This is a genomic window from Tolumonas auensis DSM 9187 (genome assembly GCF_000023065.1).
GTDB lineage: Bacteria > Pseudomonadota > Gammaproteobacteria > Enterobacterales > Aeromonadaceae > Tolumonas > Tolumonas auensis.
The window spans coordinates 2,065,933-2,181,275 of the sequence record NC_012691.1 but is presented as its reverse complement, the minus strand read 5'-3'; the positions used below and the strand labels follow the sequence as shown (position 1 = coordinate 2,181,275).

Annotated in this window: 103 protein-coding genes, 5 tRNA genes and 1 pseudogene (2 of these 109 only partly in view); 67 read left to right on the top strand and 42 right to left on the bottom strand. The window is 44.4% G+C overall.

Features of this window, described 5'->3' with window-relative positions; translation table 11 throughout:
* Together nifJ and TOLA_RS10145 are read right to left on the bottom strand one after the other, a co-directional pair.
* Window positions 1-1,235, bottom strand: partial view of a pyruvate:ferredoxin (flavodoxin) oxidoreductase gene (gene nifJ / locus TOLA_RS10150; RefSeq protein ID WP_015879063.1) — the start only. Its footprint begins 2,356 nt before the window's first position; only the first 1,235 of its 3,591 coding nucleotides appear in the window; the start codon lies at window positions 1,233-1,235; the stop codon falls past the left edge of the window.
* The gene (locus TOLA_RS10145) at window positions 1,232-2,866 is read right to left on the bottom strand and encodes an NAD(P)-binding protein (protein WP_015879062.1); all 1,635 of its coding nucleotides are present in this window, start codon (window positions 2,864-2,866) and stop codon (window positions 1,232-1,234) included. The genes nifJ and TOLA_RS10145 overlap by 4 nt, the downstream gene beginning before the upstream one ends.
* Window positions 2,867-3,081: 215 nt before the next feature.
* On the opposite strand from TOLA_RS10145, the gene TOLA_RS10140 reads away from it, so the two are divergent.
* Both TOLA_RS10140 and TOLA_RS10135 read left to right on the top strand, forming a co-directional pair.
* Window positions 3,082-3,975, top strand: a complete 894-nt coding sequence (locus tag TOLA_RS10140; protein ID WP_015879061.1) for a LysR family transcriptional regulator — start codon at window positions 3,082-3,084, stop codon at window positions 3,973-3,975.
* A gap of 201 nt (window positions 3,976-4,176) precedes the next feature.
* Window positions 4,177-5,340, top strand: coding sequence for an MFS transporter (locus tag TOLA_RS10135; RefSeq protein WP_015879060.1), 1,164 nt, complete (start codon window positions 4,177-4,179; stop codon window positions 5,338-5,340).
* 71 nt (window positions 5,341-5,411) lie between these two features.
* Here TOLA_RS10135 and TOLA_RS10130 read toward each other — a convergent pair whose 3' ends face one another.
* Together TOLA_RS10130 and TOLA_RS10125 are read right to left on the bottom strand one after the other, a co-directional pair.
* Window positions 5,412-6,209 carry a carboxymuconolactone decarboxylase family protein gene (locus TOLA_RS10130; RefSeq protein WP_015879059.1) on the bottom strand — a complete coding sequence of 266 codons (798 nt, stop codon included), beginning with the start codon at window positions 6,207-6,209 and terminating at the stop codon, window positions 5,412-5,414.
* 101 nt (window positions 6,210-6,310) lie between these two features.
* Window positions 6,311-7,438: an aldo/keto reductase gene (locus tag TOLA_RS10125; protein ID WP_218916109.1), complete on the bottom strand. Its 1,128-nt coding sequence runs from the start codon at window positions 7,436-7,438 to the stop codon at window positions 6,311-6,313.
* An 11-nt stretch (window positions 7,439-7,449) separates the two neighbouring features.
* Between TOLA_RS10125 and TOLA_RS10120 the strand changes: the two genes are divergently transcribed.
* Complete coding sequence (locus TOLA_RS10120; protein ID WP_015879057.1) at window positions 7,450-8,343, top strand: LysR family transcriptional regulator; 894 nt, start codon at window positions 7,450-7,452, stop codon at window positions 8,341-8,343.
* Between the two features lie 59 nt (window positions 8,344-8,402).
* Here the strand turns inward: TOLA_RS10120 and TOLA_RS10115 are convergent, their stop codons facing one another.
* Both TOLA_RS10115 and TOLA_RS10110 read right to left on the bottom strand, forming a co-directional pair.
* Window positions 8,403-8,945, bottom strand: a complete 543-nt coding sequence (locus TOLA_RS10115; protein WP_218916108.1) for an NAD(P)H-dependent oxidoreductase — start codon at window positions 8,943-8,945, stop codon at window positions 8,403-8,405.
* A gap of 61 nt (window positions 8,946-9,006) precedes the next feature.
* Complete coding sequence (locus tag TOLA_RS10110) at window positions 9,007-9,306, bottom strand: DUF1330 domain-containing protein (protein WP_015879055.1); 300 nt, start codon at window positions 9,304-9,306, stop codon at window positions 9,007-9,009.
* A gap of 111 nt (window positions 9,307-9,417) precedes the next feature.
* On the opposite strand from TOLA_RS10110, the gene TOLA_RS10105 reads away from it, so the two are divergent.
* The 3 genes from TOLA_RS10105 to TOLA_RS10095 all read left to right on the top strand — a co-directional run bounded on the left by TOLA_RS10105 (window position 9,418) and on the right by TOLA_RS10095 (window position 14,418).
* Window positions 9,418-10,371, top strand: a complete 954-nt coding sequence (locus tag TOLA_RS10105) for a LysR family transcriptional regulator (RefSeq protein ID WP_015879054.1) — start codon at window positions 9,418-9,420, stop codon at window positions 10,369-10,371.
* Between the two features lie 117 nt (window positions 10,372-10,488).
* A complete protein-coding gene (locus tag TOLA_RS10100; protein WP_015879053.1) occupies window positions 10,489-11,958 on the top strand; it encodes a multicopper oxidase family protein in 1,470 nt (489 codons plus the stop codon).
* A 78-nt stretch (window positions 11,959-12,036) separates the two neighbouring features.
* A complete protein-coding gene (locus TOLA_RS10095; RefSeq protein ID WP_015879052.1) occupies window positions 12,037-14,418 on the top strand; it encodes a heavy metal translocating P-type ATPase in 2,382 nt (793 codons plus the stop codon).
* Window positions 14,419-14,508: 90 nt separating this feature from the next.
* Here TOLA_RS10095 and TOLA_RS10090 read toward each other — a convergent pair whose 3' ends face one another.
* The 4 genes from TOLA_RS10090 to TOLA_RS10075 are packed head-to-tail and all read right to left on the bottom strand — an operon-like array spanning window position 14,509 to window position 17,332.
* Window positions 14,509-15,237 (bottom strand): amino acid ABC transporter ATP-binding protein, encoded by a 729-nt coding sequence (locus TOLA_RS10090; protein ID WP_015879051.1) that lies wholly within the window; start codon window positions 15,235-15,237, stop codon window positions 14,509-14,511.
* A complete protein-coding gene (locus TOLA_RS10085) occupies window positions 15,218-15,874 on the bottom strand; it encodes an amino acid ABC transporter permease (protein ID WP_015879050.1) in 657 nt (218 codons plus the stop codon). Before TOLA_RS10085 ends, TOLA_RS10090 begins: the two co-directional genes overlap by 20 nt.
* Window positions 15,871-16,539 (bottom strand): amino acid ABC transporter permease, encoded by a 669-nt coding sequence (locus TOLA_RS10080; RefSeq protein ID WP_015879049.1) that lies wholly within the window; start codon window positions 16,537-16,539, stop codon window positions 15,871-15,873. Before TOLA_RS10080 ends, TOLA_RS10085 begins: the two co-directional genes overlap by 4 nt.
* A gap of 13 nt (window positions 16,540-16,552) precedes the next feature.
* On the bottom strand, window positions 16,553-17,332 hold the full coding sequence (locus tag TOLA_RS10075) for a transporter substrate-binding domain-containing protein (RefSeq protein WP_015879048.1): 780 nt from the start codon (window positions 17,330-17,332) through the stop codon (window positions 16,553-16,555).
* A 274-nt stretch (window positions 17,333-17,606) separates the two neighbouring features.
* Between TOLA_RS10075 and hpxZ the strand changes: the two genes are divergently transcribed.
* The 11 genes from hpxZ to alsK all read left to right on the top strand — a co-directional run bounded on the left by hpxZ (window position 17,607) and on the right by alsK (window position 28,683).
* Window positions 17,607-17,981, top strand: a complete 375-nt coding sequence (hpxZ, locus tag TOLA_RS10070; protein ID WP_015879047.1) for an oxalurate catabolism protein HpxZ — start codon at window positions 17,607-17,609, stop codon at window positions 17,979-17,981.
* A 504-nt stretch (window positions 17,982-18,485) separates the two neighbouring features.
* The gene (rpiB, locus tag TOLA_RS10065) at window positions 18,486-18,953 is read left to right on the top strand and encodes a bifunctional allose-6-phosphate isomerase/ribose-5-phosphate isomerase RpiB (protein ID WP_015879046.1); all 468 of its coding nucleotides are present in this window, start codon (window positions 18,486-18,488) and stop codon (window positions 18,951-18,953) included.
* Window positions 18,950-19,609, top strand: coding sequence for a ribulose-phosphate 3-epimerase (gene rpe, locus TOLA_RS10060; RefSeq protein WP_015879045.1), 660 nt, complete (start codon window positions 18,950-18,952; stop codon window positions 19,607-19,609). The genes rpiB and rpe overlap by 4 nt, the downstream gene beginning before the upstream one ends.
* 10 nt (window positions 19,610-19,619) lie before the next feature.
* Window positions 19,620-20,279, top strand: a complete 660-nt coding sequence (locus TOLA_RS10055; protein WP_015879044.1) for a DUF4867 family protein — start codon at window positions 19,620-19,622, stop codon at window positions 20,277-20,279.
* Between the two features lie 125 nt (window positions 20,280-20,404).
* Window positions 20,405-21,997, top strand: coding sequence for a PTS transporter subunit EIIC (locus tag TOLA_RS10050; RefSeq protein ID WP_015879043.1), 1,593 nt, complete (start codon window positions 20,405-20,407; stop codon window positions 21,995-21,997).
* A 134-nt stretch (window positions 21,998-22,131) separates the two neighbouring features.
* Window positions 22,132-23,010 carry a transcriptional repressor AlsR gene (gene alsR, locus TOLA_RS10045; RefSeq protein ID WP_015879042.1) on the top strand — a complete coding sequence of 293 codons (879 nt, stop codon included), beginning with the start codon at window positions 22,132-22,134 and terminating at the stop codon, window positions 23,008-23,010.
* Between the two features lie 576 nt (window positions 23,011-23,586).
* Window positions 23,587-24,519 (top strand): D-allose transporter substrate-binding protein, encoded by a 933-nt coding sequence (gene alsB, locus TOLA_RS10040; RefSeq protein ID WP_015879041.1) that lies wholly within the window; start codon window positions 23,587-23,589, stop codon window positions 24,517-24,519.
* A gap of 79 nt (window positions 24,520-24,598) precedes the next feature.
* On the top strand, window positions 24,599-26,128 hold the full coding sequence (gene alsA, locus TOLA_RS10035; protein ID WP_015879040.1) for a D-allose ABC transporter ATP-binding protein AlsA: 1,530 nt from the start codon (window positions 24,599-24,601) through the stop codon (window positions 26,126-26,128).
* Complete coding sequence (gene alsC / locus TOLA_RS10030; RefSeq protein WP_015879039.1) at window positions 26,107-27,087, top strand: D-allose ABC transporter permease; 981 nt, start codon at window positions 26,107-26,109, stop codon at window positions 27,085-27,087. The genes alsA and alsC overlap by 22 nt, the downstream gene beginning before the upstream one ends.
* An 8-nt stretch (window positions 27,088-27,095) precedes the next feature.
* Entirely contained in the window at window positions 27,096-27,779 is a 684-nt protein-coding gene (alsE, locus tag TOLA_RS10025; RefSeq protein ID WP_015879038.1) for a D-allulose 6-phosphate 3-epimerase, read from the top strand.
* The gene (gene alsK / locus TOLA_RS10020; protein ID WP_015879037.1) at window positions 27,772-28,683 is read left to right on the top strand and encodes an allose kinase; all 912 of its coding nucleotides are present in this window, start codon (window positions 27,772-27,774) and stop codon (window positions 28,681-28,683) included. The genes alsE and alsK overlap by 8 nt, the downstream gene beginning before the upstream one ends.
* A gap of 240 nt (window positions 28,684-28,923) precedes the next feature.
* Here alsK and tatC read toward each other — a convergent pair whose 3' ends face one another.
* From tatC to TOLA_RS09975, 9 genes are read right to left on the bottom strand one after another with little or no spacing between them, the layout of a single operon-like run.
* Window positions 28,924-29,676, bottom strand: coding sequence for a twin-arginine translocase subunit TatC (tatC, locus tag TOLA_RS10015; RefSeq protein WP_015879036.1), 753 nt, complete (start codon window positions 29,674-29,676; stop codon window positions 28,924-28,926).
* Window positions 29,669-29,911 (bottom strand): Sec-independent protein translocase protein TatB, encoded by a 243-nt coding sequence (gene tatB / locus TOLA_RS10010; protein WP_015879035.1) that lies wholly within the window; start codon window positions 29,909-29,911, stop codon window positions 29,669-29,671. The genes tatC and tatB overlap by 8 nt, the downstream gene beginning before the upstream one ends.
* A 2-nt stretch (window positions 29,912-29,913) precedes the next feature.
* Window positions 29,914-30,111 (bottom strand): twin-arginine translocase TatA/TatE family subunit, encoded by a 198-nt coding sequence (gene tatA, locus TOLA_RS10005; RefSeq protein ID WP_015879034.1) that lies wholly within the window; start codon window positions 30,109-30,111, stop codon window positions 29,914-29,916.
* Between the two features lie 34 nt (window positions 30,112-30,145).
* Complete coding sequence (gene puuE, locus TOLA_RS10000; RefSeq protein WP_015879033.1) at window positions 30,146-31,069, bottom strand: allantoinase PuuE; 924 nt, start codon at window positions 31,067-31,069, stop codon at window positions 30,146-30,148.
* Window positions 31,069-31,761, bottom strand: a complete 693-nt coding sequence (locus TOLA_RS09995) for an aspartate/glutamate racemase family protein (RefSeq protein WP_015879032.1) — start codon at window positions 31,759-31,761, stop codon at window positions 31,069-31,071. The genes puuE and TOLA_RS09995 overlap by 1 nt, the downstream gene beginning before the upstream one ends.
* The gene (locus tag TOLA_RS09990) at window positions 31,754-32,590 is read right to left on the bottom strand and encodes an ABC transporter permease (RefSeq protein ID WP_015879031.1); all 837 of its coding nucleotides are present in this window, start codon (window positions 32,588-32,590) and stop codon (window positions 31,754-31,756) included. Before TOLA_RS09990 ends, TOLA_RS09995 begins: the two co-directional genes overlap by 8 nt.
* Entirely contained in the window at window positions 32,590-33,453 is an 864-nt protein-coding gene (locus tag TOLA_RS09985) for an ABC transporter permease (protein ID WP_015879030.1), read from the bottom strand. The genes TOLA_RS09990 and TOLA_RS09985 overlap by 1 nt, the downstream gene beginning before the upstream one ends.
* A 60-nt stretch (window positions 33,454-33,513) precedes the next feature.
* Window positions 33,514-34,803, bottom strand: coding sequence for an ABC transporter substrate-binding protein (locus TOLA_RS09980; RefSeq protein ID WP_015879029.1), 1,290 nt, complete (start codon window positions 34,801-34,803; stop codon window positions 33,514-33,516).
* 22 nt (window positions 34,804-34,825) lie between these two features.
* Window positions 34,826-35,869: an ABC transporter ATP-binding protein gene (locus TOLA_RS09975; protein WP_015879028.1), complete on the bottom strand. Its 1,044-nt coding sequence runs from the start codon at window positions 35,867-35,869 to the stop codon at window positions 34,826-34,828.
* 253 nt (window positions 35,870-36,122) lie between these two features.
* Here TOLA_RS09975 and TOLA_RS09970 point away from each other — a divergent pair, with 253 nt between their 5' ends.
* The 13 genes from TOLA_RS09970 (at window position 36,123) to TOLA_RS09910 (ending at window position 49,752) form a co-directional block, all read left to right on the top strand.
* Window positions 36,123-36,815 (top strand): GntR family transcriptional regulator, encoded by a 693-nt coding sequence (locus tag TOLA_RS09970; RefSeq protein ID WP_015879027.1) that lies wholly within the window; start codon window positions 36,123-36,125, stop codon window positions 36,813-36,815.
* 31 nt (window positions 36,816-36,846) lie between these two features.
* Window positions 36,847-37,695 (top strand): MurR/RpiR family transcriptional regulator, encoded by an 849-nt coding sequence (locus TOLA_RS09965; protein ID WP_015879026.1) that lies wholly within the window; start codon window positions 36,847-36,849, stop codon window positions 37,693-37,695.
* A gap of 153 nt (window positions 37,696-37,848) precedes the next feature.
* Window positions 37,849-39,051: an amidase gene (locus TOLA_RS09960; protein WP_015879025.1), complete on the top strand. Its 1,203-nt coding sequence runs from the start codon at window positions 37,849-37,851 to the stop codon at window positions 39,049-39,051.
* Entirely contained in the window at window positions 39,038-40,657 is a 1,620-nt protein-coding gene (locus tag TOLA_RS09955; protein ID WP_015879024.1) for a gamma-glutamyltransferase family protein, read from the top strand. The genes TOLA_RS09960 and TOLA_RS09955 overlap by 14 nt, the downstream gene beginning before the upstream one ends.
* Before the next feature lie 18 nt (window positions 40,658-40,675).
* On the top strand, window positions 40,676-41,494 hold the full coding sequence (locus TOLA_RS09950) for a sulfite exporter TauE/SafE family protein (RefSeq protein WP_015879023.1): 819 nt from the start codon (window positions 40,676-40,678) through the stop codon (window positions 41,492-41,494).
* Between the two features lie 13 nt (window positions 41,495-41,507).
* The gene (locus TOLA_RS09945) at window positions 41,508-42,749 is read left to right on the top strand and encodes a pyridoxal-phosphate-dependent aminotransferase family protein (protein WP_015879022.1); all 1,242 of its coding nucleotides are present in this window, start codon (window positions 41,508-41,510) and stop codon (window positions 42,747-42,749) included.
* 1 nt (window position 42,750) lies between these two features.
* On the top strand, window positions 42,751-43,992 hold the full coding sequence (locus tag TOLA_RS09940; protein WP_015879021.1) for an allantoate amidohydrolase: 1,242 nt from the start codon (window positions 42,751-42,753) through the stop codon (window positions 43,990-43,992).
* 77 nt (window positions 43,993-44,069) lie between these two features.
* Window positions 44,070-45,425 carry a GGDEF domain-containing protein gene (locus tag TOLA_RS09935; protein WP_015879020.1) on the top strand — a complete coding sequence of 452 codons (1,356 nt, stop codon included), beginning with the start codon at window positions 44,070-44,072 and terminating at the stop codon, window positions 45,423-45,425.
* A 176-nt stretch (window positions 45,426-45,601) separates the two neighbouring features.
* Entirely contained in the window at window positions 45,602-46,243 is a 642-nt protein-coding gene (locus TOLA_RS09930) for a thermostable hemolysin (protein WP_015879019.1), read from the top strand.
* A complete protein-coding gene (locus tag TOLA_RS09925) occupies window positions 46,240-47,679 on the top strand; it encodes an AMP-dependent synthetase/ligase (protein ID WP_015879018.1) in 1,440 nt (479 codons plus the stop codon). Before TOLA_RS09930 ends, TOLA_RS09925 begins: the two co-directional genes overlap by 4 nt.
* On the top strand, window positions 47,676-48,332 hold the full coding sequence (locus TOLA_RS09920) for an iron-containing redox enzyme family protein (protein ID WP_015879017.1): 657 nt from the start codon (window positions 47,676-47,678) through the stop codon (window positions 48,330-48,332). The genes TOLA_RS09925 and TOLA_RS09920 overlap by 4 nt, the downstream gene beginning before the upstream one ends.
* A complete protein-coding gene (locus TOLA_RS09915; RefSeq protein ID WP_015879016.1) occupies window positions 48,329-49,135 on the top strand; it encodes an SDR family oxidoreductase in 807 nt (268 codons plus the stop codon). Before TOLA_RS09920 ends, TOLA_RS09915 begins: the two co-directional genes overlap by 4 nt.
* Complete coding sequence (locus tag TOLA_RS09910) at window positions 49,135-49,752, top strand: tetratricopeptide repeat protein (RefSeq protein ID WP_015879015.1); 618 nt, start codon at window positions 49,135-49,137, stop codon at window positions 49,750-49,752. The genes TOLA_RS09915 and TOLA_RS09910 overlap by 1 nt, the downstream gene beginning before the upstream one ends.
* Before the next feature lie 70 nt (window positions 49,753-49,822).
* On the opposite strand, the gene TOLA_RS09905 is transcribed toward TOLA_RS09910, so the two are convergent.
* Window positions 49,823-51,790 carry a glycoside hydrolase family 127 protein gene (locus TOLA_RS09905; protein ID WP_015879014.1) on the bottom strand — a complete coding sequence of 656 codons (1,968 nt, stop codon included), beginning with the start codon at window positions 51,788-51,790 and terminating at the stop codon, window positions 49,823-49,825.
* 10 nt (window positions 51,791-51,800) lie between these two features.
* Window positions 51,801-53,201 carry an MFS transporter gene (locus TOLA_RS09900; protein ID WP_015879013.1) on the bottom strand — a complete coding sequence of 467 codons (1,401 nt, stop codon included), beginning with the start codon at window positions 53,199-53,201 and terminating at the stop codon, window positions 51,801-51,803.
* A 198-nt stretch (window positions 53,202-53,399) separates the two neighbouring features.
* Between TOLA_RS09900 and TOLA_RS09895 the strand changes: the two genes are divergently transcribed.
* The 7 genes from TOLA_RS09895 (at window position 53,400) to TOLA_RS09865 (ending at window position 61,047) form a co-directional block, all read left to right on the top strand.
* Window positions 53,400-54,212 (top strand): AraC family transcriptional regulator, encoded by an 813-nt coding sequence (locus TOLA_RS09895; protein WP_015879012.1) that lies wholly within the window; start codon window positions 53,400-53,402, stop codon window positions 54,210-54,212.
* Window positions 54,213-54,685: 473 nt separating this feature from the next.
* Window positions 54,686-55,669, top strand: a complete 984-nt coding sequence (locus TOLA_RS09890; RefSeq protein ID WP_015879011.1) for a sugar phosphate isomerase/epimerase family protein — start codon at window positions 54,686-54,688, stop codon at window positions 55,667-55,669.
* Window positions 55,670-55,757: 88 nt separating this feature from the next.
* A complete protein-coding gene (locus tag TOLA_RS09885) occupies window positions 55,758-56,798 on the top strand; it encodes a sugar ABC transporter substrate-binding protein (protein ID WP_015879010.1) in 1,041 nt (346 codons plus the stop codon).
* Window positions 56,799-56,817: 19 nt separating this feature from the next.
* Window positions 56,818-58,332, top strand: coding sequence for a sugar ABC transporter ATP-binding protein (locus tag TOLA_RS09880; protein WP_015879009.1), 1,515 nt, complete (start codon window positions 56,818-56,820; stop codon window positions 58,330-58,332).
* Between the two features lie 45 nt (window positions 58,333-58,377).
* A complete protein-coding gene (locus TOLA_RS09875) occupies window positions 58,378-59,328 on the top strand; it encodes an ABC transporter permease (protein ID WP_218916107.1) in 951 nt (316 codons plus the stop codon).
* The gene (locus TOLA_RS09870; RefSeq protein WP_015879007.1) at window positions 59,328-60,185 is read left to right on the top strand and encodes a MurR/RpiR family transcriptional regulator; all 858 of its coding nucleotides are present in this window, start codon (window positions 59,328-59,330) and stop codon (window positions 60,183-60,185) included. Before TOLA_RS09875 ends, TOLA_RS09870 begins: the two co-directional genes overlap by 1 nt.
* 1 nt (window position 60,186) lies before the next feature.
* Entirely contained in the window at window positions 60,187-61,047 is an 861-nt protein-coding gene (locus TOLA_RS09865) for a ribokinase (protein ID WP_015879006.1), read from the top strand.
* A 99-nt stretch (window positions 61,048-61,146) separates the two neighbouring features.
* Here the strand turns inward: TOLA_RS09865 and TOLA_RS09860 are convergent, their stop codons facing one another.
* From TOLA_RS09860 to TOLA_RS09835, 7 genes are all read right to left on the bottom strand, one after another.
* Window positions 61,147-61,455, bottom strand: a complete 309-nt coding sequence (locus TOLA_RS09860) for a copper-binding protein (RefSeq protein ID WP_015879005.1) — start codon at window positions 61,453-61,455, stop codon at window positions 61,147-61,149.
* A gap of 198 nt (window positions 61,456-61,653) precedes the next feature.
* Window positions 61,654-61,944, bottom strand: coding sequence for a hypothetical protein (locus tag TOLA_RS09855; protein WP_015879004.1), 291 nt, complete (start codon window positions 61,942-61,944; stop codon window positions 61,654-61,656).
* Between the two features lie 221 nt (window positions 61,945-62,165).
* Window positions 62,166-63,194, bottom strand: coding sequence for a type II toxin-antitoxin system HipA family toxin (locus TOLA_RS09850; protein WP_015879003.1), 1,029 nt, complete (start codon window positions 63,192-63,194; stop codon window positions 62,166-62,168).
* Window positions 63,195-63,506: a HipA N-terminal domain-containing protein gene (locus tag TOLA_RS09845; RefSeq protein WP_015879002.1), complete on the bottom strand. Its 312-nt coding sequence runs from the start codon at window positions 63,504-63,506 to the stop codon at window positions 63,195-63,197.
* On the bottom strand, window positions 63,491-63,808 hold the full coding sequence (locus TOLA_RS16845; protein WP_015879001.1) for a helix-turn-helix domain-containing protein: 318 nt from the start codon (window positions 63,806-63,808) through the stop codon (window positions 63,491-63,493). The genes TOLA_RS09845 and TOLA_RS16845 overlap by 16 nt, the downstream gene beginning before the upstream one ends.
* Window positions 63,809-63,994: 186 nt before the next feature.
* Window positions 63,995-64,126 carry a hypothetical protein gene (locus tag TOLA_RS16985; protein ID WP_281054808.1) on the bottom strand — a complete coding sequence of 44 codons (132 nt, stop codon included), beginning with the start codon at window positions 64,124-64,126 and terminating at the stop codon, window positions 63,995-63,997.
* A gap of 25 nt (window positions 64,127-64,151) precedes the next feature.
* Window positions 64,152-65,102: an AraC family transcriptional regulator gene (locus TOLA_RS09835; protein WP_015879000.1), complete on the bottom strand. Its 951-nt coding sequence runs from the start codon at window positions 65,100-65,102 to the stop codon at window positions 64,152-64,154.
* Window positions 65,103-65,396: 294 nt separating this feature from the next.
* On the opposite strand from TOLA_RS09835, the gene TOLA_RS09830 reads away from it, so the two are divergent.
* The 3 genes from TOLA_RS09830 (at window position 65,397) to TOLA_RS09820 (ending at window position 68,308) form a co-directional block, all read left to right on the top strand.
* Window positions 65,397-66,503 carry an alpha/beta hydrolase gene (locus TOLA_RS09830; RefSeq protein WP_015878999.1) on the top strand — a complete coding sequence of 369 codons (1,107 nt, stop codon included), beginning with the start codon at window positions 65,397-65,399 and terminating at the stop codon, window positions 66,501-66,503.
* A 157-nt stretch (window positions 66,504-66,660) separates the two neighbouring features.
* A complete protein-coding gene (locus TOLA_RS09825) occupies window positions 66,661-67,014 on the top strand; it encodes a cyclophilin-like fold protein (RefSeq protein ID WP_218916106.1) in 354 nt (117 codons plus the stop codon).
* 145 nt (window positions 67,015-67,159) lie between these two features.
* A complete protein-coding gene (locus TOLA_RS09820) occupies window positions 67,160-68,308 on the top strand; it encodes an iron-containing alcohol dehydrogenase (protein ID WP_015878997.1) in 1,149 nt (382 codons plus the stop codon).
* 99 nt (window positions 68,309-68,407) lie between these two features.
* Here the strand turns inward: TOLA_RS09820 and TOLA_RS16530 are convergent, their stop codons facing one another.
* Both TOLA_RS16530 and TOLA_RS09815 read right to left on the bottom strand, forming a co-directional pair.
* Window positions 68,408-68,635: a DMT family transporter gene (locus TOLA_RS16530; RefSeq protein WP_245534208.1), complete on the bottom strand. Its 228-nt coding sequence runs from the start codon at window positions 68,633-68,635 to the stop codon at window positions 68,408-68,410.
* Between the two features lie 244 nt (window positions 68,636-68,879).
* Window positions 68,880-68,967: transfer RNA gene (locus TOLA_RS09815), tRNA-Ser, on the bottom strand.
* A 172-nt stretch (window positions 68,968-69,139) separates the two neighbouring features.
* Between TOLA_RS09815 and tyrR the strand changes: the two genes are divergently transcribed.
* The 5 genes from tyrR (at window position 69,140) to TOLA_RS09790 (ending at window position 79,905) form a co-directional block, all read left to right on the top strand.
* Window positions 69,140-70,696 (top strand): transcriptional regulator TyrR, encoded by a 1,557-nt coding sequence (tyrR, locus tag TOLA_RS09810; protein ID WP_015878996.1) that lies wholly within the window; start codon window positions 69,140-69,142, stop codon window positions 70,694-70,696.
* A gap of 822 nt (window positions 70,697-71,518) precedes the next feature.
* On the top strand, window positions 71,519-72,454 hold the full coding sequence (locus TOLA_RS09805; protein ID WP_015878995.1) for a hypothetical protein: 936 nt from the start codon (window positions 71,519-71,521) through the stop codon (window positions 72,452-72,454).
* 80 nt (window positions 72,455-72,534) lie between these two features.
* Window positions 72,535-72,933 (top strand): hypothetical protein, encoded by a 399-nt coding sequence (locus TOLA_RS09800; RefSeq protein ID WP_015878994.1) that lies wholly within the window; start codon window positions 72,535-72,537, stop codon window positions 72,931-72,933.
* A gap of 413 nt (window positions 72,934-73,346) precedes the next feature.
* Complete coding sequence (locus TOLA_RS09795) at window positions 73,347-78,317, top strand: AAA domain-containing protein (protein WP_015878993.1); 4,971 nt, start codon at window positions 73,347-73,349, stop codon at window positions 78,315-78,317.
* Window positions 78,310-79,905: a hypothetical protein gene (locus TOLA_RS09790; RefSeq protein ID WP_015878992.1), complete on the top strand. Its 1,596-nt coding sequence runs from the start codon at window positions 78,310-78,312 to the stop codon at window positions 79,903-79,905. The genes TOLA_RS09795 and TOLA_RS09790 overlap by 8 nt, the downstream gene beginning before the upstream one ends.
* Before the next feature lie 193 nt (window positions 79,906-80,098).
* On the opposite strand, the gene TOLA_RS16525 is transcribed toward TOLA_RS09790, so the two are convergent.
* A complete protein-coding gene (locus TOLA_RS16525) occupies window positions 80,099-80,245 on the bottom strand; it encodes a DUF4113 domain-containing protein (protein ID WP_083757762.1) in 147 nt (48 codons plus the stop codon).
* A 713-nt stretch (window positions 80,246-80,958) separates the two neighbouring features.
* On the opposite strand from TOLA_RS16525, the pseudogene TOLA_RS09785 reads away from it, so the two are divergent.
* Window positions 80,959-81,138, top strand: a pseudogene (locus TOLA_RS09785) (TyrR/PhhR family helix-turn-helix DNA-binding protein); the annotation flags it as partial.
* Between the two features lie 12 nt (window positions 81,139-81,150).
* Here TOLA_RS09785 and TOLA_RS09780 read toward each other — a convergent pair.
* Both TOLA_RS09780 and TOLA_RS09775 read right to left on the bottom strand, forming a co-directional pair.
* Window positions 81,151-81,891 carry a UDP-2,3-diacylglucosamine diphosphatase gene (locus TOLA_RS09780; protein WP_015878991.1) on the bottom strand — a complete coding sequence of 247 codons (741 nt, stop codon included), beginning with the start codon at window positions 81,889-81,891 and terminating at the stop codon, window positions 81,151-81,153.
* Between the two features lie 48 nt (window positions 81,892-81,939).
* Window positions 81,940-82,437, bottom strand: coding sequence for a peptidylprolyl isomerase (locus tag TOLA_RS09775; RefSeq protein ID WP_015878990.1), 498 nt, complete (start codon window positions 82,435-82,437; stop codon window positions 81,940-81,942).
* A 160-nt stretch (window positions 82,438-82,597) separates the two neighbouring features.
* Here TOLA_RS09775 and cysS point away from each other — a divergent pair, with 160 nt between their 5' ends.
* From cysS to pmrB, 3 genes are all read left to right on the top strand, one after another.
* Window positions 82,598-83,989, top strand: a complete 1,392-nt coding sequence (gene cysS, locus TOLA_RS09770) for a cysteine--tRNA ligase (protein ID WP_015878989.1) — start codon at window positions 82,598-82,600, stop codon at window positions 83,987-83,989.
* A 72-nt stretch (window positions 83,990-84,061) separates the two neighbouring features.
* Window positions 84,062-84,724 carry a two-component system response regulator PmrA gene (locus TOLA_RS09765; RefSeq protein ID WP_015878988.1) on the top strand — a complete coding sequence of 221 codons (663 nt, stop codon included), beginning with the start codon at window positions 84,062-84,064 and terminating at the stop codon, window positions 84,722-84,724.
* Entirely contained in the window at window positions 84,705-85,781 is a 1,077-nt protein-coding gene (gene pmrB, locus TOLA_RS09760) for a two-component system sensor histidine kinase PmrB (protein ID WP_015878987.1), read from the top strand. Before TOLA_RS09765 ends, pmrB begins: the two co-directional genes overlap by 20 nt.
* Window positions 85,782-85,802: 21 nt before the next feature.
* Here the strand turns inward: pmrB and folD are convergent, their stop codons facing one another.
* Window positions 85,803-86,657: a bifunctional methylenetetrahydrofolate dehydrogenase/methenyltetrahydrofolate cyclohydrolase FolD gene (folD, locus tag TOLA_RS09755; protein ID WP_015878986.1), complete on the bottom strand. Its 855-nt coding sequence runs from the start codon at window positions 86,655-86,657 to the stop codon at window positions 85,803-85,805.
* A gap of 197 nt (window positions 86,658-86,854) precedes the next feature.
* Between folD and TOLA_RS09750 the strand changes: the two genes are divergently transcribed.
* The 7 genes from TOLA_RS09750 (at window position 86,855) to TOLA_RS09715 (ending at window position 93,866) form a co-directional block, all read left to right on the top strand.
* Window positions 86,855-86,931: transfer RNA gene (locus TOLA_RS09750), tRNA-Pro, on the top strand.
* Between the two features lie 12 nt (window positions 86,932-86,943).
* Window positions 86,944-87,020: transfer RNA gene (locus TOLA_RS09745), tRNA-Arg, on the top strand.
* A gap of 51 nt (window positions 87,021-87,071) precedes the next feature.
* Window positions 87,072-87,147 (top strand) — tRNA-His (locus tag TOLA_RS09740).
* 16 nt (window positions 87,148-87,163) lie between these two features.
* Window positions 87,164-87,248, top strand: a tRNA-Leu gene (locus TOLA_RS09735).
* Between the two features lie 420 nt (window positions 87,249-87,668).
* Complete coding sequence (locus tag TOLA_RS09725; protein ID WP_148210444.1) at window positions 87,669-88,316, top strand: hypothetical protein; 648 nt, start codon at window positions 87,669-87,671, stop codon at window positions 88,314-88,316.
* The gene (locus TOLA_RS09720) at window positions 88,306-90,675 is read left to right on the top strand and encodes a hypothetical protein (protein ID WP_015878984.1); all 2,370 of its coding nucleotides are present in this window, start codon (window positions 88,306-88,308) and stop codon (window positions 90,673-90,675) included. Before TOLA_RS09725 ends, TOLA_RS09720 begins: the two co-directional genes overlap by 11 nt.
* Window positions 90,669-93,866 carry a tyrosine-type recombinase/integrase gene (locus TOLA_RS09715; protein WP_015878983.1) on the top strand — a complete coding sequence of 1,066 codons (3,198 nt, stop codon included), beginning with the start codon at window positions 90,669-90,671 and terminating at the stop codon, window positions 93,864-93,866. The genes TOLA_RS09720 and TOLA_RS09715 overlap by 7 nt, the downstream gene beginning before the upstream one ends.
* Window positions 93,867-93,954: 88 nt before the next feature.
* Here the strand turns inward: TOLA_RS09715 and TOLA_RS09710 are convergent, their stop codons facing one another.
* From TOLA_RS09710 to TOLA_RS09700, 3 genes are read right to left on the bottom strand one after another with little or no spacing between them, the layout of a single operon-like run.
* Window positions 93,955-94,851, bottom strand: a complete 897-nt coding sequence (locus tag TOLA_RS09710; RefSeq protein ID WP_015878982.1) for an HDOD domain-containing protein — start codon at window positions 94,849-94,851, stop codon at window positions 93,955-93,957.
* Window positions 94,852-94,867: 16 nt separating this feature from the next.
* Window positions 94,868-96,052, bottom strand: a complete 1,185-nt coding sequence (locus TOLA_RS09705) for an Arm DNA-binding domain-containing protein (protein ID WP_015878981.1) — start codon at window positions 96,050-96,052, stop codon at window positions 94,868-94,870.
* A gap of 11 nt (window positions 96,053-96,063) precedes the next feature.
* Window positions 96,064-96,273, bottom strand: a complete 210-nt coding sequence (locus TOLA_RS09700) for a hypothetical protein (protein ID WP_015878980.1) — start codon at window positions 96,271-96,273, stop codon at window positions 96,064-96,066.
* 129 nt (window positions 96,274-96,402) lie between these two features.
* Here TOLA_RS09700 and TOLA_RS09695 point away from each other — a divergent pair, with 129 nt between their 5' ends.
* Window positions 96,403-96,609, top strand: coding sequence for a helix-turn-helix domain-containing protein (locus tag TOLA_RS09695; RefSeq protein ID WP_015878979.1), 207 nt, complete (start codon window positions 96,403-96,405; stop codon window positions 96,607-96,609).
* 252 nt (window positions 96,610-96,861) lie between these two features.
* Here the strand turns inward: TOLA_RS09695 and ptsP are convergent, their stop codons facing one another.
* The gene (gene ptsP / locus TOLA_RS09690) at window positions 96,862-99,369 is read right to left on the bottom strand and encodes a phosphoenolpyruvate--protein phosphotransferase (protein WP_015878978.1); all 2,508 of its coding nucleotides are present in this window, start codon (window positions 99,367-99,369) and stop codon (window positions 96,862-96,864) included.
* A 464-nt stretch (window positions 99,370-99,833) separates the two neighbouring features.
* On the opposite strand from ptsP, the gene TOLA_RS09685 reads away from it, so the two are divergent.
* From TOLA_RS09685 to TOLA_RS09645, 9 genes are all read left to right on the top strand, one after another.
* On the top strand, window positions 99,834-100,601 hold the full coding sequence (locus TOLA_RS09685) for a phytanoyl-CoA dioxygenase family protein (RefSeq protein ID WP_015878977.1): 768 nt from the start codon (window positions 99,834-99,836) through the stop codon (window positions 100,599-100,601).
* Between the two features lie 326 nt (window positions 100,602-100,927).
* A complete protein-coding gene (locus TOLA_RS09680; RefSeq protein WP_015878976.1) occupies window positions 100,928-102,361 on the top strand; it encodes a PTS fructose transporter subunit EIIC in 1,434 nt (477 codons plus the stop codon).
* Between the two features lie 313 nt (window positions 102,362-102,674).
* A complete protein-coding gene (locus tag TOLA_RS09675) occupies window positions 102,675-103,739 on the top strand; it encodes a PTS fructose transporter subunit EIIC (protein ID WP_015878975.1) in 1,065 nt (354 codons plus the stop codon).
* Window positions 103,740-103,805: 66 nt separating this feature from the next.
* A complete protein-coding gene (locus tag TOLA_RS09670; protein ID WP_015878974.1) occupies window positions 103,806-104,126 on the top strand; it encodes a PTS fructose-like transporter subunit IIB in 321 nt (106 codons plus the stop codon).
* Between the two features lie 57 nt (window positions 104,127-104,183).
* A complete protein-coding gene (locus TOLA_RS09665; RefSeq protein WP_015878973.1) occupies window positions 104,184-106,484 on the top strand; it encodes a formate C-acetyltransferase in 2,301 nt (766 codons plus the stop codon).
* Window positions 106,450-107,313, top strand: coding sequence for a [formate-C-acetyltransferase]-activating enzyme (locus TOLA_RS09660; RefSeq protein WP_015878972.1), 864 nt, complete (start codon window positions 106,450-106,452; stop codon window positions 107,311-107,313). Before TOLA_RS09665 ends, TOLA_RS09660 begins: the two co-directional genes overlap by 35 nt.
* Window positions 107,314-107,743: 430 nt before the next feature.
* Window positions 107,744-108,631, top strand: a complete 888-nt coding sequence (locus TOLA_RS09655) for an ROK family protein (RefSeq protein ID WP_015878971.1) — start codon at window positions 107,744-107,746, stop codon at window positions 108,629-108,631.
* Between the two features lie 14 nt (window positions 108,632-108,645).
* The gene (locus TOLA_RS09650; protein ID WP_015878970.1) at window positions 108,646-109,695 is read left to right on the top strand and encodes a PTS fructose transporter subunit IIC; all 1,050 of its coding nucleotides are present in this window, start codon (window positions 108,646-108,648) and stop codon (window positions 109,693-109,695) included.
* 303 nt (window positions 109,696-109,998) lie between these two features.
* Window positions 109,999-110,346, top strand: coding sequence for a PTS fructose transporter subunit IIB (locus tag TOLA_RS09645; protein WP_015878969.1), 348 nt, complete (start codon window positions 109,999-110,001; stop codon window positions 110,344-110,346).
* Between the two features lie 9 nt (window positions 110,347-110,355).
* Here the strand turns inward: TOLA_RS09645 and TOLA_RS09640 are convergent, their stop codons facing one another.
* Entirely contained in the window at window positions 110,356-111,204 is an 849-nt protein-coding gene (locus TOLA_RS09640) for a helix-turn-helix transcriptional regulator (RefSeq protein WP_015878968.1), read from the bottom strand.
* 269 nt (window positions 111,205-111,473) lie between these two features.
* Entirely contained in the window at window positions 111,474-112,676 is a 1,203-nt protein-coding gene (locus TOLA_RS09635) for an acetate kinase (RefSeq protein ID WP_015878967.1), read from the bottom strand.
* A gap of 288 nt (window positions 112,677-112,964) precedes the next feature.
* Between TOLA_RS09635 and TOLA_RS09630 the strand changes: the two genes are divergently transcribed.
* Window positions 112,965-113,822 (top strand): helix-turn-helix transcriptional regulator, encoded by an 858-nt coding sequence (locus TOLA_RS09630; RefSeq protein ID WP_015878966.1) that lies wholly within the window; start codon window positions 112,965-112,967, stop codon window positions 113,820-113,822.
* Between the two features lie 125 nt (window positions 113,823-113,947).
* Here the strand turns inward: TOLA_RS09630 and TOLA_RS09625 are convergent, their stop codons facing one another.
* Both TOLA_RS09625 and TOLA_RS09620 read right to left on the bottom strand, forming a co-directional pair.
* The gene (locus tag TOLA_RS09625; RefSeq protein WP_015878965.1) at window positions 113,948-114,790 is read right to left on the bottom strand and encodes an MIP/aquaporin family protein; all 843 of its coding nucleotides are present in this window, start codon (window positions 114,788-114,790) and stop codon (window positions 113,948-113,950) included.
* A gap of 119 nt (window positions 114,791-114,909) precedes the next feature.
* Window positions 114,910-115,343, bottom strand: partial view of a transaldolase family protein gene (locus TOLA_RS09620; RefSeq protein ID WP_015878964.1) — the 3' portion only. 250 nt of this gene lie beyond the right edge of the window; the window shows 434 of its 684 coding nt (coding positions 251-684); its start codon lies beyond the right edge, outside the window — the gene reads right to left on this strand; its stop codon occupies window positions 114,910-114,912.

The window sequence follows — 115,343 nt, the reverse complement described above, 5'->3', positions numbered from 1 at the left end:
GTGACATCGTCGGTAATCCCTATCGTGAAGAAGTCATTGGCGGTCAATTTTTGCTGTTCTTCAAAAACGGCCTTGACCATCGCCGGTGTGAATTCTTTTGACGAAAGCCCGTAGCGTCCGCCGCTGATTTTTGGCAGTTGTCTGAATCGCTGATGCTGCACCGCGGAGACGAAAGCGGTGACTGTATCCTGATACAGCGGTTCGCCGTTTGAGCCGGGTTCCTTTGTTCTGTCCAGCACAGTTATAAACTTCGTTGTTTGCGGAAATGCGTTAATGAAGTGTTTGCCGGGAAACGGGCGGTACAGGTGAACCGTCACGACACCGAATTTGTTGCCACTGGTATTCAGCACGTCAACGGTTTGTTTTACTGTGGATGCGCCGGAGCCCATGATGACGATGACATGTTCCGCATCAGCTGCGCCATGATATTCAACCAGATGGTATTGGCGTCCGGTCAGTTCAGCGAAGCGTTTCATTGTTTGTTCAGCAATGTCCGGCACACGGTCATAAAACGAATTAACGGTTTCTCTGCTCTGGAAATAAGTATCCGGATTCTGTGCCGTGCCTCTCATGAACGGCCGATCCGGATTCAGCGCCCGGGCCCTGTGCTCCCTGACTTGCTGATCACAGATCATCTGTTTTATCTGATCATCAGACAGCCGGGAAATCTTGTTTATTTCGTGCGACGTACGAAAACCATCAAAAAAATGCAGGAACGGGATCCGGGTACTCAGTGTGACGGAGTGAGCAATCATTGCCATATCCTGCGCTTGCTGGACAGAGGCGGATGAAAGCATGGCAAACCCCGTTGCCCTTGTCGCCATGACATCCTGATGATCACCAAAAATAGAAAGTCCCTGCGCTGCGAGTGAGCGCGCGGCAACATGAAAGACAGTCGATGTCAGTTCACCGGCAATTTTGTACATATTCGGGATCATCAGCATGAGCCCTTGTGACGCAGTAAAGGTGGTACTCAGCGCGCCGGCCTGTAGTGCGCCGTGGACAGCGCCAGCGGCTCCGCCCTCATGTTGCATCTCGATGATAGTGGGAACATTTCCCCAGATATTCGGTATCAGCTGGGTTGACCATTCGTCAGCCAGTTCAGCCATGGTCGAGGAGGGGGTGATCGGATAAATCGCGCAAATTTCACTGACTTTATACGCAACCCAGGCCGCAGCCTCATTGCCATCAATCATGACCATGTCAGAAGCGGGCATCGCGTTATGCTTGTTCATTTCTGCACTTCCTCACTGACCATTTCTATGGCATGACAGGGGCACTGGTTATAGCAAGCGCTGCAGCCGGTACATTTGTCGTAATCAATCCGGTATCCCGACCCTTTGCCTAACTTGATAATGGCTTCTTCCGGGCAGGCACCATAGCAGCCGTCACACTCGAAACAGTTGCCGCAGGAATAACAGCGTGCGGCTTCATAGCGGGCTTGTTCCGGTGTCAATCCACCAATAATTTCATCGAATCCTTCGCGTTCTTCCGGGGTGACAACCGGCTGGCTGCTTGCTTCTGCATCCGTGTCATACCAGAGATGCAATTTGGAATAGGGCATGACGGGGTGAGCGGCAGGTTTCTGGTAAGGCTGGTTACGAAGCCAGCCATCGATATGCCGTGCGGCCTTTTTGCCATGCCCTGTTGCGACAGTGACAGTTCGTTCGGATGGCACCATATCCCCGCCGGCAAAAATGCCCGGAACACTCGTCATCATATGTTCGTCAACGCTAACAACACCATCCTCATGCAATTGGATGCCGGGGATACGTTCGATGACGGAAAGATCCACGTTCTGCCCAAGCGCCAGAATGACACTGTCCGCTTCCAGCGTTTCATAGCGGCCGGTAGGCTGGGGATGCCCTTTATCATCAACCGTCATTTCCTCAATCGTTAATGTCGTACCATCTATATTCCGGATGGTCCGCAGCCAGTTAATGATGACGCCTTCTTCCATGGCTTCATCGGCTTCGAACTGATGCGCCGGCATATGTTCACGATCCCGGCGATAGATGATAACCGGCTCTTCTGCGCCCAGCCGGTGTGCGGTGCGGGCCGCATCCATCGCGGTGTTTCCGCCGCCATAGATGGCGACACGGCGGCCTAACTTGGGAATTTCTCCCCGTTCAACAGCCGAAAGATAACTGACGGCATCCAGAATTTTTCCGGCCTCGCGCACCGGGATATCGATACGTTTGGCTAAATGCGCACCGATAGCCAGAAAAACGGCATCAAAACCGTTCTCTGTTTTAGCCTTCAGAACATCGTTAACTTTCTGATTCAGTTTCAACGTAATGCCAGTATCCAGTATTTGCTGGATCTCCCGATCCAGTACATCCCGGGGCATCCGGTAAGCGGGGATGCCGAAGCGCATCATGCCGCCGGCCATCGGGCCTGCTTCATGAATTTCCACATTATGACCGAGACGACGAAGTTGCCATGCACACGATAATCCGGAAGGCCCGGCGCCGATAATCAGCACTTTTTTACCACTCGGGGGCGCATCAAATTTCGGTTTCCAGCCATGAAGAAGCGCCTGATCACCCAGGAAACGTTCCACGGCATGAATACTGACTGACTGGTCAACATGTTTCCGGTTACAGGAAGTTTCACAAGGGTGATAGCAGACCCGGCCATGAACAGATGGCATCGGGTTGTTTGCAATCAGATGTTGCCAGGCTTCCTCATAGCGCTCTGCCTGCGCCAGAGCGAGCCACTCCTGAATATTTTCACCGGCCGGACAGGCCTGGTTACAAGGTGGCAGTGAATTCTGATAAATGGGGCGAATATGGCGGATAGGACCGGTGCCGGTTTTACTGCTTAAATCCGGTGGCAGCGTCATATCCCGACTGTGTTTTTTCATATAAGCCCCTGTGGATGCAATCGGTAAGATGGCTGACAAGAACCACCAGTTTCTTAAGAAACTGTAGTCCATAGATCGTCAGTCTTCATTATGGAAATTGATGTTGTATTTTTAACAAGACAGGAAAACTCTGGTATTTTAGATGAAGATATTTTTTAAAATATCACTGTTGATTTTTATATCTGGTTTTATGAGCGAAGGGATGGCGGATCTGAATGCTAAAAGAAAATATTAATGAATTTTTATTATTTATCGCATTAGCTCAGGAAGGCAGTTTCACCAAAGCCGCAGCAAAATTAGGTATGTCACAATCAGCATTAAGTCATGCAATAAAAGCGCTCGAAGAGCGGATTAAACTTCGATTATTTAATCGAACCACACGTAGTGTTTCTTTATCTGATGCAGGTGAACGGCTACTGACAATAATTGAACCGCGCTTTACGGAAATAGAAGATGAGTTACAGCTATTAAATGAGGATTACCACAAAGCAGCGGGTAATATCAGACTTTCATCTTCAGATTATGCTGCGCAGTATATTATCTGGCCAGTAGTTAAACAATTCGCTAAAGAATATCCGGATATAAAAGTAGAGATCAATGTTGAAAATAAACTGACCGATATTGTCACAGAACGTTATGATGCTGGCGTCAGGTTTGGTGATCAGGTTGCAAAAGACATGATTGCAGTTCGCATATCACCAGATATTCGATTTCTTATTGTGTGTACACCGGCTTATCTTGAAGGCAAATCTGAACCGTTGATCCCCGATGACTTGTTAAAACATCAATGCATTAATATGCGGCTGAACAGTAATGGCGGTATGTACGCTTGGGAATTTGAGCGCGATGGTAAAAGTTCAAAATTGAGGGTCCATGGGCAGTTTGCTTTCAACTCACCTAATCAGGTTTTAGATGCGACATTAGATAATTTTGGTTTTGCTTATTTGCCCGATACCATGGTTAATAAATATCTGGAAGCAGGTCAACTGGTCAGTGTGCTTAAAGAATGGAGCCCGTTAACCCCTGGCTTGCACCTGTATTATCCAAGTCGCCGCCAGCATAAATTGGCATTTATGTTATTGCTCAAGGCATTACATTATAAATGCTGAGAGCTTTGTATCTGCATACGCCCCGAATTGATGGGTTTATGCCGTAAAATCAACATGTTAAATGTTTCAATCATATTTCACTAAGATTTATGCACGGGATGCATAAGTCTTAGCATATCCAACGTCTTTATCTCTCCGTCTGTCAGTTAGACAATACTATTATATATATCAGTTGGCCTCATCACTTTATCGGAACGATGCATGACACAAACTTTATCCCGGAAACTACTTTTTTTATTAGCGCTCGGTGCCGGTGCCTCAGTCGCTAATCTTTACTATGCGCAGCCGTTGCTGGCAATGATTGCAAACACCTTTAACGCACAGACATCGGTTGGCTGGGTAGCATCCGCTACACTGGTTGGTTATACCCTTGGTATCGTCTTTATTTTGCCATTGGGCGATATAGTTGATAGACGAAAATTAACGGTTCTCCTGACGAGTGTATTAGTCATTTCAACCTTAGTTTGCGCATTTTCAAATTCATTAATGTTACTGGCTTTCGCCTCATTGTTTGTCGGATTTGGTGCCATTATTACGCAAATACTGGTGCCACTCGCTGCTGATTTATCAATGCCAGAACAGCGAAGTCACTCGGTTGGTGTTGTTTTTAGTGGCATTTTGGCTGGTATTCTTTTGGCCAGGACGATCAGTGGCGCAATCGGTCAATCACTGGGGTGGCGTCCGATGTTTGTGTTCGCCAGTATTGTTGCTCTGATTTTAGGCATAGTGCTCAGGGCGTCACTACCTAAAGTTAAGCCGAAAACAACGCAGCCGTATTCCGAATTGCTTAAATCTATGTTTTCACTGCTTATCAAACATCGTCAACTACGTATTGCCTGTGCTATTCAAGCCTGTCTCTTTGCCATATTCAACGCGTTCTGGTCAACACTCGCTCTGTTGTTAGCGAAGCCGCCTTTTGAGCAAGGTGCCGCCATTGCTGGTGCCTTTGGTATTTTAGGCTTAGTCGGTGTTCTGGCGGCCAATATGAGTGGTCGAATGACCACTCGTTACGGTGTTCAAAAAATACTGTTGTCTGGATTAATTTTCTGTGCGATTGCATATGGCATATTCATGATATCGCCAACGATGGCAGGCTTAATTGTTGGTGTTGTCTTGCTGGATTTCGGCTTATCGATCGCTAATGTGTCTAATCAATCCATGATATTAGGACTTGATGCACAAGCCAGCAGCAGAATTAATACCATATATGTATCTACCATTTTTATCGGTGGTTCAATTGGTGCAGCAGCAGCGAGCATCTTATGGGTACAGAGTGGATGGTTGGCTGTCTGCGGTTTTGGCTTTGTTGTAGCACTGTTAGCCCTGGCTATTCATCATTTCGGGCGGGTTAAGGAAGATAACTAAGTCCAGTTTGTAGGATTTAATAAGTCGCTAAACCACTAAAACATACACAAAGGACTTAGCTGATAGCCATTTTAGTGTCCGGGCATGGCTGCAAGCAGATGCTCCAGTGCATTACGTGCGCGCATCGCAGTATCGGCGTCGACTCGGTCCTCCAGAACCTGGACGGCCTGGCGTAACTGCTTAGCGGTGATGCCCACATTCAAGCTGATGCGCATATGGGCTTGTAGCTGTGGCTCAACCCCTTGCAGCGAAGCCAGCATGCCCATAGTGGCAAGTTCACGGCTTTGCCAGTCAAGATTGTCCCGTTCGAATATGTCACCAAATAGATGGGTCTTGAGATATTCATCGATTGCTGGTGCAAAGTAGAACACCGGCCCTTTGACAGGGCTTCCCACCAGCTTGGTTTGGTTGGCGGTGCCAGCAATAAGCAACGCCTCGCCGGTAGGAATGGAATGGCTAGGTGCCTGACCTTGGATGTCTTGGATGCCACGCTGTTTGCGAGCATCCAGAACTTTCATCAGCTCACCAAGAGCGTTGAGGCTGCGTGGAAAGCCAGCGTAGGCATAGAGTTGCACCAACACTTCCCGTGCATCGCTTACGGATAGACCGGTGTCCAATCCTTGATTCAACGCTGTGTTCAACCTGGGGAGGTCGCCCACAGCGGCGAAGGCGGCAATAGGTAAGATGGCTTGCTGGCGAACCGAAAGTAATTCTGATGCTATTGATGTACTTGTCATGTTTTGTGATTCCTGTAAGGCGGGTGTAGCTTGACACACCACAGCGATCAGCCCGAAAGACATAGCTAACACATAAGCTATGCGGCGCTGAATGTTTGATTTACCTGGCGTTATGTTGTTTATCTGAGTCATTGTTCCACCTTTTGGATCGTTACCTTAAACGGGCCTGGACGACGAATGATCTGCATGGTGTGCTCCTGGTGATGGCTCGGGGATTGCGGCAACCGACCGTCTCATGAGACGACACGCCCTTCAATTGGGTAGCCAGGATCGGTATAGCCCTGCGTCGATGCGTGACCGGGGGAAACCAGAGCGTTGATGAATTGTTCGTCCTCTTGGGTTATCTGCACTGTCAGGGCATCGACATAGCTGTCCCATTGAGCCTCCGTCCGGGGGCCAGCGATGGTCGCGCTGATCAGACGGTTCTTGAGCACCCAAGCCAGTGCGAAAGCTATTGATGTAGTGCCGTGTTCGGCTGCATGTATGGCTATGGCCTGCGCGATCTTTAGCGACTCAGGGCGCCATTCGGTCTGCTGCATGCGCCTGTCACCACGGCCCGCGCGGCTGTCTGCTGGCGGCGGCGTATCTACGGCGTACTTGCCCGAAAGTACGCCGCGGGCTAGTGGGCTATAGGACACAACTCCCAGACCGTAGTGACCGGCCGCGGGCAACTGTTCAACCTCGGCAGTACGATCCACAATGTTGTAGAGCGGCTCACTAGCGACGGGCCGGTCGATACCGAGTTGGTCGGCAATACGAACAACCTCAGCAATACGCCAGCCACGGAAGTTGGAAAGCCCGAAATACCGAATCTTCCCCTGGCTGATCAGGTCGCCTATGGCGCGCACACCTTCCTCCAATTGCAGGCCAGGAATGGCACGGTGGAAATAAAGCAGGTCGATGTAGTCGGTGCCAAGTCGCTTCAGGCTTGCTTCGACCGATTGAAAGATCCACTTGCGTGATTGTCCCTGCTGATTTGGCCCGGCAGTGATGCCAGCCGGGAATCCGAATTTGGTCGCCACAACCCAGCGGTCACGGTCAGTGGCGATGGCTTGTCCCACTATCTCCTCGGAACGACCAGCGTGATATATGTCCGCTGTATCGAGGAAGTTGACGCCCTGATCCGCCGCTTTCGCAATGATGCGTTTTGAGGTCGCTTCGTCGGTTTCACCGCCGAACATCATAGCGCCGAGGCAAATTGGCGACACTTGCAGGGCGCTACGACCCAGATATCGATAATCCATTAATTCATTTTCTCCTGAGTCAGTAGGAAACTCATATTTCTTGGTGAGCATTTGATAAGAATATATTACTAAGGTAAATTGATCGGTAGATGGGAAAATCAACATGCTCTTGTGCATAAAATTCACCAATGCCAAAAGAAAATCTAAATGACCTCCAAGCGTTTGTAGTTGTAGCTCATGAACGCAGTTTCACCCGTGCAGCGGCTCAACTGGGTGTGTCTCGCTCTGCATTGAGCCACTCAATGCAGGCCCTTGAAGCGCGCCTTGGCATTCGATTGCTTACGCGCACTACTCGTAGCGTTTCCACCACAGAAGCCGGTTCAAAGCTGTTGAATGCCATAGCTCCTCGACTTGATGAAATCAAGCTGGAACTAGAGGCATTAAGTGAGATGCGAGACAAGCCCGCGGGTACTGTACGCATTACAGCTCATGACCATGCTGTAGCGACGATACTCTGGCCGCGGCTGTTGCCTTTACTTAAAGAGTATTCCGATATCCATATTGAGTTCACAGTGGACTACGGATTGACAGATATATCAGCCCGGCAATTTGATGCAGGTGTACGCTTTGGCGACCAGGTGGATAAAGACATGGTTGCAGTACGTATTGGGCCTGATTTACGCATGGCTGTTGCAGGAGCGCCTGAGTATTTCACCGGACGTTCATTACCAACTACACCTCACGATCTCACAGAGCATCGCGGTATCAACCTGCGTTTGCCTACGCATGGTGGCTTGTATGCCTGGGAATTTGAAAAGGGTGGCCAGCAGATTAACGTTCGTGTTAATGGGCAAACTACGTTCAACAATACTTTCCTGATGCTGCAAGCGGCTCTGGATGGTGTGGGGCTTACTTTTTCACCATTGGATATCGTGCAGCCTCACCTTGATGCAGGACGATTGATACCGGTACTTGAGGATTGGTGGCCCGTGTTTCCTGGTTATCACCTCTATTACACCAGCCGTCACCAGCTTCCTCCAGCTTTGGCATTAGTGATTGAAAAACTGCGCTGGCGTGAATGAGACTGATTTCCTGACCCATTAAATGTGTTGCCCAGTCAGCAGGAATACCCGGGCATCTGTTAAGCGGTTGCTAAAGGGAGATTTAATAGAGTTACAAACGCTTTTTGGTATTCAGCAATAGCTTCATCGCTAGCCCCTATCGCGTTATGAAACGCTAAAGGTTGGTTATATTTCATGCCAACATAGTAAGCACTGGCTTTCATCGGTGTCAGAACATCTTCCATGCTGCTCTTTATTAATCCCTCAGCAGAATAGGTGAATTTACTGGCCCCTGCCGTTGTCACCACCTGCATTTCTTTGCCTTTTAAGGCAGCCGCGTCAGGACCGAATGCCCAGCCATAAGCCCATACTTCATTCAGGTAGGCTTTCAGCATCGGGGTTAAGTTAAACCAGTGGATTGGGAACAGATAAACCACGCGATCGGCTTCTTCTTGTGCTTTTTGTTCAGCAGTGAGATCGAATCCATTGATGTTATTGCCATATAAGGTTTCTAAATTGCGAACAGTCACGCCCGGAACAGTTGCTGCAATTTCTTCCAGTGCTTTGGTAGCTTTGGAACGTTCAGGATAAGGGTGGGAAACGATAACCAGAGTTTTCATCATGTTGTCCTTTTGGTTTTCTAACTAATAAGTTTGCTAGCTAAGATTTATTTTGATGTCTGGCTTACAGAGCCACACCTTCAACCAGATAAGCATGACTTTCGGCAGCCGCATGCCGGTAACCGATAATCGTTTGATATTCCGGTGAATCATGCCAGGCGTGCGCCTGTTCCATATTGTCAAACTGCACGATGACAATTTTGCCCTGAGGCGCATTACCTTCCAGTGACTCTACCTTTCCGCCAGCCACAATGCGCTTGCCGCCAAAGGCTTCAAAGGTTGCAGCAACTTTGGCCTGATAAGGTTTCATGCCTTCAGGATCGGTAATTTTTACATCGATAATGAAATAAACGGGATTCGCCATAATGTTGCCCTTGTTGATTTAATGAGCACATTCTATAGGGGTTAATTATTGAGAAAAACCATGTAATTATATAAAGCCATATAACTAAAAGTTGAAAATAAGGGTGTGGTGATGGAGTCATTAAGTAAGCTAAGCGGCATAATTTCTTTTGTTCACGCAGCGCGTCTGGGTAGCTTTACAGCCGCCGCCCGGTTAATAGATGTGACGCCAGCCGCAGTGAGTAAAAATGTGGCCGCACTGGAGGCATCTCTTGGCGTTCGGTTGATGAATCGCACCACCCGAAGCCTGAGTCTGACCGCCGAAGGCACCTTATTTTTATCTCAGGCTCAATTGGCGTTGGAGTCACTGGAACAAGCAGTAGAGAGCTTGACCACGGCAAAATCAAATCCGGTTGGTCTGGTTCGTATGTCTGTGCCTAATGTGATAGGCCGCAGGTTACTCATGCCTGTATTACCTGATTTACTTGCACTTCATCCGGGTCTGAATGTTGAGCTGGATTTTGATGATCGATTGGTGGATTTTGTTCAGGAAGGGTATGACTTAGTCGTGCGAGGAGGAACAATCCACGATTCATCCATGATTTCACGCTCGCTAGGGCCACTTAAGCTAGGGCTGGTTGCTACACCCGATTATCTGAAAAAGTTTGGTGTTCCAAAGCAACCGGGCGATTTATCGAAGCACAAGCTGATCTCGCGCCGTTTTCTTGGCAGTAAGCTATCCCCGTGGACATTTCATCAACCTGACGGCAAGGTATTTTTGTTTGAACCACGTTCCACAGCAATAACACTGTCTGATCCTGAAGCAATGATACAGGCTGCATTGAGTGGTTTGGGCATTGCAGAAGTTGGTATTTATCTGGCGTGGGAACATTTGCAAAGTGGTGCGTTGAAATTGATCTTGCACGACAGTCATGATCCGGGAGCGTTTGAGCTGATGCTGCAATATCCTCACCGGGCATTACTCGCTCCCCGTGTGAGAGCAACAGCAGATTTCTTATTAGAAGTACTCCGAAATCACGAGGGTCTACGAGTGAATAGCGAGCAACTAAAAAGATATGCCGTTTGATCTGAGTTCAAAATACTATTGGTCTCCGGCTGTTTTCCCCCTGAGAAATCGCTCTGTTTTTCTGAGTAGCATTGACTATGCTTTATTCAGCAGCCGATAAACAAATAGGGTGAATACATGTTATATCGTTCTCTTGGGATCCTGCTCCTGGGGGCTGGTTCAACCCTCTGGAGTTCGTTTGCCTCTGCGCAAGAATCTATGCATGGCATGATGATGCCAATGATGCGTGCGGAGACAATCAAGGCACCGTTGCTGCCACATGGCGCCGTTTTGCAGGAAATAGCTAAGTTAGCGAACCAGAGTAAGCAACCAAATCTCTTCAAGGCGGATGTGACTGCGGCACCCACCGAAACCGAATTTGTCGCCGGAAAAAAGACCACGGTCTGGGCATATAATGGTAGTGTTCCTGGTTCCCTGATCGAAGTGAATGAAGGCGATACGGTCGAGATTCGGTTTATCAATAAACTGAGCCAGCCGACTACCATTCACTGGCATGGTTTACCTATTCCGCCGGAACAGGATGGCAACCCCATGGATCCGGTATTACCGGGTACAGAACATAGTTATCGTTTTACATTACCTGAAGGCAGTGCCGGCACTTACTGGTATCACCCGCATCCGCATGAATATACCGCAGAGCAGGTGTACAAAGGATTGGCCGCACCATTTATTGTCCGGGCGAAAGATGATCCGCTGAAAAATATCCCTGAACGCAATCTGATGATCTCGGATCTCAAATTGAACAGCGATGCCACGATTGCGAATAATGATGGTAACGACTGGATGAATGGCCGCGAAGGCCAGTTTGTGCTGGTTAATGGTCAGTATCAGCCGGTGGTCGAGGTAAAAGGGACTGAACGCTGGCGGATCTGGAATGCGACCAGCGCCCGGTATCTCAATCTCTCACTCGGCGGACGCAAATTTACGTTGGTAGGCACCGATGGCGGCTTACTTGAGAAACCGGTGCGGGATCTGCAAGTACTGTTGCTGGCGCCAGCTGAAAGAGCCGAAATCATTGTTGATGCCACAGGGCAGGAAGGCAATGCCAGTTTAGTCGCAGAACCCTATAACCGGGGCAAAATGGGGCACGTCGCGGCTGAAAAAAGTATCAATATCGCCGCAGTCAGTTTGCTTGCCGGCCAGTCCATCGCCATCCCGGATACATTAAGAAAGATCGATGATCTGGGTGAGGCCAAAGCCACGAAGAAAATGGTATTCAGTGAAGCGATGAGCATGGCCAACGGCCAGCATTCGATGCTATTTCTCATCAATGGCAAATCCTTTGATATGCACCGGGTTGATTTCACCAGCCGTATTCATGAAACGGAACTTTGGGAGATCACAAACAAGTCTGATATGGATCACCCGTTCCATATCCATGGCACACAATTCCAGGTCGTTGAAACTGAGCTCAATGGCATCCGGACGCCAGCGCCGTACAAGGCATGGAAAGACACGGTGAATGCGCGTCCTGGTGAAACCGTCCGCATCAAAATACGGCAGGATTTTCCGGGACTGAGAATGCTGCACTGCCATATTCTGGAACATGAAGTTCAGGGGATGATGGCGATACAGCTGGTGGAATAGAGCGTTAATGATGATGGGCAATCAGGGCAAACGTACCCCACGATTTTTCCTGCCATGTCTGAATAAGGCGGCACGATTATGAAAATTACTCATATCCATCCTGCTTCATCAACACATCCGGCAGCAACCGCTCATGATCACAGCGGACACATGCACGCTTCTGCTAATGAAGAGCAGAAATGGACAGATCCTGTCTGTGGGATGGAAGTTGATAAAGACGCTCCGCTTCAATATCAGTACGAGGGGCAGGTCTATCGTTTTTGCAGTGAGCATTGTCTGCATAAGTTCAAGGCAGAGCCGACCCGTTATTTACATAAGGAAGAAACAGCTATTCCTGACAAGGAAATACCGGCCGAAGCGGGAGTGATGTATACCTGCCCGATGCATCCGGAGATTCGTCAGGATCATCCCGGAAGTTGCCCAAAATGTGGAATGGCGCTGGAACAGGAACAGCCCTCATTGGAAGAAGAGGAAAACCCGGAACTGCGTGATTTTCAGCACCGTTTCTGGTTTACGCTACCACTGACGGTGGTCGTGACATTATTGGCGATGTTTGGTCACCAGGCCGCATTATTCAGCATGCAACTGCAAAGCTGGATTGAATTAGTTCTGTCAGTTCCTGTTGTACTCTGGGCCGGCTGGCCATTCTTTACCCGCTGGGCAAAATCTATTCTGCACCGCAGCCCTAATATGTGGACGCTTATCGGAACGGGGACGGGCACTGCATTTATCTACAGTGTTGTCGCCACCATTATCCCTGAGATTTTTCCTCTTTCTTTTCAGTCGATGGGCCGTGTTGCCGTTTATTTTGAAGCCGCTGATGTCATCATTTCACTGACCTTGCTCGGGCAGGTGATGGAGCTCAAAGCCCGATCTCAAACCTCGGAAGCGATCCGTTTACTGATGGGGCTGGCCCCTAAAACGGCACGCCGGATCAATGCGGATGGTTCGGAGGAAGATGTTCCTTTAACGCATGTTCATGTGGGGGATGTGCTGCGAATTCGTCCCGGTGAAAAAGTGCCGGTAGATGGCGTTATCATTGACGGTTCCAGTACCGTAGATGAATCGATGCTGACCGGCGAGCCTATTCCGGTCAGTAAAAAAGCGGGGGATAAAGTGATTGGCGCAACGATGAATACCACGGGTGCGCTCACCATGCGGTCGGAAAAGGTCGGCTCACAAACGGTATTAGCTCAGATTGTGAATATGGTCGCTCAGGCCCAGCGTTCTAAAGCGCCGATGCAACGGATGGCCGATCGTATCGCCGGTCATTTCGTGATTATCGTTGTGTCGATTGCTGTTTTAACCTTCTTTGGCTGGGGCATCTTTGGCCCGGCCACTGGCTGGGAATTCGGACTGCTGAATGCAGTAGCCGTGCTGATTATTGCCTGCCCTTGTGCGTTGGGATTAGCGACGCCTATGTCGATTATGGTTGCCACCGGTAAAGCCGCCACCAAAGGCGTCTTGTTCCGGGATGCCGCAGCCATTGAAAACTTCCGGAAGGTGGATACGTTAATCGTGGATAAGACAGGCACACTGACCGAAGGGCATCCTGTTTTTGAGCAAGTGATCCCGGTAGCCGGATTTGATGCAGAACAGATCCTGCGTGTTGCCGCCAGCCTGGATCAGGGCAGTGAACATCCACTCGCGCATGCCATTGTTGATGCGGCACGGGTAAAGGGGCTATTGCTCGAGCCGGTGAGTCAGTTTGAAACGATTTCAGGCATTGGCGTTGAAGGCTTGATAGCCGGACAGTCGGTCATGCTGGGCAATACCGCCTTGATGGAACAGGTGGGGGTCAACATTGTAGAGCTGCTCACCGATGCAGAACGACTGCGCACCGAAGGGGCCAGCGTGATGTATCTGGCCATTAACAATAAATTAGCCGGATTACTTGCCGTCAGTGATCCAATAAAAGCATCAACAGCGGAAGCGTTAACTCAGCTTAAGGCTGAAGGGATCACCGTTATCATGGCGACGGGTGACGGAGTAACAACGGCGCTGGCTGTAGGTAAGAAACTCGGGATCGCGGAAGTGCATGGTGAGGTAAAACCGGCAGATAAATTAGCTTTAGTTGAACGACTGCAACAACAGGGACACATCGTTGCGATGGCAGGGGATGGCATTAATGATGCGCCAGCCTTAGCCAAAGCAGATGTGGGGGTTGCGATGGGAACGGGTACCGATGTCGCTATGAGCAGCGCACCGGTCACGCTGGTAAAAGGTGATTTGCGCGGTATCGCTGTTGCCAGAGCACTATCGAATGCCACCATCAGTAACATGAAACAAAATCTGATGTTTGCATTTATCTATAATGCGCTGGGGATCCCACTGGCTGCCGGTGTGCTGTATTCTGCGACCGGGATGCTGCTTTCACCGATGATCGCGGCACTGGCGATGAGTTTAAGTTCAGTTTCTGTTATCACCAATGCATTACGCTTGCGGAATCGTGACATTTGATAGCGAGCTGGTTGCCTTCCATGAGAAGACAACCAGCAAAGGAGTCAGAGTTTTAGGCCGGTTACCCAGAAAGGGCGCAAGATCAGGTTATTACAGCACAGCCGAGATAAAGCTTTGCAATTCCGGCGTCTGCGGTTTACTGAATAGCTCACGGCTGGGGCCGCTTTCCCATACTTTTCCCTGATGCATGAATACAATCCGGTCGCCGACATCACGGGCAAAATTCATTTCATGTGTCACCAGAACCAGCGTCATTCCCTCGGCTTTTAATTGCTCCAGCACCTTCAGTACCTCACCAACCAGTTCCGGATCCAGCGCGGAGGTTATTTCGTCGCAAAGCAGCACTTTCGGGTTCATCGCCAGAGAGCGGGCAATGGCCACACGTTGCTGCTGTCCGCCGGACAGATTCCCCGGAAATTGATCGGCTTTATCGGCCAGACCGACTTTCACCAACATATTCTCTGCGAGTTCACGGCATTCTGAGCGGCTTTTCTTCAATACCAGATGCGGTGCCAGCATGACGTTTTCAGCCACTGTCATATGCGGGAACAGATTAAAGTTCTGGAACACCATGCCGACAGAACGACTTAGTTCCCGCAGATGATTTTCATCATCGGAAACCGCCTGACGATCGACAATAATCGCGCCATCATCAAATTTCTCCAGCCCGTTGATGCAGCGCAACAGCGTGCTTTTTCCAGAGCCGCTGCGACCGATGATCGAGATCACTTCGCCAGCCGCTATCTTCAGTTCGATACCTTTTAATACATGGTGCGAACCGTAATATTTATGAACATTTTCAATGCTTACCAGAGACATTTAATTTTCTCTCCAGAAATTGACTAAACAGCGATAACGGATAGCAGATCATGAAATAGATCAGCGCTACCAATGCAAAAACCTTAAATGGCTGGAACGTAGCGTTGTTCAGCATCGTGCCGGCTTTGGTCAGCTCAACAAAACCAATAATCGAGGTCAGCGCGGTGCCTTTAACCACCTGAACAGAAAAACCGACCGTTGGCGCAATCGCAACCCGCAGTGCCTGCGGCAAAATGACATAGCGCATGGTCTGGAAAAATGAGAGCCCCAGACAACGGGAGGCTTCCCACTGTCCTTTCGGTAGCGATTCAATACAACCACTCCAGATGTCACACAGGAAAGCACTGCTGAATAACACCAGTGCCAGCGTTGCCGCCGTCCATGCACTGACATCAATACCGAGCAGCGACAAACCAAAGAATGCCAGGAACAGCTGCATCAGCAGCGGTGTGCCCTGAAACAGTTCCGTGTAGCCACGAACCAGTAACACCAGCGGTTTACGGCGGGATGTCCGCATGAATGTCAGCAGCAAACCAAACAGTGTTCCGCCGATAAACGCGATCAGCGACAGCAGTAATGTCCAGCGCGCGGCCAGCAGCAGATTCCGGAGAATATCCCAGTCAGTAAATTGCATCATCGTGGCTGACTCCTGAATACATAACCGGCCAACAAACCAAATCCACGGCGCATTAATACCGCCAGAATCAAATAGAGCAGGGCAGTCAGCAAATAAGACTCAAAACTGAGAAAGCTGCGTGACTGAATGAAGTTTGCCGAAAACGTTAATTCCTCAACTGAAATCTGCGATATGACCGAGGAACCCAGCATCACGATAATGCATTGCCCGACCAGTGAACTGTATATGCGCTGGAATGCGGGCGGCAGAACAATACGGGTAAATATCTGGAAGCGGGTTAAGCCCAATGTCCGGCCTGCTTCCCATTGTCCTTTCGGTGTAGCCTCAATACCGGCACGCAATATCTCGGCACTGTAAGCGCCTAAATTGACGGTCATGGCAATCAGCCCGGCCTGCCATGCAGTGAGTTTTACGCCCATCGCCGGTAAGCCAAAAAAGATGAAAAACAGCTGCACAATGAACGGCGTATTACGTATCAGCTCAACATAAATACCGGCCGATAACCGGATTGGTCGTGAACGGCTGGTGCGGGCAGCGGCCCCCAGTGTGCCGAGCAGTATGCCACCGACAGTGGCATACAACGTCAGCTCAAGGGTTACCAGCAATCCTTGTCCAAGCTCAGGTAAATAAGGAACCAGATCGTGAAAGTTCAGTTGGTAACTCATAGTCGCATCCGTTTTAGAGTTCAGCCGGGAGCGGTGCTTTCAGCCAGTTTTCTGAGAATTTATTCAGCGAACCATCGCTGCGGGCGGCAGTGATGAGTTCATTCACTTTCTGCTGCAGGCGGGTTTCACCTTTGTAGATCCCGATGAAACAAGGGGAGTTTTTCAACATGAACTTGGTGGCTGGTTTACGATCCGGCATCCGGGACGCGATTTCAGCAATGACGACGTTACCTGTCGCGATCAAATCGATCTGACCGGAAAGGTAAGCGGACAGGGTGGTGTTGTTATCTTCAAAACGTTTCACCGTCGTGGAGGCCGGTGCGATTTTGCTCAGTTCCATATCTTCCACTGCACCGCGGGTCACACCGATGGTTTTATCCGCCAGCTCATCTGATGTCTTGAGGGCAACTGATTCGGCGCCAAAAACACCCAGGAAGAAAGGGGCATAGGCATTACTGAAATCGATCACTTTTTCACGTTCCGGATTTTTACCCAAGCTGGAAATAACCAGATCGACTTTCTTGGTCTGTAAATAAGGTATGCGGTTTGCACTGGTGACAGGAACCAGCTCAAGTTTGACATTCAGTTTCTGAGCCAGATAACCCGCCATATCGATGTCATAACCATAGGGTTGCATATCGGCACCCACAGAACCGAAAGGCGGGAAATCCTGTGGTACGGCGACTTTCAGAACGCCCTTTTGTTGAATATCATCCAGCTGGTCTGCTTTCGCAACACCCATAACGCTGAGACCTAACAGCAAAACACCCGATAACTGTTTCCATGCATTCATATCCAACCTCACATCCTGAGTTATGCAACTATCATTTCCATTTAAATTAAATTAGAAACCAAAGTTTCTTTTTCTTCTAAAGCAAATACAATACCAACCTGTCTGAAGTCGGGAATGTGGCACCTATTGCTGCATTCTTCGGTTCGAATGGCGCTTTTTATGGTGCGGAATAGTAGTGCAGTACAAAAATGCTTAAGCATAAATGCACCATTTTCAGGCGATTGGATCATTTATGTGCGTGAAACGGTGTGAGACGAAAGATTAAGGAGTGAATATGGAATTAAATAATCCGGATGTTGTTGCAGAGGTCACGGCGATGTTTATGCAGTATGAACAGGCCTTGGTAACGAATGATGTTGCCGCGCTGGATAAATTATTCTGGAACCACCCGAAAACCGTGCGTTATGGCGCCACGGAGAATTTGGTTGGCTATGCGCAGATCCAGGCATTCCGCAGTCAGCGCTCGCCAGCGGGGCTGGCAAGAACGCTGAAAGACACGGTGATCACCAGCTTTGGCTTGGATCTGGCCACGGCGAATACCACCTTCACTCGCGAAAATGAATCTCGGATCGGCCGTCAGAGCCAGACCTGGGTACGGTTTCCGGAAGGGTGGCGGATTGTCGCTGCACATGTCTCCTGGATGAGCTGATAAAGAAATCAAGCATCGTTGCTGGCTTCAACCAGCGCGGTGTTTACCGGTTTTGAATAAATCCGCCCCATGATTAACCCTACTTCAAACAGCAAATGGATTAAAAAACAAATTAACTTATAAGACGACATGCAGATCTGCATGTCGAGAACTAGACCTACCTGCTACATCTGATCATACCCCTCTGAAAAGCGAACCATTAACACAGCAATTCTTCACGTGGAAATCAATAAGCATGAAGTTTTATTCTATATACAAACGTATACCCCTCGTTGTTTTGTGTTGAAGATCACGTTTTTATGAAATTAATTATTAGTGTTAGGTGTTGCATTGGGCTTGGTTGAGCCTTTTTTTTAAAAAAAATCCTATTATTCAATGTGTTATTTTTTTTAAGCTTGTTTGTCACATCAAAACTTCATGCTTTTTCTTTTCGTTGTGAAGTGTTATTGTGAAGTTGTGGCTTGGCTAGAGATTAGTCATGTAATGAAACTTAACAGGTGACGTATGAAAATTGCATTTGGAAGTGACCATGTAGGCTATGAAATGAAATGTGAAATCATGGCCTATTTAGCAGAAAAAGGTATCGAATGTACCGACTTTGGACCTTACACAACGGATCGCGTTGATTATCCTGATTATGCTTTAGCTGTAGCTAATGCTGTGAATCAAGGTGCATTCGAGAAAGGGATTTTGATTTGCGGCACTGGTGTAGGAATTTCAATTGCAGCAAATAAAGTTAATGGTATTCGTGCGGTAGTGTGCAGCGAGCCATACTCAGCTCAGCTTTCGAGACAACATAACAATACGAATGTACTCGCATTTGGAGCAAGAGTTGTAGGCATTGAGCTAGCCAAGATGATAGTTGACTGTTGGTTGGCGGGACAATATGAAGGCGATCGTCATCAAATCCGTGTCAATAAGATTGCTGAAATAGAAAAACTTCAAGATGTAGCAGAAGGTGCTTGTTCATGATTAATATTTGTCCCTCTATGATGTGTGCTGATTTCACTAAGTTACGTGAAGAGATCATCGCTCTTGAAGCTGCTGGTGCAGATTTATTCCATATTGATGTAATGGATGGTCATTTTGTACCAAACTTTGCAATGGGCTTTGAGGATATTAAAGCTATTGCAAAATTGGCAACTATCCCATTCGATTTACATTTAATGGTCAATGAACCAGACCAATATATTGAACGTTTTGCTGCCACAGACGCAAAAATTATCTATGTCCATGTAGAAGCATGTACTCATCTTCACCGGACTATCATGAAAATCAAACAAGCAGGAAAACTGGCTGGAGTTGCTATCAATCCAGGGACACCGTTGACTGTTCTTGATGAAATTATTAATGATATTGATTATGTTTTGATCATGTCAGTTGATCCTGGTTTTGCAGGACAAAGTTTCATCACATCAAGTATCGACAAAGTTCGTCGCCTTAAATCTATGATCACAAAATATAGTCCAAACGTGAAAATAAAGGTTGATGGATCTATCAATAAAGATAATGTTCCACTTCTTTATGCCGCTGGCGCTGAATATTTTGTTGTTGGTACAGCGGGAGTATTCAGAGATGGTTTTGACTATGCCAAAAACATTAATATCTTGAAGAACTCAACGATCTAATAGGACCGCCATGAACTTACTTAATACATTGCAATCTTTTAATGAAAATCTAAATATCGTATCAGTATTAGATGATAAGTTTAAATGTTATGGTTCAGTATTGGATGGGGATGATTTTGCTGATCTAGTTAAATTTTCTTTGGAAAATATTCAGACTCCATCTTCTGGTAATTTATACACGCCAAATTTTCCAGATCTTTATAAGTTTAAAGCAATACAAGATATAAAAAGTAAAGTTTATGGTGAGTTGTCAATTCAGGCCGGTTATGTAACCGGCCATAATCACTCACTAACTGGATTTGAATATCATCAGGGGAGTGAAACGATTGTTGCGATTACTAACCTTGTGTTGATCTTAGGGAAAAAACAAGACTTAGTTGATGATATATATTTGTCAGAAAAAGCTGATGTGTTTTTTGTCAATGCTGGTCAAGCAGTAGAGTTATATAGTACAACGTTGCATTATACGCCATGTAAAACATCCCAAGATCCATTTTTAGCAATAGTAGTATTGCCTGATGGAACTAATTCATTATTGAATGAAAATGACAAACAAAAAACTCTAATCAAGAAAAATAAATGGTTTATTGCTCATGCATCTGAAAAAGATAAAATCAAGAATGGTGCATTCCCAGGGTTGTTGGGGGGGGTAATAACAATTAACATATAATATTATATTTTTTCTGGTAATGATTTTTCGTTCTGCAATAAGTTACACTAATCGCTAAATTTAGTTTGAGAATTAAACATACTACTTATATTTATTGTGAATTATTCTTCACAAGGGGGAACTACATGCAAAATTCGTTTTTTAGTATAATGCAAAGGGTTGGCAGATCATTTATGCTGCCTATTGCATTACTACCTGTAGCTGGATTAATGTTAGGTTTTGGAGCTTCATTTACTAATGCAACTAATATAGCTGCGTATGGTTTAGAAGGCATTCTTGGGAACGGAACTGTGTTGCACTCATTACTTACTGTAATGAAAAGTGCAGGCAGTATTATATTCTCAAATTTGCCTATTCTGTTTGCCGTAGGTGTTGCAATGGGTATGGCAAAGAAAGAGAAGGATGTAGCTGCTATTGCTGCTGCTATTGGTTATTTCATTATGCATGCAACAATCAATGCAATGCTGGATCTAAATGGCCTACTAATCCCAGGAGCCTTGCCTGAAGGTTCTATCGGTTCGACTATCGGTATACAGTCTCTTCAGATGGGTGTATTTGGTGGCGTTATTGTTGGACTGGGTGTTTCAATACTGCATAATAAATTTTATCAAATTGAATTACCTGCAATATTCTCATTTTTCGGGGGCACAAGATTCATCCCAATCATTACCGCAATAAGTTATCTCTTTGTTGGTATTGCCATGTTTTTCATATGGCCTGTTATTCAGCATGGGATCCTGATGCTTGGTGATTTGGTAAACAAATCTGGTTATGCTGGTACGTTTTTATATGGATTTACAGAGCGAGCACTAATTCCTTTTGGACTACACCATGTATTCTATATGCCATTCTGGCAAACAGGTTTAGGTGGTACAGAAATCATTGATGGCGTATCAGTATCTGGTGCTCAGAATATATTTTTTGCCGAATTGGCAAGTCATAACGTTGATCACTTCTCTGTAGAAGCAACACGATTCATGGCCGGTAAATTTCCATTTTATTTATTTGGGATTCCTGGTGCCGCTCTGGCTTTATACCGGACAGCTAAACCTGAAAATAGAAGTAAAGTCTTGGGTTTATTATTATCTGCAACTTTAACTGCTATCCTTACAGGTATCACTGAACCAATTGAGTTTTCATTCTTGTTTGCAGCACCATTATTATATGTTCTCCATTGTTTAATTGCTGGCATGTCATTTATGCTCTGCCATATGTTCAATGTTGGTGTGGGCCAAACATTCTCCGGTAGTTTAATTGATTTCATTCTGTTTGGTGTTTTACAAGGGGAGCATAAAACTAGTTGGCTAAATGCAATTTTTATTGGATTGCCTCTGTTCCCGCTATACTACTTTGCTTTCAGTGGATTAATTAAAAAATTCCAATACAAGACGCCTGGCCGAGAAGATAATGTCGATGATGTCAAGTTGTATACAAGAAAAGATGTCGAAGAAAGAAATAATTCCAAAGAAGAAACATCAGCTTCAATCATTTATGCTTTAGGTGGAAAAAACAATATCAGTGACTTGGACTGTTGTGCTACGAGATTACGAATCACCGTGTCAAATTCAAGTTTAGTTAATGAGCAATCACTGAAGGAAACCGGAGCAAAAGGAGTGATAATTAAAGGCAACGGTGTTCAGGTTATATACGGACCGCATGTCAGTAATATCAAATCCAGATTAGAGGATTATTTGGACTTAGGATTAGACCCAGCTTAATCCATCTGAAGGCAGACTTGTGATCACAGGTCTGCTTTTTTTGATACCTATGGCCACTAAATTTAATATTCATGGATGAATTTAAAGATATACTATCTAACAGATACAAAACTACACATTGAGCAGAAATTTAGATGATAGATACTAATCTCGATGCATTAGCTACAGGCGCGAAAATTCGCATGGCATTGCCAGGGCTCAGTAACACCGAGCGTCAAATTGCTGAATGGCTCTTAGCCAAAGGGAATGTAGAGAGTAAGACCAGCATAAAATCTGTCGCTGAGCAACTTGAGGTTTCAGAACCACTAATAGTCAAATTATCCAAGAAGTTGGGATTTGCTGGATTTCGTGAGTTACGACAAGCGTTAGTCGAATATCTGAGTTCATTGCCAATTGACAGTGAACAAGAAATTGAACCAACTGACAGCGTTGAATCTGTATTGAACAAGGTATTTGCCAATTCAATTCAAGCAATGAAAGAAGCTAGATCCGTTGCCGATCCGATCCTGATAGCAAATGCAGCTCAACTAATTTTTAATGCAAAGAATGTTGTTATCTTCGGTGTTGGAGGTTCTGCTGCTGTTTGCCAGGACTTTGAACATAAACTACTTCGTATTGGTATTCTAAGTAGAGCCTACAGTGATTTCCATATGATGCTTATGGTGTCAAGTCAGCTGGATGAAAATGACGTTATTGTTGTTATATCTCAATCTGGTGATACAAGAGAATTGCTTAAAGCTGTAGAAAACGCAAAACAAAGACACTCACGAGTAATATGCATTACTAATAATGATACATCTGCCTTGGCACAACTAGCTGATTACGCAATATTCAGTCCTGCCAAAGGAGGGATATTACTTGGTCAAAATGCTGTTGCTCGCATAGTACAGCTCAATCTTTTAGATGTTTTATTTATCGCGATCCTATTACAAGATCACGATAAAAATCGTGAAAAGCTCACTCGTGGTTCAAGAGTTGTTCGGCATCTACATGGGAAAGGCAGTGTTGATTAACTATACATCGGCCTCAGACGTTTTTAGAACTAATAGCCCAAATTAGTCATAATTAATGTCGTAATTTAAGCTTCGTTTGGATTTACCTTGTTTTTACGCACCTCAAAATATGCTCATTCGAGCAAATGCCTTTTTCTTTTCATAGCTAGTTTGTGATCTATATCTCAGATATATGCAGATTAGCTAATTTACTTCATCTTTCTTTAATTTGTTTACATTGAACTCTCATATTGTGAAGATACTGCGCTGCCACATAAATGGCTTGCCAAGTTATAAAACCAATATCACTTACTCACTATCCGCACTACACCCTTCTTAAATGCATGAATTGCGCTATTTAATCTAATAAACCCATAAAAAAAGCCCCTTTAGAATCCGCCTTTTGACGTCGGCTCGGTTTCTTTACGGTTTTAATTAAATATGTGAAGTTGATCTCGCGAGATAATTGTCGTTAGTAAACTTTACTGATAGATTTAATTGTGTGAACTTATTGAGTTCCATTGCTGTCTTGTTAAAGGAATTCCAGGACGTCCTAAACGTCAAGTACAACTGAAATGAAACCTCTGGAGATACACCATGCATAAGTTACTGAAAGTTGTTGCTGCTACTACATGTGGCCTAATGCTGTCGAGTGCAGCGCACGCAGCTGATTACGCGGTTATTTTAAAAACACTATCGAATCCTTTCTGGGTTGATATGAAAGCTGGTATTGAACAAGAAGCTAAAACTCTAGGTGTTAGTGTGGATGTATTTGCAACATCATCGGAAGGGGATTTTCAGGCCCAATTACAGCTATTTGAAGATTTGACTAACAAAAACTACAAAGGTATCGCATTTGCACCGTTATCAGCAGCCAATCTTGTTGTACCGGCAGCTAAAGCCTATCAAAAAGGTATCCATTTAGTGAATCTCGATGAAAAAGTAGATATGGATAACCTAGCTAAAGCCAAAGGTAATGTTGAGGCTTTTATTACCACAGATAATGTCGCTGTTGGTGCCCGTGGAGCACAATTTATTGTTGACACATTAGGCGCTACTGGTGGTGATGTTGCCATTATTGAAGGTAAGGCGGGAAATGCTTCAGGTGAAGCAAGAAAAAATGGTGCAACAAGTGTATTTTTAAGTCAGAAATCCGTGAAATTAGTGGCAAGCCAACCTGCTGATTGGGACCGCATCAAGGCTCTTGATGTTGCAACTAACGTGCTCCAACGTAATCCAGATATAAAAGCTTTCTATTGTGCTAATGACACAATGGCTATGGGTGTGGCACAAGCAGTCACAAATGCAGGTAAAAAAGGAAAAATACTTGTAGTTGGTACAGATGGTATCCCTGAGGCTCGTAAAATGGTTTCAGAAGGTTCAATGACTGCTACAGTCGCTCAAAATCCAGCAGAAATTGGTGCAAAGGGATTAGATTTATTAGTCGATTCTGTTAAATCAGGGAAAATTATCCCTCTTGGTTCTGAGCCTAAATTTGAACTTGTTGATTCTGTATTAGTAACTAAATAATCACTTAGTTGTTTATAACTCCTTTATTAAAAATTGAGACGGAATTAATTTCTGTCTCAATTTAAGGCTGGAGACAGGTATGACCAAGCCATATATAAAAATGGAAAAGATTGCTAAATATTTCGGTCCTGTTCAGGCGCTAAAATCAGTCGATTTAGAAATATATAGCCATGAGATACATGCTTTATTGGGTGAAAATGGTGCTGGTAAATCAACCTTGATGAAAATTCTTTCTGGAATCCATGAACCTAGTGCAGGAACAATTAATGTACTTGGTCATGAATATAGCAAGCTGGATCATAAACTTGCTGCTGAATTAGGTATCGGGATTATTTACCAAGAATTAAGCGTTATAGATGAACTTAGTGTTCTAGAAAATATGTTCATTGGAAGGCTGCCAATAAAAAAGGTCTTTGGTATCAACGTCGTTGATTGGAATGAGATGCAAAAAAAAGCTTCTATTATGTTATTACGTGTTGGACTAAAAATAGACCTTAATGAGAAAGTTGCCAATCTTTCTATCAGCCAAAAACAAATGTTAGAAATAGCCAAGACATTAATGTTAAACGCTGAAGTAATTATAATGGACGAACCGACTTCATCACTTACCAACAAAGAAGTTGAATATCTTTTCATGATAATGGATCAGTTAAGAAAAGAAGGTAAATCCATAATTTATATCTCACATAAGCTTAATGAAATACGACGTATATGTGACCGATACACTGTAATGAAAGATGGTAGCAGTGTGTATTCTGGACTTATCGCTGATGTATCAAATGAAGATATTATCAAAATGATGGTGGGTCGTGATATTCAAAATAGGTTTACTGGTTTACGAGGAACTTCACAGGTTAATCAAAAACCAATATTTGAAGTTCAAAATATAACCAGTAAAGATAATAAACGAGTTAAAAATATTTCATTTCAGGTAAATAAAGGTGAAATTCTTGGGTTCGCAGGGTTGGTAGGTTCTGGTCGAACTGAATTCATGAATTGTATTTTTGGAGCTGAACCAAAAAAAACAGGCAAAGTTATATTGAATGGTATTGATATCACCCCAAGCTCTCCTTTGGATGCATTGAAAAAAGGTATGGGATATATAACTGAAAGTCGTCGTGAGAATGGATTCTTTGGCAACTTTTCTATTGCTCAGAATATGGCTATATCGAATAGTTTAAAGTTAGGTGGATTTAAAGGCTCACTCGGACTTTTTGACCATAAAACAGAAAGAAAAATTGCAGAAGAACAAAGAAAGTTATTATCTTTGAAATGTAGTTCAATTGATCAAAACATTAATGAATTATCTGGCGGAAATCAACAAAAGGTAATTATATCTAAATGGTTGTGCTGCGATCCTACGGTGCTAATTTTTGATGAGCCAACGCGAGGTATTGATGTTGGTGCAAAGTCAGAAATCTACAAAGTTATGCGAAAATTAGCGGATGAAGGAAAAACCATTTTAATGGTTTCGTCAGAGTTGCCTGAAATTATGGCTGTATGTGATCGTATTGCTATTTTTTGTGAAGGCTCTTTATCGCAATTAATTGATAACAGTGAAACGGTTACTGAAGAGGAGATAATGAAATGGGCGCTGCCACAAGAATAGAGGTACCAAAAATGAATAAATCTGAATTTAATTTCTCTCAGTTCTGGGATAAATATGGAACATTTTTTATACTAATATTTATTGTCTCTATATTCGGTGCAATATCGAGCGAATATTTTTTGACATCAAATAACATTACACAAATTTTTGTTCAGAGTTCAGTTACAGTTTTAATCGGTATGGGAGAGTTTTTTGCAATCCTTATTGCTGGTATCGATTTATCTGTTGGTGCTGTACTTGCTCTATCAGGAATGGTTACTGCTAAATTAATGTTAGCGGGTATGGATCCTGTGTTAGCAGCACTAATTGGTGGTGTTCTTGTCGGTGGTGCTCTTGGTGCTATAAATGGATGTTTAGTAAACTGGACAGGATTACATCCTTTCATCATTACATTAGGAACTAATGCCATTTTTCGTGGAGCCACATTAGTTATATCAGATGCAAACTCTGTTTATGGATTTTCATTTGACTTCGTAAACTTCTTTGCTAATGATTTTATAGGAATACCGGTTCCGGTTATTTTCTCTATCATTATTGCTTTGTTGCTTTGGTTTGTAACAACCAAAACCCGCTTAGGCAGAAACATTTATGCCTTGGGTGGAAATAAGAATTCAGCTTTTTTCTCTGGTATTGATGTTAAATTTTATACACTAGTTGTTTTCATTATTTCTGGTGTTTGTGCTGGCTTAGCTGGTGTTGTCTCTACTGCTCGTTTGGGAGCCGCCGAACCTCTGGCTGGTATCGGATTTGAAACCTATGCCATTGCTAGTGCAATTATCGGTGGAACAAGTTTTTTTGGTGGTAAAGGACGAATTTTCTCTGTTGTTATCGGGGGCCTCATTATTGGAACAATTAACAATGGGCTCAATATTCTTCAGGTTCAAACATATTATCAGTTGGTTGTTATGGGCGGCTTAATTATTGCTGCGGTTGCATTAGACAGATTAATTAGCAAGTAGAGGTTAAAATGAAAATTTCTCCTTCTTTAATGTGCATGGATTTACTGAAATTTAAAGAACAAATTGAATTTATTGACCAACATGCCGATTATTTTCATATCGATATTATGGATGGTCATTTTGTCCCAAACCTAACTCTGTCTCCATTTTTTGTTCAACAAGTGAAGCGAGTAGCAACAAAACCATTAGATTGTCATTTGATGGTGACAAATCCACAGGATTATATTGAACCTTTGGTTCAGTCTGGAGCAGGATTTATCACTCTTCACCCTGAAACATTATCAGGCCAGGCATTTCGCTTGATAGAAAAAATTCAGAATCTTGGTGTTAAAATTGGTCTGATCCTTAACCCTGAGTCACCAATTGAAATGATTAAGTATTATATTCATAAGGTAGACAAAATAACTGTGATGACTGTTGATCCTGGTTTCGCTGGCCAATCGTTCGTTCCAGAAATGTTAGATAAGATCAAACAGCTTAAAATATATCGTGAGGAAAATAAGTTAAATTATGAAATTGAAATCGATGGTTCATGTAACAAAAACACATATAAACAGTTAATCGAAGCTGGTGCTGATGTGTTTATTGTTGGGTCTTCAGGACTATTCAATAATGCACCTGTTCTGGAAGATGCATGGTCTATTATGAAAGATCAGATTATTGTTGCCAAAAATGAGGCTCATCATGCATAACAAATTGGCTGTTTCAGTCGGTGTTGATATGGGCGCAACCCATATTCGCCTATGTTTATTGGCTTCTAATGGCGACATTATTGAAACAATTAAAGAAAAAACGGCAATAGTTGTTCAAGATGGACTATCAAGCGGGCTTATTAGCTTTATAACCAACCATCTAGTGGAAAAACACGCTCATGTCAGTAGCATCGTTGTTGGATTTCCAGCTTCTGTATCTAACGACAGAAAAACTGTTATATCGACCCCAAACTTGCCGTGTCAGCCAACAGAATTTAATGGTTTGGCTGATAAATTAGAACAGCATTTTGGTTGTAAAGTTGTCTTTGAACGTGATGTAAATTTGCAGCTTTTTTATGACGTAAGTGAACATCAGTTACATCATCGTTTGGTACTAGGATTTTACCTTGGTACAGGTTTTGGCTTTTCAATTTGGGTCAACGGAGCTCCTTTTGTCGGCGCTCACGGCGTTGCAGGTGAATTAGGCCATATTCCCTATGGAGACAGTTCTGTTACATGTGGTTGTGGCAATGTGGGGTGTGTGGAGACCAATTGTTCCGGTGTTGCATTGCGACGTTGGTATGAAAGTAAGGAACGACCATATTCTATAGACCAACTTTTTTCCTGTGCTAAAGACGAACCAGAAATAAAGATGCTTGTTGATAACTGTGCTCGTGCTATTGCTACCGGTATAAATTTATTCGATCCAGATGTAGCCGTTTTGGGAGGAGGGGTAATTGATATGGTAGATTTTCCTCTCGAAGAACTAATTAAAAAAACATCCACTTATTTACGGAAACCATTGCCATATGAAAAAGTAACTTTCATGAAAGCCTCGTCCTCTTCATTTAATGGTGCTATTGGAGGCGCTCGGATGGCTAACAGTATGGTTGTAATAAAATGATTATTGAGGTGATCGTTAACAAATAGCGGTCATCTCATTATTCTATATTAGATATAGCTGCCTTCACTATTGTTAATGAAATTCTTCGCAAGAAAAAATAACTAATTGAAAAGCTCTATCTTGTTTAATTTCTACTGAGATATCCTTTTCTTATTCAAAGTTGGTTTTTTAAAATCAGCATATCTCATAATGTGACTCGCGGTTTTTTACCACTCAAACTACAGTTATGAGCTAAAAAAGTTAAACATCGTTGCTGGCTTCAACCAGCGCGGTGTTTACTGGTTTGGAATAAATTCGCCCCATGATTAACCCTAACTCAAACAGTAAATAGAGCGGAATGCTAAGTAACGTCTGCGAGAGAATATCCGGCGGCGTGAGGATCATACCGACAGTGAATGCCGTGACTACCATATAAGATCGTTTCTGAGCCAGTGATTCCGGGGTCGTGACACCAATCCAGCACAACACCCATACCGCCACGGGTACCTGAAAAGAGGCGCCAAAAGAAAAGAGCATGCCCAGAACGAAATCAAGATAGAAACTGATATCGGTAGAAACCTGAACTCCCACGGGGGCCGTTTCAGTAAAAAACTTGAACATGACCGGGAAAACCAGAAAGTAGGCGAATGCCATGCCGATATAAAACAGCGCACAACTTAAAATGATCAGCGGGAGTATGCGTTGTTTTTCATGGCGAAACAGTGCCGGCGCAATGAAGGCCCAGATCTGGTAAAGCAGATAGGGTAGTGTGACTAAAAATGAGACGAATAGCGTCAATTTCAGTGGTGTTGTGAACGGGGTGGCAACTTGTGTTGCGATCATCTGATTGCCGGCCGGCAAGACACTGAGTAGCGGGTCGGCCAGAAACTGATAAAGGTAATTGGCGAAATAAAACAGCACACCAAACGCCAGACCCAAAACGATCATGGCGTGTATCAGACGACGACGGATCTCGGTCAGGTGTTCAATGAGCGTATAGTGTGTTTCATTCATTTTTATCGCTCCCTGATTTAGTCGAAATCGCACTGAGTTCTGAATTGAGATCACGACGCAATTCATCAATCGGCAATTCCCGTTGTAATTCCTTGCTGGCGGCATCAGCCATGGCGCGTATCTTTTTTATAAATCGGGCTACCTGACGCACCGCGCCAGGCAGTTTCTCCGGACCTAAAACAAGCAGCGCAATGACACAGACCAGCACCATTTCACTGAAGCCGATCTCAAACATAGCTACTCCTTGTCGTTTTCAATCGAGGCAGCAACAGGTTTGCTTCCTGCGACTGCCGGTGATTTGTCGTCCCGCATTGCCGATTTAAAATCACGGATAGCCGTGCCTACATCACCACCGATGCCGCGTAATTTACGGGTGCCGAATAATAAAAAGACAATAACAGCGATTAATAACAGTTCAGTAATTCCAATGTTCATAGAGCGCTCCTTGTGTTTAAAAACAGGCTTGTTGCTATACGGATGTATCAGGTAATTGATAAGGGTGATGTTCCAGCCAGTGCCGGGCTATCTGTTCACGTGTACACACCCAGACATCAGGTAACGACGTGACATAGTCGATAAACCGCATCAGCGAAGCGGCGCGGGCCGGGCGACCGGCTAACCGGCAATGCAATCCGACCGAGAGCATCTTCGGCTGTGTTGCACCTTCCTGATAAAGCACATCAAACGCATCTTTCAGGTAGGTAAAAAACTGGTAGCCGCTGTTAAAGCCTTGCGGTGAGGCAAAGCGCATATCGTTCGTATCCAGGGTATACGGCACGATTAATTGCGGTGTGCCGGTGATATCGCACCAATATGGCAAATCATCGGCATACGAATCGGCGTCATATAAAAAGCCGCCATCACGCACCACGAGTGAATGTGTCTGCGGACTGGTCCGGCCGGTATACCAGCCTAATGGCCGGGAACCCGTCAATTTCGTATGTACTTCAATGGCTTTTTGCATGTCTGCCCACTCATCTTCAACCGAATGGTATTGGTAATTGATCCAGCGATAACCATGACTAGCAATTTCCCAGCCAGCCTTGAGCATGGCGTCAACGGCGTCGGGATTTCGCTCCATCGCCATGCCGACGGCATAGACGGTTAAAGGCAATTTACGCTCGGTAAAAATTCGGTGTAAGCGCCAGAAGCCGGCCCGGCTGCCATATTCATAGAGCGATTCCATGCTCATATGGCGTACACCGGGTAATGGCTGTGCCGCCACCATCTCAGAGAGAAACGACTCGGAGGCCGCATCGCCATGCAGAATATTGTTCTCGGCACCCTCTTCGTAATTGATGACAAACTGCAACGCGATCCGGGCATTACCCGGCCATTTTGCATGCGGTGGATTTTGACCGTAACCCACCATATCCCGTGGATAAAACGACATCAGAGCACCTCCGTTTTCTGTTCCGGGTAGTTATAAGTACAGTGTTTGCTGGTTTTTAAACCCAGATTGATCAAGCCTGCCAGCCAGTGCACACCGACCTGAACACCATCAATCACCGGAATACCCAAGGCATCTTCCAGCGGTTTGCGGAAACGGGTGAAACCGGCACAACCCAGAACCAGACATTCGCTGTTGTCTTTTTCCAGAATCTGCCGTGCTCTTTGTTTGATCAGGTCAAAGTTCTTTTCGATGGCCAGTACCGGCAGATTCAGCGCATGGACACCTTGTAAGGAAGCGTCCAGCCCATAACGACGCGCATTGTTTTCCAGAATGGCAACGGAGCGCTGCATCGGAGTCAGAATGCTGTATCGGGCACTTAACAGCGTGGCGGCCTGCATGGCGGCCTGACCAATGCCCATTACCGGTCCAGAGCAAACCTCTCTTAACGCATCGACGCCGGTATCATCGGCACAGGCCACCAGCCAGCCATCGGCCTGGATCTGTTCCGTTAATTCAAGCAGGGCATGAGAGGCTTTAATGCCATCGGAAAAACCCTCAATACTGGCAACACCGGTATTGGGCTGAGTCACCAGCAATTCGAAACCGGGTGGTGCTATGCGTTCCACCGTTACCCGTAAACCGTTGGTCATCGAAACCGTGGTATTCGGATTAATGATTGCAATCTTAGGCATGTTCCCTCCGGGCCCGACGTTTGGCGATCACGACTAACAAGCACATCGTGAAGCTGATAAGAATGAATGAGAAAAGAGTGGTGACCGTACCCAGCGCATACAGCGCAGGCGTGGTGGCATTGGTGGTCATGCCGTAAATTTCCAGCGGCAAGGTGTTATGGCTGCCGGAGGTCATCAGCGTGCGGGCAAACTCATCATATGAAAGCGTAAAACTGGTCATTGCAATGCCGATAACGCTCGGGAAAATAGACGGCAGCACCACCCAGCGCACGGTTTGCCAGGCACTGGCACCCATATCGAAAGAAGCGGCTTCCAGATTCCGGTTAAAGCGGTTGAAGACGACAAACATCACCAGCACACCAAACGGCAGACACCAGGTCAGTTGCGCACCAAGGGCCGAGCTGTACCATTCTGGGGACAATCCCAGACGATCAAACATCAGGCCGACACCGAGGCTCACCAGAATGGAGGGGGTGATCATGCTGATCAGAACCAGTGCAAACAGGAAGTTGGAACCTTTGAACAGACGGCGGAATGCAAATCCGGCCAGTATCGAGATCACGGTGGAAATCACTGTAACCAGCAGCGCCAGACCGAGCGAACGCTTGAAGGCACCGGCAAAATCACCCACCGCCTGCGCTTCCAGCAGACTGCGGAACCAGGTTAGCGACCAGCCATTCATCGGGAAGGTTAACCCGCCGTTCGGCCCCTGAAACGACAGCAGTCCGATAGTAATCGTGGGGCCGTACAGGAAGAGAACGAACAGACCAAACAGCGCTGTTAAGGTAATGAATTCGATGCGGCGGCCTGAAAAAAATGATGTTTTCATCACAGCTCCTTCTTGATATCAACCATACGGAACAACAGTGCCAGCATCATCAATACGGTGATCAGTAATACGACGGCATTCGCGGCGGCGGCGGGATATTGCAGCAGGCCAATTTCGTTATGGATCAGCACACCAACGGAGGCACTTAAACCGCCACTCATCATTTTTACGGTGATGAAATCGCCCATCACCAGTGTGAGTACAAAGACGGAACCGATGACGATGCCGGTTTTACTTAATGGCACGACAACCTGAAACAGGGTGGTCAGACTGGAGGCGCCGTTGTCATAACTGGCTTCCAGCAAACGGCGATCAATCCGGCTCATGGAGTTAAAGATCGGGATGATCATGAACAATACATTGAGATGGACGAAAGCGAGGATCACGGAGAAATCGCTGTAGAGCAGACCTTCGATCGGTGTATCGATGATCCCGATGCCGAGCAGCCCCTGATTGATCAGACCATTGCGACCTAATAACGGGATCCAGGAAATCATCCGGATAATATTGGACGTAAAAAACGGTACGGTGCATAACAGGAACAGCAGATTCTGGATCGCCTTGTTTCTGATATGAAACGCCAGGTAATAAGCGATAAGAAAGCCAGTCACCAGACAAGTCGCCCAGGTCGTTACGGCATAAAACAGGGTTTTGGCATAGGCTTGCCAGGTGACTTTTGATGTCAGCAAGTACTGATAGTTATCCCAGATAAAATCGGGAATAAGCTCATAAGAGTCATAATCCCAGAAACTCACTGTCACTATCACACCGACCGGAAACACCAGAAAAGCCAGCATGATGAGAAAAAGCGGGCTTGCCTGCCAATAACTGGGATTTATAGTCTGTCCGGGTGGAGTACTCATAAATTCAATCCTTTAAATTGGTATAAAAGCTCCGCAACCTGCATTGCGGAGCGTGATCCATCAGGAAGCGATAAACTCGTTCCACTTGCGAACCATGTATTTGTTTTCTTCCATCACCGAGTTCCAGCAGGCCACTTTACCCATACGATCCTGATAGGAACCGCCATCACGAATTGCACCGGCTTTCTCCATCACTTTGCCTTGCGTGCTCAGAATGTCAGTCTTGGCGGCTTTACCTTCCATCCAGAAATCCCATTCCTCTGTGCTCATATGCTGGCGGGACGTTTCCGGTGCGGCGGTGTAATAACCCTGACGCATCAGGTAGGCACCGACCCAGCCGGAGAGATACCAGTCGATATATTCATAGGCAGCTTCTAGTTCCAGACCGGACAAGTGGCTGGCGATACCTAAGCCACCGCCCCAGGCGCGGTAACCTTCTTTCAGTGGCTGATAGACACAAGGAATGCCTTTGGAACGAACAGCGGCAACAGCCGGTGACCACATAGACTGGATCACCACTTCACCGGAAGACATCAGGTTCACGGATTCATCAAAGGTTTTCCAGAAAGCGCGGAACTGACCGTCTTTCTTCGCCTGCATCAGAAAATCGATGGTTTTGTCGATTTCCTCGCGGGTCATGTTGCCCTTGTCGCCATATTTCACGATGCCCATGGCTTCACAAATCATCGCGGCATCCATAATGCCGATCGACGGAATATTCAGAATGGAAGTTTTGCCTTTAAACGCCGGGTCCATAATGTCTGCCCAACTGGTGATCGGTCGACCAGCCAGATCAGGACGAATGCCCAGGGTATCGGCGTTATAAATGGTCGGAACCAGCGTCATAAAATCAGTCTGTTTACCGGCAAACTTTTTAGCACCGGGACCATCCACAAAGCCGACTGAGAACGGGGTGGTGCCTTGTGCCGACATCTGACTTCCCGGCAGATTACCGGTGGTGAACAGCGGGGAAATCTTGTCAAAGAAACGAAGTTTACGAACATCAATTGGTTGCAAGGCACCGCTTGGGAAAACCTTTTTACAGATCCAGTATTCGATATCTGCCAGATCGTAAGATTTAGGCTGTGTCACCGCGCGCTGCGTCACCGCATCACTGTCCAGCGCTGTCATTTCCAGATTGATACCCAGATCTTCTTTGCACTTCCGGGCGATATCATTGAGGTTAGATACCCCTGTACCGAACTGACGCAAGGTGACGTTTTTAATGTTCTGTTTCCAGATCATCGGAAAACCACTAAATGGTGCTGATGCCACTGCTGCGACAGATAAAACAGCAGTATTTTTCAAAAACTGACGGCGTGTCAGACCAGGTTTTTTATCTACAGTCATAGGATCCCTCCAATGGGTCAGATCAGTGAGTGAACAGATTGAGTGCGGCTGGGTTTACATGCAGATGTACCGGCTTACCGGGATACAGCGTCGACAAAGACGTTTCATTGTCCCGGCAAAGCACAGTAATGGGCTGGGAGTCAGCTAACTGGCAATGAACCAGTGAGTGATTGCCCTGAAACTCAACATCCATGACTGCTGCCTGGATGGTGTTGTTTTTAGGCTCATCAACAATATCAATGCGATCAAAGCGGACTGAAAAAGCCGTTTCCGCTGCGGTGCCAGTCAGGGCGTTATCGATAAAGGTTTTATCCAGTGCGATGGTGCCCTTGATGATGTTATGGCCACCGATGAAATTGGCGACAAACGGATTTGCCGGTTTATTGAAAATGGCCTGTGGTGAGCCTACCTGCTGCAATTCACCCTTGCTCATCACCACGATAGTGTCGGCCAATGCAAATGCTTCATCCTGCGAATGGGTGACGTGGATAAAGGTAATGCCCATTTCATGCTGGATCCGTTTTAACTCTTTACGCATCTGAATGCGCAGGAAGGGGTCTAAGGCTGACAGCGGTTCATCAAGCAAAACGACTTCAGGCTTGCGGATCAACGCACGGGCCAGCGCGATGCGTTGCTGTTGTCCGCCGGAAAGCTGCTCCGGATAAGCATTGGCGTAATCGGTCATATTGACCTTGGCGAGTAATTCGTGCGCCTGTTCGAGTCGTGCTGATTTGTTGATGCCGGCCACTTTGAGCGGATAAGCCACGTTATCCAGACAGGTCATGTGCGGGAACAATGCATAGTTCTGAAACATCAGCGCGGTGCCACGTTCGGCAGGGCTGTGATTGGTCACATTGCGGTTATCAAGTAAGACATCACCTTCGGTGACGGACTCATGGCCGGCAATCATGCGAAGTAATGTGCTTTTTCCGCAACCGCTGGGTCCAAGCAAACAACAATAGCTTCCTTTAGGAATACGCAGGTTTATCTGGCTAACCGCCAATTGGCCATTGGGATAGCGTTTTGACACTGCGATTAATTCGACTGCTGGTTTAGTTGCCACCATTATTTCATTCCATTGTTAACAATCTTTGTTATCAATGTAAGCAATCGATATGCCATGTTTGATTTTTTATCTGAAACTATTGTTCCACAAGGCTATTCACATGTTACTTTAGATAATATGATCTTCCGTAAAGCCGTTAAAATAGCCAAAACAGTGCAAATGGAGATCAAAGTAGTGCAAACAATATCTTCATTGACGTGATAACAAAGCTAAACAATAATTGTCAGCAATATGTGGTTTTGAGGTGTAGTAAATGCAAGAAGATGAGCAGTCCGATGTCGATAAGGTCTGTGACGCGATCTATCAGGCTATTCTTGAACGACGCTTAGAGCCCAATACTCGTCTTGTTGAAACCAAACTGGCTTCAGCGTTAGGCACCAGCCGTCCTGTGGTCAGACAAGCATTACTGTTAATGGCGCAGCGCAAGCTGGTGGAAATCAAGCCAAATAAAGGCGCCGAAGTCGCTGAACCGACCGAAAAACAAGCCAGAGAAGTGTTTCAGTCCCGTAAGCTGATTGAAAAAGAAGTGGTTGCACTTGCTTGTCAGAATATAAAGGAAACGGATTTACTGAAACTGCGGAACCATCTGAAGTTAGAAAGTGAAGCGCGTCTTACCCATGACAGACATGCGTTAATCCGAGCGACCGGTGAATTTCATATTATGCTGGCGGAAATAGCGGGTAATCAGCTTTACCTCGATTTCCTGAGACAACTGATTGCACTGAGTTCGCTGACGCTGGAAAAATACCAGTCAGAACAAGTGCATCATTGTGATGAAAGCCATCATTCTCAGTTAGTCGATTTGATTGCCAACAAGCAACAATCGGAAGCCCAGACGCTGATGCTGGAACATCTGAATGATATTGAAGCCGAGCTGGTTTTTGAGCGTCCGGTTAAGGAAACCGATTTAGAAGCGGTGTTTCAGGCGATCCGCAAACCGTTATAATTATTTCAATTATTGATGAGAGAAGCCCGATATGCCGCGCTCGGAACTTGCACAACGGATTTACCTGCAGCTGGAACAGATGGGGCCGAAAGAGCGGCAACTCGCCGAATTTCTGCTGACGCATGAGGCGGAACTGGCTATTTATTCCAGTGCAGATATGGCCCGTCTGGCGCGAGTATCCAAACCGGTGGTGAGCCGTTTCTTTAAACGCCTGGGTTACGACAGCTTCGCTGAAGTCCGGCAGGATCTGCGTAAGGTGCAGACGTCAGGTTCGCCATTGCTGGCAGATCAGCAGCCCTCCGATATCGGCACGTTATTAGCCAATCATCAGGCGCAGGAAGCGAGAAACTGGCAGCAGACATTGACGGATTTGCAGCGTTTACCACTGGATGTTATTGCAGACACGATGTGCTCCGCCCGACAGATCAAGGTGATCGGTTTTCGTAATAGCTACCCGGTCGCACTGCACTGGCGCCAGCAGCTACTGCAACTGCGTACCTGTGTTGATCTCGTGCCACAGCCGGGGCAAACACTGGCGGAAGAACTGAGTCAGCTTAACGAACAGGATCTGGTGATTATGGTGGCCATGCGTCGCCGACCGGTGAATGTGAAACGGATAATGCAGTGGCTGGGTAAATCACCGGCGACGTGTTTGTTGATCACCGATCCATCCGGATTAGAGCATGCCACGCATGCGGACTGGACACTGACCTGTCATCAAATCAGCCCCGGTGGATTTGCCAGTTATGCCAGTGCGATGGCGGTGGTCAGTCTGATGTCGAATCTCTGTCAGCAGAAACTCTCCGATGACAGCCGGGTGCAGGCGATTGACGATCTGTTTGATCTGATGGACGAACTGGAACCCTCTCTGGGGGGGTAGTTCCTGAATTAACGGAAAAATAAAAACTTCTGCGTGAGTCGTTTTCCTGGTTACGCAGATTTTTTATACCCTAAAAAGAAATAATAGTTCCATTATATTTACTAAAAGAAACAATGGTTGTTTAATGGCTATATTGCAGTTCGGATTGGAGTGATGAACTTGACTGATTTTTCTGTTTACTGCCCGCATGGGCCACATAATTTCAGAGTCGCAACGGAAGGACCGCTGAGCGATCTGCGTCTGGTTTACAAAGATCTCTATCATGTGGCGGGATATCCGACTGGGGCAGGCAATCCGACCTGGCTGAACACCCATGAACCAGCGGCTGCAACCTCACCGGTGCTGCTCAAATTAATGAATGCCGGTATGCAAATTATTGGCCGGGTACAGACCGATGAACTGGCGTATAGCCTCAATGGTTGCAACATCCATTACGGTACGCCGGTTAATCCTGCTGCCCCGGATCGTTTACCGGGCGGTTCTTCCAGTGGCAGCGCCGTTGCGGTGGCACGTGGCGATGCAGATGTCGGCTTGGGCACGGATACCGGCGGCTCGATCCGCGTTCCGGCCTGTTACAACGGCCTGTTTGGCATTCGTCCGACACACGGTCGTTTATCGTCGGAACATATGGTGCCGCTGGCGCCGCGATTTGATACGCCCGGCTGGCTGTGTCGTGATGCGGCAACGCTGGAACGGGTAGGGGCACAGTTATTCGGTGCAACGCCGGTCAAAACGGAACGGGTCGATTTGCTCTGGGCCACTTCGCTGTTTGATTTGTTGCCGGAAGATCTGTGCACCGCCATTGTGCCGATCAAACAACAGTTAGCGGCGTGTGTTGCTTCTCTGCATGAATGGGATTTTGCTCCGGCCCGCTTGAGTGAACTGAATAATACCTTTCGCACCCTGCAGGGGCGCGAAGTCGCGCGTACGCATTCCGCGTGGGTATCACAGCATCCGGATGCGTTCGCGGCGGATATCGCGGAACGTTTTCAGTGGGCCAGCCAGTTAACGGCAGAAGACGAAGCGTTGGCTGAGGAAACTTGTCAGCAATGGAAAGCTGAAATCATCGCAAGACTGGAAACCGCCTGTCTGGTTATTCCGACTACGCCTGATCTGGCGCCATTACGTAGCGCCAGCGATGCCGATCTGGCTGATTTTCGCATGAAACTGCTGGGGTTAACGGCACTGGCCGGTCTGGCCGGACTTCCACAGGTACATCTGCCGTTAGTGAAAGTCGCTGGCGTTCCTTTTGGTTTTTCCATTATCGGCAAACCCGGCAGCGACATGCAGTTACTGGCATTAGTGCGGCTGTTCAGCGATGTCATCGGTGAGGAAAAACCAGATGAAGCAAAATGAGATGAAGCAACTCGCTTTTACCGCCTCTCATTTTCAGGCTTCCGAAGCCGGTATGCAGATCCTGCAAAATGGCGGCACCGCGATTGAGGCAATGGTGGCAGCGGCGGCTGCCATCGCTGTAGCTTATCCGCATATGAACAGTCTGGGCGGCGATGGTTTCTGGCTGATCCATGAACCAGGCGAGCAGCCTGTCGCCATTAATGCGGCGGGAGTGAGTGCGGCTCAGGCTTCTGCGGCATGGTATCAGGAGCGTGGTTATGTGCAGATCCCATCCCGTGGCAGTGCGGCAGCATTAACCGTGGCGGGTACCGTCAGCGGCTGGCAACTGGCGCTGGAAATCAGTGCAAAATGGCAGTCCGGAATCGGGCTGGAGAACATTCTGCATTCCGCTATGCACCTCGCTCGCAATGGCATCACTGTGACCGAAAGTCTGGCTGCTGCCAGTCGTAAAACCGTGCATGAACTCAGTCAGGTCGAAGGGTTCGGTGAGCGTTATCTGCCAAACGGCGATGTACTCAACGTGGGTGAAACATTACGCAATGAGCCGCTGGCTGATCTGCTGCAACATCTGAGTGTGGCTGGTCTGGATGATTTTTATCGCGGGAAAACCGCCGATTGCATCGCTGCGGCATTTGCGAAAACCGGCTCGCCACTGACGCTTGCTGATCTTGCTGCTTACCGCGCCCGGCAGGTGGAACCTTTATCGGTCACGACCAGTAAAGGTACTTTTTATAACCTGCCGTTGCCGACGCAGGGCATTGCGTCACTGCTGATTTTGGCACTGTTTGATCGCTGTTTTGATCCGTCACTGGATGACAGCACGCAATTGCATTTGCTGGTGGAAGCGACCAAGCAGGCTTTCCGTGTGCGCAATGCGGAAGCACAGGATGCCTCGGTGGCGACCAGAGACATCGGTCGCTGGTTACAGGAACCGGCGTTGCAAAAATTGGCCGCCGGGATTGACCTGAAGCAGGCGGCACCATGGCCAAATCCGGCCATTCCGGGCGATACCATCTGGATGGCAGCGCGGGATAAAGATGGCCGGATGGTGAGCTTTATCCAGAGTATCTACTGGGAATTCGGCTCCGGTCTGGTGATTCCTGAGCTGGGTCTGTTGTGGAATAACCGCGGTGTCAGTTTCAGTCTGGAAAGCGGTGCCACCAATGAACTGAAGGGCAATATTCAGCCATTTCACACGCTCAATCCGGCACTGGCACATCTCAATGATGGCCGGGTTCTGGCTTACGGCACCATGGGCGGTGAAGGACAACCGCAAACTCAGGCCGCGATCATCTGGCGTCATCTCTATCAGCAGCAATCACTCCGTGACGCCGTTGCTGCACCCCGCTGGCTGCTGGGCAGGACCTGGGGTGATAACAGTCATAACCTGAAAATCGAAGCGGATATGCCAGAACATATTCTTACTTCACTGCAGCAACGGGGACATGAAATACAACCGATCCCAGCCTGCTCAGAATTGATGGGACATGCCGGGGCGATTTCAGCAACCGAACAGGGCGTGGTTGATCTGGCAACAGATCCCCGTTCTGACGGCGCGGCGCTGACCGATTTTTTTAGTGCTTCGCTTACCGAATCTTTTAATTAATTTTTCCGGAGAATTTACGTGGAACTTATTCAATCTGTAGCCCCGATCCTGTTGGCGCTGGTGATGACAGGTGTCGTTGCCGGTATTCTGGCCGGGTTGCTGGGAGTGGGCGGTGGTATCGTCATGGTGCCGGTACTTTATTTTATCTTTCAGAGTTTTGAGGTTGCGCCGCAGCATGCCATTTTGCTGGCAACGGGTACTTCTCTGGCGGCGATGATCCCGACTTCCATCATGTCTATTCGTTCGCAAAAGAAACGCGGTAACGTGGATACGGATTTACTCAAGCGCTGGGGGATATTCCTGTTGATTGGGGTATTGGCCGGCGCAGCACTGGCTACCCACTTTGGTGGGGTCTGGCTGACCGCGATGTTTGGTAGTCTTGCCATGCTGGTTTCACTGAATATGTTATTCCGCGCCAAAGCCAAACCCTTCGCCACAGAACTGCCCGGCAAGGCCGTACAGTCATTCATTGCCATGGTGATCGGGTCGGTTTCCGTCATGATTGGTATCGGCGGCGGCACGCTGAGTGTGCCTATTCTGACCAGCTGTAATTATCCGCCTCATCGTGCTGTCGGTACCTCCTCTGCGATCGGTTTACTTATCTCCGTGCCGGGCGCCATCACCATGCTGGTGACAGGAACAACTCCCGCCGACGCACCATTCGGCACGATTGGTCTGGTCAATCTGCTTGGTTTTGCCTGCATAGTGCCGATGTCAGTGGTGTTTGCGCCTGTCGGTGTGCGTTTAGGTCAGAAATTAAACCCTGTTCGTTTAAAACAAGTTTTTGCGGTGGCATTAGCGTTTACCGGTGCCCGTATGCTGTTTTCGGTGCTGTAAGAGGAATCCGACCATGTTAGATATTCAGGCTTTTGATCAAATTAATCCTCCTGCCCGTCTGTTGATGGGGCCCGGTCCGATCAACGCTGATCCGCGTGTTTTACGCGCTATGTCGTCACAACTGATTGGTCAGTATGATCCGGCTATGACCGAATACATGAACCAGACCATGGCGTTGTACCGGGCGTTATATAAAACCAGTAATGAATGGACCTTCCTGATCGATGGCACCTCACGCGCCGGGATTGAAGCCATGCTGGTATCGGCAATCCGTCCCGGTGACAAGGTGCTGGTACCGGTCTTCGGTCGTTTTGGTGATCTGCTCTGTGAAATTGCCCGTCGCTGTCGCGCCGAAGTGCATATCATCTCGGTACCATGGGGCGAAGTGTTTGATCCGCAAATGGTGGAAGATGCCATCATCGCGATCAAACCGCGGGCATTACTCACCGTTCAGGGCGATACCTCGACCACCATGCTGCAACCGCTGGCGGAACTCGGCGAGATCTGCCGTCGTCATGACGTTCTGTTTTATACCGACGCGACCGCTTCCTTCGGTGGCAACCCGATGGAAGTAGATGCCTGGGGACTGGATGCCGTTTCTGCCGGATTACAAAAATGTCTCGGCGGCCCGTCAGGCAGCTCGCCGGTTACGCTCAGTGATCGTTTTGCCGATGTAGTCAGAAAACGCAAACACGTCGAGCAGGGGATCCGTAATGCCAATCATCAGGATGGCGATGATGAGATCATCTATTCCAACTATTTCGACCTCGGCATGATCATGGATTACTGGGGGCCGGAACGGCTGAATCATCATACTGAAGCGACCAGTATGTTATTCGGTGCCCGTGAATGTGCCCGCATTATTCTTCAGGAAGGCATCGATACCTGTATTGCCCGTCATAAGCTGCACGGTGATGCACTGCTGGCCGGCATTCAGGGCATGGGATTAAAACCATTTGGCAACCTGAAACACAAAATGAATAACGTATTAGGCGTTTATATTCCTGAAAATGTGCACGGCGAACAGATCCGTCAAACCTTGCTCAACGATTTTGGTATCGAGATCGGCACCTCGTTTGGCCCGTTGCACGGCAAAATCTGGCGCATTGGCACCATGGGTTACAACGCGCGTAAAGATACCGTACTGACGACGCTTTCTGCGCTGGAAGCGGTATTAAACCGTTTCGGTTTCAAAACAGTTCAGGGCGCAGCCTTGCAATCGGCATGGAATGTTTATGCTTCTGCGGAGGTCTGATATGCAGGAAGGCATCCGTATTTTTGAACGTTGCAATGAACTGGCACTTCTCAGTGAAGATACAGACGCGTTAACGCGTGTCTATCTTTCCGCACAACATCAGCAAGCCAACCAGCTTGCAGGTACGTGGATGCGCGATGCCGGAATGCATGTCTGGCAGGATGCCGTTGGCAATATTTGCGGGCGGTATGAGGGTACGGAACCTGAGGCCCCCGCTTTATTGCTCGGTTCACATCTGGATACCGTGCGGAATGCCGGAAAATACGATGGCATGCTGGGCGTCATTACGGCAATTGAACTGGTATCCCGGTTACATCAGCAAAACAAGCGGTTTCCTTTCGCCATCGAAGTGGTCGGTTTTGGTGACGAAGAAGGGGTCCGGTTCGGTGTTACCTTGTTGGGCAGCCGAGGGTTGGCCGGAAGCTGGGGCGATAACTGGCTGGATAAACAAGACAGCAATGGCATTTCTCTCGCTCAGGCTTTATGTGATTTTGGTCTGGCACCGGAACAAATTCATCAGGCAAAAAGAAAATCATCAGATTTCATTGGTTATCTGGAATTACACATTGAACAAGGCCCGTTACTTGAATCAACGGATCTTGCGCTGGGTGTCGTCACCGCGATCAATGGTGCGAAAAGACTGAATTTTTCGTTTAAAGGCATGGCCGGACACGCCGGAACCGTACCGATGTCATTACGGCAGGATGCGCTGGTGGGTACCAGTGAGCTGATTCTGGCTGCAGAATCCATTGCGAAAGAGTTTGATGTGGTCGCCACTGTTGGGAAAATCGCGTGTCACCCCGGCGCGGTGAATGTCATTCCGTCGGACGTGTCATTCAGTCTGGATATCCGCGCACCAGATAATCAGCAACGTGATGTCGCTCTTTTTGAGATAACGAAAGCAGCAAAAGAAATTGCTACCCGACGACAATTAGAGCTCAGTTATGACTGTTTTTACAGTTCGGATGCCACACCATGCTCGGGCTTCCTGCAAGAAAAACTGACAAATGCAGTGACAAATGTGCAAGGCCGGAGTATGAGTCTCGCCAGTGGTGCCGGACATGATGCCATTGCCATCGCGGCGTTATGTGAAGTCGGCATGCTCTTTATGCGTTGCAAGGGCGGTATCAGTCATAATCCCGCCGAGTCAGTTCAGGTTGCCGATATTGATCTGGCACTTCAGGCTCTGGAACATGTGCTGGCGAACATAAATCTTCCAAAAACCAAAAACATGCTTGGCTAAATCATCACCGGTTGCTTTAATTAACGACAGCAGGAAATTCCGGATTTCACTGATGCATAAGGTGCGATGGTCATGCTATGAAAGCAACTCCTCATGTCCCACCCTATAATTTCACCGACTTACTGCTGGATGCGGTTTGCGTCGTTGATCGTGACGGCTATTTTCTGTTTGTCAGTGCTGCCAGTGAAAAGATTTTTGGCTATAAACCGGATGAAATGATTGGCAAGCCCATGATTGATTTCGTTTATCCGGGCGATCGGGATAGAACCCTGAATGCAGTCACTGAAATTCTTAATGGTGAACATAAGCCGCATTTTGAAAATCGTTATGTGCGTAAAGATGGCAAAATAGTTCATATCATGTGGTCTGCCCGCTGGTCTGAATCTGAACAGGTGAGGGTCGCCGTCGCGCGTGATGTCACCGAGCGGAAACGTTCCGAATCAATGCAGGCAGCCGTTTATGCCATATCAGAAGCTGCCAATTCGCCCGGTAATCTGAACGCCTTATTTCAGCGTATTCACGCGGTTGTGGATGATCTGCTGCTGGCGACTAATTTTATGGTCGGGCTTTATGATGCCGAAAAAAACGAGCTGAGCTTTCCTTATTGCGCGCATCCATACAATGATACATCACCATCAAACCGGGTGCCGGAAATCATCGTAAAACAGGTTATTCATACCGGTCGATCCTTGCTATTAACCCCTGAAACTATCGCTGCGGTTTTTCCCGCATTAGTCTTTGAAGCGGGTCCTAAAACATTGAACTGGTTGATCGCACCCATCAAATCAACAAATGGGATGATTGGTGCACTGCTCGTGATGAGTTCTGATAACAACATGCGTTTTACAGAACAAGACAGGGAATTACTGCAATTTGTATCCATCCAGGTTGCTGCCGCTATCGAACGCAAGCGCATGCTCTCCCGGTTAGAATATATGGCGCAGTTCGATCAGTTAACACATCTTCCAAACCGCACACTTTTTCTGGATCGTCTTCAGAACGCGTTAATCATCGCCCGCCGGGAACAAAAAATGCTGGCGGTTTTTTATCTGGATCTGGATAAATTCAAGCAGGTCAATGACACATTTGGTCATGCGACAGGGGATCAGTTGTTGTATGCGGTATCACACCGCCTGTCTCTCTGTGTTCGTGAATCAGATACGGTCGGGCGTATCGGCGGGGATGAATTTGTCATTCTGGCCAATCATATCAAGCATACGGGTGACGTAGACGTCATCAAAAACAAAATCAGAGCCGCATTATCTCAGCCGTATAATCTGGAAAAGGCTCAATTACAGATCTTCCCCAGTATTGGCTGTGCTATTTATCCGGATCATGGCGAAAACGAAAGTGAGCTGATTCATTATGCTGACTGTGCAATGTATCAGGCCAAAAAAGAACAAATGTCACTGTCCGTAACGTCAAACCCATAACACCGCTCAGCCATATTGCATGAAATGATCGCAATTTCTGGCTGTTATTTCCGAAAGGGAATATTGACCAGCGTCATTAATATCTATTTTAGATGTATCTTTATTGGCTTTTTAAGATTCAATTAAGTGTTCAGGTCTAGCATTCAATCAGACGTTAGATGTTAGCCGGAGCAGTTATGAAGCCTGTCAATGCGCCTTACCAGTTATCGCTGGCTAAAAGCAGTCATCAATATTCACACTTGCAACAATTTATACAGGATCAATATTTCCGCGAATTTAATGCGACGATCCCACATTTCTTACCGGTCTTGCTTGGACTTTACCGGGCTGACGGTCAGCTGGTCAGTGCTTGCGGATTAAATCCGGCACATCTGAACAATCTTTATTTAGAGCACTATCTGGATGCACCGGTTGAGCAAGTAGTCGCGAATCAACACGGCATCGTTATGGAGCGGACTCAGATAATCGAGATCGGTAATTTTGCCGCTGTTGAAGCGGGTGCCTCGCGGATCATGTTTGCCGCACTGTGCCTGTTACTCAGAAAGAGTCATCTGGACTATGTGGCGTTTACCGGCACGAACAAGATCCGCAATATCTTTCAGCGTCTGCATCTTAATCCGGTGGAACTGTCTCCGGCTTTACCTGAGCGGCTGGGGGAGGATGCCGATGCCTGGGGAGAATATTACCGTAATCATCCGCTTGTCATGATTGGTGATGTGAACGCTGGTTATCAGACACTGTGTGAAAACAGTCTTTTATTCTCCTTGTTCGACGCTATGCCTTCTTTGTTTTCTGAAACAGTGAGGACATCTGCATGAACTTGTTTGAACAAATCAGCCGGATCGCCGCTGAAGATCCGAATCGTCCGGCTTTATATGATAGCCACCGAACGCTCACCTATGCCGCACTTGAGCATGAAATCCGCCAATTATCTGATCAACTGAAAGATCTGAAAATATCCCGCCTGGCCCTGCAGATAGATAACGGTATTGATTGGGCATTAGTTGATCTCGCCTGTATGTTTTCCGGTGTCGTCGTTATTCCTGTTCCCTTGTTTTTTAGTGAGGAACAACAAAACTGGCTACTGGAAACGAGCGGTGCCGATGCGCTGGTTGGTCCGTCAAAAGCAGGCTGGTTATCATCACAATTAGCCTCTTTACCATTGCAACGCTGCCAGCCGGCAGAAGTGCCATCCATTCCTGAAGGCACTGCAAAAATTACCTATACATCAGGTACAACCGGGCATCCCAAAGGGGTTTGCCTGAGTTTCAGTCATCTGATGAATGTTTGTCAGTCAATTACAGAGCGCATCAGCTCTGCTGAGATCAGACAGCATCTCACCTTACTGCCGTTATCTACGTTGCTGGAGAATATAACCGGGCTGTATGTGCCTTTACTGACAGGCGCCAGTAGCCGTATCCCTTCTCTTGCCGAGGTGGGGCTGACCGGTTCCAGTCAGTTTTCACCACCGGTTTTTGCTCAGGCACTAAAGACATGGCAGCCGCATAGTCTGGTGCTGGTGCCCGAATTACTCAGAATGCTGGTTGCTATGTGCAGTGCTGACAATTCACTGGCATCCAGTTTACGTTTTGTTGCCGTGGGTGGCGGGAAAGTAGCGGCGGATTTAATTCATACAGCACGTCAGTCGGGCTTACCTGTTTATGAAGGTTATGGTCTTTCTGAATGTGGATCTGTAGTCGCATTGAATTCGCCTGACCATGATCTGCCCGGCGCAGTGGGATTACCGCTTCGTCATTGCAAGGTTGTCATCAGTAAAGATGGTGAGGTCTTGGTAAATGGTGCCGCTATGCTCGGCTATCTCGGCGAATCATCCTCTCATGAGCAGATAGCCACTGGCGATTTAGGCCATATAGACGAGCAGGGCTTTTTGCATATTACCGGACGCAAGAAAAATGTGCAGATCACCGCATTCGGACGCAATTTCTCGCCGGAATGGATAGAAGCCGAGGCGCAGATTTACCCGTCAATAACCCGCATTGTCGTATTCGGTGATGCCTTGCCAGCCAATATTGCCATCGTACAAACAACCTCCGGACAGGAAAAACAACTGTCCGCGCACATTGCTCATCTCAATACCCATTTACCCGACTATGCACGGATTCATCATTATTTCGAAGCTGAACTGACCGCTGCGTCCGGATTAATAACCAGTAATGGACGGCCGAAGCGGCAAAAGATTCTGGACACTTATCAGACACAGATTGCTCAGTTTTTCGCAGGAGATCGCATATGACTTTTTACCAGCAACTTCAGGATAGCACTGCACGTGATCGCGATTATTTATTAAGTGCACCGATCATCGAAGCCTGTCGCACCGGCGATATTAACAAGGAAATGTACATAGCTTTCCTGAGACAAGCCTATTACCACGTGCGTCATACCGTTCCGTTACTGATGGCAACCGGAGGAAAGTTACCACAGGATTATGAGTGGGTACGTGGCGCAATTGCAGAATACATTGATGAAGAATATGGCCATCAGGAATGGATATTAAACGATATCCGGGCATGTGGTGGCGATGCAGAAGCTGTCAGAACCGGTCAGCCGGGATTATCCATTGAACTGATGGTGGCATTTCTTTATGACCAGATAAGCCGTTCAAATCCCATGGGATTTTTTGGCATGGTGCAGGTGCTGGAAGGTACCAGTGTCGCTATTGCACTCAACGTCGCTGAACAATTGAAAAAGGGCCTTAGCTTACCGCTCAATGCTATGAGCTATCTCAGCTCTCATGGTGCACTTGATCAGGAACATCTGCGTTTTTTTGAGTCATTGATGGACAAAGTGGAAAAACCGGAAGATCAGCAAGCGATCATACATTCAGCAAAAGTCGTCTACCGGCTCTATGGCAACATGTTACGTGAAATAACAGGGCACCTCTCATGAAACTGGAAAATGCAAAAATATTGATAACTGGTGCCAGTGGTGGCATCGGGAAAGCATTATCCCATGCGTTGGCAGAACAAAATGCTTTTCTGGTGCTGCATGGTCGCAATGAAAGCCAGCTTGAACAACTGAAGGCGTCATTACCTTATCCGGATCGTCATCAGATTATCGTCGCTGATCTTACTCAGACTGCGGACCGGGCTATGTTGCTGCAACATCCGGCGCTGAATGCCGGGATCGATGTACTGATTAACAATGCCGGTACCAATGAATTTGCCTGGCTGGAAGATCAGACAGAAACCCAGATTGAGCGACAGTTACATGTGAACGTGCAGGCTCCGGTTTTACTGACCAAAGCCATGTTGCCGCATTTAAACAAACCGGCCCTGATCATGAATATAGGCTCAAGTCTGGGCAGTATTGGTTATCCGGGATACAGCGTTTACTGTGCGACCAAGTTTGCTATCCGCGGTTTTAGCGAAGCACTGAACAGAGAATTAGCCGGTAGCGGAATTAAAGTGCTCTACTTTGCTCCCCGGGCGACGCAAACCTCGATCAATTCAGATGCTGTTAATGCAATGAACAAAGAACTGGGCACCAAAAGCGATACTGCCGAGTCGGTTGCCCGTGAAGTCGTGACTGCTTTGCAAAAAGAGATAAAACGTCGCTGGTTAGGCTGGCCGGAAGGCTTGTTTGTCCGCATAAATGGGCTCATACCTCAGCTTGTTGATAACGCCATTATCAAACAATTGCCTGTCATTGCTAAATTCGCCCGTGCTACCTTTCAGAAAGGAACTCATTGATGAAAAAGTACTTTTTTTTAATGGGATTAGTGAGTGTTGCGGCACCGCAAGTCCATGCTGCTGATGCATTAATTCAGATACAGGACCAGTGGAGTGTTTGCCAGTATCAGGTAGAAAAGGACGCAAAAGAAGGGTGTCTGGAAACGTTAAGTAAAGAGGCAAGCCAACAGAGTTTGCAAAACAAATCACGTGTCGATTTACTGATTTGGTCTGCCATTGTAAAAAGTAGTTGGGCCGGCGCAAAAGGTGGCTTAGACGCACTCTCTTTGGTGAAAGAAGCAAAAGGTGAACTTGAACAGGCGTTGGCTCGTGATCCTAAATCGTTAAATGGTTCGGCTTATACCAGCCTCGGCACACTGTATTATCAGGTTCCGGGATGGCCGATCGGCTTTGGTGACAACAAACAAGCCGAGCAGTTATTGAAACAGGCGCTGGTAATCAATCCTGATGGTATTGACCCTAATTTCTTTTATGGCGATTTCTTGCTGGAACAAGGCCGTAAAAAAGAAGCGAAAACTTACCTGACGAAAGCCCTTAATGCCCCGGAACGTATCGGCCGTGAGCTTGCCGACAAAGGCCGGAAACAGGAGATTCAGGACAGGCTGTCTGAATTGTAATCAGCAATTAAACGATAAATCTTAGCTAAAAGCCCTGAAATCAGGGCTTTTGAGTGATATAAAATGTAGATTACTTCTCGTTTATCCAGACTCTCATTTCACCTAATGAACGATTAGCCCAGGTAAAATAGGGTATTAATATTAATTCCTGTTTTTTAGTTTCAGGTTTGGGTTGGTTATAGCTATACAATGGTAACAGTTGTGCATCTTGGCTACCGATTCGCACTGAATCAGCCTTTATTAAGGTTTTGCCTGCAAATAATCCATTACCAGTGAAGGTTTCAAATTTGGTCGTACTATCTAAACGAATATTATGTAATTCAGCACCATTATCCTGTTCTTCGATGCAATAGACGAGAGGACCTCGTTGAATAGCTATTTTCCCATCCGCATGACGTAATAGCGGGTTCCCTCGGATCACCATAACATCCATCGGCAGAGATAATCTGATCCGATCTCCAGCTTTCCAAATTCGGTCAATCTCTGCATAGCCCTGAGATATGATGCTCTCTAACTCTTGTTGTTGATCATTAATAAATAAAATTGGAGAGTGGCACCAATCAGGAATACGTAATGCTATTTTAGTTCGTAATGGCATTGTCGGTGAAACATCGATTTGTATTGAATCCTGCCATGGATAATTACCATTCTGTTCAAGTAATAGTTGTCCTTGTGGCAATTCAATATGAGTCTTATTTCCAATGTATAAGTTAACTAAAACCCCATCATCTTTGATGGAATAAATATAATTGCCAATTGAACCAATAATTCGTGCAATATTAGGGGGACAGCAGGCACAACCAAACCACTGTTGTCGTGTTGGTTTTACATGATCATAGATATGGTTATGCTGAATGCTTTTCGGATGAACCTCTAACGGGTTTACATAGAAGAAATGTTTGCCGTCTAATGCCATTCCGGCTAGCACTGTGTTATAGAGTGCACGTTCCATAACATCACCATATTTACTATTCGTATCTAACTGCAACATACGATTAGCAAACATCATTAATCCAATAGAGGCGCATGTTTCTGTATAAGCCGTATCATTAGGTAAATCATAATCACAGCTAAAGGATTCCCCGCAACTTTGGGAACCGATACCGCCGGTTACATACATTTGCTTATTTACCATGTTATCCCACAGGATTTTGCAAATGCCGAGTTTCTCTTGATCCTTGCTGATTCGTGCAAGATGCGCGACACCAGCGAGTAAATATACAAATCGTACCGCATGACCAACAGCTTCGTGTTGTTCTGCTAGTGGAATATGAGCTTGGCTATAATGTTTATCCTTGATCATCCACGCAGGTCCATGCACATGCCAGAATGATGTTTCACCACGCTTCTTAAATTCGATATCATAAAAATGAGGTTGCTGGCCTCGTTGTTCAATAAAATATTTACAAATGTTTAGATATTTTTCGTTTTGCGTAACTTCATATAAACGCATTAACGCTAATTCTACTTCCGGGTGTCCTGGGTAACCTGCCAGCTTGCCCGGTTCATTACCGAAGACATCATAGATGTGATCTGCGAATTTGCAGGAAATAGTCAATAAGGCATTTTTCCCTGTTGCATGATAGTAAGCGACTCCTGCTTCGATAAGATGCCCTGCACAATATAATTCATGGCATTCACACAGGTTTGTCCATTTTTTCTCAGGCTCTTTAATAGTGAAATATGTATTAACATAACCATTATCTAGTTGCGCTTTGCCAATGAGAGAAATAACATCATCGGCGATTTTTTCTAATTCTGGATCCGGTTTGTTTGCAAGTGAATAGGCAACTGCTTCCAGCCATTTAGTAACATCACTATCCTGGAACACCATGCCATAAAACTCACCCTCAGCTTCACCAGCTGCAATTTTTAAATTTTTAATGGCATGACTTGGTTCTGTATTTTCAATGTTGTCATTCAACGCATTCCATTGATAAGGGATAACAACATCATTCACTAATGATTGATACTTGCTCCAGAATTCATCAGTTACTTTCACATATTTGAATAAAGACTCAGTTGATAGGTTTTTCATTATAATTCCCTTAATTGATGAATTTGTTTTTTAATTGTGTGGATATTGTTGTCATTAATTCTGAACTTAATTTACTTTTGGCAATCATAAACGCTAATGCAAAATGCATGATTGCAGGAATGATAGTCTCAATACTTGTAATACCCGTGATTGATTTTGCTGTTTGATGTTCAATTCCTGGTTCATACGCGACAATAATGAACACTAAACTGATTATCGCAGCACTAGATGCCCAAGCCAGTTTTATACAGAACAAGTTAAAAGCAAAATTTAAACCTGACGATCTTACTCCTGTTTTCCACTGTCCATAATCATCAGCAAAGGCCATTAATGAAAAATGTAGTGGCAAGGTGAATCCAAGTATCAAACTGTAAGAGAAAATAACAACAAGCCATAATGTTTGATCATTACTTGATGCAGGTAAAATCAACATCAATAATGAATATATGCCAAGGAAAATATTTGTGTGAAAATATAGGTTTTTTGGTTCAATAATGCGAGTTAGATAGTTAGCTAATATAGGACCTAAAATTAACCCACTAGTAACCATGCCAAAAAACATAGAGGTATATTTGGCATCACCATTTAGTACATATGAGATAAAATATAAATAAGCACCACCACGAGTGTTAAATACATTTATTAACAAAAATGACATGACAAGCATAAGAATTAATTGATCATTTTTCTTAATGCTTCGTATATGATCACTTAATGAGAAACTACCCAGAGATGAGACAGGCGTTCTTTCTTTAACAGTAAAAAAACACCACAAAAACATGACTACAGCAATAACACATAAAATACCTACACCGTATTGGTAACCTGAAGCTTGATTTTCTTTACTGAAAAAACCTACAAACCAAGGCAAACCAACAGACACCATTAAGCCAGCAAAACCTGTTAACACAAATCGCCATGTTTGACATTTAATCACTTCTTTATGATTGGTTGTCATCGTATTTATCAATGCACAATAAGGAACATTGATAGCGGTATAGCTAAGCGATAGCAATAAATAAGTAACAAACGCATATGCAATTTTCAGGTTATAGCTGACATCTGGAACAGTGAATGTTAGCGCTCCAATAATGCCAATAGGTATTGCAATCCATAGTTGCCATGGTCGGAATCGTCCATATTTACTACGTGTTTTGTCTGCTACAACTCCCATTATCGGATCTGATATCGCATCAAATATGCGCAGACTCATAAATAAGATCCCGACTATCGCAGGCGTAAGACCAAAGATATCGGTATAGAAAAAAGTTAAAAAATTTCCTATTAGACCTGTGATTATGGTACCTCCGGCATCGCCTAATCCGTAACCAAACTTCTCCCAACTGCCTATTTTTTCTTCATAATCAGTAACCTGATTGATTTCGATTTGTTCATCTATCGTGTTGCTCATACGCGCCTCGATTATATTTGAAGACAAGTTGTTGTGTGCGATACCTACTATAGAGGTCAATCGTTTAGTAACAAGATGACGCTTTAGTATATAAAAAGGACAATTCCGACTGCTGGTTTTAATTTGTGAGCTTGGTCTAATTATGGATTAACTATTTACAATATATTTATTTTAGAAAAATCTTAATGAGACTTTTTAATGCCTGATATATTGATTAATCATTCAGTTGATGTAGAGAATGGTGGGTTTTTTGTGTCGAATGGAACTGGTATTCATGCCAGAAGAGTGATTAATTCATATGAGTTAATTTATGTTATTAGTGGCGAGTTATCCATGAAAGAAAATGATATCGAATATCATCTGCTTCCTGGGGACTCATTGTTGTTGTATCCTTTTCAACAGCATGAAGGTGTTAATGAATATCCAAAAGATCTAAAGTTTTATTGGGTGCATTTCAATGTTAATGACTATAGTGATGTGGGAAGGAATAACAATATTGTCCAATTATTAAAAACAACAAAATCTAGCGACACCAATAAAATTATTTCTTTATTTAACATGTTACTTGCAGAGCAAGAAAGTAATGCTGATAAAGTCGTATTGAATTTAATATTACTGCTAATCATGAAGCAGATTTCTGAAACAAAGCTAAATGATGAGGATAACAAAAGTGTTAGTTTGGCATATAGTGCAAAATCCATCATAAAAATGACATATAAAACGGAAATAACAACATCGCAAATTGCAAAAAGACTCCAGTGTAACCCTGATTATCTCGGCCGGGTTTTCAGGAAAACGTTTAACCAAACATTAACTGATTGTATTCAACATCAAAAAATAAAAGCAGCAAAACTAGCCTTGACAGAAGGAGATAGAAACATAACAGATATAGCTAATACGTTAGGGTTTAATGATGTAGGATATTTCAGAAGAGTCTTTGTTAAGTTGGTTGGCATCACTCCGTCATCATATCAACAGCTTTATTCCAGGAAGACAGTTAATTCTGAGTAAATTAAATTCAACCAGTTAATGTCTAATTCAGACCGTCACTGCTGATAACAATCAAATCGAAGAATTTCTTATGCTGGATGATTAATTTCATCATCTTTTATCTGAAATGCTGATTGTCAATTGTCTCGGTCACTCATACTCCCTCCAGTCCGTGGACTTTCATCAAGCGATACACCATTTCTCCGACATCAACAGCACGGGCGCTTCCGGATCGCTGTGCTTTGTCCTGCACTATCAGACCCCCACATAGCCCTCAAATTATTCGTCTGAATCTCTTCTGGCGATGGATATTCACTTCGTCCGGTATCCCGCGTTAGCAACTCAGATCAAATACGTGAATGACATCTCAAATTGGTGCATTGAATGATTTCCGACCTTGAAGAAAAGATATTTTGGTAGTAATAATTAAACAACTTCACGGAAATCCGTAAAGTTGAAAAGTACTTTACAGGTCAGTTTATAAAGGAATCCACATGTCTGAACTAAAATTCGCTACACGTCTGAACTCATTTGCTTCAGGTGCGCACCTTTACTGGAAAGACCTAAAAGGCAAACCAACGGTGATGCAAATGATTGAGCGGGCAGCAACCGCAAAAGGTCTGACTCACCTGGATTTAAATTACCCGCAACACATCACTACCGATGATATTAAGGCCATGCGTCAGAAGATAGAAGAAGTGGGCCTTGCTGTTAACGGCATGCAAATGCGTTGGGATGCCCCGGAATTCAAAATTGGTGCATTCACAAACCCGGACCCGGTAATTCGTCGCAAAGCCATTGAATTAACTAAACGTGGCATTGATACCGGCCGTGAATTTGGCTCTAAGCTGATGACACTTTGGATGGGTCAGGATGGCTTTGATTATTGTTTCCAGGCTGATTATAAAAAAGTGTGGGAAGACGCGGTAAGCGCAGTTCGTGAAGTGGCTGAATACGCACCGGATGTTGATATCAGTATTGAATACAAACCGAATGAACCGCGTGCATTTAGCATTTTCCCGAACGTGACGACCTGTCTGCTGGCGCTTGATGAAGCCGGTTGTGACAACTTGGGTATCACGCTTGATTTCGCACACGTTCTTTACGCAAACGAAATTCCTGCTTATGCCGCTGCAATGGTGGCACGCCGCTCACGTCTGCTGGGTCTCGACTGCAATGATGGCTGGGGTAAACGCGATGACGGTTTGATGGTCGCGTCAGTTAACCCGCGGGCAACACTCGAATTCCTGTGGCAGATGCAGCGCGACGGTTATCAGGGTGCTTACTATTTCGATACCTTCCCGGATGCGAGCGGCTTAGATCCCGTTCGTGAAGCAGAAACCAATATTGCGACAGTAAAACGACTGCTCAAACTCTGCGAAAAACTCAATGACAACAATGAATTGATGGCAGCCATCAGTCGACAAGATGCGGTTGCATCACAGCAAATTATCAACGACATCATGCTTGCAAAATAGCAGGCAAAGCCCAGGCACCGCCAGGGCCCTCATAGAGCCAATACTCCGTGAGGCGTCCTGGAAACACAACAACACACAAGGATCAAACATGAAAAAACTATTATTGACTGTACTTGCATCCTCTTTAATTAGCGCTGGTGTATATGCGGCTGAATTAACACCACTGCAATCAGACAGTGAACCAGATCGTACTGACTGGACACAGTTGGATGCAAAGTATGGCCCGATGCCAAAAATCGATCCGGCATTAAAAATTGGTGGTGTATCAAAAACACTGACCAACGAGTACTGGCGTTCACTGGGTGAAGGTTACAAGAACGTCGCAGATAAGTATGGTTTCACTGTCGCCTATCAGGCCGCAGCAAATGAAGATGATCAGATGGGTCAGCTGGCAATCGCTGAAACATTAATCTCTCAGGGTTTTAACGGCTTGCTGGTGTCACCACAAACCGACGCTAATTTACAACCAGCGTATGAAGTCGCGAAGAGCAAAGGTGTTGCGGTAGTTAACGTGAATGACGCAGTCATGCCAAATGCGGCTTACTACGTGGGTAACGTTCAGAAAGACAACGGTGTTCGTGTTGCTAAGTGGTTTATTCAGCATCATCCGGAAGGCGGCAAAGTGGCGGTGATCGAAGGTCAGCCAGGCGTTTATGCGGCTGGTCAACGTACTAAAGGCTTCAAGGAAACGATCGAAGCAGATGGTAAGTTGAAGGTGGTCGCGAGTATTCCTGCTAACTGGAGTCGTGAAAAAGCCTATGACGCAGCATCTACCATTTTGCAACAACATCCTGATTTGATTGGCTTCTATGCTAACAATGACGGCATGGCACTGGGCGTAGTAGAAGCGGTACGTGCGGCAGGTAAGTCTGAGCAGACTGCGGTGTTCGGTACTGACGGTATTTCAGACGCATACGCATCGATTAAACGTGGTGAACTGACTGGTACTGTTGACAGCTTCCCTGTGTTAACCGGTGAAGTGGCCATGAACGTTATTTTACGTCTCATTAACGGTCAGAAAATTTCACGTGTGGTTGCAACTCCACAAGCTTTGATCACTAAAGAAAATGCGGATGCTTTCTCGATTAAAGATAACGAGAAACTGCGCAAACTTCTTGAACAGCAATAATTAAAGCGCCGGAGGGTTTATGGAAGGTTATCGTTTGAGTATGCAGGGCATTACCAAGATTTACGGTAATATTGCTGCGATTGAAGGTGTGAACTTCTCGGTTGAGAAAGGCGAGGTTCATGCGTTAATTGGTGAGAATGGCGCAGGTAAATCAACACTACTGAATATTCTGTCTGGTGTCAGAGATGCAAATGCAGGTGAAATCAGAGTGGACGGCGAGCTCGTCCACATGAAGAACCCGCTGTCTGCACGACAGGCCGGAATTGCCATGATCCACCAAGAGTTGCAGCATGTTCCTGAACTCTCCGTTGCTCAAAATATGTTTCTGGGGCGCCCCTTAACAAAATATAAAGGGGTGTTCGTTGATAAAAAAGCACAGTACGAAAGGGCCAAAGTCATCCTTAAACGGTTAGACCCATCGATTAACCCGGATGAGCCAATTAAAAACCTGAAAGTGGCTCAGCAGCAAATTGTCGAGATTGCCCGTGCTTTGCTGGATGAAGCCAAAATCATCGCCATGGATGAACCTACATCGAGTTTAACGCCAACAGAATTTGATCGTCTGGCTGAATTGATTTCAGATTTGAAAGCAATGAAAGTGTCGGTCATTTATGTTTCTCACAAGATGAATGAGATTTTTAAAGTCTGTGACCGCGCCACGATCATGCGGGATGGTAAACAAGTTGGCGTGGTTAATATTAAAGATGAAACCGAGGAAACCATCGTTGCCAAAATGATTGGTCGTAAGCTTGAAAAAGTAACGCATCATTCATTTATGACAGAAAAGGAAATCCTGAAAGTCGAAAATTTAGGACGGGACAAAGCTGTTCTTCCTGCGAATTTCACCGTGCAGGCCGGTGAGGTGCTCGGTATTGCGGGTCTGGTCGGTTCTGGCCGCACTGAATTATTAAAACTGATTGCTGGTATTGACTCTAAAACCAGTGGCTCAGTGTCTGTTGACGGGGCGCAAATTCATCACCTGAATGTGACCTCTGCCATTAAAGCAGGCATTGGACTGGTACCTGAAGATCGTAAAAAAGAAGGCATTATTAAAGAACGATCTGTTGCCGTGAATATGGCACTGCCTTCAATGAAGAATTTTACCCGGACAGGTTTAATTCAAAAGTCAAAATTGGACAAAGTCGCCTTGAGTGTTATGTCAGACTTAAATCTGCGACCGCTTAATATTGAAAAGCATATAGGCACATTGAGTGGCGGCAACCAGCAGAAAGTAATTATTGGCCGCTGGGTCGCTGCTGATGCAAAAGTATTCCTGTTCGATGAGCCAACGCGTGGCATTGATATTGGTGCGAAGTCTGAAATCTATAACCTGATTGAAAAACTGGCTCAGGAAGGTAAGGCGATTGTGGTCGTATCTTCAGAGATGCCTGAAATAATTCGGATCTCTGACCGTGTGTTGGTCATGCGCGAAGGGAAAATTGCAGCCGAACTTAAAGGTGACGATATCAATGAAGAAAATATCGCGCAATACGCCATCAATGACGTAGTTAATAAAAACAAATTTTGTAATTAGTCCAAATATTAAGAGGCTGACAACATGAACACTCAAGGAACTACTATGCCTGGATTAAATCCTTCAGCACTATTTAAATTTAATCTGCGCGACGCAGGAACGTTAATTGGTTTACTGATTATCGTCGGTACATTCGCAGTACTTTCACCGGTATTCATGACGGTACCGAATATACTTAATATCCTGCAACAATCATCCATTAATGCGGCGATTGCACTGGGTATGACACTGGTTATTATCTCCGGCGGGATCGACCTTTCAGTCGGGCCAACAGCGGCATTATCTGCTGTGTTAGGTGCGACATTGATGGTGGCGGGCGTACCTGTTCCGCTGGCTATCATGGCTACGCTAGGTATCGGCGCCCTGTGTGGTTTATTCAGTGGCACGCTGGTGGCCTATGCCGGTCTGCAGCCGTTCATCGTAACGCTGGGTGGTTTATCGCTGTTCCGTGCGGGTGCCCTGATCTATACCGGTGGTAACCCAATCTTTGGTATCCCGATGGAATTTCGTAACTTCATAACCAGTGAGTTATTTGGTATTCCATGCCCGATTGTTATCGTTATGATTATTGCGCTGGCCGCATGGATTCTAATGAATAAAACCCCGCTGGGTGAATACATTCTGGCTGTCGGTGGTAATGAAGAAGCGGCACGTGTAGCGGGTGTTCCTGTCAAAAGAACAAAAGTCACCGTGTACGTTATCTCTGGTGTATTAGCATCACTGGCATCACTGATTCTGGTAGGGCGCCTGGGGGCTGCAGAGCCGACAATGGGTAGCTTGTGGGAACTGGATGCGATTGCGGCGGCAGCCATCGGCGGTACCTCTTTGATGGGCGGTAAAGGCAGTATCATCGGAACCATCATGGGAGCGATTATTCTGGGTTCATTACGCACCGGGTTAACGCTAATGAATATCCAGGCCTTTTATCAATTGCTTGCTACCGGCCTCATCATTATCATCGCAATGTTAATAGACCGGGCGACACGAGGCAAATAATGAGACTAGATCCGCGAGCCATAGGTGCTCAAATCAGAATGAGATTGCCACAACTAACACCGTTAGAACGAAAAGTAGTTGAGTCGATAACGTCCAAAGAAGATTTATCAGAACAGACATCATTAAAAGAGATTGCTACTGAAAATAATGTCTCTGAAGCAATGATAGTTAAACTGGCTAAAAAATTAAACTTCTCGGGATTCCGGGAATTCAGGACGAGTCTGATTCATTACAATCATTCAGAAGTGGCCAATCTTCATTCTGAAATTGAACCAAATGATTCGTCGGAGCAATTGTTGGAAAAAGTATTCAGAACATCCATTCAGGCAATAGAAGAAACTCTTTCTATTCTGGATGTCTCTGAGTTCAACCGGGCGGCGGATATTTTATTTAAAGCAAAACATATCGACTTATATGGTGTCGGAGGTTCTGCAACAGTCGCCCGGGATTTATCACATAAACTGTTGAAAATAGGAATAAGAGCCATGGTGCATGATGATTCACACACCATGCTGATGTCGGCGGCTCTTTTAACTGATGATGATGCTGTGATTGCAATAAGTCATTCGGGTATGACGAAAGCTGTAATTGAGCCGATAAAATTAGCGGCAAGAAATGGTGCAAAAGTAATTGCCATTACCAATTATGCGGAATCACCGATTGTCCAGAATGCGCACGTGGTGCTTAATTCAACATCCCAGGGGTCTCATTTGCTGGGGGAAAATGCAGCGTCACGAATTGCTCAATTGAACATATTAGATGCGCTGTTCGTGGCTATTGCTAAAAAAGATCTGAAAAAAGCAGAACAAAACTTAAATAAAACTCAACAAGCGGTCCAGAATTTAAGAGAGTATTAATATGAAGAAGATCTTAGTCGTTGGTAGTCTGCATTACGATATTATGGTCGATGCTCATCACCGGCCAGAAAAAGGTGAAACAGTGATCGGCACCGGATGTTCATATAAATTCGGTGGTAAAGGTGGTAATCAGGCAGTTTCCGCGGCTAAGTCAGGCGTTGGTGTTAAATTCTTAGGTGCCGTGGGCACCGATGACAGCGGCAAATTTTTATTATCGGTATTACAAAATAATAGCGTTGATACCAAGTTTGTCGAGGTTATTGATGGCATTGCTTCCGGAATGAGCGTCGCAACGATGGACGCCGAAGGCGACTATGGTGCGGTGGTAGTGTCAAATGCGAATCTCCGGATCAATCCGAACCAATTCGATAATGATGACATCTGGGCTGATGTCGGTATGCTGCTGTTGCAAAACGAAGTACCGGAACTGGTAAACCTGAATGCTGCAAAAGAAGCTAAGAAGCGAAACATTACGGTTTGCATTAACGCAGCTCCGGCGAAAGAACTATCTCCAGCCCTGCAAGCCTGTATTGATGTGCTGGTGGTTAACGGCGTAGAAGCGCGTGATATGTCGGGCATTACGGTTGATTGTTTAGAAACCGCGTCAAAAGCCGCATTGAAACTTAACCAGACATTCCCCGTCGTAGTAGTTACAGCCGGTGAACATGGTGTGGCATTTTCTGAAAGTAATGGCACATGTAATTCATTGCCGGCAGAAAAAGTGGAACTCGTGAGTACACATGGTGCCGGTGACTGCTTCATGGGGATGTTTTGTGCCTCTATGATGAACGGATGCTCACTCGAAGAATCTGTTTCCAAGGCAAACAAAGCTGCAGCAATACACGTATCCCGCAAGGATTAATATGCCTCATGGTATATGTGTTCTGTGTTTTTAATTTATATTGTTAATAGCCCATAATATTTATGGGCTGGCTCCATCGTGAGCCAGCCCATACGAAAATTATTGAGTAACTGGTGTTACAAACTGAGCGTTCGCATTGAAAGCGGTTGATGACGTAAATTTAACATCAACAGTCTGACCAGCAGAAATACCTTTCAGCACATCACTACCGGCTGTGGTATAGGTGAAAGTACGGGCAGGCCAGCCTAATTCAGATACTGAGTCTTGCTGAACAGTAATTTTCTGGGCTGCAGCATCAACGGCAACAACAGAACCGTGGGCGTTATAAGTATTAACAGTAGCCTGAGCAGACAAAGCAGCCAAAGATAACGCAGCAACAGCAGCAAAACGTACGAATGTATTTTTCATAATCTTAACTCCACATAGATTTATTTCATTAACCGGCACATGCCGTTTATTTTTTGTTTTTGTGAAACGCATCACGTTTCAGTGGGCTAAGAATACGATCTCAAACTAAGTAGATAAACCTCAGTTTTTCGAATTAACTATTGCGAAAATTGGAATAATCCATCGTTACTGCTCAAAATGACCTTAATCCAGACAACGTTATACCTGCCATGACTGGGGTTTCGGATAGCGGTTTCTAAGGTAGTCAAACCGATCTGTATCGTTGCTTAAATGATTAAGGCGCGCGACATCAGCATCGGTGATTTCATAACTAAAGTAATTCGTTAATTCTTGATTTGTCGTGGTTGTATTGTGTTGTGGATAGGAGTGCACGGCCTCATTCACGGCTTTTTGTGAATCGATGGCTTTCACTACATCCACTTTATGTGTTGCGACATCAACAATCGCATACGTTCTTACTAACGCACCAACATCAGGGTCATTAAACATACGATTCTCGCTTCACATGGGGGATCCAGGTTATATCTTAGGTCTATGTTATAAACATAAATACGTCCACTCCGCTGTCTGTAAATAGTGGCGGAAGCGGCCTAAATAGCATGTGTCCAGAATCATAACGTACGCTGCAATGTCGCCGGCAAATTTTTCCAAAGCCCGGGAACAAGAAAACCGTCGAGATTCGACGGTTAGAAGATGGTTTTGCTTTGGTTTTACCGGTCGAGATCGACAACCTCTATCAGCTTTAATCTTGTATTGAAGCACTTTAGTACAGCTTCAATATGCTGTGGCGGCATAAAACTGATTTGGTAAGTATCTCGCACTACATCCGCTTGCTTTTGAATTTCAGCAAATAACTTCAGAATATACCGTTCATTCAAGCCGATCCCTTTTCCGAACGCTATAAAGTCGTAACCAATATACTGACCGAACTGCGTATCAAATCCTGGAGCAAGTGCTCTGTCATTCTCTTCACGAGTTAGCAATGGCAACGCCAAATAACAGCTATTAAACGTAGAAGAGTAGGGCGCCGTACTGACAAAATCATAAACAGGTGCCAGTAAATTCGGTGCGACTTGTGGTTCGAGAATACCAAAATTGCGCAGATGAAAGTCATTGTTACCCAGTAAATAAGCATAAATCACACGTAAAAACAGATCTCGCTTGAAAGGTAAACTACTGTCGACTTGCTCAATCAGAAAACGACAAGCTGATTCATAGCTGATCTGTTGTTTTCCGTCGCGATGACCGTATTTATCATCAATGGCCATGGCACCATCCAATTGCTCTTGATGAATTTTTTCACCAGTTTTCATATCACGATCAAATCGTTTAATGATGAATGCAAACTCGGCAGGATCTGCGTTATCTACTTTTTTAAACGCGACCAAACCAAACTCAGGGACTGAAAATTTAAGCTTTTTCATGACCATCATCGTGGCATGTTCATTTTCAGCTAAATAGGGATAAGCTTCTGGTGATGGTTTTAGTATGTAGCTTCCCATCTGATCAACCACATGAAATTGCTTATTCTGAATGGCTAATGACAATTTAGGCTGATAACCGGAAATACTGAGTCCTTGTTGTAAGCCAGGTAATTCAGTAATGAACTCGTCGCGAGTAAAAGGGAGCTCCATGGATGTCGTTATGTTTCCGGTCAGATACTTGATCCCACGGGAAGAATAGCCCGGCTGCGGCTGTTTTTTATCCAGTAGCTCTAGTGTGATCAGACAACGGTCCATTTAATCATTAACCTCAAGAAAAGTAATCGCGCCCAACAAGTCACTGCCGTTTCGGATCAAAAAGCCAAATAAATCACGCTCATCAATATGTTGGAGTTCGGAGTACCTTTTTTTCAACCACCCCTCAGGTGCCAGGGTTTTGAAAAATGGATGTAATCCTTTGCTGGGGAATGTTTTTTTCGATAATGGCAAGCTGAGAGAGATAGGTTTGCCTCTATATTCATCATCATAGGTGAATACGTATTCGTCGTTGTTTTCACTAAGAATACCGGCCTGCTTGCCATAGCAAAACACAATTACTTTGCGGCCCATAACTTGATACCTAATTCCTGGCAGACTAAAAGCAAATGGCCAACACGCGCATTCTCCGGATCAGAGAAAAGGCGCTTTAGTGTCGATTGAGATATTCCGGTCTGCAATTCCAGATCGCTGAGCGTTAAACCGAGCGATTTGCGCTTAGTTTTAAGCATCAACGTCATGGCATCATAATTATCGGCAGCGATACCCAGTTCGGGCTCTGTGAGCTCTTTTTCTGCATTATCCAGCAACCGAGAAAAGTGCTGAAAAAGTTCATCAGACTGTTTTCTTAGCTCGAGTAGATTTCTATGGCTCATAAATAACCCACAATGACTTATTTGTATAAATATTAGGTCATAAATAAAACAAATCAACTTTTAAGTGCTGATCATGGTCTTTTATTCATGAATAATTACATATTGGGTCATTTATGGTCTTTTTGCTGGAAGATTGCTGATTCACCCTTTAGAGCATCACACGAACATACCTTTGCTCTTTATTCATTATTTCAAATTTGCTTTATAAAACTGCTCAAATTTATCAAACGGAATTTTTCCTGCCTGGTTGTCGTATAAATCTACATGATTAGCATTGGGTACAATGACCAGCTCTTTATGTTGACCGCCAATACCCATGACTCACTGCCAGATTCTTAACGTGCTACTGCTGTGCCTCAATACTATTAGTTTGGCGGCGTAAGGCTGCGATATCCCGCTTGGGGGGTACGCCAAACTGACGACCGTATTCACGGCTGAATTGCGATGGACTTTCGTAACCGACTTGGAACGCTGCACTCGCGGCGTCGAAGCGCTCGTTCAGCATTAAGCGTCTTGCCTCGCTCAATCGCAACCATTTCTGGTACTGCAAGGGACTCATCGCGGTGAGCAAGCGAAAGTGATGGTGTAGGGTGGACGTGCTCATTTGCGCATGGATCGCGAGTTCGTCAATGCTCAGCGGCTGAGCGTAATTTGCTCTCAGCCAGTTGATGGCTCTAGCGATTCGGTGGCTCTGGCTGCCTACCGATGCAATCTGCCAGAGGCGCGCAGCTAAGTTGCTTCTCAGCAGGTGGAAGTGGATCTCCCGCTCGATAAGTGGTGCGACTACCCTGATTGCGACAGGGTCATTAAGCAAAGCTAGCAGACGACAAAATGGCTCGAGCAACGCAGGTGTCATTGTGCCAATAGCAGTGCTTCCACTCGTAGCGCGATCGCAAGGTGTCGGTAAACCGCTTTGAGTGATGAGCTCTGCCATAAGTCGCAAATCAAGTTTGAGCACCAGGCCTAGACAAGGTCGGTTCACACTCGCGTCGAGAACCTGCGAACTGGCAGGAATATCGAGTGAGTTGAGCAAAAAACTTCCGGTGTCATAGACAAAAGACTGATCGCCAATAAGCAACTGCTTAGAGCCCTGGACAACAAAAACGATGCTTGGTTCGACCATGCATGCGCAGGGCTCGGTTAGCGCCTCTCGACGAAAAAACAGGAGATTATCGATCGAAGTCGAGCTGTCACCTTCTCTCTTGAGCCATCTTCCAATCACATCAGCTAAACCAGCGTGCATGGCATTTAGCGACGGGTCAGTGCATCGCTCAAATTGGTCTCGAACAGGCATGGGTATCTCCGAGTGCTTTCACATGAATCAATGGTACTTCCCACGCCACCTGAGTGCTACATGATAATCCGAATAATCAGAGGATCAGGCAAGAAATACGCAGGATCTTGATATCGAAAACCTGTGAAATTCGTTAACTATAAGCCTCTTGAACCATTACAGACATCGAATTGGTCCGTGCCGACGAAATCAACAGTGCCTACGAGAGGCTACTGAAAGGCGAGGTCAAATACCGTTTCGTGATTGACAACGCAACCATTGCCGTTTGAAAACGGCTAACCTGGAGATGTAACCATGAATAAACCCGATATATCTGGCCACGCAATTACTTATCAGGATAAGCCTGATGCTGAACGCCGCAACTTTCTTAAAATGAGTCTCATCGGTATCGTTACTTTACTTGCTGGTGCATTTACCATGAATCAAGCCTTCGCAGAGTCACAAATACAACTCAGCGATAAGTGGGACAAAACCTTTGCCCAAAGTAGCAAGGTTGACCACAAAAAAGTTACTTTCAAGAATCGTTATGGCATCACTTTGGCTGCTGACTTGTACCAGCCGAAAAATGCCAGCGGCAAACAAGCAGCGATAGTTATCGGCGGCCCGTTTGGCGCGGTGAAGGAACAGTCGTCGGGGCTTTATGCTCAGACTATGGCGGAGCGCGGATTTATTACGCTGGCTTTCGACCCATCCTACACAGGAGAAAGCGGTGGTGAGCCACGCAATGTCGCCTCACCCGATATCAACACAGAAGATTTTAGTGCCGCAGTGGATTTTATTGGCCTTCAACCTAACGTTGATCGCGAGCGTATCGGCATCATCGGTATTTGTGGCTGGGGTGGAATGGCATTAAATGCTACTGCGGTAGATAAGCGCATCAAGGCTGTTGCAACCAGTACTATGTATGACATGACGCGCGTCATGTCCAAGGGCTACAACGACAGCGTCACCTTGGAACAGCGCACGCAAAGACTGGAGCAACTGAGCCAGCAGCGTTGGAAAGATGCAGAAAATGGCGGCCCAACTTATGGCCCTGTTGCCAATGAACTGAAAGGTGGCGAAGCGCAATTCCTGGTGGACTATCACGACTATTACAGAACACCGCGTGGCTATCACCCTAGAGCGGTCAACTCGAATGGCTCGTGGACGCTTACAACTCCGCTGTCGTTCATGAACATGCCGATCTTGACCTACATTAAGGAAATCTCACCACGCCCGATTTTGTTCATTCACGGGGAAAAAGCTCATTCGCGCTATTTTAGCGAGACCGCTTATGCAGCTGCAGCGCAACCAAAGGAACTCATGATTATCCCTGGTGCGAACCACACCGATCTGTATGATCGCGTGAACGTGATCCCGTTTGACAAGCTGACTGCATTTTTCAGCACCAACCTCAAGTAGAGCGCAGGCCATGGCACATTTCACGGATAGACGGAAAACACGTAAGAGCATCCTGCTCACCTTGCTGGTTATCTGTGGCCTATCTGTGAGTATGGTCTTAGCCGGTACTGCCGGGAGCGACAACGCTCCCGGTCAAGGTCAAGAAGGAAAGCTGCGTGTGAATATCCGTATTTCCATCGGATCAACCATTATGGTCGCGACATTGGAAGATAACCCGACTGCGCGGGATTTCGCCACGCTGTTGCCGTTGACTGTCACCCTGCGGGATTTCAGCGCCGCTGAAAAAGTCAGCGGCGCTTTGCCCAAGCACCTTTCAGAAGACGGCGCACCGGCGACTGATGCAGGGGCTGTGGGCGACATAGCCTATTACGCACCGTGGGGAAATATCGCGTTCTACCGTGGGAGAGGTCCTGACGCCTCTGGTGTCATCAAGATTGCAAAGATCATTTCCGGCATAGAGGCACTCAACCAACAAGGTAACGTGCGCGCGACGATTTCCCGCAATGACTAAATCAGCTATCGATTTCATTTTAAAGTATCACATAGAAAAGCGGTCTTTTATTTCATATTATGGAATAGTGAAATCGTATATCAAGAATTAATAATCAGAACAATAAGGTGTACAAAAGACTTAACTTTTATTGAGGATCTTTTGTATGAACAATTTTACATTTTACAATCCAACAATGATCGATTTTGGTAAGGACAAAGAAAAACAAATAGGTCAACATCTGAAAAATAATAATATCAATAAGGTGTTAATTACATTTGGCAGTGATCGCATAAAACACAGTGGTCTTTTTGATACAGTTGTTGCATCGCTTAAAGATCATGATATTTCTTTTGTTGAATTCGGTGGCATCATTAGCAACCCAATTTTATCAACGATATATGATGGGATTAAATTTGCAAAAGAGAACCAAGTTGACGCTATTCTTAGCGTCGGTGGGGGATCAGTACTTGATAGTTCAAAGGCGATTGCTGCAGGTGTGAAATATGAGGGTGATGTTTGGGATTTTTTCTGTGGTAAGGAAAAGATAAACGCTGCATTGCCTATTTTCAGCATTATGACGTTAGCTGCAACTGGAAGCGAAATGAATAATGGCGCTGTAGTGACGAATGAGAAAACCAGACAGAAATGGGCAATAGCATCTGTACATACTTTTCCAAAAGTATCTATTATAAATCCAGAGTTGATGCAAAGTGTCAGTAAAGATTATCTTGTTTATTCAGCATCGGATATTATCGCCCACACGATAGAAGTTTATTTTACTGCAAAACTTCAACCTGAAATTTCCTCCAGAATTGTAGAGTCAATTATCAAAACAGTAATGACGACTACGGAAATCTTAATATCAGAGCCAGATAACTATGATGCAAGAGCTGAGTTTGCATGGGCTTCTTCGTTAGCTTTAAATGGTTTAACGAAAGCTGGGGCAATGGGATATCAATATCCAAATCATATGATCGAACACTCACTATCTGCGATATATAATGTACCACATGGCGCTGGTTTATCTGTTGTAATGCCTGCATGGATGAAATGGTATTACAATAATAATACGAAGCAATTTGAACGTTTTGCGCGCGAAGTCTTCGGAAAAGACTCTGCTCTTCAAGGTATCGAAGCGTTTGAAGCTTGGCTCAATAAAATTGGCACACCAACAAGACTGAAACAATTAAATATCCCCACGGATGATATTAATGAGCTAGTGGATAATGTTTTTGATAATGCTAAATATTTCGGCGCTAATGAGTTATATACAAAAGATGTCATTGCATCAATTTTAGAAAAAGCCTTTTAAATACAAGCCAATTAGGGGGTGCATAGGGATTACTCTAATTGGCAAAATGCCCTGGTTTTATTCATGTAAACCGCAGGGCACAGTATAAAAACTTTTAAGCTATATTTTTGCTGCTGAAAATGTGTTTATGACCATAACACCAATGAATATCAAACCAATCCCAAATATAGTCGGCATATTTAGCTTCTCTTCAAATAGTTGCCAACCAACTAATGTAATCAAAGAGATTCCCATTCCTGACCATACTGCATACACAACACCAACTGGAATTGATTTTAGTGTTAATGAAAGGCAATAAAATGAGATCGCATACCCTAGTACGACCAATAAGATTGCGAAAAGATGCTATGGCTCGATCTTTGGTTAGTAGGGATATGCGGACTTCATGGGGAAAGCCAAGTTGCTTTAATTCAAGCGGGAAAGGGACTCGGGAGTAGTTGTTGCCGTTGCCGTTGCCGTTCCGGAGCAGGTAGCTGGCCATAAATGTGACACCTGATTGTGACACCAGCTAACTCACAAGCTCCAAAAACAAAAAGACCACTGATTTCTCAGTGGTCTTTTCGCTAGAAGATGGCGGTGAGGGAGGGATTCGAACCCTCGATACGTTGCCGTATACACACTTTCCAGGCGTGCTCCTTCAGCCACTCGGACACCTCACCATATTTTTTTGTCTAGCGGGAACGCCTTGCGTATTACCCTTTCGACGGGGCGCTACTCTAGGGGAAAGGGCATATTGGGTCAATCCTTTTTTGTAAAAAAATCCTCATGCTAGGTGGTTTTGCCGCTCATCCGTATAATCAATGGTCAGATTGGTAAAAAGGTAATCAATAAATGCGGTTGCAGGTAACGTGTGAAGATCGATTAGGGTTGACCAGAGAGTTGCTGGCGCAGCTGGAAGATAACCGGATTGATCTGCGGGGCATCGAAATTGACGTGGCAGGTATCATTTATTTGCATCTGTCCGATGTTGATTTTGCCAGCCTGCAAAAATTGTTGCCTGATCTGCGCCGGATCGCGGGTGTCATGGATGTGAAAACAGTTGGCTATATGCCATCGGAACGTGAACATCATGAAATACAGGCATTGATGAAAGCCTTGCCTGATCTGGTTTTTGCTTTAGATATCAAAGGTCGCCTGACTCAGGCGAACGATGCCGTGCTGAATATTCTGCGTTTATCGCTGAAAGATATTCAGGGCGTGCAGGCGGGCAGTTTTCTGAAGGGATTTGCTTTTCTGCAGTGGTTGTCTTCTGAAAGTCCACAGCCTGAAACCTGTAAACTGGTTTTTGCCGGTGAAGAGTTCCTGGCCGATATTCTGCCGATATTCATTCCGGATACGCAGGGCGTTTCTCATCTCGCAGGTGCCGTGGTTGTGCTGAAATCAGCGCGACGGGTAGGGCATCATTTCAATCTGCTGCACAGCTATGACGACAGCAGTTTTGAACAATTCACCGCTGAAAGTCAGGTGATGCAGCAGTTATTGCATCAGGCACGCCGCTTTGCAATGCAGGATCAGCCGTTGCTGATCATGGGCGAGACGGGGTCCGGAAAAGAGATGCTGGTGCGTGCCTGCCACCGGGCGAGTCTGCGAGCCAATGGCCCGCTGCTGACGCTGAATTGCGCCGCACTGCCAGATGATGTGGCGGAGCATGAACTTTTCGGTTCTGCCCCCGGTGCGTTCGGGCCGGACTGGCCGGGCAAAAAAGGGTTGCTGGAACAAGCCAGTGGCGGTGCATTCCTGCTGGATGAAGTCGCTGAAATGTCGCCGTTATTGCAGAGTAAATTGCTGCGTGTACTGCAGGACGGACGTTTCCACAGAGTCGGGCAGGAAAGTGAGGTGACAGTGGATGTGCGGCTTTATTGCACGACACGCAAATCACTGGGAGAACAGGTCCGGAAAGGCTTGTTCCGCGAAGATCTGTTTTTCCGTCTGAATGTGCTGACGCTGGAGATGCCGACGTTGCGCCAGCGTCTGGCCGATATCATGCCGCTGGCACAACAATTCTGCAGCCGGATCAGTGAAGAACTGCAGCGGCGACGTCCGCGTTTTTCCCGTTCGATGACGGAATTTCTGAACAGTTACCCTTGGCCGGGGAATGTCCGGCAGCTGAAAAATGCGCTGTATCAGGCGCTGACATTGCTGGAAGGGGATGAGCTGACACCGGATGTGCTGCGGCTGCCATTAATGGATGCGCATGAATCGACGGCGGAGCAGTGGTTTGAAGGCTCCTTGCCTGAGGCTACGAAGCGTTTTGAGCGGTTAATGCTGGAACGGTTATACCCGCTTTATCCGTCCAGCCGGCAACTGGCACAGCGTCTGGGGCTGTCGCATACGGCAGTGGCGAATAAACTACGTGAATACGGGTTGAATAAAGCAGAGCCAGTCTGACTGGCTCTTGTGGGAGAGTAATAAAGTATCATCCTAACCTGCATCCCATTGCTTTAATGGAGCTACAACTGAGTATTAAAGTTCATACTGAACGTAACTCGTTTCTGGACAAAAATGCTTTAACCCCTAACAGCTAACACCCGTTGTTCGCATGAAAATAAATATGGTCAATTCTGATGGGTGTTAAGCGCAATTACCGAGAGTCAGCGATGATTTTGAAAATCAAAATGACTATTTTTAAATAAGGAATAGAGCTGATGATGACAAAATCTCCAGCTCTGCTTATTTAGTTTAGTGCTTTTGATACTTTTGAAAGTATTGATTAGCAAGGGATTGTGCTTTTTCTAACTGCTTTGGTTTTAAATGAGTAGCCGCCTCATCTCTGTTTATCGCTGCGTTTTGAGGGGATAGTGTATTAGGTTTGACATAACCTAAGCGAACATCGAAGTGTAGTTGCATCGCTCATACAAGAAGTTATTACAATTAGGGTATGCGTCTAATTTGGCACAAAAACCATTTGTTTAATTTTGGAAACTAATCTACGCTATTTGTGCGCGTTTATTACGCAACAACAGACTACTGCGACCATAAAGACGAACATTGTTCGGCAAATTCTGGTTCACGGTATTCTCTATAAATTAAGGGTTAGAACGGATCTCCTTTGGGGTGTTCTAATGTTTAGTGAATGAGAGGATGCATCATGATTACTTACACTTAATCTCCATAGTTAAACCATCACAAATTATTTGTGACCTATGCTTTTTTATTTTTCAACGTTAATTAATTTGGCGGGATTAAACTCGCCTATGAAAAGGTAATACTATGGATAATCCCACCCCTTTACCCCAGAAAGCAAAGCCGGCAATTACATTATTTATAGGGGATATGGCCCGCTCATTGGAAAATTACGCAGCCATAAACTACAGGACAGAGTTAAGTCACATGCATGTGCTTCATGCTGTGTCTTCACTCTGGATAACTGGCACTACGGCTTATGAGGAGTTGTATGCACAAGTAACCAGTCTTCCGGTTTACATGCAGCAAGATCCATTTGTTCTGATGCCTGTATATGACTTTGCTGGGTTTGCTGCCACCTGCAAACGATTAATGGGAACAAACATCACTGACAGACAGATCCTAACGCTCACAAAACTGGCAACAGAAATCATAGACAAAAAGCTCAATAAGCATCGTTATGACAAAGACATTCCAGCCAATATCTCAGCAAAGAATGCGATCATCTGTGATTTTATGAGCGGGATGGGGCATATGCAGGACGCCGGATACGATGTAAACATGTTGCATCATCTGTCTGGCTCATGGAAATACATGTATGCCATAGTCCCTATCAATGATCGCTATGATGCCATTTACTTGTCTGATGCATCGCGGAAGAAAGGAAAGGGCTCTGTCGAACTGACATCAAAAGCGAAGGATACATCGGAGTTTACATCACTGTTGATGTTTGCAAATCGACTGGCAAATGAGGGTCGACTGCCAGTCCAATTTGCTCCTTTGATTGTAGATTACGTCACTCCAACAAGAGATTCATGCGCAGGACAACCTGAGTATGAAAAAGTGATTTTCCAATCTCCTATTGGTTCTACGCGGTCGGTAGATACGGTAATGCCATCGGGGTATGCGTGCATGCAGTTTGCCAAGTATGCAAACACACCGATACTTCCTGAAGAATTACCATTTGTTATGGAAAGCATGATTGAACTGGTGAAGCATTTGGAAAAAGAGATCTGCAGTTAATTTTGAGATGTAAAGGTCATTGATTAAAAACACATCAGTGCCAACTATTTCTCTGATTTATACATTAAAGGAGTTATTACATGCCAAAGATGACTGAAATGGAGTTTAACAGCGTCAAAAATAACTTTATTTCTGAATTTGCGTTCGAGCAAGCTCTAAAAACGTTTGCAGACGATGTAAATAAATCTATTGCTGATACATTGGCCATCAAAGAATTTAGACCTATCGCTCTAGATTTTGAAAGACGTATGAGAGAAAGCAACCAAGAACCGTATGTTTACTGTCGTAATCTAATCAACGATCTATCCGGATACACACAAAAAGGATTTAAAAAACTTATGAAGGCTGGAAGAAAAGACCTTACTGTTGAGTTTTTAGTTTCAGACCCTCGTCATCAATCTTTGTTTAGTGATGCTGCAGGAATCAATGTTGTTAAAGCTGCCAATGAGCGCATAACAAATCCGGCATATTGGGCGTGAATCAGCAGTTAAACCGCAACATCCACTGTTCAAGAAGAGTTAAGTGTCCACTTGTTTTAGTGGACACTTGATGCATCTAACTAATCCTCACGGAATGAGCAGTAGTTTTATCAGCTAGTTCAATCTATGTAATACCAACCTGTGAAGTGGCAGGAAGAGCGTTTCATGTCCTTTTATTCTATAAGTGAATATTCAGATGTATCCATTGTCTGGCAGGCGTTAAACTAATAGTTCAGACCTAATTTGGTTTTATGCATTGATAAAAAGTTAACAAGATTAATCATCGGTTCACTCGGCGTATCTTTATCTAGAAATAGCTCTATTCAATAGGTGTTTTGTCGATAGTAAAAAGTTACATCAGGAAGTAACAAAATCAAAAGTAGTCAGTATTCGATTAAATAAAAGGGATAAATATGGAACTCATAGTTGTAAGCTCTGAAGGGCTAAAGAAATCTGAGCACGAAGCAGCTCTTCTACTACGAGACAGTCTCCCTGAGCATTGGGTTGGCTATGCGGGCTTCCTGATGGCCGACACTAAAGGCAAGACAATGGAGATCGATATGTTGATCTTCACAGATGATCGAGTGCTGCTTGTCGAACTAAAAAACTTGGCCGGCACCATTGAGATGGATGACCGTACTTGGTATCAAACAACCCCCAACGGTCACATTATTAAGCATGCGTCGCCTATCGAGGTTAAACGTGAACATGCTATGCGTATCAAGTCGCTATTTAAACGGGATTTGGTTAATCGATGGGGAAATACTTTCTTCGAAGTGCAGCCTATGGTTGTTTTGTGTGGTGAGGCTAAAGTGCTTCGTACCACGCCAACCGATGCACCTTTGGTTGTTCATATCAATAATTTCAAAAATATAGGTGACAAACAAATCTATAAAGAAATTATTCCTCAGGACAACGCTCAATACTTTTTCGACAAAAATCCACATCTTCGCCCTTGTAATCGCAATCAAATCAATATATTCGATGATTGGCGACGTGGCGGTAAAGCCATCCAAAAGCGCTATCGCAATGAAGCAAGCTATATTATCCCCGAGCTAAACGAACCAGCATTTAGAGGACCTAAAGGTGTCTATAACGAACATATAGGGGAGCATACTCGTGATGCTGAAGATAAAGCATTAGTTCGGATCTGGAATTTTAACAATCTACACAATGTAGATACCACTATGACTGTGCGTGCACTCCTTGGACTGCGAGAAGAACGTGCAATCCGTTATATTCATAAGATAGATCGCCAACTAAGTGATGATTATCTGCTTAATTTTAAGCACGATCTAAATGAAGATACGTTGCCGGTAGACATGGCTGAAGTATATAGCCTTCCGCCAATGGTTGAACGCCTAGATGATTACCTAAATACCTCACACCTAAATGCCGAAGATCGGCTATCAATGATCCGCTCAATATTAACCCCCTTAGCATCAATGCACGCAATTGGTGTATACCATCGAGATCTAAGCTCTGCTCGTCTATGGTGGGATAAAACTCGTGGTTCAGTGCTTATTAGCGGTCTGCTTAGCAGTAAGTTTCCTGACTTGGGAAACACATCTCTTGCTGATTTGCGTCAAGAGCTAAACAGTTCTCGTGTTGAAATGCCTGAAGATGTTCTTGGCGCAACAGATATACTCAGTCAAGCAATCGATGTATTCCAAATAGGGGTTTTGCTCTATGAAGTTGCTTATGGGACAAAGTTACCTAGTCCTAAAGATGGTTGGACTGAATGGGTAGAGCCAGCCTTAGAGAGTGACCCTTTTGAGGGGCGATTACATGGTTGGTTTCAGAAAGCTTTGGATCCAGAGGCTAATAATCGTTTCGACAACGCAGGTCAAATGCTTGAGGTCTTGGCGCAATTGGTGAACATGCAGAATATCGACACCAATCAAGACAAGCAACGAGTGCTTGATGAACTTACATCATACGGTTCACAAATAATACCCATGATGTCGTTCTTGCAAGATCCTAATTTCCCGCCTGAACAAGATATGATTCGTCAACGCATTACCTACCGTTCTAAAACTTCTGACGGTAAGCTATGCATTGTTCGTATATTCATGTCTGCTCGCCCTAATCCTGACAACCATGGTCAATCACTACGTCTACTGCATTTCCTGAATCGCTGTAAAATTGCTAGTAACAATATCTTACCAATACCAAAGATTCTCGATTTTGGACATGGTATGAACGGAACTCATGTTGTTCAGGAATTTGTTGATGGAATTGACCTTGAAAAGTGGATGGAGAAAAAAGGTAACACTTACGAGAAAAGATACTTAATTGCAGACAATATTATTCGTGCTATCAACAAGATACATGATCTTGAACTAAGTCACGGCGATCTCAAGCCTGAAAATATTCTTGTGCAAGAAAATGATGGCAAGCTAAATGTAGTTCTCTTGGACATGTTTGATATGGATCTCAATGGTCTTTCCCCCAGCAACTCCACGTACTCGCCTAAGTCGGATGTTAGTGCTAGTGCTCGTGACCGCTATGCAGTTTATCTTCTAGTCGATGAAATCTTTGGTGGATGTGCGGACAAGGGGGCTACTAAGATTCGTGTTGAGATAAAGAACGCACTAGGTGATGATTTGCAATCTGTTCCTCGTGATCTTGAGCTACTACGTAGAACTATGACGGTAGCTAATGAGCCGGAACCTGTAGCTATAGAGCCAATCTTATTTTACCACCCAAACATACATGAAAATGGTGAAGAGTTTGAGATGGACTCAGGCGTTTACCACTTCTCGGCTCGCCGTCAGGCGAATCGTCTTACAGTGTTTCTTTGTGGTTTTACACATAAATTAACTGTAAACCTAAACATTGAAGGAAATGAACTTCATGATGGAAATCGCTCATTTTTCGGCAAGTTGAGTGGTCAAGATTTGACTACAGACTCTCGTTTCCTGCAGAGGAAGAATCGGGGACAGATGCCGATTGAGCAGCCGATACAATTGAAAAAACTTAATGCATCAACTAATAACAACGAATTTATTGAGTACATAGAGAGTCTTCCGGTAATCCGCCAGTTATTAAATACAGAACCTAGTGTTGAACAGCAGTTACCGATGCCTGCTAATGGCTCTGTACCGGTTAAACAACTATGGCAACGTTTAGTTGATGTAGAACGAGAAACCTTACCTACCGTTACTGTAACTAAAGATGCGGTAGAAAAAGGTAACGTAGTTCATGTGCAAATTGCTGAAAACATAAATGATTTTGAGTTTGATTATGATGACGAAATCAATGTGTCTACTGATCAATTTGAAACTCTCTTTGGACAATTGGATATTAAAGCATCAGGTGATGGCTTGTTGGTGCTTAAGGAAAAAGTTGGGTCAAATCACTTCCGTCTTAAAAACATTAAAGAAGGAGTGACACTGACACTATCAAATCAAGGTTGTGATATAAGCTGGGCGCGTCGTAAGGAAGCATTGAGTCGAGTGCTGTCCGGAGAAGCAGTAATGGGAGATTTAACTGAGCGATTCATTTCTGGGGCAGACGGTGATCAACCTCCTTCCTTGCCTAATATTACCGAAGAGCAGTTAAAGCGTTACAACCTAGATGAATCGAAAGAGAAGGCATTTAGATACGTACTGGAGAACCCTTTTAGCGTACTTATGGGGCCTCCAGGTACGGGTAAAACCACTTTATCAAGTGCTTTACTTCACCACTTGATGACATCAGGGGATGTTCGCCGCATTCTCGTTGTCAGTCAATCGCACATTGCTGCAGACGAAGTTGTAGTACGTGCCCGAGACATGATGATGAAGATCGCGGGCGAGCATGCTTCAGTTGGAATACCCAGCATTGTTCGTCTTGGTGATCGTGAACGCATATCTAAGGAAATGCTTGATGTGCATACTTCTGCTTTGCAGGATCAAATGCGCACTAAGTTCCATAGTGAGCTTGAGATTCGAATGTTATCTCTTTCTGCCCGTCTAAAACTGCCAAAATCATTTGTGTTGGCTGCGGCAGGTTTATATCGCACTTGTGGCCTAGAGCTATTTCAATTTGATCTTGCTCGCTTAGTGTTAATCGATGCTAAACGAGAAGCCGAGGATAAACCAAAGGATAACGGAGTAAGAGAAAAGCTAAATCTTGCTGAACGTAGAATGGAACAATTAGCATTTTCTCTTGAGGGACGACTAAAGACACACACTGACTACCCAGAGCAAATACTTCGCCACAACAACCCCTTAATGGCGGCTTTGGAAATAATAGCCGAAACACACCAGGTTCATAATCCACAACGCATTAAGCGCATGGCTGATGTAATTAAGGTGACTCATCTTTGGTTCCAACGTCTTGCGACCGATCAACGTGGCTATGCTGCCTTTGCTGCGCGAACTCGACAATTGGTGGTTGGTACCCTTGTTGGTATTGGATCAGAAGCTTATCAGATTCATAAAAATTCATTCGATATGGTAATCATTGATGAGGCAGGTCGTGCAACCTTCTCTGAGCTAGCGATTGCAATGCAGTCGGCTAAGCGGGTTTTGCTAGTTGGTGACCATAAGCAACTAGCTCCTAGCTACGATGTAGATCATATAAAAGATGTATGTCGCACTCTTAACTTGAGCAAGGATGAGGTTACCAAAACAGACTTTGAGCGCGCCTTCGAGCTTAATAATGGTCAAATGTTGTCGACACAATACCGAATGGTGCCTGCGATTGGTGAGATTATCAGTCAGTGCTTTTATAGCGGCGAACTTAAGACTGGTCCGAAAGCTTCGCTTGATTGGATGAAGTCGCTACCCGAGCCTTGGAATAAGAGTGTTTCTTGGATCGATACCTCTGGTAATGGCTATCTAGAAAAAAATACTGCCAAAGGTGGTGTTTCCAACGATGCAGAGGTTGAGCTGTTAAGCAGCTTATTACATGAATTAGTTAGCATTGATGGTACTGTGGAACAATTGAAAATGTGGGGTAAGAACGACTCGACCCCACCTATAGGGATCATCACTGGTTACCGTAAACAAGTTGAACTTCTTGAGCTTAACCTTGAAAACGCTGCATGGGCTGCTGGTATCCGTGATCTAATAAAGATCGATACCATTGATTCATATCAAGGCTCGGAGAACCGCATCATCATGCTAAGCCTTGTTCGTCATAACGCTAATAATAAAACTGGTTTTATGAATGATAACGCCCGAGTGAACGTGGCATTATCTCGCGCCAAAGAGCGCTTAATCATCGTGGGTGCTGGTGCAATGTGGACCAAAACAAATCCAGAAGCGCCATTAAGCCGAGTGTTTAACTTCATCAATAGCCATACCGGTAAAACAGATAGTGAGTACTTGATTGTTAAACCTGAAGATATTGCTGATGTGAGTCAATCTAAGACAGAGGAAGAATTCAATGCGTGAAACTCTATCTCTTAAGAATCAGCGCATAGAAGTGCCGGCTGACTATGATCGATTATTACAAACTATTACTTTGTGTGCACCGACACAAAAGATCGAACTGGATATTGATGTAACCAATAAAATAAGTCTGCCAGCTATCCTAGAGTCTGCTTTGCTGCTAGTTGCTCATATTGAGACTATCTCATCAACAGAACTAGCAAATTTCTTCGGCTTAAACGAGCATGAACGAGATGTCCTTGTTTCCGATATGCTCGTAAGTGATTTAGTCAAGTACAATGACGAAGGTGATCTAACTTCAACAGCTAAGCTAACAGCACAGCGTCGTGATGGGGCTGTTGACAATGGGATCATTATTGAAGAGGTAAAGAACTTCCGCACCTTTACTTACATCGATCTGTGTACTGGGCATATCCAGCCGCGTTCAGAAGAGGACCCTCAAAAAGGTCTTCCTTTAATGACTCGTACTTACAACAATAAAGATTATAGTCAGATACTAGCTAATCAGTTCGATCGTTTTAAGGTATGTCTACCCGATAGTTTTGCTGAATTGAAGAGTCCTAAAACGCATCTTTATCGTGTTAACAGCGCTACCGTTATTCATTCTGGGCTGCCACAGCAAATTACCTTGAATATACATGCCGCTCATGACCCGTTAAAAGGTATCCGGCTAGACACCCGCCTAGTGGACTATAAGGATGCTCATTGCTCATTGGTTCAAAAGTCAGGACTTGTTGATACGGCAATAGAGTGGCTGAAGGAACAACAAAATGAACGTCCTAGTTCTACACTTGAAGACTACTGTGAACTTGCGTGTGATGACGTGATTAAGCGTTACATCAAGCAAGACTATACATCTAAGCGGCAGTATCTTGATCTACCTAGATTGTTGCATGACCGATACTTACGTAAAACATCATACAATAACCAAGCAATAAGAATGATGATTGGCCCAATGTATGCGCCTACCTCAAGCAATCGAGAGACCATACTACAATGGGTGCATCGGCAAAGCATGAATAAGCAGATGCATCAAGGGATATGGTTAGGTGCTGATCATGAATTATTCGGTGCGAGTCTAAGTCTTCAGTCCTTTGTTAAAGAGATGAATTGTGAACTTCAGAAAGGAGAGCGTAACAGTAGTCTAAACCTTGTGTTTCAAGCAGATAAACGTGGTGGTCTCAATTACCAAGCGACTTGCGAAAAAAAGAATACATTTATATACCGCATTGACAGTAACCTGTTGTCTTATCTTGAGGGGAAAATTGATACCCATTTGGAAATGATGGTGTTTCCTGGTGAGAATGGGTGCGGTCTTATCCAATATCACGCACAAATTGCTCCGGAGCTCGGGCTCGGTCGTTTAACGTTGCCGGTAGGTTATTTTACTACGGATCCTGAGGTTGTTAGTCTTCTCTGGAACATTCTTCGTTCGCGAATTCAGAGTAAAGTGACTCAGTTCAATACAGATACCGATGTGGACTGCATCAATGAGCAACTTCAATGTGAACCGAGCAAATTGGACAGTATGTTGGTTGAGCGTTCCACCATGCGACTACAAGCATTGGTTGATAAGTTTAATAACAAGTAATCAGATGATGTGACAAAATAACCAAAGCTTCGCAGTCGCGAGGCTTTTTTTCACCATCAGAATGCATGTCACTCTGAAACATTAAGTTCATGCGATACAAACAATGCAGATGAACGTTAAGCAATATGCATTGGATTCATTTATAACTTATCGTGCCACTAAATTGTCGTGTGTGGTATTAATCAGAAGATATTCACCTCACCACCGGCAACTCACGCCAGTTAGTCGTGTATGCCGGTGACAAATGTTCCCGCTTCATAGACCATGCTCTGGTTATCCTTTCACCAGCAAACCAAACCTTCCCCTTGCCGCTATGGTTGATGGTATCTAGCACCTGCATTAATACCCTACTGTTATCCCGAATGTGAGACTCACAAAACAGGTCTGGGTGAACACTTCAATAGTGATCACTTTGACTGGAATTCTGGTGGTGTTGTGCAGCTACTGTATGAAATTGGCCACCTGTTATGTGTTCTGGGGTAATTTTATCACCTCCAGTCTGGTGGCCAAATTCACTATTCCACAACAGGTAGGTGTTTAATATGATTGAAAAAACTAACAGATATAAAAATATTGTTAGTTATAAATACCTTAATTTTGTGGCTTCATTACACTTGTTTTTATGCTACGAAAGCATCGGAAGATGCAGGTGATGCTCATTCAGGCTCCCCAACAGCGTTTATTACACCCGTATCGCTACTTCTCTTTCACTGCGTGAAAGAGGCTAACCAAAAGAACTCAAATTCTCGTTACTCACCAGAGAACGCAAAATTGCGTATCTTCGCAATATTGAACAAGTTCAACTCATTCTTGGCCTGTTTGATAAAGCTATGGTCACCATGCAGGATTTTGCTGATTTCAAAGCTGAACTGGCAGAAGCCATTAATGAGTTATAGTTTTCGGTCGGCGATGGATTAGTATTTGTATGGTAGAGGGCTAGCAAGTTTATTGTTCTACTGCTCCGGGCTAACTTACTTTGGGGCATTTTCGTGTTAGAAATGGAAGTGTACTGAGCCTATGCTGCCATTAATGGATGCGCATGAATCGACGGCGGAGCAGTGGTTTGAAGGCTCCTTGCCTGAGGCTACGAAGCGTTTTGAGCGGTTAATGCTGGAGCGGTTATATCCACTTTATCCATCCAGCCGGCAACTGGCGCAGCGTCTGGGGCTGTCGCACACGGCAGTGGCGAATAAACTACGTGAATACGGTCTGAATAAAGCAGAGCCAGTCTGACTGGCTCTGACATTAGTTTTTAGCTGTATTGATGGGCTGAGAAATCAAATTGATATCCCGATCATCAATTTTCAGATACCAGAGATCCGTATCCCAGTCACCGAGCACAATTCTGCGTGCTGGCTGATTGCTGCTTAATGTCACGTCATGGATCTGCGGCCGATGCGTATGGCCGTGGATCATCAGTGTGGCCTTATGCTGCTCAAAGCATGTGATAACGCTCTGCGGTGTCACATCCATGATACTACGGCTTTTTTGCTGCTTACCTTTATGACTGCCCTGACGGATTTGCTGTGCGATTTTTACACGACGGGATAAAGGCAAATGCAAAAATATCCATTGAAGCCATGGCCAGCTGGTGATGCGGCGAAAACGCTGATAGGCCTCATCATCCGTGCAAAGCTGATCACCGTGTAACAACAAGGCTTTTTCTCCTGCCAGCTCGCAGGGATAAACCGGCGGTAGCAGTGTCATGCCACATTCCTGGGCAAATCGTTTTCCGATCATAAAATCGCGATTACCATGAGAATAAAACAGCTGACAGCCATGATTGGCTAAGGTTCTTAATGCATGGGTGATCTGTTGCTGTAACGGCGATTGTTCATCATCACCAATCCAGAACTCGAACAAATCACCGAGAATATAGAGCTCATCGGCAGTTCTGGCCTCAGTTTCTAAGAAATGGATAAATGCCTGGATCAGATCAGGGCGCGATTCACTGAGGTGCAGATCAGCAATAAAGAGTTTAGTCATGAGTCTTCGTTAAAAGAGCCATACCGCGGTAACGGTATGGCAGGCTGATTATTCAGCGATGGTGACGTTTTCGATCACTACGTCTTCTTTCGGTACATCCTGATGCATACCGTAACGGCCGGTTTTCACCGCTTTGATTTTGTTAACGATATCCATGCCGGCAGTTACCTGACCGAATACACAGTAACCCCAGCCCTGCATGGATTCAGATTTGAAATCCAGGAAGGTGTTATCAGCAACGTTAATGAAGAATTGAGCAGAAGCTGAATGCGGTTCCATGGTACGTGCCATAGCGACAGTACCTATTTTGTTAGATACACCGTTATTCGCTTCGTTTTTGACCGGAGCACGGGTTTCTTTCTCTTCAAAGCCAGGTGCATAGCCACCGCCCTGAATCATGAAATTTTCAATAACACGGTGGAAAATGGTGCCGTTGTAGTGACCGTCACGGCAGTATTGCAGGAAGTTTGCTGCAGTTGCCGGTGCTTTGTCGTTGAACAGTTCCAGAGTGATATCGCCAAAATTGGTGTGCAGAGTAACAGACATGCTTTTGCCTCTTTAAAAGTTGTGCACTGATTCTAGCTGATGAGGCGTTGACACAAAAGCCGCTAAGTAAAACATCTGTTAAAACCCGACCGAAAGTAGGGGTGCAATCTCGGGCTCTCTTCTTTAGAATGTTGGAATTCATGATTAATACGGTGACATTATGCTTAAGATTTACAACACCCTGACTCGCCAGAAAGAAGAATTCAAACCAATCCACCCCGGCAAAGTGGGCATGTATGTCTGTGGTGTCACCATTTACGATCTGTGCCATATCGGCCACGGCCGCACTTTCGTCGCTTTTGACGTTGTTGTGCGTTATCTGCGTTATCTCGGTTATGACGTCACCTTCGTACGCAACATTACCGATGTGGATGACAAAATCATCAAACGCGCTGCTGAAAATGCCGAGAGCTGTGATGCGCTGACTGAGCGTCTTATCGGCGACATGCATGCTGATTTTGATGCCTTAAAACTGCAGCGTCCGGACATCGAACCACGGGCTACTCAGCATATCGGCGAAATTATCACTCTGGTGCAGAGTCTGCTGGATCAAAATTACGCATATGTTGCTGATAGCGGCGATGTCTTGTTCTCGATTGACAGCTTCCCGGAATATGGCCGTTTGTCTGGTCAGAATATCGAACAGCTTCAGGCAGGTGCACGCGTAGACGTCGAAGAAAGTAAGCGTAATCCGATGGATTTCGTGCTGTGGAAGATGTCGAAACCGGGTGAACCAATGTGGGATTCACCATGGGGTGCTGGTCGTCCGGGCTGGCATATTGAATGTTCTGCCATGAATTCCAAACATCTGGGTCATCATTTTGATATTCATGGCGGTGGTTCTGATCTGCAATTCCCGCATCATGAAAACGAAATTGCACAAAGCTGCTGTGCCCACCACACTCCTTATGTAAATACCTGGATGCATTCCGGTATGGTGATGGTGGATGAGGAAAAAATGTCCAAATCATTGGGCAACTTCTTCACCATTCGTGATGTGCTGAAAGTGTATGATGCTGAAACCGTGCGTTATTTCCTGATGTCCGGCCATTACCGCAGTCCGCTGAATTATTCTGATCTGAATCTGCAACAAGCCCGTGCATCTCTGGAACGTCTGTATACTGCATTGCGTGGTGTGGAAGATGGCGAAGAGCAGGCTGCACTCTCTGCGCCATTTGATGAGCGCTTTAAAGCAGCGATGGATGATGACTTCAATACACCGGAAGCCTATTCTGTGTTGTTTGATCTGGCCCGCGATCTGAATCGTGCTAAACAGGATTCGCCAGCCGATGCAGTTGCGTTAGCCGCTTGTCTGCGTCGTTTAGGCGGTGTATTGGGTCTGTTGCAACAGCAGCCGGAACAGTTCCTGCAATCCGGTGCCGCAGCCGAAACGGATGATGTTGCCGAAATTGAGCTGTTGATCAAAACCCGTAACGATGCCCGTGCCAGCAAAAACTGGGCGCTGGCCGATGAAGCGCGTAACAAGCTGACTGAAATGGGTATTGTGCTGGAAGATGGTCCGCAGGGTACAACCTGGCGTCGTAAAGGCTAATCAGTATTTGGATATTAAAAGCCTGTCAGGAAATTCCGGCAGGCTTTTTTATTTGAATCAACGGAGTGACCCATGAAAATTCTGCTGATTGAAGATGATGCTTTATTGCTGAATGGCTTGCAGAAGGCATTGGAGCAACAGCAATATTGTTGTGATATTGCACGGAGCCTGAGTGAGGCTCGTCGCTACACACTGGACGACTATGATCTGATTATTCTGGATCTGGGATTGCCGGACGGAGACGGACTGACGTTACTGAAACAATGGCGCCAGCAAGGCTGTTCCCAGCCGGTATTGATCCTGACGGCCCGCGACTCATTGGATGATCGTGTAAAAGGGCTGGATCAGGGGGCTGATGACTATCTGATTAAACCATTTGCCCTGGCAGAGCTTCAGGCCAGAGTAAGAGCGCTGATGCGTCGTCGTTTTGAGAAAGCGGAAAATGCACTGCAATCCGGCGCTTTAAAGCTGGATATGAATCTGAATCAGGTCTGGTTGCATGAACAGGAACTGACACTGACCCGGATGGAATATGCCATTCTGCGTCGCCTGATGTTACATGCAGGAAAAACCGTACAGCGTGAACGGTTACAGCAGGATCTGTATGACTGGAATGATGAAATTGGCTCAAATACGCTGGAAGTCTATATTCATCATCTGAGACGCAAGCTGGGTTCAGACAGTATCAGAACCATTCGGGGGGAGGGATATCGTCTTGAAGCCAAATCAGAATAGTCTGTCCCGACGGTTATTATTCAGTATTGGTACGATCTTGTTTGTCACGCAGGGCACGACTATTTTCTGGTTGTTGCATGAAGAGCAGGAAATTATTGTCCGTAATTTACACCGTGCCAGTAAATTAAACGTGCCTGTTGAATCTCTGGGCTGGTTTAACTGGGAGATTGTTGGTGCGCTGTTTTTCCCGGCACTGCTGGCATTTTTACTCAGTTTGTTTGTCAGCGGGATCGCGATAAAACGGATTATTTCTCCGCTATATAAGCTGACGACGCAGTTGCAGCAACGTCATGTTGAACAGTGGCAGCCGTTCGATGATGACGGAAGCAGTCGTGAAGTGACCGCTATTACTCATGCATTAAATTTGCTGATGCAGAAATTACAGCTGGCTTTTTCCCGCGAGCGGCAATTCACTTCGGATGTTTCTCATGAATTGCGGACCCCCATTGCTGGTATTCGTTTAAATCTTGAATTGCTTGAACAGCAGTCACCCCAAGAGATCATGCCGCTTATCGCTCGTCTGGATAGTATGCAACGGACGATAGACCAGTTACTCACGATGGCACGGCTTGAACAGAAAATGGTGATGGGTCTGCAAACACCGGTCGATCTGGTCAATGACGTGATTTTACCGGCACAAAATGAATTCCGGGAGTTGTTACAGGCGCGGGGACTGGCGGTTCAGTTATTTCTGCCGGATTCCGCTTATGTCGTGGGGGATAAAACATTACTGAGTTTGCTGTTACGCAATCTGGTTGAAAATAGCAGCCGTTATGCAGATAGCAATACAAGCCTGACGATTTCACTGGCAGAACAGCCGGATGGCTTACATCTGAGTGTCAGGGATATTGGCAATGGTGTTGATGAAACCCATATTGCGGCATTAACGGATGCCTTTCAGCGTTTTGATCAGCGGGGGAGTGGTATCGGATTAGGGCTGAATATCGTCGCCCGGATCTGTGCTTTGCATCATGCCAAATTACAGATCAAAAATCACAATGAACCACATGGTTTAATCGTGGATATAGTATTTTCTGCTGCCAATAAAAAGGGCTGAAATTTCAGCCCCTTAGTGTGCTTAGCTGTGGTATTGCTCACAGGCTTGCAACGTGTTTTCGATTAACGTCGCGACTGTCATCGGGCCGACACCACCTGGTACCGGGGTGATGAAACTCGCATGCTGTGCCGCAGTCGGGTATTCCACATCACCTACCAGTTTGCCATTCGATAAACGGTTGATGCCGACATCCAGAACGATTGCACCCGGTTTGATCCATTCACCCGGAATGAATTCAGCTTTACCTACCGCCACGACCAGTATGTCGGCCTGACGGACAAATTGTTCCAGCCCTTTAGTGAAACGGTGACAGGTCGTTGTAGTACAGCCGGCCAGCAATAGCTCCAGCGTCATCGGGCGACCCACAATATTAGATGCTCCGACAACAACCGCATGCATTCCTTTAATCTTAACCCCGGTATTTTCCAGCAGTGTCATCATGCCTTTAGGGGTACATGGACGCAGGGCAGGGATACGTTGCGCCAGACGACCAACATTATAGGGATGGAAACCATCCACATCTTTGTTTGGTAAAATGCGCTCAATAACCTGTGTTGAATCAAGATGAGCAGGGAGAGGAAGCTGAACCAGAACGCCATCAATGGTTGGATCAGCATTTAATTGGTCGATCAGAGCCAGTAATTCATCTTGTGTGATTGTTGGTGCTAAATCGTATGATTTAGAAATAAAACCAACTTCTTCACAGGCCCGGCGTTTGCTGCCGACATACACCTGAGAAGCCGCATCTTCACCAACCAGCACAACCGCCAGCCCCGGTGCCCGTAATCCTTTTGCCTTACGTTCTGCTACACGGGCAGCTACACGCTGACGCACAGACAGGGCAATCGCTTTTCCATCAATGATTTTTGCAGACATACCTTCCACTCACCTTGCTTTGCTAATGCATATTGTCGCATTTTTTTTACAATAAGGTTAGTGCATAAACAGATGCTTACCCTGGTCGTTCAATATGTGAACGGTCGGGTGGTTTTCATGAAAAAGCGATTGACGTTACAGGGGTGAGTCTATAATATCCGCCTCCGTCGTTGGACGCCTTCGACAGAACAACAAGTCGGTGATTAGCGCAGCCCGGTAGCGCATCTGGTTTGGGACCAGAGGGTCAAAGGTTCGAATCCTTTATCACCGACCATTTTCTTCCAGTGCGCCCTTAGCTCAGTTGGATAGAGCAACGGCCTTCTAAGCCGTGGGTCACAGGTTCGAATCCTGTAGGGCGTACCAGCAAGACACTGTTGCTCAGCTTCACAAGTGGCATGACAACACGGTTCGATGGTGGCTATAGCTCAGTTGGTAGAGCCCCGGATTGTGATTCCGGTTGTCGTGGGTTCGAGTCCCATTAGCCACCCCAATTAAAGATCAGCACTGCGGAAGTGGCGAAATTGGTAGACGCACCAGATTTAGGTTCTGGCGCCGCAAGGTGTGAGAGTTCGAGTCTCTCCTTCCGCACCATGTTCTTCAAGCGAACAACATAAACCAGCGAAAGCTGGTTTTTTTGTGCCTGGAATTTACATACCTTTCCCCGAATATAGATGTTCACTTCATTGTTCGACGAACAAAAACCAAGATATATCCAAGATGAGCTGCAATACTCATATGGCCTAAAGCCTGACAGGGTAAGGGCTGCAGGGAATTTGCGTATCCATCACAGGGGAGGATGTAACAACAATAAAGAGGCGGTGATTTCACTGTTTCTTGGGTTTGTAGACTTATTTGCATGTACCCTAGGCTATGTCGATTTTGGAAATATAAAACTGGTTGCGAGTAGGGAATAGTCTTTTTCTCAAAAATCAAGAATTGTTCTTGGTTATTCATCAGATAAGGAGATGTTTATCACGAATTTTTAAAAAAATTTCGAAAAGGACTTGTTTGTTGCCCTCAGTTGCAGGAGCTTTAATACAGCGAAGTAACGGTATCGGTAAGTCAATGAATAAAAAGAAAAAGACTATCAAATATCAATGGCACCCGATTCTATTGCATATTTTTAACAATATTCATTTTCAGCATTTATTAGCAGAGGTGAATGCTCCGGTTCGTGCAAAGCCTTCGCTCTATCGTGCACCTGTACTGTATACATTGTCATCTGATACATACAGGAACCAAGATGAAGAAATCAGACTAATTTCATGTCCATTATTGATGGTTAGTTTATGGCCATGTCCGGATAAACCGCCTTCTGAAGCTTTATGCATCAAACAAAATTTAAGTGATGACGAGGTAGAATATTTCATTATTTCTGAATTATTACGCCTGATTTGCTTTAGTTCTGAACCTGATCCCTACATGTGTGAAAACCTACGGCGTCTGATCAATCAAACTATTTCAACCACAGTTCGTTTCTCTTTTTTCGGTAAGAAAAATCTTTCGCAAACATTTTTTGGGCAGCAGATTGGGTTAACCCGAGAACAAATGTCTCATGGTGCATCTTATCTCAGAAATAAGAGGATATCAGGAAAACGTTATTCGAAATCGGCGATAAATATCAATATATTTGATGAAACATTTAGTCATGATAGTTGATGATATGACGGATATGCCTGCAATTTTAACGGAAGTACCTATCTCCAACACTGGTCATCAGGATGACTTTCAGTGTATCAAGTCCTTAATTTTTCCAGACGATCTATGGGATCCCGCTATTGATTGGAAATTATGGCATGCAGTGATTATTTATAATCTGAAAAAGCTGATTGCAGACCCGACGATCAAGCTACATGCTTCATTCTTATCTTTAGTTGATACTGAAATACAATGGATTAATGAACTACAATTCACACCTGAATCAGATGTTGAATATCATTTGTTGGCAAAAGCATTCAGACAAGAATTAAAAGGTCGTCGTATCATCGGGCATTACTATCTGATTGATGGCATATTATCTGAGCTAACTCATTCCGTCACATTAAATGGCGATTTGTTTAAATGTTTAAAAAAGATCACCATACTGGCGGTTTTAGCGATATTGAGGATAAATGATCAGAACAATGTTTCCGAAGACAAAGTCATTGAAACAGCCATTAGAAATATTCGATTGTTTACGAATAACCGGCGTTCATCATTTGCAACATCGGTATCTGCCATTTCATTTGGAGACCGTATTGATGAAATTATTTCTTCAATACATGAAGAGTGTGAAAAATGTGTTCAGGATAATTCGGTTAAAGTTCAACTAGCGAATTTACATCAAATCCTGAACAGGCTTTATGAGCACAGGGTTAAAAGAGAACATAGTGGTGAGCGAGCTCAGGATGAAAAAGATAAAAAGCTGGAGATAGTATCACGATATCATCTGGATAATGCCCGGATTGATGTTCTGTCTGATATTTCATGTGGAAAAGGGCGCAAATACCCTATGCCCTGGTCTGAGGAAGAACAGCTAGGCAATACACGAAATAAAGAAACTTATCTTGTTTCACAAAAGCGAACTAAACATCAGGATCTTTTAGCCCGAAGACTTCAGGCTAAATCGGTTGCACAAAGTATATCTATACGTACACAAGCATTGCCCTGTTCTTCATCCATGTTCAGTGTCAGACAGATACAAAAAGTGGTTAGTGTTTTGCTGCAACAGATGTGCAGTGGCAATATCGCTGCGTTGCAGTTATTTTTCCAGCTTTTGTTAGGGATGTCTTCCGCTGAATTAGGCGTATTGCCTGTAGCATCCAGACGGATCGGTAAAAGTAACGTGGAAAATGACACCTGCTGGTTGATCCGTGGTAAGGATAAAATTTACCTTCAGCGTCTAGTAAAAGTTGCAAATAGTAATGTTCATAAAAAACTCAGTAAGCTATTACCGTCTACTGATTTTTTTATTTCATTACCATTACCCGACGTGATCCTGCCTAGCTGGAAACCTGAGTATTTACGCTTGAATACTCAAAAAGACACAGCAAAAATACTGGCTGAGATCTATAAAAAGACCGGAATAAAAATTACCCACACCCAAGTCAGCAATTTTCTGGTTTATTGGTTACAGGCAACTCATGTTGATCAAGCTATTACCGGGGTACTGTCCGGAAAATCGGTAAAACAATGCGCACCTATTGCTTACAGCTATATTTACTCTGATTTTTTATTAGATATCTGGCAAGAATATGTCACTTCCCTAGGTATCGCATTGAAGGTTGAAGAAGCTAATGATGCGATAGGCAGTCGTCTTTATCCTAAAAAAGAAAAATTTGTACTGTTGATACAAGCCTATCAGGCACATCTCAAAGTAAATCAGCGGCTCAGAAATAAACCGGAGGCATTTGCAGACTGGCATAACGCTTTTATCCGGCATTGTGTGTTGATCCTGAATTTGTCGACCGCTGCGCGTCCAGTGACAGAAATGTATGGTTCACGCCATGATTACTGTTTGCTCTCTCGTTTGATTCGGATCTCGGATAAAGAAGCACGTTCTGTCCCGGCAGGCCGCTTGATCCCATTAACTAATCTGGCCGTGCAGCAACTTAAGTTTCTTGAAAAACATCTGCTTTATATGGCTGACTGTTTTAAATATAAATATCCAGACATTGCGCATGCAGCAGAGATAGCATTATCCGGTGAAGGCCCGCTGTTATTTTGGCTCCGTGAACCAGAAATCACTGATATGTCATCTTCATATGAGATTGAACTCATATCTCCGATATCGCTTGATCATTACTTCGACAATCTGTTACCTCTGCCTGTCAACTGGCACCGTCATGCTGTTCGCTCTCATCTTCTTTGCAAGAGAGTTCCATCTGTCCTGATCGACGCGATGATGGGTCATGAAAATATGGGGCACGAATATGCTCATTCAATGAGCGCGGCTTCTTTACAGGAGCTTTTTATTATCCCCCGTGTACTGGATGATTGGTTTTCAGAAATTAAGCTGGAATGTATAGAGGGATGGTGAACCCGTTATCCGAAGCGAAAACGAAAATAGAGTCAGAACAGGCTGAATTGAAAGTTGGCAGGTTTCAGGTCTTTGGTGCTGATAGAAGGGCCAAAAACCGCCAGTCTCAAACCCTTGCTATACACTCAAAGGCATTGAAAGCATTTGAAAAATACCTGCCACAGATGTTCCATGAAATCCCTTCGTGTGAAAAATATGATGAAAATTGGGATCGGTTTATTGAAGGACTTAGATCGGATTGCAAGAGTGAAGATAGTTACCGAAAAGCGCTGATTTTTGTTCTTAAATGTATTCAAAAAGGAAATGAAAGTGGGTTATGGCAGTTAGATTTACCAACTATTCCCCTTGAAATCACAAGAACCAAACTGCCTTACGATGGAAAGTGGTTCCGTAAAAATCAGGCTTGTACGGTTTTTTATCATCAGTGGATAGAAAATATTGAACGATATGGTCGAGTTAATTATTCAGCCGAGGTGTTGTTGGCTGATGTGTTATTCAGTGCCATTTTTCATTCAGGGATCCAGACTGCTCGCACACTGCATCTGTTTGCGAAAGCGGTAGCAAGTCGGACCGGATTATTTTCGGATGAGCAACAGATCTGGATTGAAACCGAGCTTAACAATGCACCTACTAACTTTATTGATCGCCAAGGGGAGTTACACTCGCATTGGCGTTTTTTTCCTGCACTGCCGACGCTGGGTTTATTACAGCGATGGTACCGGAACAGAACACTCACATTCTCAGTGCCTAATGAGCTGGAAGGATTTGAGTATTGGTTAAATCGGCATATTCATCAATACAACGCCCCCGAAATAACGACGAAACAGCTGTGTTCATATAGTCAGTTATGTGTGCAACTTCATCCCGGGGTGTTTTACCCTCAGATCCTTTCGCATGTTGCATCGGATAAATTCATCTCTCTGGGGCTGTCTCATCCGCATTGGCACGAATTACATCAGCCATGCGTCCCGCAGGGTGCTCAGATAAATTCAATAACTAAACCGGCGGCAACACGAACCAGGCATAAGGGAAACGCCCGTATTGATCGACACTCTTTATTTCTGAGTAAATTGCGCAATGCGATTCAGGAAAAAAGCAGTGCAACTCAAAAAAATACCCGTCAGAACACACTGAAAGCATTGACCGCATTGCAGGCGGAATTGTCACTGACCGAGGTAGAACAGATCCTCTTAGGCTGGTTATATCATTGTATCGCAGTGAACAAAAATCAGCCGTCAAGCTTGCGTACTTATCTGAGTCGAGGTGGGATGCAGTGGCTTAATCTTTGTTACGGCGAAAATATACACAGTTGGAGTAGTGAGGACTTCGTCACGAAATATCGAGCTTTGCTTCATGAGGACCAATCATCATTATGTCTTATTACTCATGAGAATGAAGATGAAGATCCTGAGTCTGAGCCGAAATATTCCAGCCGAGCGGATTATCTGGCGAAACGGATAGTGACGTTGCACAAGTACGGTGTCAGACATCATGGTCTCGAACCGTTATCTGAAGGTCTGATCGACGGTATTCGGGAAAAGCCGCATATTCGGGCTGGGTACATCAGTGAACCGTTATTCCGGTATATGCTGAATGTAGTTGCATGTTGTGCAACATTCACCACGAGGGAAAAACGAAAGCTAGAGTGTATTGCTATTATTGCATTCCGGACTGGGCTAAGGCTGGGCGAGTTGATTAAACTCCGGGTCGCAGATGTTGAGCAAAGTGATGAAATGTGGCTGTATGTTCGGACCACACAATTGGATGATACTAAAACAGATAGTGCTCACCGGAAGATCCCGCTTGCGGTGCTGTTAACAGAAGAAGAGTTAGCCATAGTGAAGCGCTATTTTAGGTTTCGGTCTCATTCTCAAACTCAATCCGCTGCAGCACTGATGTTTCCGTCTGAAGCAGGAGAATTAATTCCTCTGTCAGACAGTGATGTCAGGTCACCTATCCAAGATGCTCTTAATGCTTGTAGTAACCAGCAGTGGACCTTTCATCATCTACGACATACCGCAATTAGTCGGTTGCAGTTGCTGCTGCATCGAGACGTGCTAGAGTTACATTCTGGAAATCGGTTGTTAGGGCAGCATTTATTGCCATGGGATGCTGACCGTTGTGAGCTCATTTATAAAGCCATCATGAGTGGGCATCCAAGAGGGGATTATTGGGCATTCGCTCAGTTTGCCGGACATCTCTCTCCTGAGACAACTCTAAAGAGCTATCTGCATTTTTCTGATTGGGTTAGCGCTTCCTGCATTCGACAAGCTCAATATGAATGGGGTTTTAAAACCCGGCACTTCTTCTCAGGGGTATCGATAAACCAACTTCAGTCATTGGGTTGGGAAGCTGGTGCATTGAGTTATACCCGTTGTTTTACTGAAATCAGAACCGGCCTTCAAAGATACATAAAAAGAATCAACTGTAAGCCACAACAACTACCCCCTGTAGCGGTCCCCAAACGTCCCAAGCTCGATTTATTTGCCATGCTGGAAATACTCACAGCTTTAGCAAATCAGGATGACATCTTGCCATTACAGACTCATTACCAGATCACTGATGATGTGATTAAGCCGTGGGGGCATAAAATCGATGCATTGAAACAGTTGAAAACGAAACGGACGCAACACAGATTATTCCATTCCAGCCGTATAAATGACTTGTTGCCGGGGGAGTTGCGGAGTCATGCAGAAAAAGAAGAATTCAGTGATATGGTCAAGAAGGCCCGGAAAATATACAGGACAAACCAGAAAGAACTGGTGGGGTGGATCCAGTACCAGCTTATGCATAGTAATACTCGAAACCATTCACTGCCATTTCGTGATCCGGAACAATTGAAAGTATTCATAGCTACCTCGCTGAAACTTGTACCCGCAGGAAGAATAAGGATTCAAATTCGTTGTTCCCCGATTAATGAAAAGCAATGGACATCGGGTTTGCCTGCACAAATCGATATTGATAAATTCATTGATAACCCTAATGCATCGAGTGCACTTGTGTGGATCAAACATCCTGATGAAGCTGGTATTCTTCAGCGACAGGTAATAAAAAACGAGGGTATTCAGAAATTTAAACGATACAGTTCACCTGTATTGTTCTATCTTGCATATACGATCGCATTGACCCTCTTTTCAGTTGAACAGCTACAGTCATGGAGTAAAAACAACACGCTCTCAGCCAACGTTTAAGGCTCTGATGGATTTCTAGTCGGGCTAAGTTGCAGGAGCGGCGGCAGATATACTGCCGCAGCATATAGCTTCAGTAATTTGACTAACTTTATTCCGTTTGAATGACTGAATAAGCATCCAGACGCTTATAGACCTGGTTGTCCATTTTGCTTTTGGTATACCAGTAAAAATCAGGAACATTCCTGAACGCTGCTTTTGCCAGATAAACGTCGGTGGATACCTTGTCGGCCATCCGAACCAGTGTTTCTACAATATATGACGCTGGTACACTCGGAACTTTGGTTTTTAAACATCCGCTGATAGCTTCAAAGTAGCGTGGAGAATTATTTCTTAAGTATTGCAGTTGAGATTTAAGCAACATGAATGTCAGCATTTCATGTTGTGCACATATGCCATCTTCACAGGGATGATTGTAATACAGCTCTATTTTCCCGGCATCATGTAATAGCCCAGCAATGAATGCGATAGATGTTGTCATCGGACCGAGCCGGAATTGTTTGGCTAACAACGCAGAATTAAACGCGACTTCATAACTATGTTCCAGTAAACCGCCAATATACTCGTGGTGGTGCCGATGACTGCCTCGAGCACTAAAAAATGCAGTAATGAAGATCCTGTCGCTGAGTATCTGATAGAGAAATTCCCTGATAACACCCTCAGGGAGAATACTGTAGAAATACCACAGGTCTCTGACGATCTCTTTGTGTTGAGGCAAAGCCTGCTTAAAATGAAAGTTGATCAGCTGATGATGTTCTTCGCTGAATAATCCTTTCAATACCGTTATTTTATCAATTTTGGGTAAAACGCCAGCATCATTGAAAAAGCAGATAACCCATTGACCATCAGGGTTAATCGACTTTATATCATCCTGTTGCATGGAAAGTTGCAATTTCCGGTTAAGTGAGTGGAAAAGCCATTGAGTGCCTTCAATTCGTGAAGCCCAGATCAATTCAGCACATTCGGGGTGATTAGTCACAAAATTCATAGTAGCCTCCACACTTTCAAAAAGTAGAATGTTGACGGGAGGATGTAGACAGCATCTGTTCGAATGCAGTGCCATCGCGACCAGTCATATTCGGGACATAACGGGAATACACCCGGAATAACATGTTGGTACTGACATGACCGAGTTGTCTGGCGATCCATTCCGGACTTTCGCCGGAGGAAAGCCATAAAGTGGCTGTAGTATGCCGGCTTTGATAGGGTTTCCGTTTTTCTAAACCCAGAAGTGCCAGAAGAGGATACCAAACCCGATTGGCTACATTTCGATCTTCAAGAGCTGTTCCAACAGAGCTACAAAACACAAAATCATCAATCGATCTGTTTTGTCCTGACATTTTATATTGGGCTAATAATGCTTCGTAGACACGCAGGCTCATCTGTACTTCCCGGTAGGAGCCATCAGTTTTAGTCGAAATCAGCTCTCCACGGACATAAGCCTGATAAACGAGAATTTGGCATCTTTCAAAATCGACATGACGCCACGTTAATCCGTGGATTTCGCTGGATCGAAGTCCGGTAAAAAATCTCACTGTGTAATAGGGTTTAAAATCTTTTCTGACTACTAAGAGCAATCGTTCTATTTCAGCCAGAGTCAATGGCATCACATCACTTCGTGGGACTTTCATCGATTTAATTTGTTTCCAGACTGCAGGAAAATCAAAACGATCTGATGCTTCATTCAGGATCATGCGCAATGGCGTCATAATATGATTGACCCGAGAGGCGGAAATTTGTTTATCACCCCGGCCTTTGAGTTGAGTAACATAGTTTCGAAACGAAAGAATTTCTGTTTTCCCGATATGGTTTACGGGCATTAATCCAAAGCTGGGTAAAAGGTGAATATCCAGGATATTGCGAATTGTTTCTCGTTGAGATGTCCGCCATTCCACCTGTTTTTCCTGATACCAGGTCTCGGCGAATTCAGCAAATGAAGGACAGCCAGCTTTAAGTAGCTCTTCCCGGTGCGCAATTTTGTGGAAATATTCGCACTGAGAGCTATTGGGAAACGTTTTGCAAAAATTGAATTGTCCTAATGTGATTTGAGCGTCCATGCGTTTGCAAAACTTTTCCAGCTTACGCCGGTTAAATTCTGTATCAGGCAAGCCCGTACGTTCCCGGCACCGCTGGCCTTTGAAATGAAAATCCAGATACAAAATGTCGTTTTGAACAAACACGGAAGTCATTGTCTTTCTCCTTAGCCGTGGAAGCATTCAAACATTGCGCTGTTTTTCAGTAATTCTTCCTCGATAGGCTCCCAGATAAAAAGGAGCTTTCTGCCCCCGAAAGGACGGATGTAATGGATCCCTTCCAAAAACACAGAGTCTTTCAGCTGATTGCGGATAGTTCGTGCGTCATACTTGATGCGCATAGAAAGTTCTTCTGTTGTGAGATATGTGTGTGACATAATGATTCTCCAGTAGATAGATTTTTCATTAGAGGTCTAAAATGACCTCCTGAAGATCATTATGATGAGTAAAATGACATTTGCAAGTCATTTTGTTCATTAGGAGATAATTTTTTTAGGTAGAAGATTATGATCAAGTGCCATCTATCACGCCTGATGGGCGAGCGTCGATTGAAAATTGCTGATGTTGCAAGAGACACGGGGCTGAATAGAGGAACGATAACTCGGCTATATAACGAAACAGCCTCGCGAGTTGAACTTAATGATATTGAGGTGTTGTGTCGCTATTTCGATGTAGATATCACAGCGTTATTTGAATTGATCAAGGATGAATAATGCGACTATTGCTGAGAGAATAGATTGGAAAACGCAATGTGAGTTCATTTTTTTGGCCAAAACAGGAAAATGATTAATGATTAATGATTAATGATTTAATGGGCATTTACAAAAAGCCAAAGATCTCTAATTTTGACTGGTTCTGAGTTTGAGAAAAGATAATGGCGTACGACTGTATTGAAATGTAACCTGTATGAAAATAATACTCGACTATTATTTAACATACAGGTTACGGGGTGTGCTGTTTAGCTTTTACATTTCCAGTTCGGTTTTCAGTGTTTGTTCAATCTCAAAAGTAGATTTAGAGTTGAATAAACCATCACGGAAACCAGCATGCATAATACGACGCGCCAATCTTGAGAAGATCTTCATGTGTTGATCGCCAGCAGCATGTTTGTTCAAGGTCAGCATAATGATGAACCGGACTTCTTCATCACCCCACATAATTGGGTTAGCCAGTTTCGCTACGCTGATAGTTGATTGTTCAATGTGCTCAGATTTCGTGTGTGGAATTGCAAATCCAAAACCAAGTCCGGTAGAGAACACATCTTCACGAGCCCACAGATCTTCAGCCAGTTTATTTGGATAACGGCAACGACCCGCCAGGTAAAGATTATCAGTCATCGTTTTGATCACTTCTTCTTTGCTGCGTAAATCGCTGTCCAGAATAATACAGTCAGAAGTAAGCAGAGGCGCATCGTGCTGAACCATGCGGAATTGAGCCAGTAAATGCTCAACTTCAAGCGCAGTACGGCAAGCCATCGCTTTATTCAGCAGCAACCGGCATTCTTTGCTATCCAGTTTAGCCAGACGGGCTTTAGTCGCTGGAATGTTAGGTGCGCTCATGCTGATTTCATCTAAACCCAAACCAACCAGCAGTGGCAGTACGGAGCCTTTAGCACCTAATTCGCCACACAGACCAACCCATTTACCATGACGATGAACCTCACGAACAATATGATCTAACGTACGCAAGAACGCTGGGTTCAGGCTGTTGTAATGGTTAGCTACTTTTTCATTATCACGGTCAACGGCGATCAGATACTGGGTCAAATCGTTACTGCCGATACTGAAGAAATCAATCTCTTCACAGCACTGGTCAATAATGAACGCAATTGATGGAACTTCTAACATGATCCCGAATGGAATTTTTTCATCAAATGGGATCTTGTTTTCACGGAGTTCGTGTTTCACCTGACTCAGTAATTCTTTAACCCACAGGATTTCTTCCATTGAGGAAATCATTGGGATCATGATTTTCAAAGAGCCATGCGCTGATGCACGCAGAATGGAACGTAATTGACTCTTGAACAACTCAAAGAATTCTTTATAAATCCGAACTGCCCGATAACCCAGGAATGGGTTGTTTTCATGAGGGATATTGAGATATTCAACAGGTTTATCGCCACCGATATCCATTGTCCGGATGATGATCGCTTTACCATGAGCTGCTTCGATAGCTTGACAATAAATATTGTACAGCTCGTCTTCGTCTGGTGCTGTTTGACGATCCATGTACAGCATTTCTGTACGGAACAGACCGATACTTTCAGCGCCATTATTGAAGGCTGCTTTAGCTTCAATTGGTAATGCGATGTTTGCGGCAATTTCAAGACGTTTGCCATCTTCGGTTTGCGCCTGAATATTTTTGAACACACCTTGCTGTTGTTCTAATGTTTTCTGAACATTCAATTCTTGGTCATAATAACGAATTACGGGATCAGTCAAATTAGTGGCTACTAAACCTAAATTTGCATCCACAACAATTTGTGTACCGATGGCACTATTCAACGCTGTTTGTTCTACACCAACCAAGGTTGGGATTTTGAATGAACGGGCAAGAATAACAGTGTGTGATGTACTGCCACCACGGCTTAAAATCAGACCTTTCAGGTGTTTTTTGTCTAACTCCAAGAATTGGCTTGGCGTCAGATCTTCAGCTAAACAAACTGAATCTTCAGTTAATACCAGTTTGTTATCAAAGTTCGCAGCACCATAGATCTGTTGCAATAACTGGAAGCTCACGTCGCGAATATCTAATTCACGCTCACGTAAGTATTCACTTTTTGATTGCTTCATTTGGTTACTGAAGTGTCTGGCTGTAGCAATAATCGCTTCAGCACAGCTGCTGCCTTCGGAAACACGATTCATCAAATGTTGGTGAAACGAAGTATCTGACACAATAGACAGATGTGCTTTCAGAATGGCGGATTCGGTACCATGTGCGATTTGCAGCTGGCGCTCAATGCCATGAGCCAAAGCTTTCAGACCAGAAGCCATTGATGATTTTTCTTCATCCATAGAACGAAGCGCTGGCAAGTTTTCTAATTTTTCGAAATCGAATGCGTTAACACTGACCAGCTTACCTGTAGCGATACCGGTGCTAACATTATTACCACGGACTGTCACCGGCGCCAAATTAGCCAGAGAACGAGGCAATGGTGCAACGTCTTTGTCTTCATGTGATGCCTGTGGAAGTGCTTCATCACACTTGGCAAATTCGCCATTGATAAACGCCTGCATCTGCTGCAGTACTTCATCTTCATCTAAGCCATCGATGGTAATAAGGCATTTATCGCCTAATAGGGTATCTGTTCCGATCAATGATAGAACGCTTTTAGCATCGCCTGTTGCACCGGTACGGGTATTAGTCCAGTTGATAGATGATGCAAATTTATTACAGAACTGTTCCATATGACTTGCTGGTCGGGCATGGACGCCATTGGGCAGTTCACAGGTAAAAGATAATGTCTTAGCCATAGGAATAAACCTTCTATATCGGTGCACTATTGAGTTTTCGTTGTGTAAACATTAGGGGGGAGAGGGGCTATTTCCTATTAGACATAAAATCGAAATACTAGATATTTGTGCGATCCATAATTAGTTGTGATATGGATCCCAATTAATTATTAAGCATAAGTCGGAATGTAATAAAGGAGTTTAATCTTATTCTGGAATGAAAAATTTCATTAATATCAACAACCTGTTTTTAAAATATTTTCATTTCTATCTTAAACTAATGTTTAATATATGATGGTTTCAATTGATCTGTTTTTTAATATAAAAACAAGCTGGTGTTGCAGTGTATTATATTTGCTTTGTATCACAGTTTCGGATTGAGCATACAAAAATCCAGCAAATCTAACAAATATCCTGCATTTTTTCTTTTGTTTATTTAGTAACTTTCTATTTACATGTTCATTACAAAGCAAAAAGGGAGTCCTATGTCTAATAAATCTGAAATTTATTTAGATGCTTTAGGTGCGAACATTAGCTTATCTCCTCAAATGATTCATGATCTTGATGTTCAAGGGTTTACCGTTATTCATAATGTCATCGACGCAGACTGGCTTGCAGAAATGCGCCGGATGTTCGATATGATCGTCGAAAAAGAAGGTGATCTGCTGGCTATTGAACATCACCAGGAAGAAAAGGCGACCCGAATTGCCAATCTGATAAACAAGGGAACAGTTTGGGAAAAGGTCTGGTCACATCCGCTTGTACTTTCTGTGTGCAGGCATATCTTCAACGGAGAATTTAAAGTTTCCAGTCTTAACGCCCGTGAAGCGCTTATGGGGGGAGGACATCAGCCTCTGCATGCTGATTGGAAGCAACCGCGGCCGGATTTTCCTAAAGTTCATTTGGTGAATTCAATCTGGGCTATTGATGATTTAAGTGCAGAAAATGGGGCGCCAAGAATCATTCCTGGTACGCATAATCGTCCGGAATTGCCGGAAGATGTACTTGCTGATCCCAGTGCATCACATCCGGATGAAATAATTTTTGCGTGTCCGGCGGGAAGTGTGATGATTTATAACGCTCATACCTGGCATGGCGGGACGACAAACAGAACAGGCGCTCGTCGGCGCGTGTTGCATGGTTTGTATATTGACCGGGCAGATCTTCAGCAGCAAGACCAAAGGAAATGGCTGACGCACGAAACTAACAGTCGATTGAATCCAGCTCAAAAATGGCTACTTGATGTTGAGTAAATGAAACAGAATTCTGCCCGATGAATGTGCCAACATATCGCGTGATTTTTAAAAATGATTGCCCATCTAATGTATTAATATAAACATAGATGGGCATTTTTATTCTGTGCAATTCATGTAATGCCATTACTAAATGATGATGCGGATCACCGTTCAAAATTGATCGCACAAAAATCCAGTAATTCTAGAATTTATCCTATCCCTGCCGAACAATTCTATTCCTATAGTTAGTGTGAAATAAAAGAATTCACTGGCTCCACGCAAGTAGATCGGTGAGCAAAATGTCAACACACACGACAATGATCTGACTCCCCCAGGAGAGAACTATGAACGACTTAATCAACATCCTAAAAAATACACGTCAGCATCTGATGACGGGTGTTTCCCATATGATCCCATTCGTAGTAGCTGGTGGTATCTTGCTCGCTGCTTCAGTAATGCTTTATGGTAAAGGCGCGGTGCCTGACTCTGGTTACCTCAAAGACATTTTCAACATCGGTGTGGCCGGATTTACATTAATGGTGCCAATGCTGGCGGCCTATATCGGTTACTCGATTTCAGACCGTTCTGCACTGGCTCCGGCTGCCATTGCTGCCTGGGTTGGTAACTCTTTCGGTGCTGGCTTTTTCGGTGGCATCATCGCCGGTCTGCTGGGTGGCATCGTGGTCTTTTATTTGAAAAAGATCAAAGTGCCTGCTTTTGCCCGCTCAGTAATGCCAATCTTTGTTATCCCACTGGTAGGTACATTCATCACCGCTGGCGCAATGATGTGGTTCCTGGCGGAACCGATTGGTGCGCTGACCCAAGGTCTGACTGCATGGCTGACCAGTATGCAAGATTCCGGCATCGTCGTTCTGGCTGCCATTATGGGTGCCATGATCGCGTTCGATATGGGTGGTCCGGTTAACAAAGTTGCCTACGCATTCATGGTTATGTGTGCTGGTCAGGGTATCTATACCGTCGTTGCTATCGGTTCTGTCGCTATCGCGGTGCCGCCACTGGCCATGGGTCTGGCAACATTGATTGGCAAAAAATACTATTCAGACGAAGAACGTGAAGCCGGTAAAGCAGCACTGTTGATGGGTACCATGGGTATCAGCGAAGGGGCCATTCCGTTTGCTGCTGCTGATCCACTGCGTGTCATTCCATCCATCATGATTGGTAGCGTTAGTGGTGCGGTTACTGCGGCGGTGTTAGGTGTAAAAGGTTATGCCGCGTGGGGTGGTTTGATTGTTCTGCCTGTCATCGATGGTCGCTTAGGTTTTGTACTTGCATTGGCTGTGGGTTCAGTTGTCGGTGCTTTGTTAGTCAATGTCCTGAAAAGCCGGGCACCACAAAAAGAAGTTGCTGATAAAAACGATGATTTGGATATCAACATTCAAATTGGTAAAACCAGTCAGGTTATGCCAGAGAATAGATTACCAAAAGAGAAGGGCAGCGTGACTAAGTTAATCGCTGTCACTGCTTGCCCATCTGGTGTTGCTCATACTTATATAGCAGCAGAAGCAATTAAAAATGCTGCTGAAGCCAGAGGTTGGAACGTCAAGGTTGAAACCCAGGGTTCTATCGGCTGCGATAATCAATTAACAGCTGAAGAAATTGCAGCAGCTGATATTGTTGTTTTGACCAATGATATTGGTATAAAAAATGAAGAGCGATTTAATGGTAAAGTAATTATTCGCGTAGGTATCAGTGAGGCTGTTAAAAAAACGGGTGCACTGATGGATAAAGTTGAAGCGCAGTTGAATCAGGCTGCTTAAAATCAAAAAGGGAGTGCTTCGGCACTCTTTTTTTTTACAAAAAATTAATTGTTTATTTGTCTTCTGAATGTTTTTTGGAATGTTTCCGAAAATTTATAGTTACTTGAAAGAATATTGTGTTTCTTGAATTATGACATGGATCACCGTTCGAAGTTGATCGTACAAAAATCTAGTAATTCGCAAATTTGTCCTCTCCCTGTAAATGCCTTCGGTTCCTATAGTTATCGTGAAATAAAAATTCACTGGCTGAAGAGGCTCAGTGAACAAAATGCAAACACACACGACAATGATAGATCTCCCTTAGGAGGGAACCATGAGTGATTTAATCAACATTTTAAAAAATACACGTCAGCATTTGATGACGGGTGTTTCCCATATGATCCCATTCGTAGTTGCTGGCGGGATTTTACTCGCAGCATCTGTGATGCTTTATGGTAAAGGCGCGGTGCCAGACTCTGGTTATCTCAAAGATATTTTCAACATCGGTGTGGCCGGATTTACGTTAATGGTGCCAATGCTGGCGGCCTATATCGGTTACTCGATTTCAGACCGTTCTGCACTGGCTCCGGCTGCCATTGCTGCCTGGGTTGGTAACTCTTTCGGTGCTGGCTTTTTCGGTGGCATCATCGCCGGTCTGCTGGGTGGCATCGTGGTCTTTTATTTGAAAAAGATCAAAGTACCTGCCTTTGCCCGTTCAGTAATGCCAATCTTTGTTATCCCACTGGTAGGTACATTCATCACCGCTGGCGCAATGATGTGGTTCCTGGCGGAACCGATTGGTGCGCTGACCCAAGGTCTGACTGCATGGCTGACCAGTATGCAAGATTCCGGCATCGTCGTTCTGGCTGCCATTATGGGTGCCATGATCGCGTTCGATATGGGTGGTCCGGTTAACAAAGTTGCCTACGCATTCATGGTTATGTGTGCTGGTCAGGGTATCTATACCGTCGTTGCTATCGGTTCTGTCGCTATCGCGGTGCCGCCACTGGCCATGGGTCTGGCAACATTGATTGGCAAAAAATACTATTCAGACGAAGAACGTGAAGCCGGTAAAGCAGCACTGTTGATGGGTACCATGGGTATCAGCGAGGGGGCCATTCCGTTTGCTGCTGCTGATCCACTGCGTGTCATTCCATCCATCATGATTGGCACTGTGAGTGGTGCGGTTACTGCGGCGGTGTTAGGTGTAAAAGGTTATGCCGCGTGGGGTGGTTTGATTGTTCTGCCTGTTATCGATGGTCGTTTTGGTTTTGTACTCGCATTGGTAGTAGGCGCAGTTGTTGGTGCTCTGGTTGTTAACTTCCTGAAAAGCCGTGCACCACAAAAAGACACTTCTAAGCAAAATGACGATTTGGACATCGATATTCAAATTGGTTGATTTACAAAAATTAAAGTTAATACGGTTTATTTATATCACTTAAAATATATTCAGAGGTAAATGATCATGACTAAAGTAATCGCTGTAACCGCTTGCCCATCAGGTGTTGCTCATACTTATATGGCAGCAGAAGCAATTGAAAATGCTGCCAAAGCCAAAGGCTGGGAAGTGAAAGTTGAAACCCAGGGTTCTATTGGCTGCGATAATGAATTAACAGCCGAAGATGTAGCTTCAGCAAATGTTGTTATTCTGACAAAAGATATCGGCATTAAAAATGAAGAGCGCTTCAAAGGTAAAACAATTATTCGTGTAGGTATCAGTGACGCTGTTAAAAAAGCCGGTACTCTGATGGATAAAATTGAAGCTCACCTGGCTCAAACTGCGTAAAGTCAAACGGGGGTGTTTCGGCCCCCCAATTCAGCTCACAGAAAGGAAGTAATGCATATGACAACTGAACGTATTTCCCGATTAAAAAAAGCGATGTTCGCTCAGCCGCGTGAGATTTCTTTAGAACGTGCACTGCTGTACACCGAGAGTTATAAAAAAACAGAAGGAGAGCATGTTCAGTCTCGTCGTGCAAAAGCGGTGGAACATTTTCTGGATAATGTTGAAATATCCATCCGTGAAGACGAATTAATCGCTGGTAATCGAACTGTTAAAGCGCGTAGTGGTATCATTTCTCCTGAAATGGATCCGTACTGGATTGCGAAAGAACTGGATATTTTTGCCACTCGTCCGCAAGACAAATTCAATATATCTGAAGAAGATAAAAAGATTTATCGTGAGCAGTTACTCCCGTATTGGGAAAAACGCTCAATGAAGGATTTCATTAATAGCCAGTTCCCGGAAAATATCAAAGAAGCTGTTGGTACTAAAGTTTTCAGTATCAACCAGACTGATAAGGGACAAGGCCATATCATCATCGATTTCAACCGTTTGTTAGATAATGGTCTGAAAGTACTGACTGATGAGATTGCAGCGTTAGTTGAAAATAATCCGGACAATCACTTTTATCCAGCCGTACTGATAACACTGAAAGCATCCAGCAGACACATTCTGCGTTATAACAAGTTAGCGTTAGAAATGGCGGCTAATTGCGCGGATGAAGTGAGAAAAGCTGAACTGCTGAAAATAGCTTCGATTTCTGAAAAAGTTGCATTCGATGCACCAACTAATTTCTATGAAGCTTGCCAATTATTTTGGTACATGAACATCATTTTGCAGTATGAGTCTAATGCGAGCTCTCTGTCGTTAGGCCGCTTTGACCAATACATGTGGCCGTTCTACCAGAAATCTCTGGCGGAAGGTGAATCACCAGCAGCGCTGCAAGAATGGCTGGAAAGTTTGTGGATCAAGATGAACGATATCGTATTGCTGCGTTCAAGCAGTAGTGCGCAATTCTTCGCCGGTTTCCCGACAGGCTATACTATTTTGCTGGGTGGCTTAACAGCTAATGGCCGCAATGCGGAAAACCCATTATCGCAATTGTGTTTGACTTCATATCAGAGCATTCAGCTGCCACAGCCTAATCTGGGTGTTCGCGTTAATGAATTTATGGATCGTGAATTCCTGATCAAAACAGCAGAAACCATCCGTCTGGGAACGGGTATTCCGCAGATCTTTAACGATGAAGTTGTAATTCCGGCATTCCTGAATCGCGGCGTTTCATTGGAAGATGCCCGTGACTATTCTGTTGTTGGTTGTGTCGAGCTCTCAATTCCAGGCAGAACCTATGGTTTACACGATATTGCGATGTTCAACTTGTTGAAAGTAATGGAAATCACATTACAACAGAACAAAAACAATGACGCTGTAACTTACGACTCTATCATTGCCCAAATTGAGGATAACATTCGCCATTACGTAAAATTAATGGTTGATGGTAGTAATATCTGCGATATCGGCCACCGCGACTGGGCGCCGACGCCACTTCTTTCTTCTTTTGTAAGTGATTGTGTGCAAAACGGGAAAGATGTTACTGAAGGTGGTGCTCGTTATAACTTCTCTGGTGTGCAGGGAATTGGTATCGCCAACCTGAGTGATTCATTGTTTGCTCTCAAGAAGTTTATTTTTGAAGAGAAACAAATGAAGTATAGCGAGTTGATCGATATTCTTGATTCGGATTATACGCTTGAAGGCAGCGATAAAGTCCGTGCCCGCTTGATCAGCCGTTACGAAAAATACGGTAATGATATTGATGCGGTCGATGACATTAGCAGTCACTTGCTACGCTTCTATTGTAAAGAAGTTGAACAATATAAAAACCCGCGTGGTGGTCAGTTCATCCCGGGTTCGTATACTGTTTCTGCTCACGTTCCGTTGGGTAAAGTTGTTGGTGCAACACCCGATGGTCGTAAAGCTCACGATCAGCTGGCTGACGGTGGTTTATCACCAATGGTTGGTAAAGATGGACTTGGCCCTACAGCAGTACTGAAGTCTGTCAGTAAGTTAGATAATTATCTGTTGTCTAACGGCAGTCTGCTGAATGTTAAATTCATGCCAAGTACCTTAGAAGGTCAACAAGGTTTAAATAAATTAGCTGACTTCCTGTCTGCGTTTATGAAGCTGAAGCTTCAGCATGTGCAGTTTAACGTGGTTAATGCTGAAACTTTACTTAAAGCGCAAGAGTTCCCTGAAGATTATGCCGGTTTGGTTGTTCGTGTCGCTGGTTATAGTGCGTTCTTCGTTGAATTGAGTAAGGAGATCCAAGATGACATCATCCATCGCACAGCACATCAATTGTGAACCGCAGATGGAAGGTCGAATTTTCAACATGCAACGATATTCGTTGAATGATGGAACAGGAATCAGGACAGTCGTTTTTTTGAAAGGTTGTCCGTTGGCGTGCCCTTGGTGCGCCAACCCTGAATCTCGTTCTCACAAAGTCGAATACGTGATTAGGGAAGCAAAATGTATCCATTGTGATATATGTCCGAAGACTGTTGAAGATTGCCCAAGCGGCGCATATGAACGAATTGGTACTGACATGACGGTTGATGAAGTCATGAAAGAATTAAAGAAAGACGCTGTTTTTTATTTTACGTCTAATGGGGGTGTTACAATATCAGGCGGAGAGGTTCTTGCTCAGGCTCCATTCGCTATTGAATTATTAAAACGGCTGAAAGCGATAGGAATCAGAACTGCAATTGAGACCACAGGTTTCGGTAGTAGAACTCAATTATTAAAAATGGCTGCGTTATGTGATGAAGTTTTATATGACTTTAAAATTATGGATGCAGCGAAAGCAAAAGAAATAATAGGGATTGACCTTGAACTGGTGTTAAGAAATTTCAAGGCTGTCGTTTCTTCGGGCGTAAAAGTGATTCCACGAATTCCTTTAATCCCCGGGTACACAATGACAATATCGAATTTAGAAAAAATATTAGCATTTCTGAAGCCATTTGAATTAAAAGAGTTGCATTTGTTACCATTCCATCAATTTGGTGCTAGTAAATATGAAACACTAAAAATGGAATATAAGCTTACTAATACTAAAGTGCCAAGCGTATCTGAAGTAGAAGCATATAAAAAATACTGCGAATCGGAAGGATATAATGTTGTAGTAGGGGGGTAGCTAAACGCTAACCTGATTATTCACGATAAAATATTTTCTGTGGTCAATGATTGTTGATGACACTGTTATTCAGTAATAGTGTCATCAGAATATCTTTAATAAATATATCTTTTCTTCCGTTCTCTTCATTTCCCTTCAATTAGTGCTACGTTTATTGCTATGGCAAAGTGGATTTTGCTTATTAATCCCTCAAAATACACATCATATTTATCGTAATATGAGTTTAATTCCTGTCTGTTAACATTATTTTAACTCTTTTTGTGAGCTATCTCTTAAAATTTTATTGATAATACATTTCTCCAGTTTTTGGCAGTTTTGTCACATAGTCATGCCTGCACCTATACCTGTAATCTGAGAAAAGATTAAGTTCTAAGTTGTTTTGTTTTTACGGAAACTTTGCTGTCGATAATATTATCTGGAGATGTTGTAGATGAAAAGCGTTGGTATTGATATTGGTGGAACACATATCAGATGTGCTATATACGATAAAGAATTTAATCAGGTTGAACATTTTAAGGTGGCAAATAACCGTGAATGGACTGCTGCTGATAACTTGTCTCAAGTTGTTAAGTTCTTAGAAGATATGATCGTTGAGAAAGGTTATAAATTCAGAAGTATTGGTGTCGGCGCGCCTGGTCCACTGAGTACCAGAACAGGTACAATTATTAATCCACCGAATCTGAATGAAACCTGGCACAATTTTAGTATTGTTGATTTTTTTGAAAAAGAAACCGGGTTTAAAACAACTCTGAATAATGATGCTAATTTAGCTGGGCTGGCGGAAGCAACGCTAGGCGCTGGTACACAATATAAAACTGTATTTTATATAACAATGTCTACCGGTATCGGTGGTGGTTATATCCGCGAAAAGAAAATCATTAATGGCTCTAATTCGGCTGCTGCTGAAATTTATAACCTGATAGTTAATGAACAGTCAGAACGTCGTGGTGGTGTTAATCCTGGCGCGATTAATGAGCAATGCAGTGGTACGGGTATCGCGCTGATCTCTAAGAAAAAGTATGGAAAAGAATTGAACTCAAAAGAGGTGTTTGATTTATATCGTATTGGAGATCCTACCGCGTCAGACATTGTCGAACAGGTCGTTGATGGGATCGCCAGAGCGATAGGCAACATTTCCTGCATCGTGGATCCAGATGTTTTCGTTTTGGGTGGCGCTATTGCATTACACAACCCGGACTTGGTTGAACGCATTACGTTACGTGCGAAGCAGTACGTCATTTTCCCTGATTATTTACGTGTTGAATTGGCTGAATTTGGCGATAACGCGGGTCTGATGGGTGCGGCATTATTGCCATAAAAGGAATTACTAATATGAGTATCGCAAAGGAAAAATCATTATCATCACGGATTTTAGATCCGATCATGGCCGGAATAGGGTATATGTTACCCTGTGTTGTTGCAGGTGGCATACTGATTGGTGTTGGATTTATGTTAGATGATCCGACAATCGATTTTAATAACTATGGTCATAACACTAAACTGGCTGATTTCTTTACCACAACAGGAAGTGCTATTTTTCACTTTATGTTGCCTGTGCTGTGCGCTTTTATTGCCAGATACCATGGTAAGGATGCGGCAATTCCAGGAGGTTTAGCTGCTGGCTATTTAGCGAGTATTGGCAAATCTGGTTTTCTGGGTGCTTTGATCCTCGGATTTTTCGTGGGTTATTTAATAGTTCTGTTAAAGAGAATATTTGATAAATTACCTGATTCATTAAGTGGTACTAAAGATTTATTGATTATTCCTTTGGTATCCGTTCTGTGTACTGGTGCTGTAACTGTTTTCTTTGTGGAACCAACGGTTGGGATATTAAATGCTCAATTGACGGATTTACTGAATTCTCTTTCTGGATCGGGCAATGTCTTGCTGGGTGTCATCACCGGGGGGATGGAATCCGTTGATATGGGTGGGCCTGTAAATAAGACTGCGTACTTATTTGCAACAGGTGCACTGTCAAATGGCGTTTATACAATTATGTCGGCTGTTCTGGCCGGTGGTATTGTTCCTCCTTTTGTGACTGCTTTTGCTAGTGTGATTTTCAAAAACAAATTTACACCAGATGAGCGGAAGCAAGGATATACAAACTTTATTGTTGGATTAGCGGGTATTACTGAAGGGGCCATTCCTTTTCTGGTCAGAAGTCCTTTACCTGTAATTGGTTCATGTGTTGTTGGCTCTGGATTAGCTGGCGGTTTGTCTATGTACCTGGGCTGCTCAATACGAGCGCCATTTGGAGGGGTCTTCGTTGCTCCATTGAACAGTAATTTTGGTGGTTGGATGTTATCTGTCGCTGCAGGGATTACGGTTGGTACAATATTATTAGGTTTAAGCAAAAAAGCTGAAAGACAGGTTATTGCATAAGGGTTAAATCTTTCATTGTTTTAATATGCCTTAACTAGTAATAATTAAATCAGTGCTCATCTAGTTTTTAAATATAGATGAGCATTCATTTTTTAGTGTAAAATATAACCAGCTGATCATTTCTTCAATAAACGAATCGTGAAATAATATTTCTGTACTATGGTGTATATCCTTGACTGGAAACTTGCACCTAAGTAAGCTGTGTCCTTGTTGTGATGTAGATCACGTTTTTTCGCAAAAAAGCAGACCGTTAAGGCATGGGTCTGCTACTGTTCATACTATATATCTGAATTTCTTTGATTTATGACATTACAATTATCTATTGTTGCTGTAACAGCATGCGTATCTGGTGTTGCCCATACTTATATGGCGGCTGAAAAAATTGAAAAAATGTGCACGGCCAAAGGGATGAAAATCCGGGTTGAAACACAAGGTGCATTAGGAATAGAAAATAAACTATCTGATGATGAAATTAAGAGCTCAAATCTGGCTATTATTATTGCTGATATTAATATAGAAGGCATGGAAAGATTTGACAATTGCAATGTGATTAAAATTTCAACTCGTTTGTTTTTACAAAGTCCTGAAAAAGTAATGAAAGCCATTGAAGATATATCACTATTCAGCAAAGGCGTAAAAATACATTTATAATTTTGGATTTTATTGTTGACTTTGATATTGAACTCTATATTCCGATGGTGATCTGTCTGTTTTTTCTTTAAACAGCCGGCAAAAATAATTACTGTCATTGAAGCCACAGCGATGTGCTACTTCTTTGACTTTTAGATCATATCGCTTGAGTAAGTATTTAGCTCTCTCGATACGTATAAAATTCAGATATTCGTTGAATCTCATGTTGGCTTCTTTTTGAAAGAGCTGAGATAAGTAGTTAGGGGATATGTAGAACTCTTTTGCAACCAGATCTCTGGTTAATTCTTTTTGGTAATTATCTTCAATATAGCTGCGAATTGTTTCGAATAATGTTTTACTTCTGGATAGTGTTTCGGCCGGATGTTGCATCAGGTCAACTGAAGAACTAATTAGTGATCGGATCAACAAAATTGCTGTTTGCTGATCTTCCGGACGCCAGGTGAGTTCCATTAATGCTTGCAGAATAAAAGCAGCGGTCCGAGGACCCCGTCTGGGAATATGACATTTTTCCAACAAGTGGAATTCAGATCCATCCCACTGCATGAGACTAAAACCAAGTTGCTGTTTTCCAAATAATAAGCTTAGCGTTGTAACCGGTTTTTCCCATTGCGGCTCATTCCAGCCATCATTTGGAATAAATAATACGGTGTTTTTGGTCTGCAGGATTATTGTGTTCTCATCATTGGAGAGTGCGAACTTCATCGGCAACTCTCCATCGATCACAAATTCTAATCTTGGAAAATGGACCTGATATGCGACTTCTGATGGTATTCCTACATCATTGGCATAGTAGACGGTATCAATTATGTGCTCTTGATTGATTAGATTAATCAAAAAATCGTCTATTTTATTTTTCATGTCAGGCCATCAATATTATTTTTTATTAGTATAATTCCATTTGTAAAAAAGTAAAAGGTCATTTTATTTTTAATAAATGTGGTTTAAACGGTGATTATGTTGGCGAGTTTAAAAAATATTTTTTCGTAATTATTGTTAATTAGTAACAAGAAATCAGAATGGGTAATAATAATTCACTCTCACTAATGGTGAGTTGAATTCTGATTTGGTTCTTTCTAAAACTCATGATCACAGCAAGGGTTGAGCACCTGCCGTGATCATGAGGTGGATCATTCTACATTGACGATATTGGCAGCATCCTGCGCTATGATCCATTCCTCATTTGTTGGAATAACCATCGCACAAGTGCTGCCATCTTCTGTGATAATACCCTGTTTGCCAAAACGAGCTGCCAGGTTCGCTTTGTGGTCTACCTTGAATCCCATCAAGCTCAGTCGATTCAATGTTAATTCACGAATAGGGGCGGAGTTTTCACCGATCCCGCCTGTGAATACGACCGCATCTAAGTGGCCATCTAATGCTGCTGTATAACCAGCGATATATTTCGCTAACCGGTAACAATAAATATCCATCGCTCGCTTAGCTTCTTTTTTTGTTTCGTAATTATCTTCTATATATCGGCAATCACTTGTTACTTCTGTTAATCCGAGCAGCCCTGATTCTTTCGTTAATACATGATGAATATCATTCAAACTCATACCCAGTGCATCATGCATATGAAAAATAATTGCCGGATCAATATCTCCACATCGGGTCCCCATTACTAGTCCCTCAAGAGGGGTGAGTCCCATCGATGTATCGACGGACTTACCACCTTTAATGGCACATACGGAGCCACCATTCCCAAGATGACAACTGATGATATTTAAATCTTCAACCGGTTTATTTAATAATTCGGCTGTTTTGAGACTAATATAGTAGTGACTCGTTCCATGCATACCATATCGACGGATAGCATTTTCTTTGTATAGCTTGTACGGCAAAGCATACAGATATGCTTGTTCCGGCATGGTTTGATGAAAAGCTGTATCAAAAACGGCAACATTTGGCAAAGCCGGAAATGCATGTTGAGCTGCCCGGATACCAACTAAATGGGCCGGGTTATGCAAAGGAGCTAATGATGAACATTCTTCAATACCCTTCACGACATTTTCATCAATAAGGACTGAGTGTGTAAATTTTTCTCCGCCATGAACAATGCGATGACCGACAGCAATTAAGTTATGTGCCAAATCAGGATCACAAGGAAGGATCTTTTGTACAATAAAATCCAGTGCTTCTTGATGGGCTGCTTTTACACATAAATCTGCATTACCTTTTCCACCATGAAGTTTCCATTTAATTCTTGCTTCATCAAGATGCAGGCATTCAGCTAATCCAGATAATTTTTCCTCTCCGGACGCCGCATTAAGTACTGCAAATTTCAGGGATGAACTTCCACAGTTAAGTACAAGCACTAATTTTTGATTCATTACTATTTCCTAATTGTCGCCTCAGGGAAATATTTTATTTTTCTTATGGTTTGATGGCATAGAAAGCCATCAGAAGCAGTTTTATAGTGATAATGTAGATTGCTTAAGCGATTATTTTATTTGTTTTCTACGATAACTGTTGTGATCCGGATCATGCTGTTATAGCCAATAAAAACAAGGGGGAATTATTTTTTGGTTTTCAGTCATTGTTTAAAATTTTAATTGGAGGCAGTAAATTATTTAATGGTGTAAAATAAATAAAGGGACTAATAATGCCGGACACTATTAATGAGCCATACTATTGAAGACATTCTCGTTGAGTCTACGGGGGAGCTCTATAAATTAGACGCTGTTTTTTGTAGCCAGGAAGTGTCGTCTTCATCACACCATGAAACTGATTTTGAAGCATGTCCTCGTTTAGAATTTATGGTTGAAGGTTCTGCAAATATCAAATCAACGCGAGAAAGTGAGAAAGTAATTACTCAGTTAAATAGTGGTTCAGTATTATATACTCCAGTTGATATTCAATTCGACTTTCTATTTAATGAAAAGTCACTTCTTCTCAGCATGGGGTTCTATAAACAGCAAATTATTCTCAAGTTGATAGCGTGGGATGGCGAACATCTCAATGTTCTCGAAAAGACCAGTGTGCTTCGGCGTGGTCCCCGGGTTGGTGCATTCATTCTTCAGTCACTGCAAGAAGCTATGTGGCAAAAAGAAGATAAGCAAACAGCAACTTATTTGATCAAATCCTTATTATGTTCATCACTATATTTATTACAGAATCCGCTGACGACACAACCCAGAAGAAAATCACTTTTCGAAGAGATAAGGAACTACGTTGATGATAATTTTTACAAAGATTTAACCAGAGATTCTGTGGCAAAAGAGTTTTTAATATCTTCCACGTATTTATCACGCTTGTTTCAAAAAGAAGCAGATTTAAGATTCAATGAATATCTGAATTACATAAGATTAGAAAAAGCAAAATCCATGCTAAAAAGACATGATGTGAAGGTCAAAGATGTAGCCAGAAAATGTGGATTCAATGACAGTAATTACTTCTGTCGGCTATTTAAAGAAAAAACGGACAGATCGCCATCAGAATATAGAGCTCAATACTGTAGTAAGCATGGTGATGTTTGATTTTTAATGAATCTGTAATAAAAAAGCCAAGACAATGTCTTGGCGAAAAACCGTTTTAACTCACTAGGTGATTTGATTTATTTCAAATCTTTTTATTGTAAACCAGGTTTAAATATTATTACCATCTAGTCATTTGCTGCCAGTTCGGTTGTATTTGGATCTGTTTTTTTAGCAGTTTCAGCTTTTGTTACTGTTCGAAGATCGAAAAATGTTTTGTATAAAATGCAACCTAAGCAAGCACCTAATATTGGAGCGATGAGTGGTACATAAACATAGGGAATATCTCTGCCACCAGTGAAGGCGATATCACCCCATCCTGCCAGATATGTAAATAACTTTGGACCAAAATCACGAGCGGGGTTCATTGCAAAACCAGTTAATGGTGCAGTTGCTGTACCTATTACAGTAACGAGAATACCTATCAGAATAGGAGCGAAGACACCTCGTGTTGAGCCATTTCTCTCATCAGTCAGAGATAAAATCAGGCACATTAAGATCGACGTGATAACTAACTCTACAACAAATGCGTGATTTGTACTGATCCCTGGATTTGCATAAGTACTGAAAATTCCTGCTAATTTCAGACTTTCAATGCTTCCTCTGACGATGTGATTCTTTAGTTCATAATCAATAAACAAATTGTGATACAAAAAGTAAGATAACGCTGCACCAGCGAAAGCGCCTGCAGTTTGTGAAAATATAAATGGTACTACTTTTTTGATGTCAAAGCCTGCAAACAATGTAAGCGCTATGGTTACCGCTGGATTCAGGTGTGCGCCAGATATACCTGCTGAAAGATATATAGCTAATGTAATGCTTAAACCCCATACGGCGGCAATTTCCCATAAACTAAGAGTAACACCGCAGATAATAGCTGCAATCAAGCAACTAACACCTAGAAATATAAATAAACCCGTTCCGAAAAATTCACCCAAGCATTGGTGTTTTAAAGGTATAGGAGCGCTCATAGGTTATCCTGTCTGGTTTAAATCAGAGTAAATAAATTGAATTTTTAAATGACGGTTTATTTTTAGGGCAGGGGATATTTCCAGCCACTGGCTCAGCCCCTAGTGGCCGGAAATACTTTTTACAAAACGTCTAAAACAGTTGTGTCTTTACCGTAAACGCCTTCCCAGTCACGCACAAATCCGGCGACACCTGAGTCAGTTAATGGATGCAGGATCAGTTGCTCGAATACATCAGGGGCAACAGTGACTGATTGTGCACCAGTCATGGATACGTCATGTACCTGTTGAACGTTTTTAAATGAAGCAGCCAATACTTTAGCTTTCAGATTGTGCTTCTGCAGCAGGGTCACGATGTCAGAAACTACTTTGACGCCATCAGCACAGATGTTATCTAAGCGGTTAACATACGGAGCCAGGAATTCAGCGCCAGCTACAGCAGCCATCAGCGCTTGCTGAGGTGACAGGATTGCAGTTGCAGTAATGCGCAGGTCACCCTTTTTGCTGATGATTTTCATCGCCTTGATGCCTTCAGCGGTTGCTGGGATTTTTACTA

Coding starts and splice junctions, on each gene's coding strand:
- TOLA_RS10145 (WP_015879062.1), bottom strand. CDS start 2,866: ATGAAAAAACACAGTCGGGATATGACGCTGCCACCGGATTTAAGCAGT.
- TOLA_RS10140 (WP_015879061.1), top strand. CDS start 3,082: ATGCTAAAAGAAAATATTAATGAATTTTTATTATTTATCGCATTAGCT.
- TOLA_RS10135 (WP_015879060.1), top strand. CDS start 4,177: ATGACACAAACTTTATCCCGGAAACTACTTTTTTTATTAGCGCTCGGT.
- TOLA_RS10130 (WP_015879059.1), bottom strand. CDS start 6,209: ATGACTCAGATAAACAACATAACGCCAGGTAAATCAAACATTCAGCGC.
- TOLA_RS10125 (WP_218916109.1), bottom strand. CDS start 7,438: ATGCACAAGAGCATGTTGATTTTCCCATCTACCGATCAATTTACCTTA.
- TOLA_RS10120 (WP_015879057.1), top strand. CDS start 7,450: ATGCCAAAAGAAAATCTAAATGACCTCCAAGCGTTTGTAGTTGTAGCT.
- TOLA_RS10115 (WP_218916108.1), bottom strand. CDS start 8,945: ATGATGAAAACTCTGGTTATCGTTTCCCACCCTTATCCTGAACGTTCC.
- TOLA_RS10110 (WP_015879055.1), bottom strand. CDS start 9,306: ATGGCGAATCCCGTTTATTTCATTATCGATGTAAAAATTACCGATCCT.
- TOLA_RS10105 (WP_015879054.1), top strand. CDS start 9,418: ATGGAGTCATTAAGTAAGCTAAGCGGCATAATTTCTTTTGTTCACGCA.
- TOLA_RS10100 (WP_015879053.1), top strand. CDS start 10,489: ATGTTATATCGTTCTCTTGGGATCCTGCTCCTGGGGGCTGGTTCAACC.
- TOLA_RS10095 (WP_015879052.1), top strand. CDS start 12,037: ATGAAAATTACTCATATCCATCCTGCTTCATCAACACATCCGGCAGCA.
- TOLA_RS10090 (WP_015879051.1), bottom strand. CDS start 15,237: ATGTCTCTGGTAAGCATTGAAAATGTTCATAAATATTACGGTTCGCAC.
- TOLA_RS10085 (WP_015879050.1), bottom strand. CDS start 15,874: ATGATGCAATTTACTGACTGGGATATTCTCCGGAATCTGCTGCTGGCC.
- TOLA_RS10080 (WP_015879049.1), bottom strand. CDS start 16,539: ATGAGTTACCAACTGAACTTTCACGATCTGGTTCCTTATTTACCTGAG.
- TOLA_RS10075 (WP_015879048.1), bottom strand. CDS start 17,332: ATGAATGCATGGAAACAGTTATCGGGTGTTTTGCTGTTAGGTCTCAGC.
- hpxZ (WP_015879047.1), top strand. CDS start 17,607: ATGGAATTAAATAATCCGGATGTTGTTGCAGAGGTCACGGCGATGTTT.
- rpiB (WP_015879046.1), top strand. CDS start 18,486: ATGAAAATTGCATTTGGAAGTGACCATGTAGGCTATGAAATGAAATGT.
- rpe (WP_015879045.1), top strand. CDS start 18,950: ATGATTAATATTTGTCCCTCTATGATGTGTGCTGATTTCACTAAGTTA.
- TOLA_RS10055 (WP_015879044.1), top strand. CDS start 19,620: ATGAACTTACTTAATACATTGCAATCTTTTAATGAAAATCTAAATATC.
- TOLA_RS10050 (WP_015879043.1), top strand. CDS start 20,405: ATGCAAAATTCGTTTTTTAGTATAATGCAAAGGGTTGGCAGATCATTT.
- alsR (WP_015879042.1), top strand. CDS start 22,132: ATGATAGATACTAATCTCGATGCATTAGCTACAGGCGCGAAAATTCGC.
- alsB (WP_015879041.1), top strand. CDS start 23,587: ATGCATAAGTTACTGAAAGTTGTTGCTGCTACTACATGTGGCCTAATG.
- alsA (WP_015879040.1), top strand. CDS start 24,599: ATGACCAAGCCATATATAAAAATGGAAAAGATTGCTAAATATTTCGGT.
- alsC (WP_015879039.1), top strand. CDS start 26,107: ATGGGCGCTGCCACAAGAATAGAGGTACCAAAAATGAATAAATCTGAA.
- alsE (WP_015879038.1), top strand. CDS start 27,096: ATGAAAATTTCTCCTTCTTTAATGTGCATGGATTTACTGAAATTTAAA.
- alsK (WP_015879037.1), top strand. CDS start 27,772: ATGCATAACAAATTGGCTGTTTCAGTCGGTGTTGATATGGGCGCAACC.
- tatC (WP_015879036.1), bottom strand. CDS start 29,676: ATGAATGAAACACACTATACGCTCATTGAACACCTGACCGAGATCCGT.
- tatB (WP_015879035.1), bottom strand. CDS start 29,911: ATGTTTGAGATCGGCTTCAGTGAAATGGTGCTGGTCTGTGTCATTGCG.
- tatA (WP_015879034.1), bottom strand. CDS start 30,111: ATGAACATTGGAATTACTGAACTGTTATTAATCGCTGTTATTGTCTTT.
- puuE (WP_015879033.1), bottom strand. CDS start 31,069: ATGTCGTTTTATCCACGGGATATGGTGGGTTACGGTCAAAATCCACCG.
- TOLA_RS09995 (WP_015879032.1), bottom strand. CDS start 31,761: ATGCCTAAGATTGCAATCATTAATCCGAATACCACGGTTTCGATGACC.
- TOLA_RS09990 (WP_015879031.1), bottom strand. CDS start 32,590: ATGAAAACATCATTTTTTTCAGGCCGCCGCATCGAATTCATTACCTTA.
- TOLA_RS09985 (WP_015879030.1), bottom strand. CDS start 33,453: ATGAGTACTCCACCCGGACAGACTATAAATCCCAGTTATTGGCAGGCA.
- TOLA_RS09980 (WP_015879029.1), bottom strand. CDS start 34,803: ATGACTGTAGATAAAAAACCTGGTCTGACACGCCGTCAGTTTTTGAAA.
- TOLA_RS09975 (WP_015879028.1), bottom strand. CDS start 35,869: ATGGTGGCAACTAAACCAGCAGTCGAATTAATCGCAGTGTCAAAACGC.
- TOLA_RS09970 (WP_015879027.1), top strand. CDS start 36,123: ATGCAAGAAGATGAGCAGTCCGATGTCGATAAGGTCTGTGACGCGATC.
- TOLA_RS09965 (WP_015879026.1), top strand. CDS start 36,847: ATGCCGCGCTCGGAACTTGCACAACGGATTTACCTGCAGCTGGAACAG.
- TOLA_RS09960 (WP_015879025.1), top strand. CDS start 37,849: ATGAACTTGACTGATTTTTCTGTTTACTGCCCGCATGGGCCACATAAT.
- TOLA_RS09955 (WP_015879024.1), top strand. CDS start 39,038: ATGAAGCAAAATGAGATGAAGCAACTCGCTTTTACCGCCTCTCATTTT.
- TOLA_RS09945 (WP_015879022.1), top strand. CDS start 41,508: ATGTTAGATATTCAGGCTTTTGATCAAATTAATCCTCCTGCCCGTCTG.
- TOLA_RS09940 (WP_015879021.1), top strand. CDS start 42,751: ATGCAGGAAGGCATCCGTATTTTTGAACGTTGCAATGAACTGGCACTT.
- TOLA_RS09935 (WP_015879020.1), top strand. CDS start 44,070: ATGAAAGCAACTCCTCATGTCCCACCCTATAATTTCACCGACTTACTG.
- TOLA_RS09930 (WP_015879019.1), top strand. CDS start 45,602: ATGAAGCCTGTCAATGCGCCTTACCAGTTATCGCTGGCTAAAAGCAGT.
- TOLA_RS09925 (WP_015879018.1), top strand. CDS start 46,240: ATGAACTTGTTTGAACAAATCAGCCGGATCGCCGCTGAAGATCCGAAT.
- TOLA_RS09920 (WP_015879017.1), top strand. CDS start 47,676: ATGACTTTTTACCAGCAACTTCAGGATAGCACTGCACGTGATCGCGAT.
- TOLA_RS09915 (WP_015879016.1), top strand. CDS start 48,329: ATGAAACTGGAAAATGCAAAAATATTGATAACTGGTGCCAGTGGTGGC.
- TOLA_RS09910 (WP_015879015.1), top strand. CDS start 49,135: ATGAAAAAGTACTTTTTTTTAATGGGATTAGTGAGTGTTGCGGCACCG.
- TOLA_RS09905 (WP_015879014.1), bottom strand. CDS start 51,790: ATGAAAAACCTATCAACTGAGTCTTTATTCAAATATGTGAAAGTAACT.
- TOLA_RS09900 (WP_015879013.1), bottom strand. CDS start 53,201: ATGAGCAACACGATAGATGAACAAATCGAAATCAATCAGGTTACTGAT.
- TOLA_RS09895 (WP_015879012.1), top strand. CDS start 53,400: ATGCCTGATATATTGATTAATCATTCAGTTGATGTAGAGAATGGTGGG.
- TOLA_RS09890 (WP_015879011.1), top strand. CDS start 54,686: ATGTCTGAACTAAAATTCGCTACACGTCTGAACTCATTTGCTTCAGGT.
- TOLA_RS09885 (WP_015879010.1), top strand. CDS start 55,758: ATGAAAAAACTATTATTGACTGTACTTGCATCCTCTTTAATTAGCGCT.
- TOLA_RS09880 (WP_015879009.1), top strand. CDS start 56,818: ATGGAAGGTTATCGTTTGAGTATGCAGGGCATTACCAAGATTTACGGT.
- TOLA_RS09875 (WP_218916107.1), top strand. CDS start 58,378: ATGCCTGGATTAAATCCTTCAGCACTATTTAAATTTAATCTGCGCGAC.
- TOLA_RS09870 (WP_015879007.1), top strand. CDS start 59,328: ATGAGACTAGATCCGCGAGCCATAGGTGCTCAAATCAGAATGAGATTG.
- TOLA_RS09865 (WP_015879006.1), top strand. CDS start 60,187: ATGAAGAAGATCTTAGTCGTTGGTAGTCTGCATTACGATATTATGGTC.
- TOLA_RS09860 (WP_015879005.1), bottom strand. CDS start 61,455: ATGAAAAATACATTCGTACGTTTTGCTGCTGTTGCTGCGTTATCTTTG.
- TOLA_RS09855 (WP_015879004.1), bottom strand. CDS start 61,944: ATGTTTAATGACCCTGATGTTGGTGCGTTAGTAAGAACGTATGCGATT.
- TOLA_RS09850 (WP_015879003.1), bottom strand. CDS start 63,194: ATGGACCGTTGTCTGATCACACTAGAGCTACTGGATAAAAAACAGCCG.
- TOLA_RS09845 (WP_015879002.1), bottom strand. CDS start 63,506: ATGGGCCGCAAAGTAATTGTGTTTTGCTATGGCAAGCAGGCCGGTATT.
- TOLA_RS16845 (WP_015879001.1), bottom strand. CDS start 63,808: ATGAGCCATAGAAATCTACTCGAGCTAAGAAAACAGTCTGATGAACTT.
- TOLA_RS16985 (WP_281054808.1), bottom strand. CDS start 64,126: ATGGGTATTGGCGGTCAACATAAAGAGCTGGTCATTGTACCCAATGCT.
- TOLA_RS09835 (WP_015879000.1), bottom strand. CDS start 65,102: ATGCCTGTTCGAGACCAATTTGAGCGATGCACTGACCCGTCGCTAAAT.
- TOLA_RS09830 (WP_015878999.1), top strand. CDS start 65,397: ATGAATAAACCCGATATATCTGGCCACGCAATTACTTATCAGGATAAG.
- TOLA_RS09820 (WP_015878997.1), top strand. CDS start 67,160: ATGAACAATTTTACATTTTACAATCCAACAATGATCGATTTTGGTAAG.
- tyrR (WP_015878996.1), top strand. CDS start 69,140: ATGCGGTTGCAGGTAACGTGTGAAGATCGATTAGGGTTGACCAGAGAG.
- TOLA_RS09805 (WP_015878995.1), top strand. CDS start 71,519: ATGGATAATCCCACCCCTTTACCCCAGAAAGCAAAGCCGGCAATTACA.
- TOLA_RS09800 (WP_015878994.1), top strand. CDS start 72,535: ATGCCAAAGATGACTGAAATGGAGTTTAACAGCGTCAAAAATAACTTT.
- TOLA_RS09795 (WP_015878993.1), top strand. CDS start 73,347: ATGGAACTCATAGTTGTAAGCTCTGAAGGGCTAAAGAAATCTGAGCAC.
- TOLA_RS09790 (WP_015878992.1), top strand. CDS start 78,310: ATGCGTGAAACTCTATCTCTTAAGAATCAGCGCATAGAAGTGCCGGCT.
- TOLA_RS16525 (WP_083757762.1), bottom strand. CDS start 80,245: ATGCAGGTGCTAGATACCATCAACCATAGCGGCAAGGGGAAGGTTTGG.
- TOLA_RS09780 (WP_015878991.1), bottom strand. CDS start 81,891: ATGACTAAACTCTTTATTGCTGATCTGCACCTCAGTGAATCGCGCCCT.
- TOLA_RS09775 (WP_015878990.1), bottom strand. CDS start 82,437: ATGTCTGTTACTCTGCACACCAATTTTGGCGATATCACTCTGGAACTG.
- cysS (WP_015878989.1), top strand. CDS start 82,598: ATGCTTAAGATTTACAACACCCTGACTCGCCAGAAAGAAGAATTCAAA.
- TOLA_RS09765 (WP_015878988.1), top strand. CDS start 84,062: ATGAAAATTCTGCTGATTGAAGATGATGCTTTATTGCTGAATGGCTTG.
- folD (WP_015878986.1), bottom strand. CDS start 86,657: ATGTCTGCAAAAATCATTGATGGAAAAGCGATTGCCCTGTCTGTGCGT.
- TOLA_RS09720 (WP_015878984.1), top strand. CDS start 88,306: ATGATAGTTGATGATATGACGGATATGCCTGCAATTTTAACGGAAGTA.
- TOLA_RS09715 (WP_015878983.1), top strand. CDS start 90,669: ATGGTGAACCCGTTATCCGAAGCGAAAACGAAAATAGAGTCAGAACAG.
- TOLA_RS09710 (WP_015878982.1), bottom strand. CDS start 94,851: ATGAATTTTGTGACTAATCACCCCGAATGTGCTGAATTGATCTGGGCT.
- TOLA_RS09705 (WP_015878981.1), bottom strand. CDS start 96,052: ATGACTTCCGTGTTTGTTCAAAACGACATTTTGTATCTGGATTTTCAT.
- TOLA_RS09700 (WP_015878980.1), bottom strand. CDS start 96,273: ATGTCACACACATATCTCACAACAGAAGAACTTTCTATGCGCATCAAG.
- TOLA_RS09695 (WP_015878979.1), top strand. CDS start 96,403: ATGATCAAGTGCCATCTATCACGCCTGATGGGCGAGCGTCGATTGAAA.
- ptsP (WP_015878978.1), bottom strand. CDS start 99,369: ATGGCTAAGACATTATCTTTTACCTGTGAACTGCCCAATGGCGTCCAT.
- TOLA_RS09685 (WP_015878977.1), top strand. CDS start 99,834: ATGTCTAATAAATCTGAAATTTATTTAGATGCTTTAGGTGCGAACATT.
- TOLA_RS09680 (WP_015878976.1), top strand. CDS start 100,928: ATGAACGACTTAATCAACATCCTAAAAAATACACGTCAGCATCTGATG.
- TOLA_RS09675 (WP_015878975.1), top strand. CDS start 102,675: ATGAGTGATTTAATCAACATTTTAAAAAATACACGTCAGCATTTGATG.
- TOLA_RS09670 (WP_015878974.1), top strand. CDS start 103,806: ATGACTAAAGTAATCGCTGTAACCGCTTGCCCATCAGGTGTTGCTCAT.
- TOLA_RS09665 (WP_015878973.1), top strand. CDS start 104,184: ATGACAACTGAACGTATTTCCCGATTAAAAAAAGCGATGTTCGCTCAG.
- TOLA_RS09660 (WP_015878972.1), top strand. CDS start 106,450: ATGACATCATCCATCGCACAGCACATCAATTGTGAACCGCAGATGGAA.
- TOLA_RS09655 (WP_015878971.1), top strand. CDS start 107,744: ATGAAAAGCGTTGGTATTGATATTGGTGGAACACATATCAGATGTGCT.
- TOLA_RS09650 (WP_015878970.1), top strand. CDS start 108,646: ATGAGTATCGCAAAGGAAAAATCATTATCATCACGGATTTTAGATCCG.
- TOLA_RS09645 (WP_015878969.1), top strand. CDS start 109,999: ATGACATTACAATTATCTATTGTTGCTGTAACAGCATGCGTATCTGGT.
- TOLA_RS09640 (WP_015878968.1), bottom strand. CDS start 111,204: ATGAAAAATAAAATAGACGATTTTTTGATTAATCTAATCAATCAAGAG.
- TOLA_RS09635 (WP_015878967.1), bottom strand. CDS start 112,676: ATGAATCAAAAATTAGTGCTTGTACTTAACTGTGGAAGTTCATCCCTG.
- TOLA_RS09630 (WP_015878966.1), top strand. CDS start 112,965: ATGAGCCATACTATTGAAGACATTCTCGTTGAGTCTACGGGGGAGCTC.
- TOLA_RS09625 (WP_015878965.1), bottom strand. CDS start 114,790: ATGAGCGCTCCTATACCTTTAAAACACCAATGCTTGGGTGAATTTTTC.